The sequence below is a fragment of the Bordetella tumbae genome (assembly GCF_054780995.1).
Map to the genome: position 1 here is coordinate 1 of NZ_BAAGVG010000007.1, position 109,543 is coordinate 109,543.

A 109,543-nucleotide genomic window follows, 5' to 3' on the forward strand; every position below is an offset into this window, starting at 1 on the left:
GGCTAGGGTCAATGACCCTATCTACGTGTCCACTTACATTAGACCAGGACAGGTCATGGGCCGAGTCGCCGCGATAGGCCCGGTGAGGCTTTCAGGCCCCCGGCACGGACGTCTTCATAGAGAGAGCCTATGCACTTAGATGACCGACAACTCAACTGGCAACAAAACACCTAGCCCGCATACACCCCCACAGCATGACGAGCGACAAAATGCCCCTCGCCCACTGGCACCAGCGGCGCCACTACTGGGTCATCCCCCACCCGACGCACCGGACTGGGAATCTCATCAACAAGCAATGAACGCTCGCGATGGCGACGTTGCGGATCTGCGATAGGCACCGCATCCATCAGCTTGCGCGTATACGGGTGCTGCGGATTCTCAAAGATGGCCCGGCGTGGCCCGATCTCGACGATTTGACCGAGATACATCACCGCCACACGATGACTGATACGCTCGACCACCGCCATATCGTGCGAGATGAACAGCAGCGAAATCCCCAGCTCGCGTTGCAGATCGAGCAAGAGATTGACGATCTGAGCCTGAATCGAAACATCCAGCGCCGACACCGATTCATCCGCCACGATCACTTTGGGATTCAACGCCAACGCGCGGGCAATGCAGATACGTTGACGCTGGCCACCAGAAAACTCGTGCGGATAACGGTCGATCATCTCGGGTATCAACCCGCATTTGTCCATCAGCCAGCGCACGCGTTCTTGCGCCGCCTTGCCTTTGGCCACGTTATGAATCAGCAAAGGCTCCATGATCGAATAGCCCACTGTCATGCGCGGATCCAGCGAGGCAAACGGATCTTGGAAAATGAACTGAATGTGGCGGCGCAAGGTCTGCATGGCCGCGCCGCGCAGGCTGCCAATATCCTGGCCATCGAATTCGATACTGCCGCCCTGGCTTTTTACCAATTGCAGCAGCGAGCGGCCTGTGGTGGTCTTGCCGCAGCCGGACTCGCCCACCAAGGCCAAGGTCTCGCCTGGATAGAGATCAAAACTGACGCGTTCTACCGCGTGCACCCGTTTCTGCACACGCCCGAAAATTCCGCCGGTAATGTCGAAACGAGTGACCAAGTCCTTTACGCGCAATACCGGGCCGTTGTCGCGGCGTACTGTGCTCTGCTGGCTCTCTGCCGGAGACGGCGTCGCAGGGGCATCCACGGCGTTCCCGGGGTTCGCCGCACGATCACCATCGCTCACGGAAACGGTATCTACCACCGATGTACCCTCATCTGCGGCCGTCGCACCCGTGATAGATTGTGCGTTAACGTCAGCGCCGCCAGTACGCCCAGCATCTGCCACCTGTAATAACGGAAATGGCTCCGGCTCGTTTGTGCCCTTCATCGCGCCCAAGCGCGGCACGGCAGACAGCAAGGCGCGCGTATAGGCATGGCGCGGCACGGCGAAGATGTCATCCGAGCCGCCCTCTTCGACTTTATCCCCGCGATACATGACCAACACACGATCGGCGACCTCGGCCACCACGCCCATGTCGTGCGTGATGAAAATCACGCCCATGTCCATTTCCTCCTGCAACTGACGGATCAGTTGCAGGATCTGGGCCTGAATGGTCACATCCAACGCCGTGGTCGGCTCGTCGGCGATCAATAACTGCGGCTTGCATGACAGCGCCATCGCGATCATGACACGTTGCCGCATCCCACCAGATAACTGATGAGGATAGCGATCGAGAATGGCTCGCGCCTCGGGAATGCGGACACGCTCCAGCATACGCAATGTCTCGGCACGAGCGCCCGCGCTGTCCAGACCCTGGTGCAGTTGCAGTGCCTCGGCAATCTGCGAACCCGCTGTGAAACTGGGATTCAGCGAGGTCATGGGCTCCTGGAAAATCATCGCGACATCGGCGCCGCGCACGCGCTCCAGCACCGTATCGCTCGCACGCGTCAAATCCAACACGCTGCCATCACGGCGACGCAAAGCCATCTCGCCATTGACGATGCGACCACCACCGTACTCCACCAAGCGCATCAACGCCAGAGACGTCACGGATTTTCCCGATCCCGACTCGCCCACGATAGCGAGCGTTTCGCCACGGTCCACATGAAATGAAACGTCGCGCACGGCCTCGACAACACGATCCGGCGTTTTGAATTGCACGGTCAAACCATCGACCTGCACAACTCGCTTGGCATCCATAGGTTGTGCCGCGCTCTTGGCATCTTTGTTTTTCGTCATCGTTATTTCTCCTGCCGTGGGTCGAGCGCATCACGCAGGCCATCGCCCAGCAGGTTGAATCCCAATACCACCAGAAAAATCGCCGTGCCCGGGAAAATCGACATCCAAGGCGCCTGCACCATGAAGTTCTTGCCCGTGTTTAGCATCGATCCCCATGATGGATTGGGTGGCTGCAGGCCTAACCCCAGGAACGACAGGCTGGCCTCGGCAATGATGGCCGTGGCAATGGTAATGGTCGCCTGCACGATCAAGGGCGGCATGATGTTGGGCAGAATGTGGCGCGCGATGATGCGCGTATCCGACGCCCCCAGTGCACGCGAGCTTTGCACGTAGTCTTCGCTCTTGACGGCCAATACCTGGCCGCGCGCCAATCGCACGAATTTCGGTGCCGCTGACACCCCGATGGCGATCATGGCGTTGGTCAGGCTCGGCTCTAGAAACGCAGCCAGCGCAATGGCCAGAATCAAAAACGGAATCGCCAGCAAGGCCTCGGTGCAACGCGACACGATGCTGTCGACCCAGCCGCCAAAATAGCCCGACACCAGTCCGAGCGGCACACCGATGATCACGGCGATGGCCACAGACACGACACCGGCCATCAACGACGCCTGCGCGCCATACAACATGCGGCTATAGATGTCCCGGCCCAGCTCATCGGACCCCAACCAAAACGCCGCGGAAGGCGCCTTGCGGATCGTCATGAAGCTGGTTTGAAAAGGATCGTGCGTCGCGAGCAAGGGAGCAAAGATCGCCAGCAAGACCATCGCCAGGACGATCGCCGCCCCGAGCAAGGCCACACGATTGCGTTTGAATTTACCCCAGGCGCGGTTGCGGCGGCGGGGCGGCGTGACGGCAGCAGCCGTAGCAGTATTTGCGCTCATGCGTGCCTCAGGCGTGGATTAACCAGGATATACAGAATGTCGGCCAGCAGGTTCATGATGATGAACCCTACGGCAACGCACAGGACCACGCCCTGCACCACCGCATAGTCGCGCGTGAATACCGCATCGACGATCAGCTTGCCGAAACCGGGGATCGTAAACACCTGCTCCGTCAGCACAGCGCCAGCCATCAACTCGCCAAACAACAGCGTGACCAGTGTCACGATGGGCATCAAGGCATTACGCAAGGCATGGCGCAGCACCACGCGACGCGCCGATACGCCTTTGGCGCGTGCGGTGCGCACGTAGTCTGCGTTCAGCGCCTCTAGCATGGCCGAACGGGTATGGCGCATCAAATAGGCGGCAATCGCTGTCGATAACACCAATGCCGGCATCAGCATGGTCTTCATTGACAACCAAAAATCCTCGAACGGTGAAACGTACCCCGATGCGGGCAGCAGACGCCATTTCACCGACACCAGCATGATCAGCAAAATGCCGAGCCAGAAGTTCGGAATCGACATGCCTGACAGCGCCGCGACGTTGGCGCCCATCTCGGTGACAGTGCCTTTGCGTACGGCCGCGATGATGCCCATGGGCACGCCGACCAAGATGGCAAAGAACATCGCCATCGTCGCCAATTGCAACGTGACAGGCAATTTCTGGGCAATCAATTGCGTCACGGGCACGTCCGTGCGCAATGAGCTTCCTAAATCGCCCTGCAGCACATTGCTCACCCATGCCCAATATTGCACGGGCCATGAGGCATCCAATTGATATTTTTGACGCAGAAACTCCAGAACGGCAGGATCGCGCTCCTCGCCCGCCATGGTCAGCACGGCATCGCCGGGCAGCAGTTTCTGCAGCAGGAACACGATCACCGACACCAGTATCAATGTCGGTATCGCCACCAGCACGCGACGCAGAATGATTTTGAACATAAAGAAACCTGAAAAACTCGGGATTGCGAACGGTCAACGCCAAATGCACGGGCCGTGCGTGACGGCACGGCCCGTGCATCCGGCGATGCAAGACTCCACGCGCTTATTGCGCGAACGTCACGCCCTTCAGGCGTATCATGCCGTCCGGATAGGGCTTGAAGCCTTGCACCTTCTTAGCCAACACAAACGGCCAAGGTTGGTAGTAAATGTAGACCGATTGGGTTTCGTTTTGCAGAATGCTCTGTGCCTGATCGTAAATCGCTTTGCGCTTGGCTTCGTCGGGCACGGTGCGCGCCTCGTTCAGCAGTTTGTCGATCTCGGGATTGCAATAGCGGCCGTCGTTCAACGCGCCTTTGCATGTCACGAACTGATGGATGTTGCCATCGGGATCGACACGGCCTGACCAGCCACGCATCAACAATTCGAAATTACCGCTTTGCGCTTCGCTCAACAAGGCCGCGTATTCGGTCGGACGCAGGCTCAGTTGGAAACCGGCTTCGGCGGCCATGGCCTGCACCATTTCGGCGATCGCCGAGGTGGTGGTGTTGTTGCCGAAAGCTAGCTCTGCCTTGACTTGTTCCTTGCCTGCTTCTTTCAGCAGGGCACGGGCCTTGGCCACATCGCGGGCGGGGATCGGGAATTTGTCGCTGTGATAGGGACTGGCCGGCGGGAATGGCTGATTGGCAGGATCAAAGATACCGCCCCCCACGACCTCGTTGATCACATTGCGATCCAGAGACAATTCGAATGCGCGGCGCACACGGGCGTCTTTGAACGGATTGGTCTCGGCGCGCTTGCCGTTGGCCAGGTTGAAGTAGAACTGCTGATAGCCCAGACCCGAAACGTTGGCGAATTGCAGTGAGGCATCGCTCTTGACCTGTTGGGCGTCCGAGGGGTTCATGCGCTCCAGGATATCCAGGCCGCCGGCGCGCAGGTTGGACAGACGCACGGTGGAATCCGGGATCGGCAAGAACGTCACGCGCTTGAAAGCGTAGTCCTTGGCGTTGTAATACTGGTCGAACTTGTCCAGTACGATGCGGTCGTTCTGCACACGCTGCACAAATTTGTACGGTCCCGAGCAGACCGGGTTGCGGCCCACGGCGGCCGTGTCATCGGTAAAGGTCTTGGGCGACAGCATCATGCCCGCACGGTCCGACAATGAGGCCAAGAGTGTCGCGTCGGGCTTTTTCAATTTCAGCACCAACGTCTGTGCGTCCGGCGCATCGACCTCTGCCACGGAGGCCAGCTCGCTCTTGCGCATGCTGTCTTGCAAGGCCAGCGCGCGTTCGATATTGGCCTTGGCAGCGGCCGCATCGAATTTGGTGCCGTCGTGAAACACGGCATCCGAGCGCAGCTTGAATGTCAGCTGGGTATTGTCGTCGTTCCAAGACCAAGACTCGGCCAACTGCGGCACAAACTGCAGTTTTTCATCGACGTCCACCAGTTTGTCGCACAGAGACGTAAAAACGATACGGCCCACATAGGTGCGCGCGCGGTGCGGATCCAGCACGTCGGGGTCTTCCTGCAAACCGATGCGCATTTCCTGCGCGACCGCGGCGCCAGAGGCCATGGCCAACAGGGTTGCGCACAATCCAAGCTTGAAGGTCTTAGGCTTCATCGTTCTTTCCCTTGTATTCGTGTTGTAGATGCCAAACCGGAGCCTGTCACGGGGCTCCGGTTTGAATGTACTGCTGGTATTGGCCTTAGAAGCCGACTGCCTGACCGTCACGGCGGGTATCGCTGGCGGCGACGTAGCCGAGCTCATTGTCGCTCTCGTGCATGCGCCAGATGAACTGGCCCGCGCCAAAGTCCATATAGGGATCATCCACCGATTTCAACGCATGACCCAGTGCCTGCAGACCCTCGACGGTTGCGCGATTCATGCTGGACTCGATATCCAGCGTGAAATCGCGGTTGACCTTCCAGCGCGGTGCGTCGCACGCGGCCTGCGGTTGCTGATGGTAGTCCAGCATGCGCACCACGGTCTGCAGATGGCCTTGCGGCTGCATATCGCCACCCATCACGCCAAAGCTCATCACGGGCTTGCCGCCGCGCGTCAGGAATCCAGGAATGATCGTGTGGAAAGGCCGTTTTCCGCCCTCGACCACGTTGGGCGATTTCGGATCCATCGAGAAACCGACACCGCGGTTCTGCAGGCTGATCCCGGTACCCGGCACGACCACACCCGAGCCAAAGCCCATGTAGTTCGATTGGATGAACGAGATCATCATGCCGCTTTCGTCGGCAGCCGTCAGATAAATCGTACCGCCGGCATGCGGGCGACCGGCTTCGAATTGCGTGGCGCGATCCAGGCGGATCAATTTGGCGCGGCTTTGCAGGTACGCATCAGACAGCATCTGCTCGGGCGTGACGTCCATGCTGCGCGGATCGGACACATAGCGGTACAGATCCGAGAACGCCAGCTTCATGGCCTCGATCTGCACGTGCTGCGATTCGACTGAGTCCACTTTCATATTGGCCAGGTCGAAATGCTCGCAAATGCCCAGTGCCATCAAGGCAGCAATCCCCTGCCCGTTCGGCGGGATTTCGTGCAGTTCATAGCCGCGGTACGACTTGGAAATCGGTTTGACCCAGTCCGGCTTGTAGTTGCGCAGATCGTCCAGCGTCATCGCACCGCCGCACTCCTTGGCGAACGCAGCGATTTTCTCGGCGATTTCGCCTTCGTAGTAGTCGCGGCCACCGCTGGCAGCAATACGGCGCAGGGTGTAGGCCGCGTCAGGAATACGGAAATGCTCGCCCGGCTTCGGCGCACGGCCGTTGGGCAGGAAAACCTGGGCGTAGCCCGGCTGATCCCGCAACTCGTCGGCGGCGGCTGCCCACTTGTGCGCCACAACCGGCGGCACGGCATAACCGCGCTCGGCGATCTCGATGGCGGGTTCAAACAAATCGGCAAACGGCAGCTTGCCGAATTTTTCATGCAATGCCGCCCAACCGGCCACCACGCCCGGCACGGTCACCGCGTCCCAGCCGCGCTTGGGCTGGATGGCCAGGCCCTTGGCATCCGTGCCGTATTTGGCCTTGAAATACTCGACGTTCCAGGCGGCAGGCGCCACACCGGAGGAATTCAGGCCGTGCAATTCCTTGCCATCCCACAGGATCGCAAAGCAGTCGCTGCCCAGACCGCAGGACACCGGCTCGACCAGCGTAATCGTGGCTGCCGCCGCAATCGCCGCGTCGATCGCATTGCCGCCCTTTAGCAGCATGCGTAATCCCGCCTGGGCGGCCAACGGATGCGACGTCGACACCACGTTCCGCGCGAACTGCGGAATGCGGTAGGAGGGATACGGATTATTCCAATCAAAGGTTTTCATGGCGCGGAGACTCGAAAAAGAAACCTGGAAGAGTGATACACAAACCGGACTGCACGGCTGACAATGCGCCAGCGCAACGCGCCGACCCAAACAATTGAAGTTACTCTTGTGATTTAATTAAATCAATTTGAATAATTATTTTCTCGTAAAAAATATTTTTATGAGTAGTATCCGCTTCCTGCGCAGCTTTCTGGCCGTCGCCCACCATGGCTCGTTTTCCGAGGCCGCCGAGCAGGTCGCCCTGACACAGGCGGCCATCAGCTTTCAGATGCGTGCCATCGAGGCCGAACTGGGGCGGGAATTGTTTGACCGCACGGGCCGGCTGGCCATTTTGAACGCAGCCGGGCGCGAACTGCTGCCGGATATCAAGCAGCTGGTCGACATGTACGATCGCCTGAAGCTGCCCCGTTCATCCCCCGGCAAACTGGCCGGCGCCGTCTCGATCGGCGCGATCGTGTCATGCATGGGAACGCTGTCCAAGGTGGTGTCCCAGCTCAAGCGCCAGCATCCCGCCCTGGACGTCCGCGTGTTGTCAGGCAAGGCCAGCGAGCTCGCCAGCAAGGTCGAGGCAGGCGAACTGGATGCGGCCTTTGTCGTCGAGAGCAACCGCAAGGTCGCCAGCCTGCACTGGACCCCGCTTTACGAAGAACCCCTGGTCATCGTTGCACCAGCGTCCGTCCAGGAACAAACGGCACACGCCGTGTTGGCGGCCAACCCCTTTTTGCGCTTTGATCGCACCCAACGCACTGGACGGCAGATTGATCGCCTGTTGCGGCGCCTGGGCGTCGCCTCTGATGAGTTTCTGGAATTGAACGCGATCGAGACGCTGGTCGAACTGGTGCGGCAGGAGGTGGGCGTGACCCTGCTGCCGCTATTGAACGGATCGAACTGGCAAAACAGCCCGGACCTGCGCATCGTGCCGCTGCCGGATGAACTGGGGCACCCTACCCGCAGCATCGGCATGGTGGAACGGCGCGATCACGTCCGCCAGCACATCACCCACGAAATCTGCACGCAAAGCCTGGAGATATTCCAGATGAAGGCGCATGCCCAGGCAGGTTGATCGTGGCTGTGCGCGTGACACACATACTGCTGTCATAAATTTGCGTTAGGGTCCACGTTTTCGTCCTAGCGATATCATTTGCTTCATGCGCCTGCGCCCGACTTTTACGCTGCCCTCTGCCCCGCGCACTGTACGCGTTCTGGCCATTGCCGCCGCCGCGGCGGGTGTGGGACTATGGAGCGCAATATTGCTGGCGCCTGCGCCCTCCGATTTGCCCCCCGCCCTCAATACCAGCAGCGCCCCGGTATCGGACACACGCGCGGTTGCGATGCTGTTTGGCACCGATGGGGTATTGGACACGCAGATTACTGTGCTGGGCTTGATTGCGGCGGGATCCCACGGGTCCGCCGTATTGAGCGTGGATGGCGCGCCGGCCCGCGCCTATCGTATCGGTACAGAGATCGCACCGGGATTGTCGCTCATCGAGGTCTCGACCAACGGCGTCGAATTGGACCGCAATGGGACACGCTTGCGCGTCGCGGCGCCCAAGCTGTCTGCGGTCCCGGCGGGAATTGTGGCCGTCCCCTAGATCAGCCCCTTCTCCCGCCCAGCGCGCATCCGGATACTGCAGCAACCCTCATCGTCGCTGCGCTGCAGGTTATTTTCCTTTGACGTATTTTCGGACTTCTCCGGCAGCGCCGTTGGCCCATTCATTGATCAGCGGCTGCAGATCGGCCACCTGGACCCCGCCCTTGCCCTGGCTGGCGCTCGTAATCCGCTCGCCTGTACCCCCGCGCACGGCGGCATACAACATCTCGCCCGACATACTGTCTGTGACGTGCGTCTCGATCGCAATAGTCGCATCACGCGGCAGTCCGCCATCCAGGGCGGCTTTGGCGCCGGTCAACACCAGGCCGATAGGAATGTATTGGTAAGCCTTCAGCGATTGTTGCTCTGCCCCGACGGTGGTGATCGCAATACGCACATGCGCGACTCCTGGCCCCGCACGGTCTACCAGACGGACCTGCTGGCCGATCTTGCTACGCAGCGTCTGGTCGATCATATTGCGGATCTGGGTCAAGGTCTCCATCGACACATCTTCGGTGGCCTTCGGCTCCGGGTAATACTTAATGGTGTCAAGCCATACCGCCTTGTAGCGCGCCGGGGTAAATGCAGGGTTGACATAGACCTGCCGGGTACCGCCATCGGGGGTGGTTTCCTGGTGCAGGCGACTGTAATCCGGCAAGAAGCCCGATTCCTTAGGCGCGGACCGCGTCGCACAGCCAGAGACCAAGAAAGCGGCCAATATCCCCACACCGATTGCACGCACTGGATTATTGATTTTCATTGATTTTCCTTTGCGGAAAGTAGACCCAGAGAAGTAGCGCTGTAAGCCTTTGTCCCGCTTCATACCACAACGTAACAAAAGCTACGCAGCACTATAGCGCGCTCCAAACGCTTTGTGTCAACGTCCATTTGCAGAACACGTATCCGCCCGCGCTGGCGGCATTCCCTGGACGCGCAAAGGCGACTCGCCCAGCGGAGGCCCATTGTTTTCGCCCTGGAAGTATTACTGTCATATTTCTGACGCATCATTGCCGCCTTCATATGGTTTTTCATTGAGTGAGCGGAGAAAGTTCGTGCATCAGTTTCAGCGCCAGCGCAGCCGGCAGCAAGGTTTCACCCTGATCGAGATCATGGTGGTCGTTGTGATCATGGGCATTCTGGCTGCGCTCGTCGTCCCCCGCGTGCTGGACCGCCCCGACCAGGCGCGACGCGTCGCGGCCAAACAAGACATCAATGGTCTGATGCAGGCCTTGAAACTCTATCGCCTGGACAACGGCCGCTATCCCTCTACCGCTCAAGGGCTGCAGGCCCTGGTGCAGCGCCCGGAGGGCGCGCGCAATTGGCGGCCCTATCTGGACCGCATGCCCAACGACCCCTGGGGCCATCCCTATCAATACCTGAACCCCGGCGTTAAAGGCGAAATCGATGTGTTCTCGTTTGGCCCCGACAACAAGCCAGGCGGAGAGCAAGACGATGCGGACATCGGCTCGTGGGAACTCTGAGGGCGGCTTTACCCTGATCGAAATGCTGGTCGTGGTGGTGATCATCGCCATCGCGGCCTCGATGGTCAGCTTGTCGGTAGCCTCCTCGTCCGATCGAACGCTGCGCGCCGATGCGGAACGTCTGGTTGATGCCTTTTCCGTCGCGCAAAGCGAAGCCCGCAGCGATGGCCGCACAATTCGCTGGTCTGCAGACGAGCAAGGCTGGTCGTTCGAGCGGCAGGGTCGATCGGAACGTCTGTCGGCGCAGGACGATGGTCCGCTCAAGCCCGACCGTTTCGATGATGATCAGAGTCTGCGTCCCCAGACATGGCGCTCGCCCCCGGTGGCACTGCAGATTTCCCCCAATCGGCCCGTCGTTTTCGGCACCGAGTGGATTGCCGATCCCATTGTGCTGGAGCTCTCCATCAAAGGCGACTCCGTACGTATCGAACGAGACGCGGCAGGCGGATATGCGATTAATTAAACCTGGTTCGGACGACCTTGTTCGGCCTCATGCCCGCCGTCCCTCGAGCCAATCACCTCGGCCATTTCTATGTGGCGGCCGGCGCTCCGGTGGCCGGCAGTCCGGCGCCTCCAGACGTACCGAGCAAGGGTTCACCCTGATCGAAGTCCTGGTGGCATTGGCCATTATCGCCGTGGCCATGGGCGCCGCGCTGCGGGCCACGCAAGTCATGCTCGATAACAGCCGCGCTATCCGCGGCAAGACGCTGGCGCTGTTGGCCGCCGAAAACACGCTGGCGCAATTGCGGCTGGAGCGCACGTTTCCACGCGCCGGTACGCAGACGCGCCCCTGCCCCCAAGGCAATGTCGCGCTGCGCTGCGAAATCGAAATCCGCAACTCAATGAACCGCAATTTCCGCCAAGTGACCGTCCGGGTGAATGACGCCGACCGCAATGGCGTGACGCTGACGCAGTTGAGCGGCCTCTTGTCGCAGGTTAGATAATGCGGACCTGTTTCAGCCAGCTGGCGAGATCGAATGGCGAACGAGGCGCGCGTCGCATCGCACCCATGCGTCCTCGCACCGCGCAGCAAGGCTTCACGCTCATCGAAGTCCTGATCGCCATTGCCTTGATGGCGCTTGTCAGCCTGCTGTCCTGGAAAGGCTTGGAACAAGTATCGAACGCACGCGATTGGCTGGGCGAAGAATCCGCAGACCAAGCCATCGTCTTGCGTACGCTGGGGCAAATCGAACGCGATTTGAATCGCGCCTATGCAGGTGCACCTGCGGGCACGACATCCAGCACGTCCGACAGTTCCGACGGCACGGGCACAACCACCCCAAGCGGCAGCATCACACTGCTGCCCCCGGGCATTGATATCACGCAGTCCTCTGGTGCCGTGCTGCTGAATCTGATCCGCGCCACACCGGAAAATGGCCAGTGGCAACGCGTCATGTGGCGCCTGCGGCCTGATGGATTATGGCGCTATAGCGGCGCGCCCGGCTCGAGCTATCCATTGCCTGAACCTGACCAGGGCGTTCTGATCATGCCCGATGTCAGCCGGCTGGATGTGCGCGCGTGGTTGACCGGACAAGGCTGGATCAATCCGCTGCAACCTGCCACGGCCCGTGCCGCAGGCCTGGAAATCGCCATCGAGCGTCCACGCGGCAATCAGAAAGAACGCTATACCCGAATTGTGGTGCTGTCATGAGAACGGCCCGCATCGGTCCACGCTGTGCATCAGCGGTATTGGCAAGGTCCCGGGCGACATCCCGCCACGCCCGCGCACAGCGAGGCATGGCTGTCGTCAGCGCCCTGATAGTCGTCGCCATTGTGGCTGCGCTGACCAGCGGCCTGTTTCTGCGTCAGACCTCGGCCATACGCCAGATCGAAAACGAACAGGCCCGCATTCAGGCGCGATGGCTGCTATTGGGCGGCATTGATTGGTCGCGTCTGATCCTGCGCGATAACGCCCGGGCCGAATCCACCGTCAGGCGGGACCAACTATGGGCAACCCCCGTCCAGGACACACGCATCGATGGCGAACAGACGGGCGAGGATGCGGTCTTTGCCGGCAACATCCAAGACGAGCAAGGTAAATACAACCTGTACAACCTGGCCAAGCAAGGCATCGTGGATGAAGCACAGATCGAGGTCCTGGCGCGCCTGCTCGACATGCTGGGCCTGCCCAACACCCTGGCACGCCAGATGGCCACGCAAATTGCGCTGACGCAAAGCCGAAAAGTCTCGGCAGAACAAGCACCGGCCGACGAAACCAGCAGCGGCGCGCGCGCGCCGCAATCACGCGGCATTGACGATATGGCCGCGCTATTGCGAATCGATGACAAAGCGCTGCAGACGCTGCGCCGCACCCTCACCGTATTGCCCGAGGCCACTGAGGTCAACGTGAACACTGCCGAGCCCGAGGTCATTGCGGCAATCGTGACCGGCCTGACGCTCGCGCAGGCCCGCAGCATCACCGGAGAACGTGACCGCGGCGCCTGGTTCAACAACAGCGCGGACTTCACTAATCGTTTGAGCAGCTATAGCGATGCCTTGGAAATTCCTTCCGTGACCACCGGCAGCAATTGGTTCATCGCCAATGGCACCGTGGCCTATCTGCGCTCCCGCGTCAGCATGCAGGCGCTGTTGAATATGTCGGCAGACAGCACACCGAAAACCGTATGGATAAGAGAAACACCGTAACCACGCCGTCACGCCCGCCGGTAAAGAACACGCTGCGCATCGCCCTGCCCCCGCTGGCTGAATGGACGGACAGCACGCCTTTGGCTTATGCCTGGCTCGACCGGCAAGGCCGGGTTGCACGTGGCGGCGGTTTGCCCGCGACGGAACTTGCTGCGGCGTTTACCCAGGCACGTACTCAGGTAGTCCTGCATCCGGATGACGTCATCGTCGCCACCATCAACGTCCCCGCTGTCCCCGCCAATCGTTATGCCGCCGCGGTGCACGGCATCCTGGAAGGCCTGGTATTGGGCGATATGGAGGGATTGGCGGTAGGCCACAGCAAGCGTGCTGAGGACGGCATGGCCCTCGCCGCCTGGACGCCACGCGAAGCACTGCGTAGCGCGTGGCAGCGCTTGTCCGCCGCCGGCCTATCCGTGCAGGCATTTTATCCCTTGCAAGTCTGGTCAGACAGTCCATGCGCCGATCAGGCGGAGCCTCTGCACAACATCCAGGATCCCCGTTGGCAAGCGCCTAACCCTGGATGGTCTCTGGCCGTCCCGCAGCTGGCGCCGCGCCAACCCTCGCGCTGGCGCGGCGCCGCGGCATGGATCGCAGGCGCGGCGCTGATCTGGATCGTCGGCTTGAACATTTACGCCGCTCAACTGGAGCACGAGACGCAGCAACTGCGGCAACACATGGAGCGCGACGTGCGCGACGCATTCCCCGACATCCCTGTTGTGCTCGACCCCGTTCGTCAAGCACAACAGGGCCGCGATGCCCTGCGTACAGGACAGGGAGACACCTCGGGCAAAGACCTGTTGTCGCTGGCCCGCATTGCCGCCCAGGTCTTGCCATTTGCCGCGGATGCGGTGGACCTGCTCGCCTACCAGAATGACGCACTGACCTTGACGTTGGACGACGGGTCGCAAGACAGCAGTCAGAGCGAGTCTGGATCGCCACCCGCGAACGAACTCGGCAATGCTCCGCCACCCGGCATCAAAGCAGCCGCGCGGGAATCCGGACGCCCGGCTTCGGCCTCGAATTCCCGGCCCGGCGACGTAAAAACCACTGCGGCAGACCGCGTGGCCGACACCGCTGCCATTTTGCAGCGCGCCTCTGCCTTGGGCGCGCGCGTCGAGCGCGACGACAAAGGCGCCTGGCGTATCACCCGAGCCGAACAATGAGTGTTTCCGATTCCCTCCGTAATTCCCTGGCCCCCTGGGTCCGTCGCGGTTCGACCTGGTATGGCCGAGCCGAATCCTGGTACCGCCAACGGCCGCGTCGAGAGCAACGTTTATTGGCCATAGCCGGTGGCGTGATAGGCGTTGCGCTGATTTTTCTGGTCCTGATCGAGCCGGCATGGACGACCATGACACGTGCCCAACAGCAACTGCCAGAGCTGCGCACACAAGCCGCCACCGTATCCGACCTGACGGCTCAAGTCCGTGCCCTGAGACGCCAAGGCAACCACGGCGCTAGCGAAGGCGCGCCTTCGATCGAGGAGCTCGGCACCAGCCTCAAACGCGAAGGGTTAAACGAGGAGAGCTGGTCCTTGTCCGAGGCACCTGCCGCTTCGGTGTTGAGCAGCAGCAATGGCCAGACCTCGCAAACCTACAGCAGCCAGGATCTGGCCACTCGCCAGGCCATCACACTGACGCTGAACGAAGCGTCCTCATCCGCCTTGTTCCGGTGGTTGGATACCTCCGCCCGCGATTGGCGCCTGTCCGTGGCCAAAGCCGAGCTCAGGCGTGCCCTGCACGTCACGGGCCGCCGCCTGCCAGGCCGCCTGAGCGGCACATTGATATTGCTGCCGGCCTCGCCATCGTGAGGCCTTCGGCCCCTGATCACCTCACCACGATGCGTCGAGCTGCATGCTTGACGTCATCGCTGTTGACTCTCGCAAACGTGTGCGAACCGCGCACGTGATTTGAACCCGCCTCCGTTGCCAGACCACGGACATTCCACGCCCAAGCCTTTCCTGATGCGCCTGTCACTTCCTTCATTCATCTCGGTGCCGCTGACCATCCTGGCGCTCTGCAGCGCCATCGTTGCCGCGCTATTCGTCCTGCCCGCACGCTGGCTGATGCTGGCCCTGCCTGACAACGCCATGGCTGCCATTGCTGACGCCAGCGGCACCGTCTGGCGCGGCAGCGCGCAAATCGCGCTCGGGCCCGATGGCGCACGATATCTGCTGCCCCAACCCGCGAACTGGCAATGGAATAACGGTGCGCTTGAGATTTCCCATCCCTGGCTGCGAGGCCCCGTCCGCGTCCAGCCCAGCTGGTCGGGCATGAAGGTGTCCGCTCAGAACCTACGCGCACCCGCCAGCGTCCTGACCGCGTTTGGCGCACCGCTGAACACGATTGCCCCCGCGGGCCAGATCAGTCTCGAATGGCAGAGCTTTATCATGGGTCACGTGCCGCAAAGCGGCAATCTCGCTACCGGTCGCTGGACACAAGCTGGGTCCGCGCTATCTCACGTACGCCCCCTGGGCGACTATCGCCTGCAAATCAATGCCAAAGACGGCAATGCCCAATTCACGCTAAGCACGGACTCTGGCGCTCTGCTCATCAACGGCCAAGGCCAGTGGCAAAAAGGCCGTATACGCCTGCAAGGCACAGCAGAGCCCGCCGACAGTGCTACCGACGCCCAACGCGCAGCGCTGACTGGTCTGCTCAGCGCGCTAGGCCCCGTTACCAAAGGCCAAAGCCGGTTTGGCACGCCGCGCTAGATCGCAGGCCGCTCAGGTGAACAGGAATCGCCTTGTTTACTTTTGATAACGATTCACCCCATTACCCGGTGATAAGAAGCACTTTTTCTGTCTAAAAAAAACGTGTGTTAGGACCTGTAAAACTCCGCATATGCCGCAACGCACAATGCTAGCCTGAGGTTTCTCGAATACGGTCAAGGAAAGCCCAATATCGTCCGGCGGGATGGCATCTCTGTCCGAACAATAAGTCACTGCTCGAATACGAGCATTCATACGTGACGATATGGCAAGCAGCTTGCCAACAGACGTCTTTATCGACGCAACCGTCGTCTCTACGATGCAGCTTCAAGATACCTCGCCGCCGGCGGCGTTTTGGCAATTTCCATGAATATCCTGTACACGAATTTCCACGCAGCGGCGACCATCGGTGGCCATTCGATCTATATCCTGTCGCTGCTGCGCGCCCTGGCCTCACACCACAATCTCGTCGTGGCTGTTCCTGATGGATGTGGCCTGGCGCGCATGGCGAGCGATATATCCAATGTGCGAGTCGTCGCACAAGAATATCCCAGCCGTTTTTTCAAGCGCCTGCGGGCCGCCTCTCAACTGCGACGCATTATTCGGGAACAGCAGATCGACGTTATTCACGTCAACGGCTCGGCTGATCATCGCACGGTGGTGCACGCTTGCGCGGGCCTGGGCCGCAAACGGCCTCGCATCGTTTTTACCAAACATAACGATCTGCCCATCTCGACGATCGGTGCCGCGCTGCGTGCCCGCCTCGGCACCGACCATGTGATCGGAGTGTGCCGCTACATCGAGCCCATGCTGCGCCAATCACCTTACACTCGCCTGCCTATCAGCATCATTGCCAATGGCGTATGTGGGCAGCGCTTCCAGCCCTACTCTACGAACCAGGCGCAGGCGGCCAGGCAGGCCTTGCTAGGGTCGCGCGCGGCCGATTGCCGGCTGCTGGTAGGCAGCAATGCCGGCACCAATGACTACAAAGGCTGGATGGATATGGTGCAAGGTCTCGCCGTGCTGGGAGAACAGGCCAAAGGCGTATACGTGGCACTGGCTGGCGCCTATCCAAACGCTGAGCAAATGCAGGCCTTGGACGCTACAGGATTGGCGGATCGCGTCATTTTCACTGGACCGTTGGATGATGTCAGGCCTTTCCTGGCGGCGCTGGATCTCGGCTTTGTCTTGTCGTACCGTGTCGAGACCATTTCGTTTGCGTGCCGCGAGATGATGGCGATGGGCTTGCCCGTCATCGTGTCCGATCAAGCTGGCCTGCCGGAAAACATTACGTCCGGCAGCGATGGTTGGATTGTTCCTCGCCGCGATCCACAGGCCGTGGCTGCAGTGATGAGAGACGTATTGCAAGGCCCTATCGACCTTAAAGCCATGGGCCACGCTGCACGGCGCAAAAGCATTGAGGAATTCAGTGTCGAAGCATTTTCCCGGCAGACCGAACAGGTTTATCTGAGCCTGGCGCGTGTGCGCGAGACGCCCAAACTTCAACCTCGCCTGAGCTGACAGCCCTGCCTCGGCGCCTGCCAGGAAAATCGGCACGCTGCATACGCATCAGTCGCAACGCGCACGCGTCATGACTCCCGGCTACGACTCGCGCGTCACGCGCAAGATTTCCTCAGGCGAGGTGGCGCCCGCATCCACCCAACGCTGCCCATCATCGCGCAGCGTCCGCATCCCATTGCATAAAGCCTGCTTGCGTATGGCCTGCTCATCACGCCCTTCGTGAATCAAATGGCGTACGTCGTCGTCCACGGTAAAGAGTTCGTGGATCCCCGACCGCCCACTGTACCCGGTGTGATTGCACGCCTCGCAACCGACCGGCCGATACACGACCTTTCCATCAGGTAGCGTTTCCGGTGCGCGGCACTCCGGGCACAGCTTGCGCACCAAACGCTGAGCCAGCACCCCTAGCAACGACGATGCCAGCAAGAACGGCTCGACACCCATATCGACCAGACGCGTCACCGCCGAGGTCGCATCGTTCGTATGCAGCGTCGCCAGCACCAAGTGCCCCGTCAATGACGCCTGCACTGCAATCTGCGCCGTTTCCAGATCCCGGATTTCACCGATCATGATCACATCCGGGTCTTGGCGCAAAATCGCACGCAGCGCCAGTGCAAATGTCATATCGATCTTGGCGTTGACTTGCGTCTGACTTATGCCGGGCAAGTCATATTCGATGGGATCCTCCACCGTCAGAATATTGCTCGTCGACGCATCCAAACGCGCCAGGGCCGCATACAAGGTCGTCGTTTTACCGCTACCCGTAGGCCCTGTCACCAACACAATACCGTGCGGCTGGCGGATCAGTTGATCCAACTGCGCCAGCACCGATGGGCTCATCCCCAGTTTTTCCAACTGCAGACGCCCGGCCTCTTTATCCAGCAGACGCAGCACCGCACGTTCGCCGTGACCAGTTGGCAAGGTCGATACCCGTACATCAATCGGGCGCCCGCCTACGCGCAACGCAATACGGCCATCCTGCGGCAAACGCTTTTCCGCGATATCGAGATGCGCCATGATCTTGATGCGCGAGATCAGCGCCGAATGCAGCGCCTTGCGCGGACTGACGACATCGCGCAAAACGCCATCTACGCGATAGCGCACCACCGAATGGGTCTCATAAGGCTCGATGTGCATATCGCTTGCACCATCGCGGGCCGCCTGCGCGAACAAGGCATTAATCATACGGATGACGGGCGCATCGTCCTGGGTTTCCAGCAGATCGGCGACCTCCGGAATATCCTGCATCAGACGATCCAGATCGATCTCGTTTTCAGCCACCCCCATCACAGAGGCGGCATCGGCCGTATCGCTGTAAGCCGCATTCAGCAACGTTTCCAGAGCATCGTCTGACACCTCGGTCACGGGCACGTCACCGTGACAACGCAGGATCTCGCGTATGGCCCACGATGGGGTACGCGCGCTCGTTGTCAATTTCGACGCTCCTGGACGCAATAGCAGCACCGCGCGTTGCGCGCGGGCCCAACTGTAAGGCAAGGGATATGCGTTCACAGATGCGTCACCAGCTCGGGCCGGAAACCCAGCTCCTTTAGCAGCGCAACAGCGGTATCGACCGTCGTCGCGTCGCGCGCCAATTCCGTGCGTACCACGTATCCCTGTCCGCCAGGGCCGACCTGGCTATAGGCATTCAAACCGCTCGTGCGTACACGCTGCACGATACGATTCGCTTCAGCCTCGTCCTGGACAGAGGCGAATTGCAGAACGGTGGTTTTCGACTCTTTTTCTGCATACAACGCCGAAGGATCCGTCGCAATACTGACGCCCAGCGGCAGACTCGCCCGAATAGGCAAGCTCGGATCCGAGCCGCCAAACGGCTGCGGCAGCTGACGCACCGCAAACGTCTGCACGGTTGTCGGCGGCTCACGGCGCATCGTAGTAGCCAACGCCTCTGGCCGCATGTCGTAATCGGCACCACCCACTGCCTGCACATTCGCCGGCGGCAGCAACGGCGCCTGCATATCGGGCAAAAGCCAATGTTTGCCGGGCTGCGCCTGACTTTGCAAACGGCGCATATAGTCATAGCGGTTGACCGTGACATTGGCACTGTCGCGCTTGTCACGCACCACATAGGGCCGCAAGAACACCATCAGATTCTTCTTCGTCCGCGAACGCGAGTCATAGCGGAACAATGCACCCAAGATGGGAATCTCGCTCAAGCCCGGCACGGCGCTGGTCGTCGTCGTGACGCTATCCTCCAGCAAGCCCCCCAGCACAATGATCTGGCCATCGTCGACAAGCACGCTGGTATCGATGGCACGCTTGTTCGTGACGATACCCGTGGTCTCGCTGGAGCTCGCTTGGTCAATGCTGCTGACCTCTTGATAAATGTCCAGCTTCACCGTGCCGCCTTCGGAAATCTGCGGACGGATATTGAGTTTCAGGCCGACATCTTCGCGCTCGATCGTTTGAAACGGATTGCTGCTGCCGTCGCTGCCAGAGGTCACGTATTGTCCCGTCACGAACGGCACAGTCTGCCCGACCAGAATGCTGGCAGACTCGTTGTCCAAGGTCAGCAGATTTGGCGTGGAGAGGATGTTGGCTTTACCCGTATCGTTCAACGCCCGCGCCAATACGCCCAGATTGATGAGTTCATTGCCCAACACATCCACAGTGCCCTTGACCACCCCCAGCGTGAGACCGCCTGCCAACTGGTCGATCGTAGTCGCGCCCGAGGACGATGTGCCGATACCGCTGCCGCCGAGATTGGTACCGCCGACAAAGCCGCTGCCGTCACTCAGATTGCCGCTGCCCGTCATCCACTGGATACCGAACTCTGCTGCCGCTTCGTCGTTGACTTCGACAATCAAGCTTTCCACCAACACCTGCGCGCGACGCTGATCCAGCTGATCGATCACTTCGCGCAGGCTGCGATACAGCGGCTCGGGCGCCGAAATAATGAGGGTATTGGTTGACGGGTCTGCCTGAATCGTAGCGCCTCCGCCAGAATATGATACGGCCTGAGATGAGCTCGTATCGCGTTCAATCTGATCCATGCTCAGCGAGTTGCCCGACGAGCTGCTGGAGCCGCTGCTTGTCGAAGTGCGGCTGGCCGTATTGCGCGATGAGCTATTGCGATTGCTATTGGCGCTCGTGTTGCTGCCCGCCGCCGCAGTCGTTTGCCCGGTCATCGCATTAGCGGCATTCGCCGCATTCAAAGACTGACTGTTAAGCAACCCGCCCAGGACTTCAGCCAGACGCGCTGCTTGCGCGTTGCGCAGATACACCACATGCAGATTGCCGGGCCGGGACTGCTCGGAATCCAGCTTATTGATCAAATCGCGTGCCAATTTAGTACGCGCCGGACTGCCAGAGCGAATCAACACGCTATTCGTACGCGGATCTGCCACCATGGATATACGCTGCGTCTGATCGCTGTTCTGCGCGTCCAGCAACTGTGTCGCCAGCGATGCCAGATCGCTCGCCACGCCATATCGCACGGCCACGACGTCGGTATCGATCGCACTGGGTACATCCACCCGCGCGATCACCTGGGCGATGCGGTCCAGATTGTCCGCGTAATCCGTCACGACCAGCGTATTGTTGCCGGGATAAGCATTGATGGGGTTGTTGGGCGGCACCAAGGGACGCAGCACCGGCAATAGATTCGCAGCGTTCTCGTACTTCAACGAAAACACGCGTGTCACGATCTCACTGCGTTGCGCCCCGCGCGCAAACTCCGCCACGGACACGGGCGCAAGCGAACCCGTGCGACGCAGTGCATCGGTGACGACCGGGCTGCCCTGCAGTTTGGCATCGGACTCCGGCACCACACGCGTCACGCCGTCGACCTCCACGATGGCATAGCCCTGCATACGCAAGGAACCCGCCAACATATTCAGCGCGGTCGTACGATCAACGGGACGGTCCGACACCAGCGTCAACTTGCCCTTGACGCGCGGATCCACCAGATAGTTGCGCTGCGTGAACAACGACAAGGCACGCAATACGGCAGGGATATCCGTATCGACAAAATTCAAACTCACCTTGTCACTGGTGGCCTGCGCCTGAGCGTAGACGACCGGCAAAGGCATCGCGAGTTGAGCGATGGCAAGCAGACAGGCCAGAGTAGTTTTTCGAACGCGACGCATGAACTCTCGGTGACTAAAAACGTAAAAGACAACGATCAGCAGCAACAAACATGCAACAAATCAACGGGTGAAACCCACCTGAAAACAATGAACGAACCACCTGTCCACTGCTATCCGACCGCGAGACAAAACGCCCGACATTGCGCCTTCGACATGACATTTTCATGACAGGCAATGTGATTACTTCGATTACGGCAACGCTTCCTGAAGGCAAAAAACTGACTCGCAACAATGAATTTCGCGGCCGAGTATACGGGGTACCTCTGCAACACCATTGTCATAATTCGGCGTCAATCTGGCGGCCTATAAATTCAAGAAATTCCAGGCTCTTTTTGCATGCCCTCATTTCGCTATGAAGCCACCGATCTGGTGGGAAAGATTGTCCACGGCACCCTCGATGCTGAAACCGAACGCGGTGCACGCAACCAGCTGCGTGCTCGCGGATTACTGCCCTTGTCCACGACCCTGGCGGCCTCGAGCCATGCTGCGGGAGCCAGTGTCCTGCAACGCCGCCTGTCCGATGGCGAACTGGCCTGGTTGACTCGACAGTTGTCCAGTCTGCTGGCAGCCCGCCTGCCGCTGGACGCTGCACTCAGCGCGACATTGGAACAAGCCGAAAGCCGGCACGTTGCCGGCGCGCTGACCGGCGTGCGCGACGAGGTTCGCGCGGGATTCCGCTTGGCCGATGCGCTGGCCACTCGTCCACGCGACTTTCCCGAAATTTATCGGGCGCTGGTTGCCGCCGGCGAAGAGTCCGGTGATCTGGCGCAGGTCATGGAAAAACTCGCCGACTACATCGAAGAACGCAATGCCCTGCGCAGCAAGGTGATGACGGCTTTCATCTACCCCGTCGTCGTGGCCTGTGTATCTGTCGTGATCGTGGCATTCCTATTGGGCTATGTCGTACCACAAGTGATCACCGCGTTTGATCATGCACACCAGCAACTTCCGTTGTTGACACGGGTCATGCTCACGCTCAGTGATTTTGTGCGCGATTGGGGCTTGGTCACCGGCGTGGCATGTGCCGCCCTGTTTGCGTTATGGCGCCTGACATTGCGCTCGCCCGCGCGCCGCATAGCGTGGCACGCCCGCTTGCTGCGCATGCCCTTGGCTGGCAAATTCGTGTTGGGCGTGGATGTCGCACGTTTCGCCTCGACGCTGGCGATCTTGAGCGGCAGCGGCGTCAGCCTGCTGGGTGCGTTAAATGCCGCGCGCCGTACATTGGGCAATGATCGCCTGCGCAGCGCCGTAGACGAGGCCACAGAACGCGTACGCGAAGGCGCGCCGCTGGCTGCCGCGCTGGCCGCGCAAAAAGTCTTTCCGTCTTTGTTGATTCACCTGATTGCCAGCGGCGAGAAAACCGGCCGTCTGCCGGAACTGCTGGAACGTGGTGCGCAGAACTTGTCGCGCGACCTGGAACGCCGCGCCATGGCCATGACCGCCCTGTTGGAACCCATGTTGATTCTGATCATGGGCGGCTTTGTGCTGCTGATCGTGCTGGCTGTGATGATGCCGATCCTGGATATGAATCAGCTCGTGCGTTGAAAGAGAGACCTCATCCCCCGCATCGACACTGCACCGGACTCACTCAAGCCCCGGCGCCTATCATTTACAGGGCTTGTTCACCGTTTTCACCCGTACGGATACGAATAGCCTGTTCGACCGGCGAGACGAAAATCTTGCCGTCGCCGATCTTGCCGGTGCGGGCGGCCTTGATGATGGCCTCGATCGCGGGCTCGACCATCTCGTCGCCCAACACCACCTCGACACGGATCTTGGGCAGGAAGTCGACCACATATTCGGCACCCCGGTACAACTCGGTATGTCCTTTCTGGCGGCCAAACCCCTTGACCTCGGTAACCGTCAGGCCGCTGACGCCGACCTCGGCGAGGGCCTCGCGCACCTCGTCGAGCTTAAAGGGCTTGATGATGGCAGTGACTTGTTTCACGTTATTCTGATCCTGAAGAAAAAACTTAAACGGTTTCCCGAAACCCATTAGTGACAGGATAGCGCCAATCCCGGCCAAACGCCCGCGGCGTAATACGCGGCCCCGGAGGTGCCTGGCGGCGCTTGTATTCGTTGATGCGAATCAAACGCACGATCTGCTCGACAGCCGGCTGCGGAAAACCCGCCGCGGCAATCTCGGCTGCGGACTCATTGCGCTCCATATAGCGCTCCATGATGCCGTCCAGGATGTCATACGGCGGCAAACTGTCCTGGTCGGTCTGATCCGGCCGCAGTTCGGCCGAAGGCGGACGCGTGATGATGCGCCGCGGGATGACCTCGGTTTCACGGTTGCGCCACTCAGCCAGTCGATAGACCAGGGTTTTCGGCACGTCCTTGATCACCGCGAAACCGCCAGCCATGTCGCCGTACAACGTGCAATAGCCCGTCGTCAGCTCAGACTTGTTGCCGGTAGTCAGCACCAGACGGCCAGTCTTGTTCGACAGGGCCATCAACAGGGTTCCCCGCACACGGGCCTGGATGTTTTCCTCAGTCGCATCGATGGGCAAGCCGGCAAACTGCGGCGCCAGCATGCTCTCGAATGCCTCAAAGGCCGGGGCAATGGCAATATCGTCGTGTTGCACACCCAGCCGCTGCGCCATATCGGTCGCATCCGTCTGGGAAATATCTGCGGTATAGCGCGACGGCATCATCACTGTACGCACGTTTTCGGCGCCCAGCGCATCCACCGCCACGGCCAGCACCACGGCCGAGTCGATCCCGCCCGAAAGCCCGATGATGGCGCCCGGAAAACCATTTTTGCCCAGATAATCCCGCACGCCCAGCACCAGCGCGTTCCAGACTTGTTCTTCGAGGCAATAGGGCTTGACGTCGGCATGGGCGGACACCGGCCGCACCGCGCCCGCTGCGTCCACCTCGACCACGTTCACGCCTTCGGTGTAGTCCGGCAGGCGGGCGGCCGATTGTCCCTGGGCATCCAGGGCGAACGAGGCGCCGTCAAATACCAGCTCGTCCTGCCCGCCCACCATATTCGCGTAGATCACCGCACAACCCGTGTCCTGCACACAACGGCGCGCGACCTGCAGACGCTCGTCCTGCTTGCCCGTGTTGTAAGGCGAGGCATTAGGCACCAGCAGCACCTGCGCCCCCGCCTGCGCTGCGGCCCGGGGAGCCCCCTCGAACCAGATGTCTTCGCAGATATTGACGCCAAAACGCACGCCTTTGACCTCAAAGACCAGCGCGTCATCGGCGGCGGTGAAATAGCGTTGCTCGTCGAAAACCGAGTAATTCGGCAATTCGCGCTTGCGATATACCCCAACCACTCGCCCCTCGCACAGCACCGTGGCCGCGTTATAGAGGTTTTCACCCTCAGCCAGCACATGGCCGACCACCAGATGCAGTCCGGTCAGACCGGCAGCATCCTGGCGCAACTGATCCAGCGCTGCCTCCTGGCTATCGACAAAATGCGGCCGCAGCAGCAAATCCTCGGGCGGATAGCCCGTCAGTACCAACTCGGGCGTGACCAGAATATCGGCGCCCTGCTCATGCGCCGAGCGGGCGGCCTTGAGCACACGGGCGGCATTACCGGCAACATCACCCACATAAGCGTTGATTTGCGCGATTCCTACGCGGGCAACGCGGTTTGACGACGGTTCCAAAATGGGGATTCCCAATCGGTTGAAGACAAAAGGAAAAAATTATCGCATGCCTGCGCCGCCGCCTGGCTCCCAACCCGCCTCGGCCGACCCCGGATGCCCCTGCAAGGCACGCTCTCGCATCAATTCGTGCTGGATTGCCCGTCCCAGTCCGTCGCCCATGGCACCCACGTCGGCCCCCGAGGGCTGCTGGTACAGGCGCAGGCCCAGTTCAGGCAGAATCGCCAGCATATGATCAAAGATATCGCCCTGAATCCGCTCAAACTCGACCCAGGCCGTCAGCGCCGTAAAGCAATACACCTCAACCGGAATCCCATCTGACTGGGGCTCCATCATGCGCACCATCTGGGCCATATCGTGGCGAATTTCGGCATGCTGCTTGATAAACGCCAGCGCGTACGCCCGAAAGGTGCCGATATTCGTCAATCGGCGGCGATTGGCGGGGACCAGGGCCAGTTCGCCGCCCAGTTGGCTATTGGCTTGCTGCAGATCCGTTTGTTTGGCCGTCAGGTAATCCCGCAACAGGCGGAATCGCATCAGCCCCTGGGCTTCGTCATCGGTCAGAAAGCGCACCGAGGTCGCATCGACGCGCAGCGTACGCTTGATCCGCCGCCCGCCCGACTCGAACATCTGCCGGTAATTGCGGTAGCTTTCCGAAAACAGCTTATACGTGGGGACGGTCGTCACGGTGTTGTCCCAGTTTTGCACCTTGACCGTATGCAAAGCGATATCACGCACAAACCCGTCGGCATTGGCCTGCGGCATCTCGATCCAGTCACCGATGCGCAGCATATCGTTAGAGGTCAGCTGGGTACTGGCGACAAAAGACAGCAAGGTGTCCTTGAACACCAACAGCAACACCGCAGAAAGCGCTCCCAGGCCGGAAATCATCCACAGGGGGGAACGATCCAGCCCAATCGACAGCACCAATACGGTGCAAATGGCCACCAGCATCAGCTTGCCGATCTGGATATAACCCTTGATAGAGCGAGTTTGCGCCTTCGTCGTCGCCGAATAGGTATCCTGCAACGCGCTGAGCACGCCGCCGATGGCCATAAAGACACAGATCCATGCCGCCGCATGCGCCAGCCGGCCGACCACACTGACAGCCCGTTCCATGTGCGGCACGAGGCCCACACCCAATGACACCACCGCAAATGGGACGGCATACCAGGCATTGTGATACGCCCGCCGCCGATGCAGCGCCTTGTCCCAGTTGTCGCGCCCGGTCAGAATCAGCAACCGGTGAGCGCAGAACAGCACGATCCGCGCCACGACCCACTGCGCGATCAACGCCGTCACGACCAATGCGCCGATGCCTACCAGCGTCTGTGCCCAAGCCTCGTGGGGTACGTACTCTCCCAGTCTGACCACCAAGCGATCCCAATCCAAAGCCTAGACTCCCTCGTCATTGCAGATGGCGAAATTATCCAACAAGTCCCCCTCATTCGGGGCATTCCCGCCAGCCGCTGTCCCCGGCCTGGCTCTATAATCCCGCCCATCATGGCAAAAACACCCAACTCCGACCAAAACCAGTTCGCCAACAAGGCGCAAGCCTGGTCCGCCCGGTTCTCTGAGCCGGTTTCCGATCTCGTCAAACGCTACACCGCGTCCGTGGATTTCGACAAGCGCCTGGCGCGCTTTGACATCCAGGGTTCGCTGGCGCACGCCGACATGCTGGCCGCCCAGGGCATCATCAACGCCCAGGACCTGGCCGATATCCAGCGCGGCATGACCCAGATCCTGTCCGAAATCGACGCCGGCAGCTTCCAATGGCTGCTCGATCTCGAAGACGTCCACCTGAACATCGAAAAACGCCTGGTCGAGTTGGTGGGCGATGCCGGCAAGCGCCTGCATACCGGCCGTTCGCGTAACGACCAGGTCGCGACCGACATCCGCCTGTGGTTGCGCGCCGAAATCGACACCCTGATCGACTTGCTGCGCCAACTGCGCCATGCGCTGGCCACCGTCGCCCTGGAACACGCCGGCACCATCATGCCCGGCTTTACCCATCTGCAAGTCGCCCAGCCCGTCACATTCGGCCACCATCTGCTCGCCTACGCCGAGATGTTCGGCCGCGACACCGAGCGCCTGGCCGACTGCCGCCGCCGCGTCAATCGCCTGCCGCTGGGCGCAGCGGCCCTCGCCGGCACCTCGTTCCCGATCGATCGCGAGCGCGTGGCCAAGACGCTCGGCTTTGACGGCGTCTGCCGCAACTCGCTGGACGCCGTATCCGACCGCGACTTTGCCATCGAATTCTGCGCCGCGGGCGCGCTGATCATGACGCACGTCTCGCGCCTGTCCGAGGAACTGGTCCTCTGGATGAGCCCGCGCGTGGGCTTCATCGACCTGGCCGACCGTTTCTGCACCGGCAGCTCGATCATGCCGCAAAAGAAAAACCCCGACGTCCCCGAGCTGGCACGTGGCAAGACCGGACGCGTCAACGGCCATCTGGTCGCCCTGCTGACCCTGATGAAAGGCCAGCCCCTGGCCTACAACAAAGACAACCAGGAAGACAAAGAAGGCCTGTTCGACACCGCAGACACCCTGCGCGACACGCTGACCATCTTTGCCGACATGGCTGGCGGCATCAAGGTCAAATCGGACAACATGCGCGCTGCCGCATTGCAGGGCTTTGCCACGGCGACCGATCTGGCCGACTACCTGGTCAAGCGCGGCGTGCCTTTCCGCGATGCGCACGAAGTCGTGGCCCATGCCGTGCGTGATTGCGAACAACGCGGCTGTGACCTGGCCGACCTGTCCACCGCCGACCTCAAGGCCTACCATGCCAGCATCGACGAGGACGTCCACCAGGTGCTGACCCTGGAAGGCTCGGTAGCGGCACGCAAACACGTCGGCGGCACCGCCCCCGAACGCGTCGCCGAAGAAGCCCAACGCGTCCTGACGGAAACGGCACAGCAAGGCTGATTTCCTGCAAACCTGCCTTATCCCGAGGCCCCTTTATATCGCTCTTTACCGGGGCGGCATTCAGGGGCTTCGTCGTATTCGACACTCGTCTTTTTTTCTCAATAAACCGTCCCCAATCACGGTAATATCTCGTCCCGCGGCCCAAGCACCGTCCATCGCTCGGCCCATCGCTAGCCGGCCTTCTCCGCTCAATTCGCACCACGACCATGATTCGCTACGTTCAAGCCGCCGCGGCTGGCCTGGCCCTGCTGGCGGTGATCGCCAGCCCCGTTACCCTCGCGCAGACCGCACGCAAACCCTCTTCATATGAAGAAAGCAAGCGGCAGTTCCTGCCACCCGAGTCTGACGCAGCTTCAGCCGAGTCAAATAAGGGCGGAGCCGCGGCAGCAACACCTAACCACGCCCCGGCCTTTCTCAATCAGATCCGTACCGAGGCCGATTTTCAACGGCTCGCCCGCGTCTACAACGCCGGCACGCCATTGGAAATCCCTCATGTGATCTTCGTCATCGACCGCAAACGCGACAATCGGCTTTATTACATCAATACCCCGCGATTCGATCTGCATGAAAACTTCGTGCGCCAGCATGGCCTGCAACGCAACCTCGACAAGGCCACGCTGAACGCCCAATACCGCTCTCCCAACCGCCGGTTCCTGTTCGGCACAGTCAGTTGGCAACGCGATCTGCCGGGCTATACGTACGAATTCTGGGAAGGCGATCGCCTCACGCTCGACCTTCTGCAGTTGACCGACACCACGTTGCGCGCGGCCTTTTACGCGCCTATCCGCTTCAAGACCAATTCGACAGAACACGAACATGCCGCGCAATTGGCCGGCCTGCCGTTCGTGACCCAAGAGACCCTGATCCGCGAGCAACCCTTCCTGCCGCTGAACGAAGGACGCGCACAAGGCAAGCTACGCATCATCCAGTCCGTAGAAAACACACCCGACATCGCCCCCACCGATATTGTGGTCTTGGACGAAGTCCCGATCGCGTTATCACCCGTCGCTGGCCTGATCACTCAGCGTCCATCGACCGTGTTGTCGCACGTCAATCTGCTGGCCAAGGGATGGCGCATTCCCAACGCCTATGTCCGTGATGCCGTGAACACATTGCGCGACTATGACGGCCAATGGGTCGAACTCAACGTCACCCATAACGGCTATCAGCTGCAACGTATCGCCCAACCTCAGGCCCCCGCGCCCAAGCCTATCAACGCAACGCTGCCAAAACCCGATCTCACGGTCAAAACAATCAAACCACTGGCCGGCATGAAAACGCGAGACAGCCGGTTTTGCGGTGCGAAAGCGGCCAACCTGGGCGCACTCTCCTCAGCCTTGCCTCCCGCAGCCGGCGTGCCGGACGGATTCTGCATCCCTTTCGCGCAATACGCGGCGTTCATGCACCAGTTGCGTGTTCCCGAACGCGTGGCAGCGCTGGAGCAACGCGCCGACTTTATCAACGACGCCAGCGTACGCCGCACCGAACTGGCTTCCCTGCGCCAAGACATCGCTCAGGCCCGTCCCGACCCGGCGCTCATCGCCACATGGCAGCAACGCTGGCAAACCCAACTACAAGGGCGCGGCGTCTTTGTGCGCAGTTCTTCGAACTCCGAGGACCTGCCTGGTTTCAGCGGTGCAGGCCTATACACCACCGTCCCCAACGTCACCCAGGCCGACGCGTTTACGCAGGCCGTGCTGACTGTGTGGGCCTCGGTTTATAACTTCGAGGCCTACGAAGCGCGGCGCGCCGCCGGCATGCCCCATGACAGCGTCGTGATGGCCGTCCTGGTACAACTGGCCGCCGCATCGGACAGCTCGGGCGTCATGATCACGCGCGACCCCTTTGATGCCTCGCGACGCTACATCACTTATCTCTCAGCCAAACGCGGCTTGGGGATCAAAGTCGTCGAAGGCAAGCGCCAGGCCGAACAAATCATGTATTCGAGCTGGTCCAAAGCCGTGCAGGTGCTGAGCCGTTCCGCAGAGGACACACAACTCGTCGCAAACGCCTCAGGCGGTGTCCGCGAGGTCCCCATCCACGGCGAACGCCAGGTCCTGAACGATGCCCTGATCGTGCGATTGGCAGCAGTGGGCAAACAGATCAAACAGCGGTTGGGCAACGTGGACCAGGATATAGAATGGGCCGTACAAGGCGACAAGATCCTGATCCTGCAAGCCCGGCCGTATATCGACGGCCGCCGTTAGCGCCTGGGCCTGCCACGAAAAACCGTGACCGGCCGTGCTTTCGGGTCTGATGAGGCATGGCCGGCGCGATCCTGACGGTTCGCGTTGGCCACAACACTAAATGACGATCAGACCGACCCGGTCCATTCGGTCACGAATTCCCGGAAATCCGGCCGCTCCACGCTCGGCACTGCGCACCCCGGTGTCCCGATCGCCAAAAATCCCAGGAAACGGTAGTCCAGCGCATCCAGGCCCAGGGCGTTCTGAACCTCCTCGAGATAGGTCCCCATCCCGGTGCTCCAGAACGCGCCGTAGCCCAGCGCATGGACGCCGTTCAGGATATTCATCACCGCCGCCCCCGTGGCCAGCAGTTGTTCCTGCTCGGGCACCTTGGGGTTGTCGTGGTCGATTTTGTGCGCCAGACCGATGAATAGCGGCACCTCGCTCATCCATTGCCGCACGGATTTTTCTTTCTCGGGCGTCATACGGGGATCGCCGCTGCGCTTGACCGCGTCCAGCGCCAAATCGGCCAGGCGGCCAATTGCCTCGCCGCGGATCAGCACAAAACGCCAGGGACGCAGCTTGCCATGGTCAGGCGCGCTCATGGCCGCCTGCAAAATCTGATCCAGTTCTTCCTGCTTGGGCGCAGGCGCACGCAGAAACTTCATCGAACGGCGCGAAGCCAACGCATGCAAAGGAGAAACAACAGTCATGGTCCAACCCATCAAATAAAAAAAGCTATCCCGAGCCGTTTGCCAGCGAGTCACCGACAAAAACTCAGTCGAGAAACATTCTCATCATACCCTCAGGTAAGCGCCGCCCCCTGAATTCCCAGGTCCGCATTGCTGACAAGCTGCCCCCCTGCGTCCCTCGCGTCCCGCGGGCTATCAATCAGGGCAAAACCACTCACCCCAAATGGGTATGCCGCGCCGGCCGCTCTTCCACCTGCATCTCCGACAAGCCGTGCAAAATCCCGCAGTCCTCAGCATCCGGATGAGCCGACAGACAGCGCTGCCGTATCTCGGTCAACTGCGTCTTGAGCTGCATCAACTCGGTAATCCGGGCATCGACGTGGGCAATATGGGCGTCAAACAGCTCATTGATCGGGCCGCAGCCTGCTTGATGATTGTCCGCCAACTGCAGAATCGTCCGAATTTCTTCCTGCGTCATATCCAACGCCCGGCAATTGCGGATCAATAGCAGCCGCTCCAGGTGTGGCGCGCCATAGCTGCGGTAATTATTCATACCGCGCTCTGGCTCGGGCAATAGCCCCTCTTTCTCGTAATAACGCACGGTTTCGACCGTCGTGCCGGCGGCTTTGGCGAGTTCACCGATTTTCATCTGGACCTCCTTCAGGCTCCCCTGCCGCGCAGCCTGCGCACCACATGAGAGCAAACACGAATTCAAACGCTTGACCCTATAGTAACTCCAGGGTGTGAAATAGGCTCTACTCTCCTGACATAGACGGAATTTGACCTATGCCTAATTCGTCCGCCTCTCACCGCAACTGCTGCGGCGACAGCCACGAACACAATGCCACAACGGCCCACGAGCACGGTTCCGCAACCGCCCACGAGCATGCCTCCTGCGGCGGCCATGATCATGCACACAGCCACGGCAATGACAAGGCACCCGCCCACGCCGGCCACGCCCATGAGAGCAGCGAGCTCAGTTGCTGTGCCGCCGGCGCGCCGGCCGCCAGCGTATCGACCCTGACGGCAGGCCCTGGTCAGCAACTGACACGGCTGCGCATCGGTCAGATGGACTGCCCCACCGAAGAAACGCTGATTCGCAAAAAACTGGACAGGCTATCGGGCGTGCATGACGTTCACTTCAACCTGATGCAGCGCATTTTGACTGTCGTTCACGCCGATGGGCTGCTCGATCCTATCGTGAGCGCCATCAAATCGCTGGACATGACCCCCGAAGTCCTCGCCCAAGACGATGCGGGCGGCTCAGCGCCACCGGAAAAGCCCTCCTCGCGTACCGGCTATATGCTGGCCGCGGGCGGTGTACTGGCGCTCCTGTCCGAGGCTGCGCATTTTGCCTCCCTGCCCACGGCGGTCAGCGCCGTCCTGGCCGTGGCTGCCATTCTGACTTGCGGTCTGGGCACCTATCGCAAAGGCTGGATCGCACTACGTAACGGCAACCTCAACATCAACGCCTTGATGAGTATTGCCGTCACTGGCGCCGTCCTCATCGGCCAATGGCCCGAAGCCGCCATGGTGATGGTGCTGTTCAACATCGCCGAGCTCATCGAGGCCCGCGCGCTCGACCGTGCCCGCAACGCCGTACGAGACCTGTTGGCCTTGACCCCGCAGGTAGCCACGGCACGCCAGCCTGATGGATCGTGGAAGGAAGTCCCGGTGGCCGAGCTCAATCTGGAGGACTGGGTACGCGTGCGTCCAGGCGAGCGAATCGCCGCCGATGGCATCATTGCCGAAGGCGCCTCCGCCATCGACCAAGCCGCGATCACCGGCGAGAGCCTGCCGGTCGACAAAACCGTCGGCGATACAGTGTTCGCCGGCACAGTCAACACGACAGGCGCATTCGACTATCGGGTCACCGCCGCCGCAGGCAACACGACATTGGCGCGCATCATTCATGCCGTCGAGCAAGCCCAGGGCGCGCGCGCTCCCACCCAGCGATTCATCGACCGATTCTCTCGCGTCTACACGCCGATCGTGGTCGTGCTCGCGATCCTAATTGCCGTTGTCCCCCCTCTATTCATGAATCAACCGTGGATGGAGGCGATCTACCGCGCGCTCGCCCTGCTGATCATTGCCTGCCCCTGCGCCCTGGTGATTTCCACCCCAGTCAGCGTCGTCAGCGGCCTGACCGCCGCCGCACGGCGCGGCATCCTGATCAAAGGCGGCGTTTACCTCGAACAAGGCCGCAAACTGACCTGGCTGGCGTTGGACAAGACCGGCACGCTGACACATGGCAAGCCGGTTTGCACGGACTTTGTGGTCCCAACCGATGCGGCCCCCCAGCCCGCCCTCCTGGCCGACACCGGGCTCGCCGTTGCACTCGAATCGCCCGCAGCTCGCCTGGCGGCCAGCCTGGCCGCGCGCTCCGATCACCCGGTCTCGCGCGCCATCGCCCAGGCCTACGCCGCGACCTACCCCGATGCCACCCTGCCCGAGGTACAGGATTTTGCCGCCCTGCTGGGACGTGGCGTACGTGGCCGTATTGGCGATCAAACCCTGCACTTGGGCAACCTGCGCTTGATGCGTGAATTGAACGTCGCAACGCAAGACATCCAGGCACAAATCGAAACCTACGAGGCCCAAGGCAAAACCGCTATTGCCCTGACCGACGGTACCCGGATACTGGCCCTGGCCGCCGTTGCCGACACCCTGAAGCCCACCAGCAAAGCCGCCATTGCGAATTTGCACGAGCTCGGCGTGCGCACCCTGATGCTGACGGGGGACAACAGCCTCACCGCGCGTGCCATCGCCGAACAAGCCGGCATCGACGAGGCCCACGGCGACCTCCTGCCCGAAGACAAACAACGTGCCATCGAAGCCAAGCTCAGCGACAGCGGCCAGGTCGGCATGGTCGGCGACGGCATCAACGATGCCCCTGCGCTCGCCCGCGCCAACATCGGTTTTGCCATGGGCGCCGCAGGCACCGGCACTGCCATCGAGACGGCCGACGTGGCCCTGATGGACGACGATCTGCGCAAAATCTCGCAGTTCGTACGCTTGTCGCGCGCCACACACCGTATCCTCATGCAGAACATCATCCTGGCCCTCGGTATCAAGGCCGTATTCCTGGTGCTGGCCGCCACCGGCCACGCCACGCTGTGGATGGCCGTATTCGCCGACGTGGGCGCCAGCCTCTTGGTTGTCGCCAATGGATTAAGGCTGCTGCACACCAGCTCAAGCAGATAACCGTTTAGGCCTCAGGGGTGGCGCCAGCACACGCGCTTTTATAACCATAAGAAATATTTTCAACATTTTTTATGTGTTGTGGAAGAATAGGCAGCTTGTTAGAGTCGTCGTTTATGCTCAGTGAGTGGCTCACAAGGCCGCCACTGCGCCCATAACAACATCACTCGGAGCGTGACCCTATGAAACTCCTACGTTCGATTCTGTTAGCCGGCCTGCTACCCCTGACTCTCGCCGTTTCCGCTCACGCCCAGGACGATCTGGCCAGCATCAAATCTGCAGGCGCGATCAAGATCGGCACCGAGGGCACTTACGCCCCATTCAGCTATCACGACGCATCGGGCAAGCTCACAGGTTTCGACGTAGACATCGGCCGCGCCATTGCGGAGCGCCTGGGCGTCAAAGCCGAATTTGTCGAAGGCAAATGGGACGGCCTGATCGCCGGCCTGGACGTCAAACGCTACGATGCCGTCATCAACCAGGTCGGCATCACTGACGCCCGCAAGGCCAAATACGACTTCTCCGATCCTTACATCGCCTCCGAGGCGGTGCTGATCGTGCGCGACGACAACACCGAGATCAAGAGTTTTGACGACATCAAAGGCAAGCGCTCGGCCAACACCTTGACCAGCAACTTCGGCAAACTGGCGCAGAAATACGGTGCCCAGGTCGTCGCCGTACAGGGCTTTAACGAGGCCATCGACCTGCTGCTTTCCGGCCGTGTCGATGCCACCATCAACGATAACCTGTCGTTCCTGGACTTCAAGAAACAAAAGCCCAACGCCAAAGCCAAAATCGTCGACAGCGATAAAACCGCTGAATTCAGCGAATCCGGCGTGCTAATCCGCAAAGACAACCCTGAGCTGCGCACTGCTATCAACAAGGCATTGACCGACATCAAGGCCGACGGCACGTATAAAGCCATCTCGGAAAAATACTTCGGCACGGACCTGTCCGCGAAGTAAACCCACCATGACGGAAGACAGCACATACATGATGCTGTCTTCCTCTGCACTCAACGACGCGCTCGGATCTCATTCACACGGACCCATCTATCGTGCCTGCCTGGTTGCAGTTGATGATCGATTCATTCTGGCCCCTGTTGCATGCGGGGCTGGTGTTTACTGTGCCGCTGACGCTGTTGTCGTTCGCAGGCGGATTGGTCCTGGCATTCATCGTGGCGCTCATCCGGTTATTCGGGCCAGCCCCACTCGTGGCCATCGTACGTTTTTATGTCTGGCTGATCCGCGGCACGCCGCTGCTGGTGCAGCTATTCATTATTTTCTACGGCCTGCCCAACGCAGGCATCGTGCTCGACCCCCTGCCTGCCGCGTTGATCGGCTTTATCCTGAACGTCGGCGCGTATAACTCCGAGGTCATCCGCGGCGCCATCGAGTCTATCCCCAAAGGCCAGTGGGAGGCAGCCTATTCCCTCAGCATGACCCGCGGCCAAGCCATGCGCCGCACGGTCTTGCCGCAAGCCGCGCGCGTAGCCGTACCGCCGTTGGCCAACTCCTTCATCTCGCTGGTCAAAGACACCTCGCTGGCAGCCGTACTCACCGTGCCCGAAATTTTCCAGGCCGCTCAACGCATAGCCGCTGTCACCTATGAACCGTTGATTCTCTATACAGAGGCAGCCCTGATCTATCTGATATTCAGCTCGGTATTGTCCGCTGCGCAAACCCGCCTCGAACGCCGTTTCGGCCAGCATGCCGTTTTTAGCGAGGGCAAACGATGATCTCGCTCACGCAGATCGACAAACACTTTGGTGATAACCAGGTCCTGCACCAGGTCGATGTCGCGCTCGCCGAAGGCAGCGTCACCGCGCTGATCGGCCCGTCGGGCAGCGGCAAAAGCACGTTGCTGCGTTGTGTGAACCTGCTGGAAATACCGGACAGCGGCACGCTATGCGTAGGCGACGAGGTCCTGCAGTTCGAGCCGGGACACAGACCCTCTCGCGACGCCGTACAACGCATCCGTCTGCAAACGGGCATGGTGTTTCAGAATTTTCAGCTATTCCCGCACCAGACCGTCATCGATAACGTGATGGAGGGATTGATCACCGTACAGAAATGGCCGAAAGCTCGTGCCCGTGAGCGGGCCGAAGCGCTGCTGGCGAAAGTCGGCATGCAAGACAAAGCCAACGCCTGGCCATTGAATTTATCGGGCGGACAACAACAACGCGTCGCCATTGCCCGTGCGCTGGCCCCCTCGCCTCGCGTGCTGTTATGCGACGAGCCAACGTCAGCGCTGGACCCGGGCCTGGCCGCCGAGGTGGTCGACGTGCTCAAGCAACTCGCCAGCGAAGGCATGACAATGCTGATGGCCACGCATGACCTGCGCTTGGCTGCAGCGATTTCACGCGAGGCGGTGTTCTTGCAGGACGGCCGCGTGGTCGAATCAGGTGCATCGGCCGAGTTGTTTACCCGGCCGACAGATCCTCGTACGGTGGCGTTTATTTCTACCTTGACGCAGTGATCACGACCACCCGAGCATCATTGCGCCCTCGAACGTGCATGCGTGAGTGATACGCGCACGTATCCTGGGCAGGGGCACCACCGCCGTTACTCCAGCTTCACATTCGCGGTCTTTATCGTATCGCCCCAACGAACGATCTCATCCTGAATATAGATCCCGGTCTGATCCGGAGAGCTCAGCATCACTTCGGCCCCTAGTGCCGCAAACTGTGCCTGCAGCGCTTTATTCTTTAACGCCTGCTGCATGGTCGTGTTGAGCTTCTCAACGATGGGTGCCGGTGTGCCTTTGGGCACCAGCAGTGCGGCCCACGTCTGTGCGTCAAAACCGGGTACGCCGGCACGATCCATCGTCGGGATGTCGGGCAGAGCCTTGGAGCCGTTTCGGCTGCCTACGGCAAACACCTTGAGCGTACCCTTTTGCACATGAGGCATGATGGCGGGGCCCGACTCGAACATCATCGCCACATCCCCCGCCATCAGCCCCGTCAGTGCAGCCGATGCGCCGCGATACGGCACGTGCATGACGTTCAGGCCGGCTTGATGTTTGAACATCTCCATTGTCAGATGGTTCGTCAACCCCGTACCGCCCGAACCATAATTCAATTGCCCCGGATGCTTTTTCACATAATCGATAAGCTCTTTGAGATTATTCGCCGGAAAATCCGCGCGCGTGACCAAGAACTGCGGTACCACCACCACCATCGACACAGGCGTGAAGTCTTTCAGCGTGTCATACGGCAGCGTGGTGTATAGCCCCGGATTAATCGCCAGCGGGCCACTGGAGGCCATCACGAGCGTGTAGCCATCGGCCTCTGACCGTTTGGCTCCCTCCATCCCGATGATGCCGCCCGCTCCCCCTCGATTGTCAACAAAGAACGCCTGCCCCAGCGCATCAGTCAACTGCTGGCCGATCGCCCTGGCCAGCACATCTGTCGTCTGACCGGCCGGGAACGGCACGATGATTTTTACGCCTCGATCCGGATAATCCGCTCGCGCGGGTGCGTGGACCAAAGCGCCTAGGCATAACAGTGCTGCGAGTACTCGTTTCATGGATGGTCTCCTCCGTCCGTTTTTTTCCGAGCACGCGGCAAGCCCGCCGAAAGGAAATCAATTCATGGTTCGTCTCCGCGTTCCCAGTCGGACTGCAGCTTGAAGCGATCGGCAATGTAAAAGTTTTCCGATACCGTCAGCAGACGGTCTTGCGGGTCAAAATAAGCGCGCAGCATGCGCAAGGCAGGACTGCCGCTTTCCAAGCCGAGCTGGAACAATGCGTTCTCAGGCATCAGCGTGGCCTCGATCTGCTGGCGGATCCGGTGGATCTCCTGACCATAATCGTCCTGCAGCATCTTGTAGATGCTGGGATGATTGCCATGCAGTTTTTGTTTAATCCCCTCGAACTCCGGGCGGATGAACACGCGCGTGTACGAGATCACACGGCCGCTTTCGACCAGGCAGCGGTTTGTGTGAAAAACCAGCCATTTCGAGCCTGGCTCGCAACGCAATGACTCCGCCATGGCGTCATCAGCCACAGCCAATGTTTCGCCAAAGACTTCCAGGCGAGTCTGGTCGGTATAGGCCAGCAGGTCTTTCATCGTGCCCAGGCCGGCGATATAGCTCGGTTGTGCTACCTCCGGCTGGGCCGAGGTGACTACCGTGCCGATGCTCGGGTACCGCACGATCATTCCCGTATCCACGAGCCGGCGCGTCGCCTCACGCACCGTATGCCGGCTCACGCCGAACGTGGCGCTCAGTTGAGCCTCGGTGGGCAGGAGCGATCCCACAGGATATTTCCCCGCCACGATGTCATTGAGCAGACTCTGATGCAGCCACGCGTATCGCGGCTGTGTCTTGCTGCGTGGCGTAGCGCGTGTCGGCTTGGCCGGAGGATTGTTGTTCTTCGATGGCATGCAATTCCCTTTCGGAAAATTTATGAAGTTAATGTACGTACATTCAAATTAGATGTAAAGTAATCAATGTACGTACATTAAATAAAACGCTTAACCCTCATACGAGGGAATAGTACGGAGACCTCATCCATGCAACAAACGAGTGCTGCCACCCATAGTGTGCCAGCCACGTCTCCCTTCAAGGGACTGGTCGTGGTTGAACTGGGCCATAGCGTGGCCGCGCCGTTTGCCGGGCAGATTTTCGGCGAATTGGGCGCGACAGTCATCAAAGTAGAAAAACACGATGGCGATGCCGCCCGATCATGGGGCCCACCCTTTCAAGACGGTGCGGCCACCATGTTCCAGGCGCTCAATCGCAACAAGCAATCCGTCGTGTGCGACTTGCGCGACGCGGAACAGACCGACGCGCTCAAGCGCCTGATCGCCGAACGCGCGGACGTCGTGCTGCAGAACCTGCGCCCCGGGCAAGTCGACACGCTGGGCCTGGATGGCGCTGCATTGCTCGCGCTCAAGCCATCTTTGATTTATTGCAACATGGGCGCCTTCGGGCACACCGGGCCGTTACGCCATCGTCCCGGATACGACCCGTTGATGCAGGCGTTCGGTGGCATCATGAGCACCACCGGCGAGGCAGGCCGCCCCTCCGTACGGGTCGGCGCGTCCATCGTCGACATGGGCACAGGCATGTGGGCCGTCATTGGTATCCTGGCTGCGCTCTGGCAGCGCCAGGCCACCGGCCAAGGCCGTATCGTCGATGTGTCGCTATTCGAAACCGCCACCTCCTGGGTGTCGCTGATCGCCTCGCAGGTATTGGTCTCGGGCGAAGCGCCCTCGCGCTATGGCTCGGGCACAGCCAGCATCGTTCCCTACAAAGGCTATACCACCGCAGATGGTGAAATCGTCGTGGCAGCGGGCAGCGAAAGCCTGTTTCGCAGTCTGGCACGTACTGTGGGTCATCCCGAATGGATCACAGACCCGCGCTTTGCCGACAACCCCAGCCGCGTGCACCATCAGGACGCACTGTACGGCATGCTCGACGAGATATTCGAAAAGCATCCTACGCATTACTGGCTCGAAAAACTGGAGGCGGCCGGCCTGCCCTGCTCTCCCGTTCACGACATGAATCAAATGCTGGCACACCCCCAGACCCAGGCGCTGGGCCTGGTACAGCGCGTGCCAGACAGCGAGATGAACTTCATTGGCCTGCCGCTGAGCTTTGATGGAGAGCGGCCACAGCCGCGTTTTCGTCCGCCCACGCTGGGGCAGCATACCGATCAACTATTGGGGCAGACTTCGTCACACGAGACTGCCCGCACGGAGACACATTCATGAACCAGGCTTTTCCTCATTACGACACTCTGACACTGCACATGGAAAACGAGCACGTCTTGCTCGTCACGCTCAATCGTCCGCAGGTAGGTAACGCCCTCAATACTCAAATGGGCCATGACCTGCTGGATGTATGGAATAGGCTGACGGAGGACGCGGGCCCTGTACGCTGCGTGGTGCTGACTGGCGCCGGGGAACGCATTTTCTGCGGCGGCGGCGATCTGAAAGAGCGCAATGGCATGAGCCGCGAAGTCTGGCAGCGTCAGCACGAGCTGTTCGAACGCATGTACTGGACCCTGGTGGACCTGCCGCTGCCCGTCATCGCCGCTGTCAATGGACACGCCTATGCCGGCGGTCTGGAAATGGCGCTGTCTTGCGACTTTGTCTATGCCAGTCATCAAGCCCGCTTTGCGCTCACCGAAGTGACATTGGGCATCATGCCGGGCGCTGGCGGCACACAGAATCTGCCACGTGCCATCGGCGAACGCCGCGCCAAAGAAATCCTGATGACGGGCCGCCCATTCGACGCACAACAAGGCCTGGATTGGGGATTGATCAACGCGTTGCACGAGCCCGCCCAGGTATTGCCCGCCGCCCTGGACACAGCCAATGTCATTGCGGGCAATGCGCCGCTGTCCGTTCGTCAGATCAAGAAATCCGTGCGCTATGGCGGTCAAATGGAATTACGCACTGCGTTCCGATTCGAGATCGAGGCCTATAACCACCTGATTGACACCGACGACCGTCGTGAAGGCGTGCTGGCCTTCAATGAAAAACGCAAACCGGTCTTTACGGGCCGCTGATCCCACTGCCAAAGGAACACATCATGTCCAGAGAAGTCATCCTGCGCGAAGTCGGCCTGCGAGATGGTCTGCAAAGCGTCTCGACTTTCGTCGACACCGCCGACAAGATGGAATGGATACGGCGCGAGGCGGCCGCCGGTGTCAGCGAAATCGAGGTCACGTCCTATGTGCCGCCAAAGCTCTTGCCGCAATTCGTCGATGCCGAGGCAGTCACCACGGAATCGCTGCGCATCCCGGGCCTGACGGTGGCCTCGCTAGTGCCGAACTCACGAGGAGCGCAACGTGGCATCGAATTAGGCGTGCACAAAATCAATTTCGTCATGTCGGTGAGCGAAACGCACAACATGAAAAACGTCCGCCGTAGCCGGGAAGAATCCTTGGCCGACTTCCGCAATATGGTAGAGCTTGCGCGCGCCCAACCACAGACGCAGCGACCGATACTCTGCGGTGGATTGGCGACTGCGCTGGGTTGCTCGTATGAGGGTCAAGTCCCTGTGAAGGATGTGGTGCACTACGCCGTCGCGTTAGTAGAGGCCGGCGCCGACGAGTTGATCATTCCCGACACCGTGGGCTATGCCAACCCGGCGCTCGTGCGCCAGGTGTTTAAAGCCGTTCTGGCCGAAGTCGGCGGCTTGCCTGTGGCCGCTCATTTCCATGACACACGCGGCACCGGCTTGGCCAATCTATTGGCGGCCTTGGACTGTGGCGTACGGGCTTTCGATGCATCCCTCGGAGGATTGGGCGGATGTCCTTTTGCGCCAGGCGCTACGGGCAACATCGTCATGGAGGACGCCGCCTACATGCTGGAATCCATGGGCATAGACACGGGCATCGACCTCTCGGCACTATTAGAGGTCCGCAGTGTCCTGCAGCGCGCGCTGCCCGATGTGCCTTTGTATGGCGGCCTGCCGCGCGCGGGGTTGCCGCGAGGCTTTGTCCCTGCCCGTCAAGCCCTCGCCGCCTGAATCCCTCGCCACGAACTCATTCGACCACACGCTATGGACAACATCTCATCCTCTTCAGAAGGCCTCACCCTGCCTTTGGGCGAAGACTTTCCCGATGTGCGCGACAGCGTACAACGCATTTGCGAGCAGTTCCCAGGGGAATACTGGCGCCGCCTGGAAGAAGACAACTGCTATCCAGACGAATTTGTCGCTGCATTGACGGAATCCGGATTTCTGGCAGCGCTCATCCCCGAAGAATACGAAGGCAGTGGCATGCCATTACGCGCCGCCGCCGTCATCCTCGAAGAAATCCATGCAGCCGGCTGCAATGCGGGCGCCTGCCATGCACAGATGTATACGATGGGCACGCTGCTGCGCCACGGCAGCGCCGAACAAAAGGCGCGCTATCTGCCCGCCATCGCACGCGGCGAACTGCGGCTGCAGGCCTTCGGCGTCACGGAACCCACCAGCGGCACCGACACAACCCGCCTGAAAACCCGGGCCGTACGAGACGGTGACAGCTATGTCATCAATGGGCAAAAAGTCTGGACCTCTCGCGCCCTGCAATCCGATCTGATGCTGCTGCTGGCTCGTACCACCCCCTATGACGACGTGGCAAAGAAAGTCGATGGTCTTTCCGTCTTTCTCGTCGACATACGTGCTGCCTTGGGTAACGGGATGGAAATCCGCCCGCTCAAAGCCATGATCAATCACAACACCACCGAGGTGTTTTTCGACAACCTGCGCATCCCGGCCGACAGCTTGATCGGCCAGGAAGGCCGTGGATTTCGCTACATCCTGGACGGCATGAACGCCGAACGTATCCTGGTTGCTTCGGAAGCCATCGGCGATGCGCGCTGGTTCACCCGTACCTCAGTGGCCTACGCCAACGATCGACGTGTCTTTGACCGCCCCATTGGCCAAAACCAGGGCATCCAATTTCCCATCGCACGTGCGTATGCAGAAACACAGGCCGCCGACCTGATGCTGCGCAAGGCTGCCGCCTTGTTCCAGGCGGGCATCCCCTGCGGCGACGAAGCCAATATCGGAAAAATGCTGGCGTCCGAGGCCTCCTGGCATGCCGCCGAGGCGTGCCTGCAAACGCATGGCGGTTTCGGTTTCGCACGCGAATACGACGTCGAACGCAAATGGCGCGAAACCCGCTTGCTGCAGATTGCGCCTATCTCGACGAATTTGATCCTGTCATACATCGGCCAGCACATTCTCGGCATGCCCCGCTCGTTCTGAGCGTGCATGGACCGCAAGGAGCTTCTCATGAACGCACTCACCCAAGCGTTGGCCACGTACATCGCACAGCCTGATTTCGGCGCCCGCGAAAGCGAGGCCATCACCATCGCCCGCCAGGGCATGACCGACACCATCGCCGTCGCCCTCGCCGGACACCAGGAGCCAGTCGCGCGTATTGCGCTGGAGTATGCGCGATCTACGCTACAGTCCGGCGCACAGAGCGCTCCGCTATGGTTTGGCGGCGCGACGCTGCCATCGCCGCAAGCCGCATTCGTCAACGGCGTCGCGGGTCACGCACTGGATTACGACGACGTCGCGCTTTCCGGCCACCCCAGCACCGTGCTCACGCCGGCCATTCTCGCAGAAGGTTACGCACGAGGCATCTCAGGAGCCGAATGTTTGCGCGCCTATGTCGTGGGCTATGAAGTCTGGGCGGAATTGGCCTCGCGCGAATCGGACCCGTATCACATCAAAGGATGGCATCCGACGGCGGTATTCGGCACGGTCGCCGCGACGGCAGCCCTCGCCTATCTGCGCAAACTGCCGGCCTCTGACATCGTCCGCGCACTGGCCATCAGCGCCAGCCTGGCCAGCGGCCTCGTCGCGAACTTCGGCACCATGACCAAACCGCTGCACGCAGGCCGTGCCGGCGCCCTCGCTTTTGAAGCAGTCACGCTGGCCGGCCTGGGATTGAGTGCGGCAACCGACGCACTGGAGCATCATGCGGGGTTCCTGGCAGCCCTATCTCCGCACGGCCATGTCGATCGCGAACGCCCCTATCGGCCTGGCGCCCCCCATATTCTGGCCACGCGCCTGTCCATCAAGAAATACCCCCTCTGCTATTCCGGCCATCGCGTCATCGATGCCGTTCTCGATATCGCGAACGCAGAAAACCTGGATGCCGCCAACGTCGCGCGCATCACGCTGGGCATCGGCGCAGCCCAGGCCTCCATGCTGCGCAACGCGGCCCCCGTCACCGCACTGGAAGCCAAATTCAGCGCACAGTTTGCCGTAGCCGCCGCGTTGCTGCGGCGAAAAGTGGGACTGGCAGAATTGAACGACGAGTTTGTCAATGAGCCCACCATGCACGAGCTCTATCGAAAGGTCGTCATCGACATCGTCAAGGCACCGGATCCCGAAGACGCTGCATTCGCCCTGTACGACACGGTAACCATCGAAATGCAGGACGGCCGCATTTTCCGCTCAGGTGAAATCCGCTATCCGCGCGGACATGCTCATTTGCCGTTGAGCGAAGCCGACCTGCGTACCAAATTCGATGACTGCCTGGCGATATGGCGAGCTCAGGCGGGCACGAATACCGCGGCAATCCCGTCGGCCGGCACGCTCTATGACCGCTTGACCAGTCTCGCGCAGATCGACAACATTCGCACCCTATTTGGAAACTGATCAATGACGCGTACCGACGATATCCCCTGGTCGCTCGAACTCCATACGCTGGCCCAACGCTATCCTGAACAGGTGGCCGTCGACGACGGCCACGCCACACTGAGTTACGCCGCGCTCAACGCCCGCGCCCATGCGCTGGCGAACGCCTTGTCAAACGACGGCGCGCAGCCAGGGGGTTGTGTCGGCATCTACTTGCCCAACGGTATCAATGCAGTCTGGGCAGACTATGGCGCCACCATCAGCGGCGTCTGTCTGGTGCATCTGAATGCCGCCTACACGCGCCAGGAAATTCAATGGGGACTGCAGTTGGCCCCCATGAGCCACATCATCACCGACCGCGCCCACGCCGACACGGTACGGGACCTGGGGGCCCGGCTGATCCTGTGCGAAGACATCGCGCCACTCCCCCATCCCGATGTGTTGCCCGCAGTCCGCGCCGATTCTTGGGGCCGAATCATTTTCTCCTCGGGCACCACCGGCAAGCCCAAAGCACTGGTGTATGACCAAGGGCGCCGCTGGCTGGCGGCAGTGTTGCTGCGTGCCGTGTTGCCCTTTACACCTAGCCCTGGATCCCGAGTATTGCTGATGACGCCCTATGTGCATGGGGCCTCCATGCAGGCGCGCGCATGGCTGGACTACGGCGGGACAGCGGTATTGCTCAATGGCGTCGACCTCGAGGCCGTGGGCCGCGAATTGCGCAGCGGCAAACTCGAGGCGATATTCGCCCCTCCTACCGTGCTCGCAAAACTCGCTGCGGCCTTTGAGGGCGAACACCTCCCCAACGTACGCTGTGTTTTCACCGGCACCCAGACGCTCACGCCCAGCCTCTATGCGCGGGCACGTGCGCTCTTTGGCCCCTGCGTACGCGTCACCTATGGCAAGAGCGAAAACGTCAACCCCATCACCGTGCTGGATCCTGCCGCCACCGAAGCCTGCTTTGCATCGGATAGCGGCGAAGGCGCTTGCCTGGGCTGGCCCGCCCCTGGCGTGCAGTTGCGCATCAACTCGCACGACGAGATCGAATTACGCTCGTCGCATATGTATATCGGCCATATCGATCAAGACGGTTTTCACACACCGGACGCCGATGGCTGGCACCGCACCGGCGACCTGGGCCGCATCGACGAACGAGGACGGCTCTGGCTGCTAGGCCGCATGGCCGACGTCATCAAGACGGGGGGCTATAAAGTCTATCCCGATGAAATCGAAGCCGCCCTCGCCGGCACACCAGGATGCGGCGACATCTGTGTCGTCGCATTGCCCTCCGACTACTGGGGCGAGATCATCGTCGCCGTCGCAGAGCGTGCCGAAGACATCTGGGCAGATCATGCGCGGCAACAGATCGAGAGCCTCGCGCGCTACAAACACCCCCGCGCGCATATCGCCGTCGCGGCCCTGCCGCGCAACCCTCAAGGCAAGATCAGCCGACGTGCCGTACGAGACCAGATACTGTCCGAATACGCGCTGCACGACGGCCCCTATCCCACCTTGCAAAAACGTTAACAGGTACTCAATCGACTTTGGCGTTAGAGGTCTTGACCGCTTTACCCCATACTGAGATCTCTCGCGCAATAAACTCGCGCGTATCCTCGGGGCTGACTGAAACCGTATCCGCGCCCAAGCCGGCGAGTTTATTCTGGATAGCCGGACGGCTCACCACATCGCGCGTCACCGCGTTGAGCTTGTCGATGACGGGTTTAGGTGTCCCTGCAGGCGCCATCAAGACAATCCACGCTTGCGCTTCATAGCCTGCTACCCCTTCGACGGACACAGGCTTCACGTCGGGAAACGCCCGGGCCGGCTCTCGACCACCCACGGCCAGTACCTTTAGCGCACCGGACTCGACATGCGGCTTGATAGCAGGGCCGGCCTCAAACATCAGCGCCACATCGCCGCTCAACAGTCCCGTCAACGCCGCCGATGCCCCACGATACGGCACATGCGTCATATTCAGTCCGGCTTGGCTCTTGAACATTTCCATCGCCAAATGGTTCGTCAACCCGCTGCCGCCCGAGCCGTAGTTCAGTTGGCCAGGATGCTGCTTGATATAGTCCACGAGCTCACGCACGTTGTCGGCTGGGAAATCCTTGCGCACCACCAGAAACAACGGCACCATCGCGACCAGCGCGACAGGTTCGTAGTCTTTCTGGACATCGTATGGCAGCTTGCTATAGAGCCCCGGGTTGATCGCCACTGGTCCACTGGCAGTCATCAACAGCGTATAGCCATCCGCCTCCGAGCGCTTGGCAGCCTCCATGCCGATGATGCCGCCCGCGCCGCCTCGGTTATCGACAAAAAAAGCCTGTCCCAAGGCGTCACTCAGTTCCTGTCCAACAGTACGGGCAATGACATCCGTCGTCTGTCCAGCCGGGTATGGCACGATCATCTTGACGCCGCGCTCGGGATACGCCGCATGCGCCGTCAGCATGCCTGTTCCCAATCCCATACCCAGCAATAACGCCGCTATTGCTCCACGCATCCTCTGCCTCCTTATTGGTGGTTTCGGGCGCTGATCTACGCCAACGTCCGTACATAAACATATCACTTATTAGCGATTATGTACGTACATTGTTATGACGCAGTGCGGCATTACTTAAAACGAGGGCTTACACAGGCTTTGACTCCATGATGGTCGGGGCAGCACTGGACACGGCCGATCCGTTCCTGGAACAACTGATCTGCAAGAATCAATCCACCGTCGCACCCGTGAACTTCACGATTTCTGCGTATCGTGCAATATCTTTGCGCACGAATTCGCCAAGCTCCTCGGGCGTACTGCTCACGGCAGTTGCCGCCTCGCCCTCAAGCAGCTTACGAAAATCCGGTGTATCCACGGCCTTGCGCGCGGCGCTGTTCAGCTCGGCGACGACCTTGGGTGACAACCCCGCCGGGCCGAACATTGCGAACCAGGCATTGGATTCGAATCCCTTGATCGTGTCGCCAATCGGCGGCACGCTCGGGAATTGCGGCAGTTCCGCAGTACTCGTCACGCCGAGTGCTTTCAACGTTCCGCTCTTGACCGGCGACAAGGCATTCATCGAACTCGCAAACATCATATCCACCTGGCCGCCCAGCACATCCGTGAGCGCAGGCGCGGTCCCCTTGTAGGGCACGTTCAAGATATCCAGCCCGGACATCATTTTCATCCGCTCGCCCGCCATGTGCAGCGACGAACCGGTCGCACCCAGCGCCATGGTGTATTTGCCCGGATGCGATTTCACTTCTTTAACAAACTCGGCCATGTTCTGCGCCGGGAAATCCTTGCGCGTGATCAAGACACTGGGCACATTCGCCAGCATGCTGATCGGCGTGAAATCCTTGACCGTGTCGAACGGCAGTTTGCGATACAGCGAAGCGTTGATGGAAAAGCTGGTGAACGTGACCAACAGCGTATTGCCATCGGCCATGCTCTTGGCCACGTAGTCCGCCGCAATGTTGCCCCCAGCGCCGGGTTTGTTCTCGACCAACACAGTGCGCTTTAAATCCTGGCCCATATGCTGTGCAATGCTGCGCGCCACGGTATCCGTCGTACCCCCCGGAGGCGCTCCCACGACGAGTTTGATCGTGTTGCTCTGCGCCAAAGCGGCTAGGGGTAAAGCGCAGGTCGCAATCAAGGCACAGCGGCTCAGCCCATGGAAAACGGAATGCAGCATGGAGGTCTCCTCGTTTGATGTTGGTGTGTGCCGCAAGCATAAAGGCAAGCCGCCTCCCCAGAAATAGAACATTCGTCGGGAGACATAGAACAATATGCCCGAGGCCCGGAAAGTACGGCATATGTTCCAAAATTGGAATTTATTGCAAAATTAGCTGATCTGATTAAAAATTAGCGCACTGCTCCATAAATGGAACGAGTGCGAGCAGCAGAGAAACATCGCTTGGCCTTCTCCCGAACCACTTTTTCGGCGATCTCACACCCATGCTGCCCAAGGTCTTTCTGCTTGCTTCCCGTGCAATCGCGCTTTGTCTTGTAGCGGTACTAGCCTGTGGTTGGACCGCTCAATCCCGTGCTGAGTATCCGGATCGACCGATCGTCATCATGGTCGGTTTCGCACCCGGAGGCGGGACTGACACCGTGGCGCGGGTATTAGCGCGCGAGCTCGGGAATCAACTCAAACAGTCGGTCGTCGTCGAGAACAAGCCAGGCGCCGCCGGAGCAATAGCGGCGGCACAAGTCTCGCGAGCGCCGGCCGACGGCTATACGCTATTGCTTTCCGATCCTGCGTTCGTCGTCAATACAGCCCTGACCGACAATATCGGTTATGACTTGAAGAATGGCTTTGCGCCTGTGTCGACGGTGACCATGTCTCCTCTCGTACTCGTGGTTCCGCCATCATCCAAAGCCAACAACGTCGCTGATTTACCAACGATTGCCAATCAGCAACCAGGCGGTCTGAATTTCGCCTCGTCGGGTGTCGGCACCACGCCGCATCTGGCTGCCGAGATGCTGCGATTTGCCACGAATGCGCCGTTTACTCACGTGCCCTATAAAAGCACGGCCCTGGCCATGACCGATCTGGCTGCGGGCCAGCTGGATTTCTCGTTCGCCACCATCGCCTCCGCAAATCCCTTCATTCAGAAAAACTCGGTACGCGTGATTGCTACGACAGGATTGAAACGCAGCAGCCTATTCCCGGATATACCGACTGTCGCGGAACGCTTTCCGGACTTTGAGGTGCAGTTCTGGACCGGCTTGTTTGCCCCGGCAGGCACTCCCCCCGACATCGTCGACCGTTTAAACAACGCGGTGAAAGCGGCTCTGTCCAATCCAGAGGTCATTAAATCGCTGGAACAAACGGGCGGAATCGCCACGCATTTGTCTGTCGAGAAGTCGACTCAATTCGTTGATTCGGAACTTCAGCGATGGACTGCGCTTATTCAGAAAGCAAAGATCAAGCCTGAATAACAGATGGAAGAAAATCTGTTCCGATCCTCGTCGTCAGAGATGGCTGCCGAGTCGCCGCCATAACGATGGCACGTTCGATCAGCCACACAAACAAAGGGTCCATCCTAGGTTGACGCCCATCTCCCGTCGCGCGGGTCACGACGTTGAGTGTGCTCTTTAACACCCCTCCTTCGATGCGACGCCCCGCCAACCGTCCCGCCTTGATCTCGTGAGCGATACTGCCGTAAGGCAACACACTGCATGCCGTGCCGCGCAGCAGCAGATCCCGAATGCCGGCGATAGACTGCAACTCATAGCGCACGGTGAGATCCTCTGGTGTACGTCCAGCCGCATGTGCCAGCACCCTTCGCCCGATATCCTGGGCCGACCCCAACGCCAAATCGCGGCTCAGAATGTATGCGAGCTCCACGGTGGCGGCATCGGGCGCGATATCTGGGCGGCATGCGAAGAGCATTTCTTCTTCCATGACGGCGGTCAGTGACAGCGCCGAACGCGGCGCGATGTCGTATGCCAACGCGACATCGAGCTCGCTCGCCTCCACCGCCGTTGCCAATCTGAAACTAGGCTCTTCCCATAAGCGCAGATGGCTGCCGGCAGCGTACTCACCGAATGCTAGCTGCAGATCCGTACCCATCAATAACGTCAGACTAGGCGTGAGCCCCAACGTCAATGTCTGCGATGCGCTCTTGCCCAACGCAGCAACCTCGCGCTGGGTACGCTCGACCAGATCAATGATCTCCAGGCTGCGAGCATATAGCCGCTCACCTGCCCGCGTGGGATTGACGCCCCGGGAATGACGATCCAGCAACGAAACGTCCAGCTCGGCTTCCAGCGCGCGAATATGTTGGCCCAACGCAGGCTGCGCCATATGCAGGCGTTCCGCCGCGCGCGTGACGTTGCGCTGTTCAACGGCGGCAACAAAACAACGAAGCTGTCGGAGATTCATAGCCTCAGCAGAATCAATGTAGCTGGTTCAAGAATGAAGCATCCATACGATGGTGGAAACGTCGAGCCCGACAAGGAAGAAATGGCAGCCGGCATATCGAAGTCTTCTCGCTCTCAAATGAAAACAGTCTTGGACAGTGTTGCCACCCTCATTTCAAATAGCGTTAGTCAATCGTGATCATCAATGGGAGAGTCCTGTGTATTGGAACCGAATCCTCAATGTTTGTGTAGCGGTATTAGCACTAATGGGAAGCCAGGCCACATCACCGGTCCAGGCAGAGCCCAAAGCCTACCCTAGCCACGCGGTCCGTATCGTCGACGCCTTTCCCGCCGGCGGCAGCACCGATTACCTGGCACGTCAAATCGCCACACGCACGGGCAATGAATGGAATATCCCTGTCGTGGTAGAAAACCGTAGCGGCGCCGCGGGCCAGATCGGGACTGGCAGCGTAGCCCGCTCCGAACCTGATGGATATACGCTGCTCGTCATACCGAACGAATTATGGTCGGTCGCCCCTGTGCTCTACGGCAAACGGCTACCCTATGATACGCATAAACAGCTCATGCCGGTCGCGCCGGTTGCCCAGGTCCCCATCGTGGTCGCGGTCAACCCGTCCCTACCGGTGTCGAACATCAAAGAGTTTATCGCCTATGCCAAAGCACATCCCGGTCAGGTGACGTTTGGGTCGGCGGGCATTGGCAGTATTCATCACCTGGCGGCCGAATACTTTGCGGCGAAATCAGGAGTTCCTCTGATGCACGTGCCCTATCAGGGCACAGCGCCCGCAGTCAACGATTTGCTGGGCGGCCAAATTTCAGTCGTGTTCTCACCGATCAGCTCTGTCCTGTCTCATATCCAGGCAGGAAAGCTCAAAGCAATAGCGGTAACGGGCGAAAAACGAGCGCTGGCGTTGCCGGACGTTCCCACCGTGGCTGAATCCGGCGTGCCCGACTACACGACCACATTCCGCGTCAGCCTGTTGGCCCCACGCGGCATTCCCGACGACGTACGCCAAAAATGGTTCGATCAAGTACGCAAAGTAACGACCTCAGATGACGTACGTCAGGCGTTGGCTGTGCAGGGAATCGAACCCGATGTCATCGACTATGCCGCCTGGCTAAAACGCTTTGAGCAGGACGCCGAACAATGGAAAGCAGTGATCGAGCAAGCAAATATTCGGGTGGAATAGTTCACGCCGGCGAGGCGATAACTGGAACCCCTATGGCGATTAGCTCCCCCATGAGCTGTTAAAGGAGATGAAACACAATGAATGACTTGGCTAATAGCCTGGATGCTCATGATGCAGAGTTCTTTCAAAAGCGGGGCTTTGGAGGCCGTCTGGGATTTGGAACAAAACCAGCATTGATTGTCATCGACCTGAGCAATGGATTCACCGATCCATCCCAACCCCTGGGATCGGACCTGAGCAAGCAGATCGACGTCACGAACAAACTGACTAGAGTCGCACGCCAAAAGAATATCCCAGTCATTCTCAGCATGGTGCGATACGAAGACGCGAAACTGCGCGACGCGGGGATCTGGCATCAGAAAATGCGTGGACAATCTACCCTGCACATCGATGGCGAAGGCTATCAACTCGACCGCCGCCTGGAACGCGCGGATGACGACGTGCTGCTTTACAAAAAATACGCGTCCTGCTTTTTTGGTTCGGACCTCATGTCACGCCTGGTCAATCGAGGTATCGATACGCTGATCATGACCGGCACCGCAACGAGCGGCTGCGTACGCGCAACGGCTGTAGATGCCGTTCAATTGGGGTTCAGACCCATCGTGGTGGCAGAAGGCGTAGGCGACCGCTCTGCCGCATCACATCAACAAAGCCTGTTCGACATTGATACCAAGTATGGGGATGTCGTGAGCGTAGAGGAAACGATCAAGTATCTCGAAACGATTGGTATGCAGTAAGTGTTTTAGGAAGGGTATGCGACCACAGTGGTCGCATACCCTTCCATGTGAGCAAGCAAATTCAGTTGCGGGGCACTATTCGAATTATTCTCCTGCCAGCAAAATACCGTGCAGCGCGGCAGCCCACGACAATAACTGGTGATCAGACTCATACCGCCCGACCAGCTGCACGCCTATCGGCAAGCCGGCACCACCAGCATCCATAGGCAGATGCAGACAAGGCCAACCCAGTGCGGACCAGATCCGATTGAATGCCGACGCCCCCGTGCTGGCCAGCCCATGAGGGGCAACCCCAGGCGTACTGGGCGTCACAATCAGATCGGCATCGCCGATCAGTTCAGCCCATCGATCACGCCAATAAAGTTGAGCGTGGCGCTGGGCGAGATAGTCTTGCGCGGCAATGTCGAACCCTTTGCGTACCGTATCCAGCAGGCTGGCACTGACCTGATCAGGGCAACGCTGCACAACGGGACTCAAGCTGCGCGCAAATTCATAATGCATGATCGTCGTGTGGATCTCCGCGATTTCCGCGGCTCGATCAAAGGGCACATCGACGCAACGGATGCCGTGGCGTTCGAAGGCATCGCGAGCGGCCGCTAATGCGCGCTCACTCGCCGTCTCGAGTAGATTGTCCGGATCGCCGCGCACAATGGCTACGGTGCGCGGCGGTGCGGTCAACCCAGCATCGGGCTGGGGATACGGCAGCAAGACCTCGGCCAACAGACGCGTATCCGCCACCGATCGTGTATGCCAGCCGATCACGTCCAGCGACTCACACGTCTGACGCAGACCGTCTCGGAACACGGCGCCAAACGACGGTTTGAACCCCACTACCCCGCAATAGGCGGCGGGCCGGATGATGGACCCGCCGGTTTGCGTACCCAAAGCAAAAGGAATCATGCCCGCCGCCACGGCAGCGGCCGACCCACTGGAAGAGCCACCCGGGGTGTGCCCCGGGGCTCGAGGATTCTGTGTAGGCCCTGGCCGGCGAAAAGCGTATTCCGCGGTCACTACCTTGCCCACCGGCACGGCGCCCGCCCGCCTCAGCAACGCGACGCAACTGGCATCGAAAGCACGCGGCACATCCGGTTCGGCAGGAGACCCGCAACAAGTAGGCATGCCCGCCACGTCGATGACATCTTTAACGGCGAAAGGCACGCCTGCCAGCGGCACGTCGGCAGGCACGGCTGACGCTGCCTCACGCAGCGTCTCGGCGTTCTCGATATACGTCCAGGCCTGTACTTGGGCATCGCGCTCACCAATGCGGGCTAATGCCTGGTTCACTGCCGCCTCGCGACCCTCAGCGGTCCGCGAGACAATCTCGTGCAACGTCGATGCCAGTTCCAGGCCAGGTTTTTCCATAGCAGCAAATGTCCGCAGCGTAGTGCCGGTGCCGGCATTGCGGTGCCTGGCCTAGGGTGAGAGCACACCACCGACCGATTGTTAGGGTGATCTGGAAATATACCAAATTTGGAACATATCCTATAAACAGGGTAAACCCTGGTATTTTCAATCGGCACTTGGCATGAAAAATTTTCTATTCACTTTCTCGATGGCCGGCCCGGCCTCGTCTATGAACGCTTTGCTGAGCCAATCTGTAAATGCACGGATGCGTGGCGTATTCCCCCTGCGTGTCAGCAAGTAATACGAGGCATCGAACGGCACCGTGACGGCAAACGGCATGACCAACGCTCCTCTGGCGAGTTCGGCGCGGCAAAGCTCGGGAGTACTGACCAGCAGCCCCTCACCACGGACCGCCGCCTCAATGGCCAAGGCCGCATGAGTGAACCGGTGCCCGCCCTCAGGCGTGGACGGCTCCAGATCCGCAGCGCGCAGCCATTGTTCCCAGAATGACATCGTGCCGTATTTCACGCCGCGCTCGTCATGCAACCAGGGAAAGCTGAACACATCGGCTGGCGACCGCAATGTACGCCCCCGCCCCAACAACTCTGGACTGCACATCAGCGCCAGCGACAGCGGCACGATTTCACAGACCTCTACATCCAGTTCGGGCCTGTCTCCATAGACAATCACGACATCGGCATTCTCTACCCAGTCCTGCAATGTGGCGGCTTCGTCCCGTGCCGACCGCAACGACAAACCGGGCTCGCGCATACGGGTGGTGACGTTTAAATCGACCTCGGGATGCAGCGCCAGAAACTGATGAGTAATAGGCATCAAGAGCCTGAGCGTAAAGGACGGCGGCGCACTCAGCGACAGAACCCCCACCTCGCGAAACTCCGCCAACACATCCATGGCCTCGCTCAACCCTTCGAATCCCCGCCGCAGAGGCGGCAGACAGCTTTTCCCGGCTGCGGTCAGGACCAGGCTACGATGCCCTCTGTCGAACAGCTTGACGCCGAGCACCGCCTCGAGTTGCTGGATCTGATGGCTGACAGCGGTAGGCGTGACATGCAGTTCGGCTGCGGCGGCCTTGAAGCTCATGTGACGAGCGGCCATCTCGAAGGCACGCAGAGCCGTGAGCGGAAGCTGGGAGATATGCATGATTGAGATGAAAAAAATTTAGTCAAAGCAAAGAATAAATCGTTTGACCCATTTTTGGTACATCCGTATCGTTGCGGTACTGATTTACACCGGAAATTTTCGTCTTGACTCGCCACAGAAGACCGCGAGCGTTGAGGGGACGATAACTGTCTATCGGAGTGACGAATGTCCAAATTTCTATCTTGCTATATCAGCCGCCGTACCTTTTTTTCGGCATCGCTGGCTGTCGCATTCGCGGCAACTGCCGTCCTACCCGCCACCGCTGTCAGTGCGGAAAATAACTATCCAAAAGATCGGCCCCTCACATTGGTCGTCGGATACCCCCCTGGCGGAGGCGTCGATTCCGTCACCCGTCTGTTGGCCCGGCAACTCGAGCAATCGCTGGGTCAAACCGTGGTCGTGGAAAATCGGCCCGGCGCGGGCAGCATCATCGGAACCAACACCGTCACGCGCGCCAAACCCGACGGCTACACACTACTGGTGGCAGACCCTGCGCTGATTATCAATCCGAGCCTGATGACCTCGGTCTCATATGTATATGAGCGCGATTTAGTGCCCGTATCAATGATCACCAAATCACCGTTGGCATTAGCCGTGCCTGTATCGTCGCCCATAAAAACGCTGGCGGATCTGATCAAGGCCGGTAAAGACGGTAGTAAGTCGTTGAATTTCGCGTCCGCTGGACTAGGCACCACGCCGCACATGGCTGGGGAGTTACTGAAATTGCAGACGTCGAGCAATTTCACGCATATCCCCTATAAGGGCAGTGGCCCCGCCATGACGGATCTGATTTCTGGCCAGGTCGATTTCGCTTTTGCGACGTTGCCCGCCACGACCCAGTATCTGTCGCAGGAACGTCTGCGCGGCTTGGCGGTGACATCCGCGGAACGCAGCAAATTTTTACCCAAGATCCCGACCGTCGCTGAGACGCTGCCCGGATTTGAAGTGTATTTCTGGACGGGATTGTTCGCTCCCGCAGGAACACCTGCTCCCATTCTGGAAACGCTCAACGCTGCAGTGAAAAAGGCCCTGGAAAGCGACACGATGAAATCCAGTTTGGACCGGACGGGTGAAACTGGCTCTTATATGTCTCTCGCCGACACTAAACAGTTTGTCAATGATGAGTCTTTCATGTGGGCCAAGGTCATCAAAGACGGCAAGATCAAAGTGGATTGAGCGGGACAAGCAACCAACAGACAGCCTCCCGAAAAATGCTATGCAGTTTGATTTGAATGTGAATAACACGGCAGTGCGCGTCGAGGTGGAGGCCGACACGCCGCTGCTCTATGTATTGCGCAACGACCTGGAGCTGAATGGCCCCAAGTATGGCTGTGGTCTGGGGGAATGCGGCACGTGCACCGTTCTCATCGATGGCACCCCCGCGCGGTCCTGTGTGGTGCCGGTCAAAGCGGCATCGGGCCGCACCGTCACGACACTTGAAGGCCTGTCTACCCCAGATGCACTCAGCGTCGTACAACAGGCTTTCATTGATGCACAGGCTGCGCAATGCGGCTACTGCATCAATGGCATGATCATGTCCGCGCATGCACTGCTCAGTCGCAATCCCGATCCTAGCCGATCAGAGATAGAGGACGCATTACGCTACAACCTCTGCCGCTGCGGCACTCATCGGGAAATCATTGAAGCCGTGCAGTTGGCGGCGCGCCGTCTGGCGGGAGGCAACTGACATGAGCGCCGATCTGCCAGACACCTTGGACGCCAATGATCACAGCCGAACCTGGACGGCGGTTGTACTGCGTGCGCCTGATGCCAGTTGGGATGGCCTGAGCTATCGCGGTTCTATCGTCACTGCGGTAGACACACACGCTGCTAAACAAGCAGATCACCCGGTCAGGGTGCTGCAAGAAAAGACGTTTGTCGCCGTCGTATCGCCCAATGAACTGACCGCGAAAACGGTTGCCGCGGGCTTGCGTATCACGTGGCAAAATGCCGCGCTGCCGTCGGGTACACAGCGGCAACGGCCGCAGCAGTCCAACGGCGTGATGTACACCTGGACGACGATGCCAGGCGAGATCGCCGATGCATCGCGGGTATGGGCACAGTGGACGGATGACGGGACACTGGAGATTTTGGCGGAACACGCCGCCTCCAACCGCCTTTGTGCCGAGCTATCCAAGCTATTCAGCATCGACCGCTCTCACATCCGCCTGCTGCAACCCAACTCGATATCGTCTAACGAATACACGTCCGCAGCCCACGATGCGGCGATTGACGCAGCGCTGATCGCGCGCATGATAGGACGGCGCGTGACGGTCCGCGCACGGCCCACTCGGTATGTGGACGATTTGAACGTCACCATAGAACCGAACCGCAGCCGCGCAGGTGCATCAGGCTGGACGTTGACATCGTCGCTGCCGCTCGCCGAGCACTCCGCGTGGACCATGCTGGCGGCCCTGCCCTCTACATCCACGCCACCAGCGCTCGGCGGCAACGTGGTCATGCCGTACGACTTGACGCTGGCGATTTCGCCTGCGCAAACCGCCCTGACGCCAAACGACACTGTACCGCAGGCAGCGGCTGGACTAGCCAGCGTTTTTGCGCTGGAAAGTTTTGCCGACGAGACCGCGTACGCGCTGGCGCAGGATCCTGTCCAGTGGCGCCTGGAACACCTGAAGGACACCCAAGGCCGCGCCCTGATCGAGGCCGTCGCGCAGCGTGCAGGATGGGGCATATCACCTGAAGACAGACCCGGGAAAACAGCAACGTCACAGCATGGACGCGGTTTCGCCTACGCTGTCACGCAAGACGAAGACATCGCCAAGCGCGCCTGGTCCGCCTGGGTCGTGGATCTGGAGGTCGACCTCGCCTCAGGGCAAATCGATCTGACAGGCCTGACAGTGGGTCACCACATCGAGGGCATGACCCAAGCCCCCGCACTCAGCGCCGAGCTGCAAGAGCGCATCTCGCATGCGACGGCGCAGTTGCTCGGGTCAGTACGATCGCCCGATGACTGGGGTACCGCGACGACGGTTCCCGCCATCCAGGTGGCCGACGTAGCGCCTCGCACGAACATGGTCACGCCCACGGAACTATCGCGCAGCGCCGCACTGACGCTGCCGCTGGCGGCGGCCATTTCCAATGCCATCCACGATGCGACGGGATTGCGGTTGCGCCGCGCGCCATTTGATGGCATCGCGCTGCAGCGTGCGGCATTAGAAGCGGGGCAAGCACCCGACGGGCAGGCCGAGCCAGGCAGCAGGAGGCGTCCCACCTGGCGTCGATTTGCTGCCTGGGCAACACCACTGGCTGCAGCAGCGGCAGGGCTGGCCGCTACGGCATTGCCTTGGCGAGCGGCGATCCCTCCTGTCACGCCCGACATCAGCCTATATTCCGATGCGGCGATCGAGCGGGGACGGCTCATCGCCTCGGCCAGCGATTGCGTGGTATGCCATACCGCACCGGGCGGCCAGGAAAACGCCGGCGGTCTCGCCATGGACACGCCATTCGGTACCATCTATTCCACTAATATCACGCCCGATCCAGCCAACGGCATAGGCACATGGAGCTACGAAGCCTTTGATCGCGCCATGCGGCATGGCATCAGCCGTGATGGACGGCATTTGTACCCGGCATTTCCCTACACGTCCTTTGCCAAATTCTCGGACTCGGACATGCAGGCGCTCTATGCCTATTTGATGTCTCAGCCTGCGGTACCGGCCCGGCCTCCCAAGACAGATCTAGCCTTTCCGTACAGCGTACGCCCCTTGATGGCCGGCTGGAACCTCCTTTTCCACGATGCAAAGCCCTTTGAACCGAGCCCCGATCAGTCAATGCTGTGGAACCGCGGCGCTTACCTGGTCAATGGAGCCGGACATTGTGGCGCCTGTCATACACCGCGCAATGCGTTCGGCGCCGAACAGCAGAGCCCGACACAGTTTCTATCGGGAGCCACGATAGAGGGCTGGGACGCCCCCGCACTCAATGCCTTGACCAGCGGCACACAGCCTTGGTCGAAAGCAGAGCTTTATACCTATCTTCGTACGGGCCATTCCGCTCAACACGGTGTAGCGGCCGGCCCTATGGCGCCTGTCATTGCGGGACTCGCCGAATTGCCTGATCGGGACATACTGGCAATGGCGACGTACTTGACGGATTTACAGGGGGCTGTTGATCAGCGTACGCACTCGCCCGCCTCCCGTTCTGACCTTGCGAACGCGACCGCAAACGCAGCGCAAGAGTTAACGCTGTCGGACATAACCGGACAACGCATTTATGAGGGCTCGTGTGCAGCCTGTCATGATCAGGGACGCGGTCTGCCGCTATTCGGCGTACGACCCGATCTGGCGACCAACACCAACCTCACTGCCGCCAGGCCCGACAATCTGATTCATATCATCCTGCGGGGCATTACCGAGCCTGCGAACGACAATCTAGGCTACATGCCTGGATTCGCCCACTCGCTGGACGATAAACAGATCACCGACCTCGTGCACTATCTGCGAGGACGCTATGGTGCAGATGAGCCCCAGTGGAGCAACGTCGAATCGACTGTTGCCCGATTGCGCGAACACGGACATGACGCCGCCGTGCAGGAGGTTAAACCATGACACTCATGCAAGATCAGCAACCCTTATCGCGCGAACGGCTTGACTCGCAAGGAGAGCCTCCAGCCCGCCACGCGGTGAACCGCGTCTCCAAATCTCGCGTCAATACCTTCATCGAGATCACACCTGAAGGCGATATCATCGCGTGCAATGGCCACGTAGACCTGGGCACGGGAGTACGTACCGCGTTCGCCCAGATCGTGGCCGAAGAGATGGACGTCCCCATGCACCGCGTACGCATGGTACTAGGCGATACGGACCGCACACCGGACCAGGGCCCCACCACGGCCAGCGCATCGATTCAGAGCGCTGCCGTACCTTTGCGCCGAGCTGCCGCGCAGGTACGAAAAACCCTCTTGCAACGCGCCGCGCAGCAATGGTCTTGCGATGCCGACACGCTCACCGTGACAGACGGAGTCATCACGGGCCCGGGCGGACAAACGACAGACTACGGCAGTCTTGCGCGCGGCGAACACTTTGATATCGACATCGACGCGAAAGTCGATCTCAAACCCGCCGACCAATATCGCATCGTAGGACGTAGCGTCGCACGCGTGGACATTCCCGCCAAAATCAAAGGCGAATTGATCTTCGTCCATGACTTGCGGTTACCCGGCATGCTGCATGCACGCATGGTCCGCCCTCCTTATCCCGGGCGTGATAGCGGCGAGATGATTGGACATTCACTGATTGCCGTCGATCGCGAGTCGGTATCGGATATACCGGGCATGGTAGCGGTCGTGGTCAAGGGCGATTTCGTCGCTGTTGTCACACGCCGGGAGGAGCATGCCATCCGTGCCGCCCGGCAATTGAAAGTGCAATGGGAAATGCCGCCAGCCTTGCCCGATCTGAATGATCCTGAGGCAGCGGTGCGCGCCAACCCGAGCAAAGAACGGGTATTGCGTGAAGACGGAAACCCCACCAACGCACTATCCGCTCGTACGGACACACATATCGCAACGTACGTGTGGCCCTACCAGATGCACGCATCCATCGGTCCATCCTGTGCGGTAGCGGATTATCGAGACGGCGCCATTACCGTATGGAGCGGATCGCAAAATCCGCATTTTCTGCACGCCGACATCATGGCATTGCTGGATCTGCCCGACTCGGCAGTGCGCATTGTGCGAATGGAAGCCTCGGGCTGCTATGGCCGCAACTGCGCTGACGACGCCGCCGCCGAAGCCGCCCTGATCTCGCGCGAAGTAGGCGCCCCCGTCCGTCTGCAGCTCATGCGAGAGGAAGAGCATAGCTGGGAACCCAAGGGCACCACTCAGATCATGGATGTACGAGGCGCGGTCACCGGCCCGGACACACTGGCGTATGAATTCGTCAATCGCTACCCGTCGAATAACGCGCCCGTTCTCGCATTGATGCAAACGGGCACGATTGCCCCTGACCCCATCGTCGAACACAAAGGCGATCGCACTGCCGTACCGCAGTACCGATGCAGCGATGTACGCATTGCTGTACAGGATATGGCGCCCATCGTACGGGCCGCCTGGATGCGTGGCGTATCCGCATTGCCAAACGTCTTTAGCCATGAATCGTTCATTGACGAACTAGCGCATCAGCATGGCGAGGACCCCGTCGCATTCCGCCTGCGCTTCATGGAGGACCCGCGGGCTCGCACGCTGAGTATTGCGCTAGCCGAGCGCGCGGGCTGGCAGACAGGGCCGTCCCCCCGCTTGCATGCAGATCCGCAACGACCACACATACGCAGAGGACGCGGATTTGCCCAGCATCAATACGTACATGGCACCTTTCCTGGCGTAGGGTCGGCTTACTGCGCCTGGATTTGCGATGTCGAAGTAGACCTAGACCGCGCCACCGTGCGCGTACTGAAGGTATGGATAGGCTACGACTGTGGTTTAGTGATCAACCCGGCAGGTGTTCGGCATCAGATCCACGGCAATGTGATCCAGTCGGTCAGCCGAGCACTCATGGAGCGCGTGGCGTTTGACGATACAGGCGTCGTATCACGTGAATGGGGTGGGTATCCCATTATCAGGTTCGGGGACATTCCAGATATCGATATCTTGATCATGCCGACCCAGGATCAACCTCCATTGGGAGCAGGCGAATCCGGCTCGGTCCCCAGTGCCGCGGCAATCGCCAACGCCGTCTTCGATGCTACCGGCCTGCGATTGCGTCGAGTGCCGTTCGACTCAGCGGAGGTCAGGCGAGGGTTAAATTTAATTGAACGTCAAACCGAGGCAATCGGACCGTAAGGACGTCACGACACCGTCACTCGAGAGATCTTCCGTTTGCCACCAACGCCAAAGCCCTCGCATACAGATCACGAACGCCATTCATGGGCGCGCCCGTAGGCGCCCACGAATGGCAGCCCTGCAAGATCTTCATCCTTGCAAAAAGCAGTTCCTACGAAGCCTACGAAAACCACCCGTCCCAGCGACGAGGGAATTGGAGATTCTGCGAGTCGACGCGGGGCAGTGACCGCGTTGGCGCGCCTCGGAGTCGAGCGAGGGAAACCGAAGGAGCGTAGCGACGAGGTTGACGAAGCGGTGTCGGCCGCGCAGGCGGCCGACCGACTCCGTGAAGCGCCAACGCGGTCACTGCCCCGCGTCGACGTCCAATAGAACTCAATCCCTATCCGCCAATAGGCTGGCCGTCATCACGCCTCCCCCACCCACAGATCCCAAGCCCGATCTATAGCCGCCGGCGGCACTTTAGCAGCAAGCTCAATCTCCCCATCAGTAAGCCCCGTCACCGTCCCAATCGCCATAGCACGATACTGAAACTCCGCATTCTTGCACGCCGAAACAGACCGAAATACCAGCTCACGCAAACCAGTACCCACGACAGTCGCGCCATGATGCCGCATTAACACCATCGAAGCGGAACCCAACGCACGCGCCAAAGATGCCCCCTGCTTTCCGTTAGTGACGAGCAGATTCGTATCGCCAAATTCGTCCCGACTATCCCACATAGGCACATGCCGGCCAATCAACGCACCGTGCTGATATACAGGAACAATCGATACGCCAGCCACGCAAAAAGGCAGCACCGACGGACTGTGATGATGGCAGATCGCCATCACATCCGGACGCGCGCGATATATCTCGTTATGGATAAAACGCTCGCTATACTGCGGCACTCCTACACCGTCCACGGGCACAGCTTCACTGTCATATTCGAGAATGTCCGCATCGCTCACCAGCTCAGGCGCTTTCGATTTCGACAATAGAAAATTATCGGGCCGATCTGGATGCCGGATACTCACGTGACCGAACGCGTCCAGCACGCCAGCCCTGGCCAGAATACGATTAGCGAGAACAAGCTCCGTACGGCAGATGTCGATATTGGTTGTCATGGCGGCTCTAATCAATATGGTGTTTGAATACAGTTGCAAAACTGCCGCGATGACACCGCGGCCACTATTTCGACGAACGCGCAGCGCGCTTTCGGCCGGGTTTCGGATCGGGTTCTACAGCGTCCGTGGCGCTCTCCGTTGCCGCAAGCAACTCACGCAAATGTGCCGCCGCGGCCTCACCTTTGATTGCCGTCCGCCAAGCTTCTTTCACGATCTTTTCGTGCAGTTTCAGTGCCTCCGGGGCCGAAGTCAGCATCGCTACACCCACCCGGATATTGGGCTGTTCCCCCAAGCGGAACGGACTGATCGTCAAAGTACGACGCTCCGCTTGACGGAAAATCTGGAATCCGTTGTGCGGCAAAATGTCAGTAGCCAAACCGATTTGCACGCCCAGATCGTCGGCCTCCAGCAGCGTGGCCAGATGCTCGATCTCGGCACGCGCCTTCTCCTGCCGTTCCCGGCGCACTGTCTCCGGCAAATCCCGTTTCCCCATCAGCCCCATCTTGAGAAAACGCTCGATCGAATCAGCCGAGATCAAATTCACGATGCTGGGCCGCCGGCGCCGGTAGGTCTGTTTACGCGCAGCGAGTATGTCGATGACCTGGCTCACGTCAGTCATATATTTGGCGCGGTGCGGGTAATCCTCGGGCACGGACTCGCGCAACGACTGGTCGAGCACAGTAATAAAGTCATCCGACGCCAGCAGGAATGACACAGGGCTGGCCAGCACGATGATCTGATCCGCCCGTTCCTCCAGCTGACGGGTACGCTCGAAATAGCTCACCGCGGAAGCCAGGTATTCGATACCCACCCCCATCAGCGTGGGCATCGAAACGTCAAGCAGCTCGGAAAGCCGCTCCAACGTATCAATTTTTGCAATATCACCCTTTTCTACACGGTACAGGGCGGTACGTGAAATCCCGATACGTTGTGCGACCTCGTCGGCACTGAACCCCGAGGCCATCCGGAACGCCCGGACCCGTTGACCGATTTCTTCATACTGCGAAGGCATTTTGACTCCCGTAGTGTCTTGCCGAGCATACAAACGCATCGACGAAAGGGACTGAGATCATACAATGTTGACCCAATTTTGGAACATTCCCCCCTTTAGACACATGATGCTGCAAGTTCCATGCACCCGCCGGCAGCTTGGCATCAGCCCTGAGGGACCAGGATCAGCCGCCCCCCTGCCGTACGCGTTTCCAGGGCACGCAATGCTTCTCCAACGGATTCGAGGGAATAGGTGTGGCTCGGCGTCTTTACCAGCTTTCCTTCACTATAAAGTCGGAAAATCTCGGACATGCAGTGCGCCATTTTTTCGGGCGTACGCTTGCGATAGTCACTAACCTGAACGCCACTGACCTCGATGTTCTTCAACAGCACGTAATTGACCTTTAACGTGGGAATACGCCCCGCCGCAAACCCGATCACCACCAGACGTCCGCACCATGCGACCGCCCGAATGGCGCCGTCAAAATAATCCCCGCCTAACGGATCCAGCACGATGTCAGCGCCTTTACCGTCGGTCAGGGCATAGACTTGCTCGCGTATGCTGTCGCGCGGGTTGTCGCGAGAGAGGTCGATCCACGCGTCGGCGCCGGCCTGCGTCACGAGATCGGCTTTGCCAGGTCCCGATATGCCGGCAATGACCTTGAGCCCGTAGGCCTTGGCCAATTGCAGCGCAGCCAGGCCTACCCCGCCCGATGCGCCCATCACCAACACGGTCTCGCCCGCTGCGGCGCGGCCACGGTCACACAGCGCGAACCAAGCCGTGTCATACGCCAGCGCCATACTGGCAGCTTCGACAAAAGGCAAACCCTCCGGCATACGGAAACAATCCGCGGCCTTGACGACCGCCTTTTGTGCATATCCCCCGTGTTCGGCCAGTGTGAGCACGTGGTCGCCCACCCGCGGCTCCGTCACGCCCTCGCCCACCGCACGCACGATACCCGTAGGCAGTTTCCCGGGCACGAACGGCCGCTCAGGCAAGAACTGATATTTCCCCGTGACGACCAGGGTGTCGACGAAATTGACAGCCGTCGCCTGGACGTCGATCAATACCTGGCCGGGCTGAGGCACGGGATCCGGGACTTCCTCTACACGCAAGGCGTCTACCGGGCCAAACTCGCGGATCAATACGGCTTTCATCACTGCTCCTGTGCGTTCATATTCAAACTGCTGAAGGTCCCACGGCCTGCGGCGATCAGCTTGTCATGCTGACTCCGGATCTCGATGTCGACGCGCGATACGGCCTTGCCTACCTTGAGCGTATGGGCGGTCGCAATCAGATCGTCTGCAGGTGCTGGCCTCAGGAAATCGATGCGCAGATCAATGGTGGGGGCCATCCTGCCAATCTGCACCGCAACGGCTGCGTGCCCCGCCAGATCGATCAGCGCGGCGATCACCCCGCCATGAACTTCCGGGCTGTTTTCCGCTCGGCCGAATACGGGCTTGTACGGCAGCCGGATCACTACTGTGCCGTTATCCGCGTCGGCCGAGATGGCTTGCGGTTCCAACACGGTATGAAACGGTGGGTGTGCCAACTCGTGGCGCAGCCGATCCAGGGCATCGCGCTGGCTCATGACGCCACCGTCGCGCTCGCCTTGAAGCGGACAGGCTCGATTGCCAAACGCCCCTCGCGTACGTCGTCGACGAGCCCGCGTTTGAACATTTTTCCGCTTGCTGTCAGGGGTATTTCATCCAATGCGATGAAATACTCAGGCATGTCATAGCGCGACAAACCCGCCTCGTCCAAATGCGCCAGCAACGTATCCGCATCGACAGACCGGCCGGGCTTGAACATGACAGCCAGGCAGACCTTTTCTCCCATTCTCGAATCCGGCACAGGCAGTGCCGCGGCGCGAGCGACGGCATCATGCTGCATGGCCAGGTTCTCGATTTTGGCCGGATAAATGTTGTGCCCGCCACGAATGATCAGGTCTTTCTTGCGGCCGGTGATCACCAGATAGCCGTCTTCGGTGAGCCTACCCAGGTCACCGGTCATGAACCAGCCAGAGGCGTTGAACGATTCTTCGGTGGCCTGTTGATTATCGAAATAGCCCAGCATGAGGCTGGCACCTCGCCCGCCAATCTGGCCAATCTGGTCAGGACCGATCTCAGTATCCGGATCCTCTGTGGAGAAAATACGTACCTCATAGCCGGAGCACACGCGGCCAGAGGTGTTGATGATCCGGTCGGCACTATCGTCGGGAAGCGTGTAGTGATGCGAGCAAGCCTCGGTCATGCCGTAGCCGCTTTGCGGCTTCACGCCGTGTTCGATCAAGCCCGCGACCACCTCTGGCGGAGCAGAGGCGCCCGAAATCCGAAAGCCCTCCAGGCGGCCCAGTTTTTTGAGGCCCCTTTGGCGTAGCTCATTCAAAATATCGATACCGTGCGTCGGCACGCCAAAGAGAAAAGTCGTATTGGTTTCAATCAACCGGTCAACGAGGCTCGCGCCACGAGCCAGATCGTGCACCACCAATTCGCCACCCGTGGCAAAGGCGCTGATCATGGCACCCAAGCCGAGGTTGTGGCTGAGCGGACTCATCGTATACAACACAGACGCAGGCCCAAAATTCCAATCATGGGCAATGGCACGGGCATTGGCCAGCAAGGTGTTATCGCTGTGCATGACACCCTTGGGCTCGCCGGTCGTGCCCGAGGTAAAGGCCAAGTACACGACGCGATTCGGATCCGTGCAGACAGGCACATCGACCGCACCGGCCTGTACGTCGCTGGTGGCAGCCTTTCTCGAGGCCAGCAAATCCCCCGATCCCGTATCGGCGAGATCAATCACCAGCTTCAGATTTTCCAGATCCGCCAACATTTTAAAAATGTCGTGACGCGCGACGTCCGCGCCCCAGCCTTGTTGGCCGATGAATGCCGCGGCGCGCACCCGGCGCATCAATACGTTGACATCCCCGACCGTGTGATCGCGATGCAATGAAGGGCAGCAGGTATATCCATTGCGCGAGCATGCCAACCACACCACTGCGGTCTCTACGCGGCTGGCGGTCCACAGACCCACACGCTGACCAGGCTGCACGCCTGCATCGTGCAGACGTATCGCCAGCGCATCCGCGCAAGCGATCAATTCTTTGTAAGTCAGCCGATTCGCGCCATCTCGAATCGCATAACTATCCGGATTACGCTGCGCCTGCGCCAATGCGGCCGCATAAATCGTCTGATCGCGCCAATGGCCCGACGCATAGTAGCGCTCGATCTCCTCTGCGCTCAGCATGGTAAGTACCGTGCTTTTTTTGATCGACATGAATGACACTCCTGATAGCGTTGGCTGCACGACTCGCAGCCCATGATTTGTATTAATGCGTACGGCCGCCGAACCACCCTCGAACGGTGGCCCACAGCGACGAAAAGATGAGCGAGATGCCGCCTATCGGCTTGGCAGGCGTGACGGGAGGCAGTGCGCCAGGTGTCCCTGCAGGCGGTAGACCGGATCGTTGCAACGCGGCGGCTGCGGCGAGGCCTGCAGCGTGTCCGGCATTGAACCCGGCGCCAAAGCCATCGCGGTAACCCTGGGCATAAGCAGGCTCCGTCGCGACCGCGCGAGATGCGGTCTCGCCCACGGCAGAACCTGACATACTGGCGGCCGGTGCAGTCTCCTCCTGACGAGGGGGACCCGATACGCCATACACCTTTTCGTGCTCTTTGATTTGCTTGATGCGCGCCTCGAGATTGCGAGCGAACTGCGCCACGATCTGGTTGGCCACGTTCTGAATCAGCCCTGCTCCGCGGCCATACTGCGCCACTGCGCCTGCCAATGTCAGGTCCGTGGTGATCACAATCTCCGACCCGGCGGCGCTAGGCTGACAATGAAACTGAATGCTGGCCTGTGCAGTACCGCGCCCCTTCGCGTCGGCGCCCTCGGCCTGCACGATTGCCCGCCGACGTTCGTCATCGATCTCGGTAAAGTTGGCATCACACAAAAAGACCAGACCGACCGGCCCCAGCCTGACCGACACCTTGCCCTTGAAACGGCGCTCATCAATACGCTCGACGATCTCCGCCCCCGGCATGCAGGGAACCACCGCCGGCAGATCCATCAGCAGCGGCCATGCCTCCTCCGGTGGAAGCGATACCTGGAAATGATTCGTGAATTGCATCTTGTCCCTTACTTGGAGTCCGCCGCATTGCCAGCGGCTGCGTCACGTTGTGTCTGCGTCGATCGACCTTGGGTGAGATAACGCAAGATATCTTCAGGCAATACCGGCAGCCGATTGACCGTACCGGGCATGCCCAGTGCGTCGTCGATGGCCGCGGCAATCGCGGCGCCTGCGGCGTTGGTACCACCCTCTCCTGCGCCTTTCAAGCCCAGAGGATTCAATGGGCTGGGCGCGTCTTCGGTAATGAGGACATCGACCGGAGGCATCTCATGCGCCGTGATCATCAGATAGTCGGCAAACGTCGTCGACTGAGGCTGCCCATTGGCGTCGTAGGTGAACTGTTCATAAAGCGCGCCGCCCAGCCCCTGTGCCAGGCCCCCGACGATCTGCCCCTCGATCATTTTCGGATTGACGGCGCGGCCCACGTCATACGAAACCCAGTAGCGTTCGATATCCACCAGCCCTGTTCCTTCGTCCAGACGGACCTGGGCAACGTGTACGCCATACGGGTAATTCATGTGTTCGCTATAGAACCAGCCTTCCGCGGACAGACCGGGCTCATGGCCATTGCTGGTTTTCTGACTGGGATGCAGATAAGACGCCACCTGCGCCAGTGTGACGCCAGGCTTTTCATCGTCGTCCAGCGACTTGATCACCCCATCACGCACGTACAACCGGTCTGCCGCAACGCCCAGCATCGCCGCCGCAATGCCAAGAGCCTTGGCACGGATTTTTTTCGCCGCGATCTGCGTGGCAGATCCTGACATCACCGTGACGCGCGAGGCATGGGCACCGTTACCAAACTCGATCTGGTCGGTGCGGCCTTTGATCACGCGAATCTTGCGGTAGTCCACACCCAGCTCGTGCGCGCAGATCTGCGCCAACGCGGTCTGCATCCCTTGGCCTACGGAGCCTGCGCCGGTAACGAGCTCGATAGAGCCCCCACGATCGACCGTGAGGCGAACCATATCGGAGGGCCCCAAGCCGGATTTTTCCACGAACATGGCCAAGCCCAGGCCGACACGTTCTCCGGCCTGACGGCGAGCATGCAGATTCTCGCGCAACGCCTTCCAGTCTACGCGCGACAGCGTCTTGTCCAGCAGCCCCGCGTAATCGCCAGAGTCCAGCAACACATCGACCCCCAACGCATCGAGCGGACGTGTGTACGGCATCTCTGTTTTGTCGATCAGATTACGGCGCCGGATATCGACGGGATCAATCCCGGTACGCGCAGCGATGGCATCCATCAGCCGCTCGCGTACGAAGCTGGTTTCGTAGCGCCCAGGCGAGCGATATGTCGCGGCAGGCGTCTTGTTCGTCAATCGATAATGGCCAGCGACCTCATAGGCCGGAACGCGGTACGGTCCCAGCAACAGTCCCGCAGACATATCCGCTACGCGCGGCCCGTGCGTGCGCACATAACCGCCCTGGCTATGGAAAAAGCGATTGCGTATTCCCAGAATATGCCCGTGTTCGTCGATAGCGGCATTGATAGAGTGGTACTGTTCGCGCGAGTGATTCGTCGCCAACAGGTTTTCGCGCCGGTCTTCGATCCACTTCACTGGCCGCCGCAAACGCAATGCGCCGAGACAAACCAGTACGTCTTCAGGATAAAGCTCGCCGCGCACACCGAATCCGCCACCTACATGGCCCTCATACAGATGAACCGTCGCGGGCGCGCGGCCTATCATCTTTGCCATTTCGTCGCGGTTCCAGTGCGATTTCTTGGCCGCGCCATGCATTTCAAGCACATCCCGAGACGCGTCATAGCGAGCAATAGCGCCTCGGCATTCCAATGGCACCCCGCTGTGACGACCGATGGACAAATCGAGTGACACGACGGCCCACGCAGCACTGAAAGCCGATTCCAAATCGCCGTATCCTTTGCGGATCACGGTAGGTTCGGTATTCAACCCCGGCAAGAATTCCTGCGGCGGGTCACGCGCATCCATCAATGCCGGCAACGGCTCGATATCCATGCGCACGAGTGCGGCAGCGTCTTCTGCGACATAGGGATCAGTCGCAAAGACAACGGCGACGGGCTCACCCACGTAGCGTACGTGGCTTTGCGCGAGAATGGGTTGGCAGTACGGCTCCAAACCCTGGACTGTCGTGGCACGAAATGGAATGGGCGGAATATCGGCCACATCCGTACCGGTCCACACCGCAATAACGCCCGGGATCTGCAAGGCCTCGCTCGCGTCGACATCCCGCACGCGGCCATGCGGCACCTCGGAGCGAACCACCCGCATATGCAATTGACGCGGGAAATTCACATCCGCGGCAAAGCAGCCCTCGCCTCGCACCAGCGCGTCGTCTTCCAGTCTGGTGACCGACTTGCCGATCACCGCATCCGCGGTCTCTGCCCCCTGAGCGATCGCGCCGGTACCGGGATCCACCATGGTGGAGTCACGCGCATTCATGATGGCCCTCTTTGTTCAAGATGTCTCGCGCCTGCTTCACTGCGGCAATGATGTTGTGATAGCCCGTACAACGGCATAGATTGGAAGACAAGGCATCGACGATTTCCGCATCGCTGATGTGCGGGTTACGCTCCAGAATGCCCTGGGCCAGCATCAAGAACCCCGGCGTACAAAAACCGCATTGCAGCGCATGTTGATCGACAAAGGCCTGTTGCAAAGGACTCAGCTGCTCACCACAGGCCAGACCTTCGACGGTGCGCACAATTCGCCCGTTCGCCTGTACCGCAAACATCAGGCAGGCACGAACAGGATCACCGTCAACCAATACGGTGCAAGCGCCGCACACGCCGTGTTCACAGCCGATATGTGTGCCAGTCAGGCCACATTCATCGCGCAGCACATCCACCAGGCTCTGGCGAGGCTCGACCCGCAGATCCTGAATCTCGCCATTTACATTGAGCGTTATATCGAGTTTGTCCATGATTTATTCCCCCTTGTTCGTGGCCAGGAAACGGGCGCATGCTTTTGCCAACGCTCGACGAACGACGGTATTGACCAGATGGCGTCGATACTGCTGCCCCTCCTCGCTGATATCGGAGGGGGTTGCATCTGCGCTGGCACGCTGGGCAACGGCGTCAATGAGGTCCTGCGTCACGGACCGGCCCTCGATCATGGCCTCGGCATCGGTCATCCGGCGAGGCGTGGTCTCGACCGCGCCCAAACCAATCCGGACATTGCGCACGCGATCGCCGTCATGCTCGACCACGACCAGAGACATCGCCTGAGCAAAATCGCCCGCACGCCGGCTGACTTCTTCGAAACCAAAGGAACAGTGTTGAGACAGCATCGGCAGCGATACCGATTCCAACAGCTCATTGGCCGCCAGCGCTGTCGTCATGTAACCGAGGAAAAACGAAGCGGCCGGCACCTGCCGTGCCTCGTCCTGGCTACGTACCTGCATCGTCGCATCCAGCGTGACGCTGACCAGACACCATTCAGAAGCCGGATCCGCATTCGCCAGACTCCCACAGAAGGTGCCACGATTGCGTATAGGCAAATGCGCGATATGGCGCACGACAGTACTGAGCAATGCGCCAAGCGGCCCATCAACGACCGGCTGATGAAAAGCCGCATGGCGAACACAGGCACCGATTTTCAAGGTATCCCCCTCGGCGACAAGCTGCTGCAGGGAGGCGATACCGTTGATATCGATCAGATAGGCCGGCTGCGCGAAACGCAATGCCATCGCAGGCACCAAGGTCTGGCCGCCAGCCAGGATGCGGCCGTCCTGATCCGCCACATCGGCCAGCATCATGACCGCCTGCTCGACGGAACTGGGTTCGTAATACGTAAATTTGCCGGGCTTCATTGGGTCATCCGTTTTACGCTGAATTGTCGCTATATTGGAATCATAACCAATTTTGGTACACTCGTGCTACCGAATTTTGTTCGATGCAGTCCTCTTCCCAAAGGAACTCTCATGCAACTGCCTCACCACAACCGTTACGCCTACCGCCCGATCACAGAACGCCCTGCCTACACGTGGCCAGAGGGCAAGCGCCTGGCCTTCTTTATCGGGCTGAACATCGAACATTTCGCCTTCGGTGCCGGGTTGTCCCATTCTCTGTCAGTGCCACTGCCGGCGCCGGATCAGCGTGCCTTCGCCTGGTCGGATTACGGTAACCGGGTCGGCGTCTGGCGCATCTTTGACATGCTGGACGATCTGCAGCTGCCGGCGTCTCACCTGATCAACACCACCTTATTCGAATATGCGCCTCAGATCCTGGAACGCATCAAGGCGCGCAACGACGAGGTCATCGCCCATGGCCGCACCAACGCAGAGCGCCACGCCGGCATGTGGGAAGCCGATGAGGCCCGCTTCATCGCCGAAGTGCGCGACGACATCCGAAAACATTGGGGCCAGGCTCCGGCAGGCTGGATGGCGCCATGGATGTCGGTGACCCCCTCTACCCTGGACCTGCTGGACGAAGCGGGATTCAAGTTCGTCATGGACTGGCCAGCAGACGATCAACCCCTGTGGATGAAAACGCGTAAAGGGCGAATCATGTCCGTGCCCTACCCCTTTGAACTCAATGACTCTCCGCAAATGCTCGTGCGCCATCAAAGCCCGGATGATTTCAGCCAGGCCATTATTGATCAGTTCGACGAAATGCTGGAGCAGAGCGAAAAGCAACCGCTGGTATTCAGCCTGGCTCTGCATGCCATGATCGTGGGGCAACCCTACCGGCTGCGCGCCTTGCGCCGCGCGCTGCAACACATCGTCAATCATCCGCAGCGCGACAAAGTGTGGTTTACCCACCCCGGCGAAATCTATGCGCATTGCACAGGGTTGCCGGAAACGACAATGCCGGCTCCCTGACTCAGTTCGTCAGGCGGCGGATGGAATATTCATAGCCGTAATTTCTTTCGATCAAGACCCTTGGTGGCGGGAACAATTCAAGCAGCAGAGATCGGTCTGCAGAACCGCTGATACTATGGCGTAGACGCGGCACGCAGAAACCTGTTGCCGCGCCTTGAGTTTGGGTAGCCAACTACTAGGCAAGCCCATAAAATCAAGGCGCAAAAACCCGCCAAACAGTTGAAATAAAAAGAGTTTTGATACGGAATGAAATTAGCCACCTGGAACATCAACTCCCTGAAAGTCCGTCTGCCTCAAGTCCTGGACTGGCTTTCAGCCAACCCCGTCGACGCCCTCTGCCTCCAAGAACTCAAACTCACCGACGATAAGTTTCCATTGGACGCTTTCACCGAGCTCGGCTATCAAGCCGTCTGGGCCGGGCAAAAAACCTATAACGGCGTCGCAATCATCTCGCGCGAAACGGGCTCTGCCATGGTGCGCAACATCCCGACGATGGACGACCCGCAACAGCGCGTACTGGCCGTCACCCTGCCCGCGCCGGGCGGCGACGTGCGCGTCATCTGTGCCTATTGCCCCAATGGACAATCGCTGGATTCCGAAAAATATCCCTACAAACTAGACTGGTTCCAGCATCTGAATCGCTGGGTTGCGGAAGAACTGAAAAACTATCCGCGCCTGGCCTTGCTAGGGGACTACAACATCGCCCCTGCCGACGAAGACGTGCACAATCCCGCCAAATGGGTGGGTCAAGTGCTGGTCTCAGAGCCGGAACGCGAGGCCTTTCGCGCACTGATCGATCTCGGCCTGGCCGATTCATTCCGCAAATTCGAGCAGCCCGAAAAATCCTTTACCTGGTGGGATTACCGGCAATTCGGCTTTCGGCGCAACGCGGGTCTGCGGATCGACCATATTCTGCTGTCCGAGCCGTTGATCAAGCAGTGCACCGCCTGCGCCATCGACAAAGCGCCGCGCGCGAACGAACAGCCCTCGGATCACGCACCGGTGATCGCTACGTTGAATCTCGAATGAGGTGTCCCACGGCGTGGAGGTGAGACGTTGCGGGATTAGTCCGATTCGAGGTTTATGCTGGTCGAATATCCAGGTTTTTGGTGTGCTGAAGCTATATTTTTGCCATTGACGTTATGTCTAGAGTCCGTCAGACGAGCTTGTCTGACTCTCAATAGATAGCTGAGGAAAGGGCAATATCATATGGACAGTACCATGCAGCTCTTGAATGCATCTCGATTGAGATACATAATTGAAGCATCACCAATCAAGAGAGATGCGACGATGGCCGCTCAAACATCCATGCTGCACGTCCGTGTAGATGAAAAACTCAAGGCAGATGCAACCGAGACACTCGCCAGCTTTGGGTTGTCTATCTCGGATGCTGTACGCATCCTGTTGACGCGCGTGGTAAAGGAGGGAGGGCTACCGGCAGGGCTGACCTTTGATCCAGACGCACATGATGCGTGGTTTACTACCAAAGTCCGCGAGGCGCTGGCGAACACTCAACAGACTGTACCGCATGAGCAGGTACTGGACGAGGTACAAGCGCTGATCGACCGGAAGCGCCGTGCCAGAAGTTGAATGGACCGAGTTTGCCCGCGCAGACCTGCTGGCAATTGTCGACTACATTTCGGACGATAACCTGGATGCTGCACAACGTTTAAAGGACGACATAGAAACCAAAGCCGCGAGCTTGCGAGAGTATCCCCGGTTATATCGTTGCGGTCGAATCCCTGGGACGCGCGAAATGGTGGTGTGGGGCAATTATGTCGTTGTTTACACAGAGGATCCGTTCTTCGTGCGCATCTTGCGAGTCCTTCATGCCGCGCAACAGTGGCCACCGGCGATAGAATAAAAAAGCCTTTTTATTGTGTAATTTAGCAAGGCTAGCCCCATGGTTTGATACTACAAAACCCCGTCCGCGGCAAGACTCCGACCGGATTTCAGAAGCATGGTGAATCCCTTCATCGGCCACAAGGAGGCCGCCGGATATGCTATATTTGTCGACTAAACGGGGCGGTAGCTCAGCTGGGAGAGCGTCGCGTTCGCAATGCGAAGGTCGGGAGTTCGATCCTCCTCCGCTCCACCAAAATTCTTGCTTTAATACAAGAACTTATGTGCCGGGGCTTCGTGCCAGTCCGGTGACTCTTGTTGTCACCACTTGCCTTGAGCAAGTTCACATATTATCTCACGAAAACCTATCCTTGCGGGTAGGTTTTTGCATTTAAACTCCTGATTTTTAACGATAAATATTGAGCGATCATCGCTCCTGCGAGACCTAACTACGTCTTTGACCCAGACTGGCCCCACCTCCGCGTTTGTCACCATGGTGTCACCACGACTGAGGCTAAGTGTGAGCGTACTAATTGCTCCTGCCGACACTCGTTTACTACCGCTCCCAGGTAGGGGCCGAGGTCGATGCGTCGAGTGACGGGGTAAGTTTCTCTACACGGGTTTTCACATTGGGCCGGCCAAGTCCCTCAAAAAAATTTTTGGATTTTTGAAACTTCGGATGCTCCTAACGCTAGTGCCTCTCGGGTAGTATGTGCACAAGCAAAGGCCAGCATTAAGCTCGTAGTGTTGGCGTACGCCAGTAGAATCATCGATTGGCCCTGAAAGCGGAGATTAGAATGGGAGTTTCCGGTTATTCCAAAGATGACTTCGGAAAAAAGGTCGCAATGGTCGTCAATGCCGCCACGCCGATACGCTCTGTCGAGCATCTTAAGGGACGAGACCAAAAGCTTGAAGAAATTCAAAGAGCTCTGTATGCCGCAGGACGCCACATTTTTGTTTATGGTGATCGTGGCGTAGGAAAAAGTTCGTTAGCTGCCACCGCAGCATATCAATACCAAAGCTCGGACGCTGAGCCAATATTTGTCTCTGGATCCCCCGACGATACCTTTCAGTCAATCATTGCCAATATAGCAGTACAAGCTTTGGGTCGGTCAAAGGTACAAAGTAAAAACAAAAGAGAAACAGCTTCGATCTCGTTTCGAGGCTTACAGTGGTCTTCAACCAACGAAATTAGCGCTACCGATTTGATAGGCCAAGTCAAAAGTATTGGCGACGCGTCTGAGCTTCTTAAACAGGCATCGGCAGCGCATTCAGACAAACCTACTGTCGTGCTAGACGAATTCGACATGATTAAAAATGTCGACGAGCGAGCTAAGTTTGCTTCTTTACTAAAGCAGCTTGGCGATCAATCCATCAACCTAAAATTCTTCATCACGGGCGTGGGCCCTTCATGCCAAGAATTGCTAGGTGCCCATCCCTCAACCCATCGTCAATTGGCCACCTTCGAACTTATGCGCTTAGGTTTTGAGGGCCGCCGAGAGATAGTCCAGGAAGCTGCATCCGCGTTTGATTTCGAACTGGACGACGATGTGAACTGGCGGATTGCACTTATCAGTGACGGGTATCCATACTATATACATCTAATCGTCGAAAAAATGCTATGGGCTGCCTTCGACTCAAATTCGGACGACCCAAAGCTTGGATGGGATGAGTTCCACACAGGCCTAAGAGTAGCTGTGGAAGAAACCAATGCAGACCTAAAAAAGCCTTATATGAAGGCTGTTTTATATCGCCCTCCAGAACTAGAGGACATAGTCTGGTCAACTGCAGACGGAGACGATCTATTCCGCGACTCGAAATCAATGTTTTCTTCTTACGAACATGTCATCTCAAAGCGCTTAGACCGACCAACTGTCGATCGCAGCAAATACGGGGACTATTTGCGAAAGTTGCGCACAACGGTATACGGATCGATCCTTAAGCCAATAGCAGGTAGAAGCGGATGGTACGAATACAGTGAGAAAATGCTTAGGGGTTACGTCCGTATGCAAGCAGAAGCCAACGGTGTCACTCTCAACGGCGAAAGAGCTATTCCCCGCCAGCACATGTACATCGGCAACAGTCGTACCGGCAGCTACGGCCCGACTATACCTAAAGGCGTCAACCAAAATCGCCAAGTGTCCGAAGATACGTAAGCGGACTGCTGGTATACGAAGTGACGTTGTTCCATAGCACCATGGAGCGAGTAGACGGCTACGCTCGTAATGCGTCGGACTTCGCGCAGCAGTTGAACCAGCACAGTGAACGCCAACAGCCCGGTCTCAATGGATCAGGAACCTGTCGCAGCACGTCAATAACAAGCCCGTCTAATTGAGGACTAACCTCGGCTAGTCAAACGGTGCATTTCCGTGACTTTACATTTCTTAACTCATAGATAAAATAAGGTACTTTTATTAGAATGGCGGCATGGCTGATTCTGTCTCCAGTTACTTTGAAACCTCATCAGTAAGCGATGTGAACATTTCAGGATATGCAGCTTGGGGGACATTCATAGGTATGAATTAGATGGCAGTTTGTAGGACTTTCTATCTGTCAACGATTACCCCGTGAGGCTTTATCGTGAATGGCGTCCATAAAGTGATAGACGTTAGTTTCGGTAGCCAATGCCCCGCCTGTCGCGGCTCGACGCTGGTATCAATACATGAAGAGACAGTATGAAGGCTGTGACCCGCCGTTCGACGCAATGATCGATAAGAGACTCAAATATGCGCCTGCTACCGTCCGACCCCGATATAGAAACTATCGTCTCACGCATCAAGAGCGGCGATATCGATTTACAACCAGATTTCCAGCGGGGGGAAGTTTGGACTCGCGCAAAGAAACAGCGCCTGGTCGATAGCGTCCTGCGTGATTGGCACGTACCACCTATTCACGTTATCGAAGACGTGCAAACACGTAAACAAGAGGTACTCGACGGCCAGCAACGCCTAGCTGCTATCAGAGACTTTGTCGATGGCGAATTTGCGCTAGACGGTACGATTGAACCTCTCGACGATGGACTAACCCCCCTTCACGGGAGCAAGTATCGAGATCTGCCAGAAACGTGGAGAAGGAGATTTAACCAGTTCACAATCCGCCTCTTTCGAATCGTTGATTATCGCCCTGGAGAACCGGGGGAGTTGTTCTTTCGTTTGAATCAACCGACCAGCCTTACAGGCGCAGAACAGCGAAATGCATTTTTTGGACCTGTCCGCGCTCAAATAAAGAGCTTGGTAGAAGGCCTCAATGAAATGGGTCTAGGCAAGGACTTTCTCGGATTTTCTAATTCAAGGATGGCATACGACGACGTTCTATCTCGCGTTGCATTGTTCTTAGAGCGAGGATCCTTGGACATAAAAGTGAAGTCCTCAGACTTAATTGAACTCTATCGATCAGAGACTCCCCTGACCCCCGAGACGACGCGATTAATCCATGAGGCGCTGGAATTATTTGGCAAGACTCGAGAACATCTCATGGTGGACATGAAGTTCAACAAGGCGACTCTTTCCACTTGGCTGCTGTTCACAGTTCGATGTTTAACGCGTGATTACGATTGGATGTCTGCCAAAACGCTCGCAGATTTCATGGAATATTTTGAAAAAGCTCGCTTACTTGGCTCATCCCACTCCGAGCGTGTTAGTTCGACGGTTTCGACCGAGTGGTTGTTTAACGTATATGTAAGTCGGTCGACGGCCCGAGTCGCAGACGTTTCTTCAGTGTTACTCCGTGACGCGACCTTGTGGTTGGTGTTCGATGAGTTCATACGTGCGCATGCAATAAACACAGCGCGTCCCGACATCGACTCGATCCTATCAGCGTTCGCTTACGATCCAAATAGCAACCAACCACCGGAGGACGATTCGGTCGCTCGACGGCTAATCGAAAATGGTTGGGGAGATCTAGCATGAGTCTGCGAAGTGCTCGGTTTAATGACCATTGGCGTCGTACATTTGCTAGGAATTATCCTACCCGACTTGAAACTATAGGGTTCAAGCAACTCCTATGTATAGCAGATAATGAATTGTCTATCCCACGGGGAATTTGTGCCATTGTGGGCGGGAATGGTGTGGGTAAATCAGCATTACTCGCCGCGGTTTCTGAGCTGTTAGCAGATCCGGAGATGCCCCTTGGCGTAGGGCACCACACGAGACTGCGACACAGCGAGCTTGAAGGGACCGTCGTCGATCAAACGGGTCAAAAAAAAATAATTGTTCGCGAAGACGCTGCCGGAGTACGAAATTCTGAAGGAGACAAATTCCAAGCAGAATTCCACTGGCTCGAACCCTCCTATCTTGTCAACTTGGCACATAAGCAAATAAACGAAGACGCCAATTTTTCTGACTTACTAGAACCTCTTAGCCCCTCCAAGCTTGAGGACGAAGAACTGGAAATACTCCGGTACTTGTTGGGGAAAAAGATCGATTCATGCTTAATCTACGAAATTACAGAATATGGTGACCTGGACCCCTTTCCATATTTCGTCGCCGAGGCTGGAGGGCACCACTATGGAAGCGAGCGCATGGGCTACGGTGAACTTGCGCTCCTATTTGTAGTATGGAAATTGCGAACGATCGAGAAGAACTCAGTCTTAGTTCTTGAAGAGCCCGAAGCTCACGTATCTCCGCGATCCCAGCGAGCTTTGATGGATATTCTTGCAAAAGCTTGTGACGAAAGAGGTTTGTCGATAATTTTAACTACTCACTCGCCCACCATTATCGCCAAGCTGCCGAATAGAAACATCATCTTAATTTCTAAGAGTGCACACGGAACCCAGGCCTCCATTGGGCCAAGCAAAGTGCAAGTGAACGACCTGCTCGGCGCGACTACGCTAAAACATGCGATGGTCTTAGTGGAGGACAGGACAGCGACTCTGTTCGCACTTGCACTAGTAGGCGAGCTCAATTTCGACCTATTGTCCCACCTCGAGGTCATAGAAGCGCGAGGTGCCGCAAATATTGATTCGATTCTTTCAACACTACCAGCCTCCCAAACAGGTTGGCCGAAGGTAATCGGTATATATGACGGGGATATGCGCAAGCGTGTAGAGCCCCGTAACTTCAATTGGCCACACCTATTCTTGCCCGGAAACGCGTCACCTGAGCAAATGCTGCGTGACATGCTTACTTCCCTACAAGCAGGGCAAAAGTTGCTTGCAACGGAGCTACATAGTAATGAAGAGGTAGTTAGGACTGCATTAGATATGGTAGAAGGCCTGGACGCACACGACTGGTTCACAGAATTAACACGCTCGCTCAAATGTGAGCCTCAATCCCTTATGAAGGCACTCGTAAGAATCTGGTTACGCGATAACCAACAAACGGGGGAAGAGTTTTCTCAAAATATTGTCGATACGCTTAACTTGGTTGATTAGCCCTAGGGACTTCAAGCAAAAACGTCAACGGCTCAAGCGGTCAGAGAAAGTCCGACTTGCCCGTTTATTTGCAAAAAACTACCGAATCAGGTCTGCCTCAGCGGACAGATTCCCACAACTGACGCTAGCACTTTAAGCAGCCGAGGCATTACTACCATCTCACATATTCGCCTGACAGTGCCATCAGTTTCACTGGAAGAAGTAATTTGCCTAAGTGGATCGCTCATGCTTCTGCTCACTGAAAAGAATAATTGATAAATCAATAAACTGCAGGATAAAATTCTGAGGATTCATGCGGCTCGACGCGCAGTATGCCGAAAATTCCAACACAGAGGGCGAGACCGTGGAGTTGGGCCGTGAGCTCGTAAAATTTTCTAAAATTTTGGATTTCCGCCTCGATCAAGGCTTAGCCGTCCCGCCAATTGGTGATAGTGGTGATAATTAATCCCGCCAAAAGGTATCTTTTTTTAATAATCTATTCATGAGGATTTCATACTTTTTGAGGGATTAATTATCACCACTATCACCAATTTTCCGACGCATCACTTGAGCGATGATCGGCCTCGGCCTTTTAGTCGTCTTCGGCTATCGCCATCGCTGCGGCTGCATCCTTCTCCGTCCAGCTCTCCCGCACCGAATCCGGCACCACGTCGTCCCAAATTCGCCAACCGCGATAACTGACCCGTCCCCCAGAGCGGACTTTCGGCACCTTATCCACCATGTCCTCACCGAATACCCGCCCACTTGGGCACGGGAGTCCATTCCGAATGCACCAAGCGCGGAACACCTGAAACAATACCGCCGCTTCTATCTTGCCTCCGTTCTGGCGCCCCGGCTCGTCCTCGACCATGCATTCGTCAACGAACCGCTGTACCGTATCCAGCGATGCGCGATAGTCAGAAGTCTTTTTCTCGACCGATGCCGGCAGCCGCATCTCACGTCGCTGCACCATCTGGAAACCGCCAAGGCACCAATTTAGAATCCCGGCCATCTCCCGTGCCAGTTTTTCCTCTAAGTGCATATCCCGGCCCAACCCCGTAAACGTCGCAGAGAATGGCACCGCACGGACACGCCTCCAAGTGCCATGATCGTTCTCGGAAATTGTCGGTAGAAAATTACCGGGCATCACTACCTTGCACACTGGCCGCAACATGACAGGATTTTGATTGAGAAGCCGGACTGACATCGCGTCACCCGACACAATATCCTTGAACACCCCGCTATTAAGTTGCTGCCCCCGCGCTATCTCTGACGTTACCGCCATGCGAACACCGCGCAGTTGCGCCAAATCAGGAGTCGCCTGACCTGGCTTATGCTTCACCATCAGCGCATCAACAGGCAACGTCGCCGCATACGAACCCAACAACTTGCGCAGAGTGCCAACAAACACCGATTTACCATTGCCGCCAGCGCCGTGCATGAAATAGCTTTCATGTCGCGAAATATCGCCGGACAAGCAATAGCCAGCCACGCATTGCAGATACCGCACCAGCTCGGCATCGCCGCATGCAATTTCATTCACAAACTGTTCCCACCTTGGGCACTGCGCGCCAGCGTCAAAAGCAACATAAGCTCGTTGTGTCAGGAGCAACTCCGGGTCATGGGCAAACAGTTGGCCCGATTTCAGATCGAGTACGCCGTTGTCGACGTTGAGTAGGTACGGTTGAGCATCAAGCAGACCAGACCCAACACGCAGAGCCAACTCCGCCCGCATCAACTCCTTGACCGCTCGCACCGTTGACGCCTTTTCCATGCGTGCCACGAACGATGTAATAGCCTTCACGCGATCCTCGTCCATGTCCGCCGTGATATGCCGCACCAAGCCCCGCCCCTCGACCTTGAGCAGAGGATTAATCGACGCGCCATCAGATTCGAAATTCCACTGCTTGCCGTCCCACACGATCCAGCAGCCCGCATCCTCGACAAATCGTATTTGATGCGAATACTTCGCCGCGATGAATTCAGCCATCCCCAGCTCTGTTAGCTTCGGTCGCGCATCCGGATTCTGTTTTAGATCGGCCAGAGGATTCAACTCTGGATACGGATCGACCCATCCTTTTTCTCGCGCCCGCATAACCAGAGTGCCCAGCGCCACCACCTTGCCCGTCTTGGCGCTGCAAGCATCAAACATCGATTGCCATTCACGCTTTTTGAAAAATTCCTTGCTGCCGCTCTGCTTGGCCCACTCCCGCACCAAAGCCAAACCGTCATCGCGGCCCAACTCGAAATACACTGCTTGTAGCACCTGTAACCTCAGGGAATGCTTGCTCACGCCATCCGCTTCGTCGTCAGGGTGCAGCACTTTCAACAAGCTTTTCACGCGTGCGACTTTCTCGCCAGTGACTGGCGTTGCAGTTGCCGATACCGTATCCCGGGCCATCGCCTTCGAGCCTGCTGCGTCCCAGAGTTCGCCCAATGGCGGCTCATCCTCAGTAAATCGCTCTGGCGCCCACGTATCGCGGGGACTCGCCACCAAGGCGCGGTAACTCTCCGGTGTCATCGCCATGATTTCATCGCGACTGATCTGCACCTTGAACGTGCCCGTGTCCGGTCGCCTCACATTCACGCAGCGCCACATCCGGCCCTTGCGTGCCGAGTAAACGCGCATGTCGAGGCCGTCCACGTACAGCGATTCCGCAAACTTTTCGACAATGCTCGGCAACATTCGCCGCTCATCGTCTCGCAAATTCGCATACCCGCTCTCAACGCAAAACGCTAGCGGGACTTCGACGTGAAAGCCCTTTTTCCCTGTCGCGTACAGTCGCAACATATCCACGTCTACACCGTACCCCTGCAACTTGGACAGGAACCGTTGAACTGATTCGATAGCATCGCCGAGTTCGTCTCGATCAATATCGAACCATGCACAATCAGCGAGGTATTTCACCTCGTTTGGTGGGGTCTCCGTCTCATCATTCTTCTGATACGTGGTCGCACAGATAGTACGGAACAACGCATTGGATGGGATGTTGTCCGCGTTTTCCTCTGGCATAGAAAGCCATGCACTCTCCGCTTGTCGCTGGTAGTAGCGCACGAATTCCCGCCCAGCGTTTCCGCTATCTGTGAGGGCGCTAACATTGTCAGCGCCCTGTGTGTCGGCTTCAATGCCGATCTTGTTGTTTTGGTACATAGGACCTCATGAAACAAGGCATATTGATAGCCACAGCGCCAGCCCAGAGGTAAAATACACCTGTTATTTGTTCCCGCTGTGCTCAGGGCCTGACGTTATGCCGATGACGTCAGGCCTTTCTCTTTGGCAGCGGCCCAGCGCCGCCTACTTTTCCTTATCATCCGCCTATTTAGGCCTTCTGCAATACGCTCGCAGGTAGCGCCAACACGGCCAAGGCACCAGCGCCGCCCTGGCGTATATCTCGATGCCAACGGAAGGCACCGAGCGTCAAATCAGGTGTCCCAGCGGTTTATGTTGCGAACGGTCGTAGGCTTCGATCCCGCAAGCGCATTGGCGATTTCTCCCGTCTCCCAGCAACGCACGCCTGCCACCTTCCAGCACGGAATCGCGGCCAACCAGTTAGGGGGAGCGTTACGAACGGATGCCTCAGGCCTGCCCAGGACTCGAGCCAATTCAGCCCAACCAAAATAACAGTCTCGCGGTCGCTCGGAGGTTTGAAAAACGGTTCTCATGTCGTAGGTTCTTATCATTAATTATCGACACCGCTAATTCAACCAGACTTTTGACGAACGTGCAAACATCAGACGGCCCACCATTTGGACAGCCCAGGCGACGCAGACATTGACCTACTCGGCAAGTAGTTTCATAATGGCATCACTGAGTCCCCATAACTATGTCAATAAGGGCCCATTGTGAAAGCACTTCACACCATGCCGCCGAGGCCGATCATCGGTTACCGGCAACTATCTCAGGTACTACATCGTTCTATCGGCGCACTCAAAGACGCTGCATTGAACGAACGACTTCCACTATCCGTTTACCGTGTTGGCAACACCGTCATTTTTGATCGTGACGAGGTAGAGGCCTACGCAAAAAACTACGTCCCGTGGCGTCGTATTCGCAGCTAGTCACCCTGCACAAAACTGCTCACACAAGAGGAGAAAAATCCCAAATGAGCGAAGTCATCCAACCCACCGAAAAACTACGCACTATCCGCTTGTACGGCGACCTCGGCTCCAAGTTCGGGCGCGAACATAAGCTATACGTCAGCACACCCGCCGAGGCTATCCGTGCACTATGCAGCCAAATCGAGGGCTTCGACAAGCACATAAGCAATGAGGCGTACCGCTACGCCGTCCTGATCGGCAAACGTCGCGTCAACTTACACACGAAGCCTGAAGAGCTTCACGAGCCCCCCGGCGATGGCATCGTCAGGATCGCACCAATTCCCGCTGGCGCAAAACGAGGCGGACTATTTCAAACAATCCTTGGCGTTGCCCTGATCGCAACCGCCTGGTTTAACCCGCTGGGTCTAGCCGCCGGCTCGTCGCTGCTTACAGGCATGATGAGCGTCGGAGTCGGCCTCACCCTTGGCGGCATTGCCCAACTCTTGAGCCCACAACCCAAGCTCAACTTGGGTGAGGGTGCAAACAACAAGGCCAGCCAATACTTTTCAGGCCCCGCTCAAACTGTGCCGCAGGGAAATCCTGTGCCGATCTTCTATGGCCGCGGCCTCGTAGGTTCAGTTCCGATCAGTGCCGGCATTTACGCCGAGAACAGCCAGTAATCCCGTCAACCACGCAGAGGACACACAATAATAATGAAAAAGCTCGACTCACTCATCGGCGGATTTGACGCCAATGTTTACGGCAAGAGTCCCAGTCGCTTGCATGAGCACTTCTGTAAACACACGCGACACAAAGGGTTCACTACCATGCCTCGCAGATCGTTAAACAGCGCCAAAGAAGAGGCGTCTCCCCTCCTTGTCCAAACGATTCAAGCAGAAACGCTGGCCGTCCAACGCTTGAATTCTTCGGAATGTGCTCCGGCTAGCATCGGAGGGCAAGATCTCAAGCGATACCGCCTGGGCTTTCAGGTATGCCATCTCGCTTGGTCCCGCGTAATGAGTGCATGGAAACGCATCCCCGGCTCAGAAATCAGTCGGACCCCAGGCATTCAGTTTCTCGAATACTCGAATTTTTCCATGCACCCCGAGGCCTTAGACCTGCTTCGCATGTGGCATGGCGTATATCCAGGGACAAATTTTGAGCAACGCACTATCACCCTCAATGGTCCGGTATGGGAACTCTGCAAATGACCGAACAACAACTCATCGCCACTCTTGATCTGTTGCGGCAAGCGCCCGAGAGCAACTTCCCTATCAACCCCGCGGCAGCGATACAAATGAATGTACGACGGGCAACATTCGATGCGCACTACCGGTCCTGGAACTCGCTGACCTTAGACGATCCCGAATGGCTTACAAACCTAGGCGGCCGTGCGAAGCTGCCTCATATTCGACGCGAACTCCGTCGCCGAGGTTTCGATATCCGCATCCTTGAGGGCGATACAGGCAAGGACCCAGAGACAGGGGCTCCATACACAAGGCAGTGTCTCACCCTTGTGCATAACGCCGTCTCGAAAGAGCAGACCACGGGCGCTGTCGGCATCGATCCCTCCGAGCAAATCGCAAGAGTCGTACAACGCATAGAATCCGCTGCCCAACCCATTCAGCGTGAGTGGGGCTCGTCCACGTATCGACATGAAACTGACATACGCCGACCGTTTTATGGATGGCACTCTACAAATTTCTTCGCCAAAGCCGGGGCCTGCGATCTAGAGTTTCTAAAGCCCCACTTTGAACGGGCTAATTATCACTTAGTGCTGAGTTCATTTGAGCGCATTCTGCAAGATGGCACCACATACAACCTTGAGGGACTCGATCACCGCCTAAATGCCCAATACGACACCGCTTGGGCTCGCCTCGATACGCGTGGAGCGCTCGCTGGTAAACACGGCCCATTGACGGAGAATGAATACCACCTACATAGAGCAGTTCGCCAATTCAAAATAGACCAATGGCACGAACTTCGGCCACGAGACCTTGAACGCATGCAACGTGCAGGCATGTTGGACAGCCATGGCTGGCCCACTGACCACACAGTCTGGACTGATGTTGATTCAGAACTTCTGGCGGCTTGGCGCTTAGGTTGGAGTACCGCCGAATTGCATACCCTCGAAAAGGGTGAGCAGCAATGGGCTGGCCAGACCTTCAACGGGCAACGTCGTTCGCTGCCGTTTCGTATGGCACCTATGCCGCGCATGTAATGCAGGCCAGCAGGCTCGGATTCGAGCCTGCTGATTGCCGTTTTTTAAAGAACACGCTAGGCACCTCGCTGGAAGTGGCTAGCGTGTTGGCTCTTTCGAAAGAGCCAACCGGAACCGCGCAACTTGCCCTCTTGTCAGTTGTCCCTCTGCAAGTCAATCAGGTTCGCTATCGGAGTCGGCCACAGTGCGATAAGTCAGGGGGCTCTCCAGCCAGCGACTGATATCTGCGGAATACCACGCCACTGCTCTAAGTCCGATTTTTATTGGGTGTGGGAATGTACCCAATTTGATCCGCCGGTATAGTTCGGATCGTGACAGACCGGTGATCCCAGGAAGATCCCGCATCCGATACAGTCTCCGCAAGTGCTTTTCAAAGGGCATGAGATTACCCTCAAGCGTGGAAATTAGGCTTCGGCTCTTTCGCGTTTTCATCAAGCGTCCAGCCGAGACGGAACGTCTCACCCGCAAGCTCGCCCAAATCCTTGTGTAATCCTTTGATATGCTGCCGAGCCATCCAAGCGATGTTGGCTAATGACTTGCTCGCGTCCTCTTTCCCGAGACTCGCAATCACTGCAATTTCAGTGCACATTGTCCGGTACTGATCTAGCAAGTCGCTCAAGTCTCTGAGCGAGTGCTGCACGGCCTTGTCAACTGTTTGGCGGCGCAGTGTGCGCAGTAGTTCGTCTGCGGCTTCCAGGCTGAAACGCGCTTGCGGTGTCTCTGGCTGTCGAACATGCTGTGTCCAAGTCAGCGCGCCTTCGCCGTTCAATTTTGGTTTTGCACCCGGGTTTAGTAGTGTCGTCATCTCGAACATCCTCTAACTTGAAGGTGGAGCGGCTGCGCCGCCCCGGCGCATTACAGCGCGGTAAGTGTGTAATTCACCCAACAGTGGTCCAGGTATAGCGAGAACCGAGTATCAACGGTCGTCACTGGCCTTGCTATTGCAAACCAATTGGCTCTATCAGCACCCAACTTACGCCCATACAGTTCCATCTGACGCCTCTCATCCCTCCCTATGCCGGAGTACTGACACGCCTCTTTCCACCGCATTAAATCGGGGTAATCGTCTGGAATCCCAAACCGAGCCAATCCAAATCGAGCAAGTTGCTCGCTGAATGTCATACAACCTCGTTGATTACCCTGCTCGAAAATCTTTAGCGCGGTAGGCTCGTAGTCTTGGCGAGCGGAGAACCATAAGAGAGGGGGCTCCCCCGGTAGGCTGTACGCTGCAACCCTTGGGCGCAGTTCGCCGCACTCCAGTATTCGCCCAGCGCGCACATGTGTTGTGTAATGCCAGAGCATCAGTTATCCCTCAATGAGTAAGCAAGCTGTAAACCCGGCCCCTTGGACATCTTGTGAATACGTAGTCGCACAATAGGCCAGAAATAACGTATGAATTGGGGGGACTCCGCCTCTGGCGGTAGTGAACAACGACACACATGCAAGAGCGTCTCCAGGCCCATGGCCGCGATAGCGGTATCATTCATGGCATGCCCCCTTCGAGTTGTGCTAGCTTGTTGACCAAGTGCGACGCGCGAACATGGCTATACCGTGCCAATTGGGTGAGTGTTCGATGTCCGCTAATCGCTTGAATCTCGCCCAGGCTCAAGCCTAATTCGTGCAGCTCGGAAACCCGCGTATGTCTGCTATCGTGGAACCGAACTCCCACAAGCCAATCAGGATCAGGCGTCACGCCTTCGCGTTTGCATTGCGCCTCGTATGCTGCCCTAGCACGCTTGGCCGCACGACTCCATGCCTTACTCATAGCATCAGCCCTCACATTGAACACGCGTTCACCTGTACGCGGTAGATTCCTCAGAATCTCCACTGCCTTAGCCGTCAACGGAACATCGCGCCCGTAGCCGTTCTTCGTCTCCACCAAATGCGCCACGCTGGCAGCCAGATCGACGTAACGCCATTGCAGGTTCACGACTTCGCCCAAGCGCATACAGGTCGCCAGTGCCAAGCCCGCTACGGCAGGTAGAACTGCGCTATCGCTGGCCTCGATGACCGCCTCGAACTCCCCCTCTTGATAACGACGGTCGCGCTGGTTGCGTATGGTCGGCTTACGAATGTCGCGCACAGGATTGCCACACGGCACACCCCAATCCAACTTGGACACCTGAAACACATGACCCAACACAGCCAGGTGGCGCGCTACGGTAGCCGGGGCCTTGTCTCGCGCAAGATTATTCCTTAGCTGCGTCACGTCGGACGCCTGTACTTGATCCAACGGCTTTGCAGCTATCGAGGCCGAGGCCAAGGCTCGGATGATTGATGCCTCCTTGTCGGCTGACCTTTTGCGAGCGCTGATGTCTCGCTGGTAACGACTAAGCGCCTTGGCCAGCGTCATGACGGCCGCAGTCTGCTCTGGTTGATACAAGCCAGCCCGCATAGCGTCCTCTGTTGCCAGAGCCCAGCGTAGCGCAGCTCTCTTATCATGGAAACTGCGGCTTGCTGCCTGTCCTGCTGCGCGAGCCCGAGCCAGGAACTTGTCGCCTCGAGAGATCACAGTAGGCATGCCGGCACCCATACAGCAACAAGCCACACTCCCGCACAACGTACCGAACGGTAAAACGGTTTAACCCAAGGCCTATGAGCGCGATCGCAGCGCCAGGCCCTACGAAAATAGACCGTGACTCCTCTTGCCGCTTTGCAAGCGAGTAGGTGGCGCTCGACCTCCTTAGACGCTCGGTCCACTGCTTGCGGGTTTGGGTCGTGTAGTGTTTGCATGAACAAATCTCCAGAGATTTGTCACCGGGCTGTCACCACGTCTAGCGAGTCTCCCGACCTTGCGCCTGTCAAGCCTTACGAGTAAAGGCCATTCAAGCGTTCGCTCTCGGGGAGAGCGTCGCGTTCGCAATGCGAAGGTCGGGAGTTCGATCCTCCTCCGCTCCACCAAAATTCCGGATGAAAAAGCCTTGGAAACACAACGTGTTCCAAGGCTTTTTGTTTCTACCATGACCGGCATCCTCACCCGTTCCGTACGCCTTGCTCCGGGCTGCGGCCTCCGGTCCCGCCCTTGACACCTCTTCCAGTCAGAACCGCCACGCGTACGCCGAATTATGTCGCTAGAAGGCGCAGATGACGGGTCAAGGAGAGAGCCAAGACAACCTCGACGACATCTACGGAAGACACTGCACCTTTGACACGGGCCTCCTCCACTCCGACAGCACGCTCCTAGACATCACGGCGCCGATGTCATTTCGCCAAGGGGCGGGAACTATGTGGGTTTTCCGCGTGGGCAAGCAGGCGGCCGCCCGCGAACTCGATGGGCGCCTATGGAGCGCGAGGCCTCGCCCGATGGCCTAGATGCGGGGGCAGGTCGACCCTGATTTCAACGCGTCCAGCTCCTGGTCGGTCATACCCAACGCCAGCGACGCCATCGCGCAGGTCACCGCCAGGGCATTGCGCATTTCGCCCTCCAGGATAATGTCCGGGACGTCGCCACGCGACAGGATGTGACGTACGCACGATTGAGGCTTGTCAAAACCAGCCACCAGGCGAAGTGCGGGAATGCCGTGCCTCGCGAAATTGGCGTGGTCCGAGTTGGGCATGAAGGGCAGCCAGTGCGACACCGGCACGCCAGCCCGCGTGGCGGCACTCTCGACCACGCCCGCCAACGCGGGATAGTCGCTGATCAGCGCGCATAGCGTGTCATCGCCCGCTACGGTGTCCAGGTTGATGTTGAGCTTCAAAGCGTGGCGTTCCGTGGCTGCCATGTCGGCCAGATATCGTGCCGAACCCGCCAGCGCCCACTCTTCAGCCGTGAAAAAGCATATACGCAGCCCCGGCGTGCCGGGTCCCAGCTGTCCGGCTAGGATGCGCGCCGCCGCCAGCGCAACCGCGACGCCCGTGGCGTTGTCCAGCGCGCTGCTTCCCAAGTCATGGCCATCCATGTGCGCGCTGATGACGATCCGGCTGTCGCGTCCGCCGGGCAGATCCAGGATGCCGGCGCAGGCCATCGAATCCCGCAGTTCTTCTCCTTGAATAAGCAAACGCACACGCGCCCGAGGCTGCGCGCACAATGCCAAGGCACCTTCGTGGTCGATATAGGCCGCCGGGATGCCTGCGCCATCGCGGGGCCGCCCTGACGATCCGGATAAAGGGCCCGCGCCAGGCAAGGGATTGGCTATCAGAAAGGCGGCGGCGCCGTGCGCCACCGCCATGTCGTATTTGCGGCGGCGATGTACGTGGCCCTTGGAAAACGGATACTCATGGCGCACCAGCACGATCTTGCCGCGCACGGCGTCGCCCGCGCGTTCAAAATCTTCCTGGCGGCCGGCCCCCAAGTCCAGAACGGTGCCTTCCAGCCCCAGGGCATCCGTCGATGCCGAACGCAGCAGGGGAACACATTCCAGGTTTACGGGCGTGTCGCCCAGCAAGGTCAGGCTGCCCGAGAGACAGCGCCAGCCATCATAGGGCACTGCTACCCGCCGGACGTCGGGTCCGACCTCCCGCAGGCGCGTCAGCGCCCACTCCATGGCTGCTTCATCCTGCCCGGTGCCGGACAAACGTCCGCCAAAACGGCAAATGGTTTGGAAATCGTTCATCAGGGCCGCGTCGTCGGCAGCCGCCTGTTGCCAGGATGTCATCTGTGTCTCCGGCGCCGCGCTGCGATGCGCGCGACGCATGCAAAGCGTGTTATTCGAAAGTGATATTGGCGCGCTGCACGACATCGGCCCAGCGTCCGAAGTCCTGTGCCAATAGCGCTTTCAGGGCAGCGGCGCTGGTATCCGGCGGAAGATCCATGCCCACACTGGCCAGCCGTTGCCTGACGGGCTCGGACTCCATGACTTTAGTCATCGCGTCCGACAGCTTTCTCTGTACATCCTCGGGTGTTCCGGCCGGTGCCACCAGGCCCCACCAGCTTTGCACGGTCAGGCCGTGGTAGCCCAGCTCCTCGAAGGTCGGGACATCAGGCGTATCCGCGTGGCGCGTGGGGGAGGACACGGCGATGGGCTTGATCTTCCCGCTCTGGTACAGCGCTACGGCCGTGGCCATGGTGGTAAAGCTGGCTTCGATCTGACCGCCTGCCAAGTCATTGACCGATGCGGACGCGCCCTTGTACGGGATGTGCGCGAACTCGGTCTTGGTGGTCAGCATGAACAGCTCGGCCATCAAGTGGGTCAAGGATCCATTACCTCCAGAACCCATGGAAATCGTTCCCGGCTTGGCGGCAGCCGCATTGACCAGGGACTTGACGTCCTGTACTTCGAATTTGGGATTGACGAACAGATACATGGGTGACAAGCCCAGCAGCGTGATGGGCGCAAAGTCAATCTTCGCGTCGTATTTCACGCGGTCCTTGTACAGCGCGGGAACGATGGTGAACGGCACATCGGCCAACAGCAGGGTATAGCCGTCGGGCGCTTCGGAGGATACGTAGGCCGTGCCCAGCATCGACCCTGCGCCGGCGCGGTTCTCGACAATGACGGACTGGCCAAGTTGGGCGCTTAGTTGATCGCTGATGGCGCGGGCCACCACGTCGGAGCTGCCGCCGGCCGAATACGGCACGACGATCTTGATCGGCTTATCGGGATAGGCAGCTGATGCCGTTTGCGCGCTTGCCAGAGTCGCGGGGACGGCCAGGGCGGCCAGCAGTTTTTTCCACTTGAACATGATTTTTTGGGTGATCCATGAATAATTTCATGTCATTGTGGTGGCTGCTCCTGCCCTGGGCAAAGGAAGTATGAGCATGGGATATTCCAATCCGGAATGCCGTCAGTCGGCATGCGTGGCGGCCGCTACGCCAGCCCTGCACGGCTTCGAGCCTGCGCATTCAGGCTCTGGCCCTGCGCAATGACCCAATCGCAGAAAGCCTGGCAGTACGGGCCGCCAACATTGGGGCGCGGCTGCATCAGGTGATAGCCGTAGCGGCCTTCGACTGTCTCTCCGAACGGGCGGACCAGCTGACCGGAGTCCAGTTGTTCCAGCACCATACACAGGGGCATGATTCCCGCACCCAATCCGTTCAACACGGCCGGCAGCAAGATCGAAAATCCTTCGTATTCGGGCGCTGTGGCGTCAGGTCCGGTCCACAACGGCACCACATCGGCTTTCCATTCGTCCCAACCATAGCCGCGCTGAGCACGCTTTAGCAACGGCAACCGGGTCACGTCATCCACGGATTGGACAGGATGGCGCTTCAACAGCGATGGCGCGGCGACCAGCGTCATTTCGCGGCCGCAGAGATACTGCGCGCTCATGCCTGAGACGTAGCCGGTATGGAGCTGGATTTCAGCGTCGAACCGTTCTGAACGCTCACGCCCATGCAGCAGGCGGGGGCGTATGTTGACCCGGATCTCGGGGTGCGAATCAAAAAACTCGGACAGCCTGGGCAGCAGAAAGAACTGTGCGAACGATGGAGACACCGCAACGTTCAAGGCGACGCGCGACATGGGATTTGCAACCAGGGCGTCCGCCTCATCGATCAGGCGTACAGCCGCACTCACGCGTTCCAGGTACAAGGCGCCCGCGTAGGTCAGGCGCAATCCTGTGGGCATACGCTTGAACAGGGCCGTGCCCAGGCGGCCTTCCAAAGCAGCCACGTGTTTGCTGACCGCGCTCTGGGTCAGGCTCAGGGCTTCAGCCGCTCGGCTGAAATTCAGGGTCTGGGCGGCGGTGAGGAAAATGCGCAGCGAAGACAGAGAGTTGCGGGTGCCTTTCATAGGTATTTTTTGGACTTGCGAGTGGGGAGTGATGTAGATGCGAGTCGTAAACTATTCGCTGCGGCATATTTGCGACCCAAATGGTACATAGCCAAATCGAATCAGGCACGAGTGCATCCCGCACATCGGCCCGAGCCATCGGAGGAATGATAATGAGCAACGAACGAATCTTCACAACACAGTTCGCACAGATTTATCCGATGTACATTCAAAAGGCCGAGCGTAAGGGTCGGACGAAAGAGGAAGTGGACCAGGTGATCTGCTGGTTGACTGGATACAATCCGGCCGAACTGAGCCAGCAGATTGAACAAGGAAACGATTTAAGGACATTCTTCGCCCAAGCGCCAGCCCTACATCCCAACAGTTCGATGATCAAAGGTGTGGTGTGCGGGATTCGTGTGGAAGACATCAAAGATCCATTGATGCAGCAGATCCGCTACCTGGATAAACTTGTGGACGAACTCGCCAAGGGGAAGGCGCTAGAAAAGATCCTGCGGCAATAATCGCATCGTGCCTGGCCAAGGCGTTTAGATCAGACTGCGACTCACCCGCAAGCCCAATCGATCTTCATCTGCTCCAAGTCCACCTGCCCCACGCCACCGCCGAAGTTAAAGCAGGCGAGCTCTTCCCCGAATTCGAAATAATACGGACTGAATGGCGGATAGCCTTGCACCGGGATCATCGTGCCGCCCAGGTGATGGGGCGTCTCCTGAAACCTATCCAATCCCAACGCTTGGCCTTGGTCGCTGAACGCCGGCACATAACCACTGCACTGATTCTCGTGTTCCCATTCTCGTGCCGGCTTGCCGGCGTTGGGATCCTCGCGTTCTTCAATGGTGATCGGGCGGGCCGATCCCGCCCCATAACTGGCCATGTCCGGTTGTGATCGCGAGAGCCAGTCAGGAGCCGATTGTCCCAGACGCCAACTCGGCTGCGGCGTCCCGTGCAGCCACGGATACTCGGTCATATCCGGTGGCGAGGCTAACGGACCGGCGAATTCCGCCTCGGTCAGCCACAGGACGGCGTATTCACATCCGAGAACATCGCGCATCTTGTAGCTGCGCGGATGTCGGTGGTGATGCGGTTGTTCAACCAGGCCACCTCCAGCCGGAATACCGTCGCGCCCTGATGACGACGTGAATTCCGGGAGTCGAGCCAGGCTCTTCAATTCGACGAATTGCTCATCCACGAACAGACTGAGGGCGACATACTCCGAACCTTGTGCCCGGTAGTCCTCCGGAACCCGCAAGGTAAACGCATGGCGCAATGGGTGACCATAGGTCTCGCTCAATGGCCATTGCGCCGCGGAGATACCTGGTGGCCGACCCAGGCACCATCCGTTACCCCAGAGAGCCGCCCTCTCGGTGACCGGCAATGGCGTCAGCTCGCCGGGAAAAACGTTGTAAGCCCGTGTCAGGCGTGGATCGGCGTACTTGTACGGACGCTCGGGCGTCGCTAACCCGGGGCGTGATAGTTCAATGACCAGTAAACGACCCTCCTTCGCCCGCAGTTCCATGACATCACCGGCGGCGGTCGTCTCCCGATAGACGGCGATCTTGCGCTGCGCCCACTCCTCTGCTTCGTCGCCATCAATGGGGCGCATGCCAGGCCTGGCGGCGAGCGCGGCCTCTACTGGCATTCCGATAGAGACGCCATCCAGTACCAAGTCTCCGGGGAAAGTCCGGTAAAAACTGATCTTGTGCAGCCGATTCTCGACGTCCAGATACGCGCTGCACACCGGCATCCCATCTGCGCCTTTGTAGCCCACATACCCTTCATCCTCGGGTGTCGGCGCCTTCCAGGCGTCACCGGCCGCCTCGATCAAGGCTTGAACTGGCATCATGGGGCGCAGTCGGGCAAAGGCTTCGAAGTTCAGAGTCATCGACTTGCTTCCTTGAAAGAACCACACACTCAGGCGGAAGGAGTTTACCGCCAGTAAATGGTCGCTCGCCCCAGCCAGCGCAACCAGACGGCCCACACGTGCATGTTCATCGACTATCTGGTCGAGGCCCTGCAGGCACCTTCGTCCGCGCATCCGGGCAGGTGATTAGCCTGGCTAATGCCCATGCCAAAAAAAACGGTTTGAATGAATTTGCTGCGCCACAGTAGGCTGGCATCAACGCACCGGAAAGACCAGTGCGTAAAACAATCAAGGGGAAGTCCATGTTCTGCTCACGTATTGCGCCCGCGGCGCCGATCCCACGCACCTGCGCTTCGGCCATCCTGGCGGTGGCCGCCGTCCTGTCCTGCACGGCCGCCGTGGCCGCCTATCCCGAGCGGCCCATCACGGTGCTCGTGCCTTTCCCCGCGGGCGGCATCAACGACACCATCGCACGTCCCGTCCTGCAAAAACTGGGCGAAGCCCTGGAAACCTCCATCGTGGTAGAAAACCGCCCCGGCGCCAGTGGCGCGATCGGCAGCAGCCAGGCCGCACGCGCCAAACCCGACGGCTATACCCTGCTGCTGGGCGCGGCCAGTACCCTGGCGGTGGTGCCGCAGTTGAACACCAACGCCGGCTACCATCCGCTCGACGATCTGGTGCCGGTGGGCGGCATCGCCTCAGTCGCCAGCGTACTGATCACCGGCCGCAAGGACACCTACAGCACCCTGCCCGCCGTACACGCAGCGGCCAAGGCCAGACCCGACCTGCTTACTTACGGTTCGGCCGGGCCGGGCACCTCGCAGCACATGCAGATGGCCCAGTACAACCTGGCCCAAGGACTGCAGATGATGCACGTGCCCTACCGGGGCGGCGCGCCCGCCATGACTGACCTCGTGGGCGGGCAGGTCGACCTGATGATGGAACCGGTCGCCACGGCGCTGCCGCAGATCCGCGGCGGGCGGGTGCTGCCCCTGGCCATCTCGCAAAAGACCCGCTCGGCGCTCCTGCCCGATGTGCCCACGTTTGCCGAGGCCGGCGTGCCGGGATACGAAGTCAGCACGTGGTTTTCCCTGATGGCACCAGCTGGCGTCGACGCCGACGTGCTGCAACGGCTGAGCGACACGCTCGTGCAAGTCCTGGCCGACCCGGAAATCGTCAAGGCGCTGGGCGATCGCGGCGTCGACGCCATGCCCCTGCCCTCGGCCGCCATGAAGGCCTACATGGCGCAGGAATACGCGCTGTGGGGCAAAGTCATCAAAGAGGCCGGGATCACGCCGCAGTAGAATCCCAGGTTCTTCCCGCAGCATGGTCCATGATCGATGCGTCGACGCCTTCCTCCACTGACAACGCTGCGGCCTTTCGAGGCCACGGCAAGGCTGGGTTCGTTCACACAGGCCGCCCGCGAACTCTCGCTCACCCAGGGCGCGGTCAGCCAGCAGGTGCGCAACCTCGAAGACTTCCTGGGCGTGCGGCTGTTCGAGCGGCACGCCCGCCGGCTCGATCTTTCCGAAGCCGGCCGGCAGTTCTACGCGTCGGCCCGGCGGGCGCTCGACGACCTCGAGCGCTCCACTGCGCGCATCGTCGCGCGCGGAGCCCGCGAAACCGTCACGCTCACCACCATGCCCACGCTGGCCACAGTCTGGCTGATGCCGCGCCTGTCCTCGTTCACTTCGCTGCACCCCGACATCGACCTGCGCCTGATGACCTCGATAGAACCAGCCGACCTGCATGCCGGCGGCGTGGATGTCGCGATCCGGGTCGGCAAGCTGCCCGGGCGCAGCTATCGCCGCGACCGCGCGCATATCGATCTCGTCATGACCGAGCGTTGGGACGGCATCGTGGCCGACCCGCTGTTCCCCGACGCACTGGTGCCAGTGGCCTCGCAGGCCTTGCTGGCGGCCGGTCCGCCGATCGCCACGGCCGCCGATGTATTGCAGTATCCGCTCATCCACACCGTCAGCCGGCAGCGGGCCTGGCAAGACTGGTTCCAAGCCCACGGCCTGGCCTTCCATCCGCGCGCCGACGCCCCGGAGTTCGGTCACTTCTTCATCTCGATGCAGGCGGCGCTCGAAGGCATGGGCATTGCGCTGGTTCCCGAGCTCATCTACCACTACGCCCGCCAGCAGTCCACGAACCTGACCGCGGCCTGGTTGCCGGCTGTTCGCAGCGCGGGCGAGTACTACGTGCTCACCCACGAATCACAGGACACCTCACCCGCAGTGCAGGCGGTGCGGCAATGGCTGGGCGAGCAGGCCGGCGCTACGCGCGCGCAGCATGGGCTGGACGACAGCGTGTGAGCCTGCACAGGCGCCAGAAAGGCGGACACACCCCTTGGGGGACGGCGCGCAGCGCCGCTATTACTTCTGCTAATGACAGCCGGCAGAATTAATCTTTTGCATGCTCCCGCCTTTTTACGTAGCCTTGCCCCCTCATTGCTTCATCCAGCTTCAGGAGTCATCCATGCACGCAGCACAACCCATTCGTGTCGGCATCGCCGGCCTCGGCGCCATCGGCAAATCCATAGCCCGCAAACTGGATGCCGGCATCCCCGGACTGCGCCTGGCCGCGGTGGGCGTGCGCGATGTCGGCAAGGCGCAGGCAGCCTGCGCGTTTGCCACGCCGCCGGTCTATACGGATATCGACGACCTGGTCAATCACTGTGACGTGGTCGTCGAATGCGCACCGGCCGCCTTGCTGCCGCAGATCGCCACGCCAGTGCTCAAAGCCGGCAAGAAGCTGCTGGTGCTGAGCAGCGGCGCCCTGCTGATGAACCAGGATCTCGTCGAGCTCGCCCGTGAGCACGGTGGCCAGATCATCGTGGCCACCGGCGCACTACTCGGGCTGGACGCCGTCACCGCCGCCGCCGAAGGCAAGATCAATACCGTACGCATGGTCAGCCGCAAGCCGCCGATCGGCTTCGCCGGCGCACCCTATGTGGTGCAGCACGGCATCGATCTGGACGCCATCAAGGAACCGACACGCATCTATACCGGCACGGCGCGCGAGGCGGCCACGGGTTTCCCGGCCAACCTCAACGTCGCGGTCTCGCTGTCGCTGGCCGGTATTGGACCGGATCGCACCATCCTCGAGATCTGGGCCGATCCGACCATCTCGCGCAATATCCACCGCATCGAGGTGGACGCCGACGAAGCCATGCTGAGCATGGAGATCCAGAACGTGCCCAGCGAAAACCCGAAGACCGGCCGCATCACGGCGCTGTCGGCGGTGGCAGCGCTGCGCAAGCTAGCCGCTGCCCTGCGTGTCGGAACCTGACAACAGAGCCCCCGCATCCATGCCTGTCTGCCTCATCGCCCAACCCATACACGAAGCCGGCACTGACGCCTTGCGCGCGGCCGGTCTGGAAGTTCGTCTGGCCAGCGCGCCCGATCTCGACACACTGGCCGCCGAGATCGCCGAGGCCGACGCCGTGCTGATCCGCGATGCGCTGCCCGACTGGGTGATCGACCGGGCGCCGCGTCTGAAAGTCATCGCCAACCACGGCACCGGCACCGACGCGGTAGCCGTTGCGCACGCCACGCAGCGGGGCATCCCGGTGGTCTACACCCCCGAAGCCAACGTCCAGGCGGTGGCCGAGCACGCGATGATGCTAATGCTCGCCACCGCACGCCAGGCCTCGGCGGCCGACGTCGCCACACGCCGCGGCGACTGGCGCTTCAAGTACCACCACGATACTTACTCGCTATCGGGCAAGACCCTGGGCGTGATCGGCTATGGCCATACCGGCAAGTGGGTGGCGCGCATGGCCGCAGGCGGTTTTGGCATGCGGGTACGCGTCTGGTCGCCGAGCGCCGATCCGGCAGGCATTGAGGGCGTCGAAGTTGCGCCGACGCTGCGCGACCTGCTTGCGCATGCCGACGTCGTCAGCATGCACCGGCCGCTGCGCCCCGACACCCGCCATACCCTGAACAGCGAGTCGCTGGCCTGGCTGCCCCCACATGGCATCGTGGTCAATACCTCGCGCGGCGGCCTGATCGACGAAGCGGCGCTGGTGTCGGCCCTGCGCGGCAAACGGCTGGCCGGCGCCGGGCTGGATGTCTTCGAGAACGAACCGCTGGCGCCCGGCCATCCGCTGACCGAACTGGAAAACGTCGTGCTCACGCCGCACATGGCCGGCTCGACCGTCGAGGCGCTGAAGGAAACCGCGCTGCAGTGCGCACAAGGCATCGTGGCGGTGCTGGCAGGCGAGCGCCCGCCGAACCTGCGCAACCCCGAGGCCTGGAAAGCCTGACGCGCGACGTTACCGCTGTCACACGTTCAAGGAAAAAAGAAAGGGGCGACCAGGGCATCATGGCATTCTTGAGTTGAACAGCCGCGCCTCCATCCCAAATGAGGGCAGAAACTCACGGCCTTCCAATACGGGAGGAACTGGCGTGCTTCGTGCCTCTACCGGTCTCAGAATGCCGGCTTGCGCCCCCGCCAGGGTGCCGCCCGTTCGAGTTGGGCTGATACCCGCAATATCACGTCTTCGCGACCGAATAGTGCCGATATCACTGATCACGTTGGCCTGGCAGTGGAAAACTCTACCTCGATGCCCGCTGCGGCACACGCCCCGGGCATCAGCAACGCGTTCAAGGTGTTCAGCTTGTTCAAACGTCCAAGCGTCGCCGTAGGCATGCTGGCCAGCAGCTTGCTGTTCATGAGGCAGTTCGGCCTATTCACCTACGTGCGGCCGTTCCTTGAAAGCGTCACGAATGTCGATCGCGCTGGGCTCCACAGTCGGCGGCCTGCTGTTCAACTACAGCGGCTATCGCAGTACCTTCATCGCAAGTGCAGTGCTGCTGGCGAGCTGCGCTGTGTTGACCGTGGTGACCGCACGCCAGTCCTCGGTTCATACAGCCTGATACCTGCATCCTCGTCAATGAGCAGTTGCGGTGCGACGTCCCGGACTGCGCATCAATACCCATCGGGCCGTATCGAAAGAGTATGGACAAGTCATCAAGTCCTGTCATACCTCACTCGATGAGCTAGCCAATGCGCTAGCGGCTTCATCGAAAGAATTTTTTCCTTTAATTCAATAAACGTTGTATTATTGAATAATGAATGAAACCCAAGCTATTGCCGCCCTCTCAGGCCTTGCTCACCCCCAGCGGCTGCGCACGTTCCGCGCTCTGGTGGTGGCCGGCCTTCCCGGGCTTACCCCCAGTGTCCTGGCCGATCAACTCGGCGTGGCCCGTAACGCGCTGTCTTTTCATCTGAAGGAGCTCGCGCACGCCGGCCTGGTCAATGTCGAGCAACAAGGACGCAACCTGATTTACCGCGCCGATTTCTCTCAGATGAATGGATTGCTTGGATATCTCACGGAGCACTGCTGCGAAGGAGCCTCCTGCGAGGTTTCCGACCCAGGCGGCTGCTCGACCTGCTAATCAGGAGCTTTCGATGAAGCGCTTTCATGTCCATTTGCATGTCGATGACCTCGAAAAAAACGTCAGCTTCTACTCCCAGTTGTTCGCCCGAGAGCCAGCCCGTGTCGAATCGGACTACGCAAAATGGATGCTCGACGACCCTCCCGTAAATTTTGCGATATCGACTCGTGGCGCTGGCCACGGAGTCGACCATTTCGGCATTCAGACCGAGAGCGCCGAGGAGCTCATCGTATTGAAGTCCCGAGCGGAGGCTGCGAGTTTGGTCCTGGAAGACCAAGGCGAGACCTCCTGCTGCTACGCCCGCAGCGACAAGTACTGGATCACCGATCCCCAGGGGTTGGCATGGGAGCACTTCCACACGCCGGGCGCCATTCCCGTCTATGGCGAATCGCACGGTGCGTCTGCCAACGAGTCTGCAACGTCCGCCTGCTGTTCGCCATCGATCGAAACCTCAGCGCCAGCCAATTGCTGCGCTCCGACAACCACTTTCCCCACTCGTTGCTGCTAGGAACTTCCATGTCGCCCCCCCCTTTCAACGTGCTTTTTCTCTGCACGGGCAACTCCGCCCGCTCGATTCTGGCTGAAGGGCTGCTCAAAGGCCTGGCTGGTGATCGCTTTCAGGCGTATTCCGCCGGCAGTACACCTAAAGGCGAAGTCCACCCACTCGCTCTCGCTACCCTGAAGTCTTATTCGCTGCCGGCCGACGGCTATCGAAGCAAGAGTTGGAACGAGTTTGCAGCCCCTGATGCACCGAAAATGGACTTCATCATCACGGTGTGCGACAACGCCGCTGGTGAAGTTTGTCCCGTCTGGCCCGGTCATCCAACGACGGCGCATGGGGGTGTGCCTGATCCCGCCGCGCGCGAGGGAAACGACGAAGAGCGCCTGAAGGCTTTCCATGACGCGGCTCGCATGCTCAAGCGCCGGATCGAACTGTTCCTGTCCTTGCCGCTCGACCGTCTGGACACCATGTCGCTGCAGACCGAGCTGCGTGGCATCGGCCAGTCTCGGGAGTGAACCGATGTCGTTCAATACACAGGTAGCGTCGGCTCCGCGCCAGCGCTCCGGGATGAGTATTTTCGAGCGCTACCTCACGCTGTGGGTTTTCCTCTGCATCGTGCTGGGAGTGACGCTTGGCCAGCTTATGCCGACGGTGTTCCAAGCCATTGGGGGCTGGGAAGTCGCCCAGGTCAACCTGCCGGTAGGGATCCTGATCTGGGTGATGATCATCCCGATGCTGCTCAAGGTGGATTTCGGCGCACTGGGCCAGGTCAAGCAGCATTGGCGCGGCATCGGCGTGACGCTGTTCATCAACTGGGCCGTCAAACCGTTCTCGATGGCCTTTCTGGGCTGGCTGTTCATCCGCCAGCTCTTTTCCCCCTGGTTACCCGCCGATCAGTTGGACAGCTATATCGCGGGCCTGATTCTCCTGGCCGCTGCTCCGTGTACCGCCATGGTCTTCGTCTGGAGCCGGTTGACTGGCGGGGACCCTGTGTTCACGCTGTCCCAGGTGGCGCTGAACGACACCATTATGGTGTTCGCGTTCGCGCCCGTCGTTGGATTGTTGCTAGGTCTGTCGGCCATCACCGTACCTTGGGATACATTGCTGGTGTCAGTGGGTCTATACATCGTGATTCCGGTCATCCTTGCTCAGCTATGGCGGCGCGCGCTGCTGCGCCGCGGCCAAGCCACTTTTGAGGCAGCGCTGGAGCGAATCGGGCCGTTTTCGATGGCTGCGTTGCTGTTGACGTTGGTGCTGCTGTTTGCGTTCCAGGGCGAAGCCATCATTGGCCAGCCACTGGTGATTGCGATGCTGGCCGTACCTATTCTCATCCAGGTGTTCTTCAACTCGGGCCTGGCGTACTGGCTCAACCGCCGGGTCGGTGAAAAGCACAACATTGCGTGCCCGTCCGCGCTGATCGGGGCGTCCAACTTTTTTGAGCTCGCCGTGGCAGCTGCGATCAGCCTATTCGGATTCCAGTCGGGAGCCGCGCTCGCAACGGTCGTAGGCGTGCTCATTGAGGTGCCCGTCATGCTGCTTGTCGTGCGGATCGTCAATCGGAGCAAAGGTTGGTATGACGCCGGCGTTAAGCGGAGCTGATGCATGCCAGGCGCCCCTGCTCGCGTAGTCGGCACATTGGGAACCACCCAGACGCTGGCCTGGGCATCGTCCTATTACTTGCCGGCGATGCTGGCGGACCCAATGGCTCGCGATCTGGGCGTATCCGCGCCGACGGTTTACGCAGCCATCTCGATCGCCATGGTCGCATCGGCGTTGGCAGGCCCATGGGCAGGACAAGCGATCGACCATCGCGGTGGTCGTATCGTCCTGGTCGGCACCAGTTTGCTGTTTGCCCTCGGGTTGGGGATGCTCGGCGCCGCCCAGGACCTCTGGATGATGGTGACTGCCTGGCTCGTCATTGGTGTGGCAATGGGTTCCGGGCTTTACGAAGCCGCCTTCTCCAGCCTGGTGAGACTCTATGGTCATCATGCGCGCGGCGCCATTACGGGAATCACCTTGATCGCCGGATTCGCCAGCACTGTTGGATGGCCGCTTTCCGCCTGGATGGAAACCGTATTCGGTTGGCGCGGTGCGTGCTTTGGCTGGGCAGTCATGCATCTGTTGATCGGCTTACCGCTGAACGCCGGGTTGCCCAAAGTGCCAGCGGTCACGAAAATGGAAAGCCTGAATGCCGCCAACGCGGAACACGGCGGCGCATCCCCAGCGCCCGAATCGGAACATCGCCAGTACGCCATTGCCCTCCTAGCATTTGTGTTCGCGGCAACATGGTTCATCAGCACAGCGATGGCGACACACCTGCCGAGGATACTGGAAGCGACAGGAACCACGCTCTCCACAGCCGTAGCGGTGGGCGCACTCATCGGTCCGGCACAGGTAGCTGGCCGATTGTTTGAATTCGGCCTTCTGCGACAAGTTCATCCATTGCTGTCAGCGCGGCTGGCCGCTGTCGCGCATCCAGCCGGTGTCGCAGTGCTGCTGACCGTCGGTCCAGCGATGGCTCCGGTGTTTGCCATCCTGCATGGGGCGGGTAACGGCATATTGACCATCGCGAAGGGCACTTTGCCACTGGCGCTATTCGGCCCGATGGGCTATGGGGCACGCCAAGGCTGGCTCATGATGCCGGCGAGAGTCGCTCAAGCGCTGGCCCCGTTTGCCTTCGGTGTGGCGTTGGATGCCTGGGGAGCCAACGCGCTATGGCTATCCGGAGGCATCGGCCTCGCTGCCTGTGTGGCGCTACTCCTGCTGCATGCACGGCCTGTGGCGCATTGAAATCTAATATTGCTTCAACAGAGGTATCTCATGAGTTCCATCACGATCTATCACAACCCTGCCTGCGGGACATCGCGTAATGTCCTTGGTTTGATCCGCAACAGCGGCGAAGAGCCGACGATTATCGAATATCTGCAAACTCCACCTGATGCCGAAATGCTGAAGGCGTTGATTTCCGCTATGGGTATGCACGTGCGTGATGTGCTCCGGCAGAAGGGCACGCCGTACGACGAACTAGGGTTGTCGGATCCGAAATGGACGGCGCAGCAACTGATCGACTTCATGCTCCAATATCCGATCCTGATCAATCGCCCTATCGTGGTTACCCCCCTCGGTACTCGCCTGTGCCGCCCGTCGGAGGCAGTCTTGGATATCTTGCCGCAACCACAGCGCGGCGCATTCAACAAGGAAGACGGCGAGCCGGTGATCGACGCGGAGGGCCATCGTGTCTGATCTGCTCGGCGACCTGTCCAACATTGACGCCACGCTATTGCATACACCGAGTCCCGCGGAACTGTTTGCACCCAAGCGGGCAACCCATGCGCCACGCTTCTTGCTGCTGTATGGATCGTTGCGGGAACGTTCGTATAGCCGTCTGGTCGCTGAAGAAGCGGCGCGACTACTCCAGGCGCTAGGAGGAGAAACCCGCTTGTTCAATCCCTCCGGTCTGCCGTTAGTCGATGACGCCAGCGACAAGCACCCAAAGGTTCGCGAGTTGCACGAACTGGTGCAATGGGCGGAAGGCATGGTCTGGAGCTCGCCTGAACGTCACGGCGCCATGACGGGTCTGATGAAGACGCAGATCGATTGGATTCCGCTGTCGGTAGGCGCTGTGCGCCCGACTCAGGGCAAGACGCTGGCCGTCATGCAAGTATCGGGCGGGTCGCAGTCGTTTAACGCCGTGAATCAAATGCGGATGCTGGGCCGCTGGATGCGGATGCTGACCATACCCAATCAGTCATCGGTGGCCAAGGCATACCAGGAGTTCGACGATGCGGGTCGCATGAAGCCCTCGCCCTACTATGATCGCATTGTCGATGTCGTCGAAGAGTTGATGAAGTTCACCTTGCTCACGCGCGATGTCACACCGTATTTGGTGGACCGCTATAGTGAGCGCAAGGAAACGGCAGCCGCCCTTTCGGCTCGGATGCAGCAACAATCCATTTGAGGTAAAGCTGATACCAAATGCGCCACACGACCAGCGGCAATGCGGGATGCCGCGCATTCTGGCACCGGCATCATTCAACCTACGGGAGACCCCTGGCAATCAAGAACCCCCAGCGACACAATGATACCGTTGGACTCGAAGACTCGAACCAAAATACATGTATTGGTATACGCGCACCTTATCTTGAATCCACGATTTGTCCTGGTGGCAACAAGACGCTCGAATCCTACATAGCATTGAGCGCGAGGCGATATCAACTTAATTGCCGCCTCTTTCGCCCCGAACAGGAGAGCCGCAGACCTCGGATCGCTAGTAATCTCCGACGGTTCACCAGCTGCCCTAACTAGGTGGGAAACCTCCCAATATCGCGCCAAATCGGAAGTGTCTATCAGATCAATCGATAGGGCCGAGGTGGAGGCCTTGATGGGGTGAACGATGGCTGCTGCGAACGGGTCATCATGGCTGATCGACCCGCCGTACCCTGTCGGCCATATCGGTTCTCCGAAATTTCCCTTCGGTATCGCTTGATCAGGCACACTCATTTGCCCCAACGCCCGCCTGGCGGCGGATCGTCCCGCGGCAAACTCCGCCCTCCGCTTCCAGGCAGCGTTCCTGACAACTGACATTTCCTCAGGAAACAGGCCCTCGTCTCGATCAATGAGTTCAACGGCGCAAGCGACAGGCTGACAGGTCAGCTGCAAGAGCTCGCGCCTCAAGTCGGCCTCGAGTCCCAGAGCACAAGACATTGAGCCATGCACGACCGAACGTGAAAGACTCATGGAATTGCAAACGGATAGGCGGGTAGCGCGATTCTGCGGGCACCCTGGGCAGAGCACTCATTCCATGGCACATCGCCGCCGTCGACCCACCATGACGCCAAGTTTAATAAATCACTTTCATCGGCATGATTCCAAACCGGACACTGCGGACCTGCCCCGCCGGACATTTCTCTGCGTCGTTGCGAGAGGTCGGCGGCACAACCGAAAAATACGTGGTTTGTCGGCGCTTGTTCGGGACGAAGCTTTTGGAAAGGGTCGGCCAGCGTATCAAGCAAATCATCGTAGCCCGTCGCAACGGTGGCCCAACGATAGAACATCGCCTCTCGCCCTATTTGCAGGGTGTAGGCAAGATCATCCATTGAAACTTCCGGATTCCCCTTCAAATATTGGGACAGTTGGTTTAGCTTTACCTCGAGGTCACTCTTGTCGTCGGCCGATAGAACAATTACCTGCGGCCCGGGCCCGCCGGTGGAGGAACGAACATTCCGCTGGGTATCATTCTGCTCGATGTATTCCTCTACAATAGCGCCTGCGTAAAACCCGCCATAACCGAACGAATTTATCATGGCTCGCCTCGGAATTTCGTGCTCCGCCCCATCGACCGTGACCCGCTGACGCGGCCATGGTTGAGTCTCGCTGCATAAGAAGAACGGCGAGGATTCCCGACTCAAGATCGGGCTGAACGCCGCGGAATTCATGAGCGGCGCGAATTTTCCGTTTCTCATCTGCATGATCACTTTCAGCAGTTGGGACATTCCCGACGCCGGCCCGAGATGCCCTATGTTCGGTTTAACAGAGCCGATGGAACAGTAATTCCTGTCAGACGTGAAAGCGTCCAGAACCTTGCTCGTAGCAACATATTCGAGTTCATCGCCGAAAGGCGACCCATTCGCCGAGCATTCAACATGAGTTATGGTCCGAGGCGGTACTTTTGCGCGAAGGACATTGTCAGACATTGCCCTTGACAAGGTCTCTACCGAGCCATCCCCAAACTGCGATGTCGTCGACTTTATTGTCGCGAGAATAGTGTCCTTATCTTTGATCGCCTGAGACAGCGGTTTGAGCACCACAGTGGCAGCTCCCTCGCCGAAAAGCGCGCCGTCTCTTCCTTCCGCGAAACTTCGCCTCTCTATTCCGCTAGCCATATAGTTTGCCTCGCATACCCGGCGATACAGCCCCTCGTCCAGAAGCATTACACCGCTGACAACGGCAACATTGCAATTACCATAGTGAAGATCCAGGCAAGCCATATGGATCGAGGTCGCAGACGAGGCACTGAGTGTGTCTACCGCAATGGTCGGCCCAGTGAAATTGAAGAATTTCGAGATATGACCGACAAGGGCACTTGAGCTGCCGGACGACATTGGCTGCGCCGCAGCATCGGAGCCTGGCCCTCGCAGCTCCCCTATCATTCCCAGATATAGGCCAGTTCTGGATTGAGTGCTTTTCTTCAAGGCCGATCGCGTATAGCCGGAAGATTCCAAGGCGCTCCAGATAGATTCTACGGCCAGCCGGTACGGTGTGCTGTCTGGCTCATCGCTCCCCAGAACGCCGGATAAAAAAGATTTCGGACTTCGGCCATCGAATTCAATGAAACCTCCCCACTTGCAGTAGCTCATGCCTTTTTTTATGGCTTCTTCTCGATCGGAATTAAAAAAACCATCGAGATTCCAGCGGTTTTCAGGAATCTCTACAATGCAATCTCTATTGTTAATCAGGTTGTCCCAGAACGCATTCACATCCGGTGCCCCTGGGAAGCGCCCGCTCATACCGATCACGGCGATCGGTTCCAATTGCGGTGTCAGTGCAATTGGCTCGTCGGCATCGAGGCGATCCTCTTGTGGAATGCTTACCACCACTTTGCCTATATTCCTGCGGTCCTGCAGCCAGCGGTAGGCGCTTTGGATATCGTTGAAGTTGAACGTCCGGCCTACCGTCGGACTGATCACTCCGTCGGCCAACAGCCTCCCCATCTCGAGCACGGAATTCTGGAGGATGGCGAGTTTACCGTGGCTAAGCTTGTTCACATCGACGCTGTATAGCGCTTGGTTGTCGGTCAGACCCGACAGGTCGATCGACCGCGCGGATTTCAACGCCGTCATCGCAATCTCAATATAGCGACCGCCGGAAGCCAGACAGTTCAGCCCCTTTTGAACGGCATCCCCGGGCAAGGTATTGATCACCACATCCATCCCCTGACCGTCCGTCAGCCGTTCAATGGCCGCCTCGAAGTCCTCTTCCTGATAGTTGATCCGATGCGGCACACCCAGGGATGCCAGATAATCGAGCTTCGCCTCGGACCCAGCCGTCGCATAGATCTCGGCCCCAGCATGTTTAGCCAGTTGCACCGCGATCAAACCGACACCGCCAGTCGCCGTCTGAATCAGGATCCGCTCGCCAGGTTTGAGCTGCGCCTTCTTGAAACATTCGATCATCGTCAGCGCCACGCCAGGCACTGCGCAGGCTGCCTCAAACGACAAACCGGTTGGACAAGCAAACACCCGGGTCTCGGCGCAGGTCAGCGCCGTCGCATGCGCTCCGAATGTCGATCCCGCGAGCGCAATCACCGCGTCGCCAACTGCGACACGCGATACTTTCGACCCAATCGCGACCACCACTCCGCTGGCCTCGAAGCCTGGCGTGAACGGATAGGCGGGCTGGGTCGGATACAAACCTTTCACACATAACAAGTCGCCGAAGTTCAGTGAAAAGGCTCTTACCGCAATCCGTACGTCGTGTGCGCCCAAGGGAGGCAGGCGGTCCTCTCTGATGTGAAGGTCGTCAATCGTGCCGGGCCTCTCCAACCATACGCGCCGATATAGTGGCCCTGTGATCTGCGCGCCTCGCTGCGCAGCGAGCGGCGGCGCGGCAGTAAACTCCCCACGCCGGCGGCGCCCTCGTCCGATCGGGACGGCCTTGATTTTCTCCACCGGTGCCTCGGGCGTGGGCATCGCCGTCGCAACAGATAAGGCCACCGGACTCGAAGGCTCTTGAATGGTCGGGCTGATCGCACTGATATGCGCACCAAGCTCCTCGATCGTGGCGTGATCGAACAACACGGTGGTGGGCAGCATCAACCCAAGCTGCATATTGATCGCATTGATCAGCGCCACGCCGGTTACCGAATCAATACCGTATGTCGAGAACGGTTGATCGTCCTGCAGGTCTGCCTCGCTCACCTTGAGAGTTTGAGCAATGCTCGTGCGGATTGCGTTCCGTGCCTGCGCCGAGTCTCGTCGGGGTGCTATCTCGGCTGATACACGCATTGGTGCTGGCGTCGACGCCTTGGATTCGTGCGAAGGCATCAATACACGAGGCTCTTCCTGCAGCGTTTTCGTCTCGCTTTGGACCTGTACCAAGCCGTCGCTCGTGGCCACGATGACCTGTTGGCCCAACTCATGGGCGGCCTGCGCTGGCGCTTCGATCGCGCCAAAGCCCTCCGCCGTCAGCACTTCGCGCCAACCTTGCAGACTCAAGGCCGGCGTCCCGGGAATCCGCACCTCCTCGTCCTCGGCCAGCCACCAACCTTCCAACAACCCAAAGCTCAGATGCAAGAACAGACTCGCCGCACTCAACTCGTTGAGCAGCAGCAGACCATTGCCTTTGAGCAGCGTCTTGACGTGCCGCAAGGTGCTCCGCATATCCCGCGTCGCGTGCAGCACGTTGGCCGCCACCGCCACATCAAAATGACCCAACGCAAACCCCTGGGCCACGGGCGTATGCTCGATGTCCAGACGCTTGGTCTGCAGATACGGCGCTTGTGCGGCGTAGTGCTCGCGAGCGTGCAGCAGAAACGCCGGCGATACGTCCGTGTAGCAATACTCCTCGATGTGCTCAGCGTAAGCTGCCAGTTGCGTGAACAACCCCGCACTGGTCCCCCCGGTGCCTGCCCCAATCTCCACGATCCTCAGCTTCGCCCTCGGGTCGTGACTCACGCGGGCACGGACATACGCATCCAGCCGTTCTCCCAACACACCATTGAAGTAGTCCGCCACCGGATGATCTCGGTAGACACCTTCTACCAGACCCAGCTGCCCTTGCGGAAACAACACGTCGGTCGCCGCCCGCTCTCCCCGCAGAATCGCTGGCAGCGCCGGCAGGACGACATCGAGCAATCGCAACTGCGCCGCCACCACCGCGTCGTCGCGGGCCTGTTCTCGATAGGTCTGCCACTGCGACCATGACGTCTCCCAATCCCACTGCGCCGAATCCTGGATCACGCCCTGCTCCCGCAGCATCCGCAGACCCGCCTCGTGCCAGCGCGCATAGCGCGGCGCCAACCCCGCGGCTGCCGAAAGCCAACCCTGCTGCGCCAATAGCGCGTACAACAGTCGACTTAGGTGCTGCTCAAGACCGTACTCCTGTACAGCAACTTCAGGTTCGTCTTGTACCAGTACTGACATGGTTTTCGGTTCCTCATTCGGCAGCCCAATGACTGCGAGATTTTCTGCAGAAGAAGTGAGTTATGCCGCGCGGGCGTCAAGTCTGCGGCGCGCACTGAGCAAGGCTTCCGGCACGGCAGTCACCAACGGTGCCTGCAGCGCTACCCTGGGCGCATCTGATGCCGTCGTGATTGTGACCTTCTCACTAATGCCCAGGCTGCGAGCCGCCGAGGCTTGCGTCGTCTTCACAAACACCACTTGATCCACCGGTCCC

Annotated in this window: 94 protein-coding genes and 1 tRNA gene; 54 read left to right on the forward strand and 41 right to left on the reverse strand. The window is 59.1% G+C overall.

Going from position 1 to position 109,543, the window contains the following annotated elements; all coding sequences use genetic code 11:
• Positions 1–170: 170 nt before the first annotated feature.
• The 5 genes from ACYVI2_RS05475 to ggt all read right to left on the reverse strand — a co-directional run bounded on the left by ACYVI2_RS05475 (position 171) and on the right by ggt (position 7,358).
• Complete coding sequence (locus tag ACYVI2_RS05475) at positions 171–2,165, reverse strand: dipeptide ABC transporter ATP-binding protein (protein ID WP_415820290.1); 1,995 nt, start codon at positions 2,163–2,165, stop codon at positions 171–173.
• Between the two features lie 41 nt (positions 2,166–2,206).
• Positions 2,207–3,085 carry an ABC transporter permease gene (locus tag ACYVI2_RS05480; RefSeq protein ID WP_415820200.1) on the reverse strand — a complete coding sequence of 293 codons (879 nt, stop codon included), beginning with the start codon at positions 3,083–3,085 and terminating at the stop codon, positions 2,207–2,209.
• Positions 3,082–4,026 carry an ABC transporter permease gene (locus ACYVI2_RS05485; RefSeq protein WP_415806259.1) on the reverse strand — a complete coding sequence of 315 codons (945 nt, stop codon included), beginning with the start codon at positions 4,024–4,026 and terminating at the stop codon, positions 3,082–3,084. The genes ACYVI2_RS05480 and ACYVI2_RS05485 overlap by 4 nt, the downstream gene beginning before the upstream one ends.
• Before the next feature lie 103 nt (positions 4,027–4,129).
• Positions 4,130–5,644, reverse strand: a complete 1,515-nt coding sequence (locus tag ACYVI2_RS05490; protein WP_415820201.1) for an ABC transporter substrate-binding protein — start codon at positions 5,642–5,644, stop codon at positions 4,130–4,132.
• An 85-nt stretch (positions 5,645–5,729) separates the two neighbouring features.
• A complete protein-coding gene (gene ggt, locus ACYVI2_RS05495; protein ID WP_415820202.1) occupies positions 5,730–7,358 on the reverse strand; it encodes a gamma-glutamyltransferase in 1,629 nt (542 codons plus the stop codon).
• 160 nt (positions 7,359–7,518) lie between these two features.
• Here ggt and ACYVI2_RS05500 point away from each other — a divergent pair, with 160 nt between their 5' ends.
• Both ACYVI2_RS05500 and ACYVI2_RS05505 read left to right on the forward strand, forming a co-directional pair.
• Positions 7,519–8,421 (forward strand): LysR substrate-binding domain-containing protein, encoded by a 903-nt coding sequence (locus ACYVI2_RS05500; protein WP_415820203.1) that lies wholly within the window; start codon positions 7,519–7,521, stop codon positions 8,419–8,421.
• An 85-nt stretch (positions 8,422–8,506) separates the two neighbouring features.
• Entirely contained in the window at positions 8,507–8,950 is a 444-nt protein-coding gene (locus ACYVI2_RS05505; RefSeq protein ID WP_415820204.1) for a type II secretion system protein N, read from the forward strand.
• 69 nt (positions 8,951–9,019) lie between these two features.
• Here ACYVI2_RS05505 and ACYVI2_RS05510 read toward each other — a convergent pair whose 3' ends face one another.
• The gene (locus ACYVI2_RS05510) at positions 9,020–9,709 is read right to left on the reverse strand and encodes a DUF3313 domain-containing protein (RefSeq protein ID WP_415820205.1); all 690 of its coding nucleotides are present in this window, start codon (positions 9,707–9,709) and stop codon (positions 9,020–9,022) included.
• A 292-nt stretch (positions 9,710–10,001) separates the two neighbouring features.
• Here ACYVI2_RS05510 and gspG point away from each other — a divergent pair, with 292 nt between their 5' ends.
• The 9 genes from gspG to ACYVI2_RS05555 all read left to right on the forward strand — a co-directional run bounded on the left by gspG (position 10,002) and on the right by ACYVI2_RS05555 (position 17,304).
• Positions 10,002–10,430 (forward strand): type II secretion system major pseudopilin GspG, encoded by a 429-nt coding sequence (gene gspG, locus ACYVI2_RS05515; protein WP_415820206.1) that lies wholly within the window; start codon positions 10,002–10,004, stop codon positions 10,428–10,430.
• Positions 10,402–10,893 carry a type II secretion system minor pseudopilin GspH gene (gene gspH / locus ACYVI2_RS05520; protein ID WP_415820207.1) on the forward strand — a complete coding sequence of 164 codons (492 nt, stop codon included), beginning with the start codon at positions 10,402–10,404 and terminating at the stop codon, positions 10,891–10,893. The genes gspG and gspH overlap by 29 nt, the downstream gene beginning before the upstream one ends.
• Positions 10,880–11,374 carry a type II secretion system minor pseudopilin GspI gene (gspI, locus tag ACYVI2_RS05525; protein ID WP_415820208.1) on the forward strand — a complete coding sequence of 165 codons (495 nt, stop codon included), beginning with the start codon at positions 10,880–10,882 and terminating at the stop codon, positions 11,372–11,374. The genes gspH and gspI overlap by 14 nt, the downstream gene beginning before the upstream one ends.
• Positions 11,375–11,439: 65 nt before the next feature.
• On the forward strand, positions 11,440–12,081 hold the full coding sequence (locus ACYVI2_RS05530) for a prepilin-type N-terminal cleavage/methylation domain-containing protein (RefSeq protein ID WP_415820209.1): 642 nt from the start codon (positions 11,440–11,442) through the stop codon (positions 12,079–12,081).
• An 86-nt stretch (positions 12,082–12,167) separates the two neighbouring features.
• The gene (gspK, locus tag ACYVI2_RS05535) at positions 12,168–13,076 is read left to right on the forward strand and encodes a type II secretion system minor pseudopilin GspK (protein ID WP_415820210.1); all 909 of its coding nucleotides are present in this window, start codon (positions 12,168–12,170) and stop codon (positions 13,074–13,076) included.
• Positions 13,055–14,239 (forward strand): type II secretion system protein GspL, encoded by a 1,185-nt coding sequence (gene gspL, locus ACYVI2_RS05540; protein ID WP_460490273.1) that lies wholly within the window; start codon positions 13,055–13,057, stop codon positions 14,237–14,239. Before gspK ends, gspL begins: the two co-directional genes overlap by 22 nt.
• Positions 14,236–14,883, forward strand: a complete 648-nt coding sequence (gene gspM, locus ACYVI2_RS05545) for a type II secretion system protein GspM (protein ID WP_415820211.1) — start codon at positions 14,236–14,238, stop codon at positions 14,881–14,883. Before gspL ends, gspM begins: the two co-directional genes overlap by 4 nt.
• Before the next feature lie 153 nt (positions 14,884–15,036).
• Positions 15,037–15,786, forward strand: a complete 750-nt coding sequence (gspN, locus tag ACYVI2_RS05550) for a type II secretion system protein N (RefSeq protein ID WP_415820212.1) — start codon at positions 15,037–15,039, stop codon at positions 15,784–15,786.
• A gap of 363 nt (positions 15,787–16,149) precedes the next feature.
• Positions 16,150–17,304 (forward strand): glycosyltransferase, encoded by a 1,155-nt coding sequence (locus ACYVI2_RS05555; RefSeq protein ID WP_415820213.1) that lies wholly within the window; start codon positions 16,150–16,152, stop codon positions 17,302–17,304.
• A gap of 81 nt (positions 17,305–17,385) precedes the next feature.
• Here the strand turns inward: ACYVI2_RS05555 and gspE are convergent, their stop codons facing one another.
• Both gspE and gspD read right to left on the reverse strand, forming a co-directional pair.
• Positions 17,386–18,816: a type II secretion system ATPase GspE gene (gene gspE, locus ACYVI2_RS05560; protein WP_415820214.1), complete on the reverse strand. Its 1,431-nt coding sequence runs from the start codon at positions 18,814–18,816 to the stop codon at positions 17,386–17,388.
• Positions 18,813–21,413 carry a type II secretion system secretin GspD gene (gspD, locus tag ACYVI2_RS05565; protein ID WP_415820215.1) on the reverse strand — a complete coding sequence of 867 codons (2,601 nt, stop codon included), beginning with the start codon at positions 21,411–21,413 and terminating at the stop codon, positions 18,813–18,815. The genes gspE and gspD overlap by 4 nt, the downstream gene beginning before the upstream one ends.
• A gap of 336 nt (positions 21,414–21,749) precedes the next feature.
• Between gspD and gspF the strand changes: the two genes are divergently transcribed.
• Positions 21,750–22,958: a type II secretion system inner membrane protein GspF gene (gene gspF / locus ACYVI2_RS05570; protein ID WP_415820216.1), complete on the forward strand. Its 1,209-nt coding sequence runs from the start codon at positions 21,750–21,752 to the stop codon at positions 22,956–22,958.
• A 64-nt stretch (positions 22,959–23,022) separates the two neighbouring features.
• On the opposite strand, the gene ACYVI2_RS05575 is transcribed toward gspF, so the two are convergent.
• Genes ACYVI2_RS05575 through ACYVI2_RS05585 form a run of 3 tightly spaced genes read right to left on the reverse strand, consistent with a single transcriptional unit; the run spans position 23,023 to position 26,425 of the window.
• On the reverse strand, positions 23,023–23,361 hold the full coding sequence (locus tag ACYVI2_RS05575; RefSeq protein WP_094838362.1) for a P-II family nitrogen regulator: 339 nt from the start codon (positions 23,359–23,361) through the stop codon (positions 23,023–23,025).
• Between the two features lie 25 nt (positions 23,362–23,386).
• The gene (locus ACYVI2_RS05580) at positions 23,387–25,036 is read right to left on the reverse strand and encodes an NAD+ synthase (RefSeq protein ID WP_415820217.1); all 1,650 of its coding nucleotides are present in this window, start codon (positions 25,034–25,036) and stop codon (positions 23,387–23,389) included.
• 39 nt (positions 25,037–25,075) lie between these two features.
• Positions 25,076–26,425, reverse strand: coding sequence for a mechanosensitive ion channel family protein (locus tag ACYVI2_RS05585; protein WP_415820218.1), 1,350 nt, complete (start codon positions 26,423–26,425; stop codon positions 25,076–25,078).
• Positions 26,426–26,536: 111 nt separating this feature from the next.
• Between ACYVI2_RS05585 and argH the strand changes: the two genes are divergently transcribed.
• Positions 26,537–27,961 (forward strand): argininosuccinate lyase, encoded by a 1,425-nt coding sequence (gene argH, locus ACYVI2_RS05590; protein WP_415820219.1) that lies wholly within the window; start codon positions 26,537–26,539, stop codon positions 27,959–27,961.
• A 206-nt stretch (positions 27,962–28,167) separates the two neighbouring features.
• Positions 28,168–30,168: a PEP/pyruvate-binding domain-containing protein gene (locus tag ACYVI2_RS05595; protein ID WP_415820220.1), complete on the forward strand. Its 2,001-nt coding sequence runs from the start codon at positions 28,168–28,170 to the stop codon at positions 30,166–30,168.
• Between the two features lie 107 nt (positions 30,169–30,275).
• Here ACYVI2_RS05595 and ACYVI2_RS05600 read toward each other — a convergent pair whose 3' ends face one another.
• Complete coding sequence (locus ACYVI2_RS05600) at positions 30,276–30,860, reverse strand: nitroreductase family protein (protein WP_415820221.1); 585 nt, start codon at positions 30,858–30,860, stop codon at positions 30,276–30,278.
• A gap of 193 nt (positions 30,861–31,053) precedes the next feature.
• The gene (gene cadR, locus ACYVI2_RS05605) at positions 31,054–31,488 is read right to left on the reverse strand and encodes a Cd(II)/Pb(II)-responsive transcriptional regulator (RefSeq protein ID WP_094820941.1); all 435 of its coding nucleotides are present in this window, start codon (positions 31,486–31,488) and stop codon (positions 31,054–31,056) included.
• A gap of 137 nt (positions 31,489–31,625) precedes the next feature.
• Here cadR and ACYVI2_RS05610 point away from each other — a divergent pair, with 137 nt between their 5' ends.
• The 4 genes from ACYVI2_RS05610 (at position 31,626) to ACYVI2_RS05625 (ending at position 36,518) form a co-directional block, all read left to right on the forward strand.
• Positions 31,626–34,043, forward strand: a complete 2,418-nt coding sequence (locus ACYVI2_RS05610) for a heavy metal translocating P-type ATPase (protein ID WP_415820222.1) — start codon at positions 31,626–31,628, stop codon at positions 34,041–34,043.
• Positions 34,044–34,222: 179 nt separating this feature from the next.
• Positions 34,223–35,005 (forward strand): amino acid ABC transporter substrate-binding protein, encoded by a 783-nt coding sequence (locus ACYVI2_RS05615; RefSeq protein ID WP_415820223.1) that lies wholly within the window; start codon positions 34,223–34,225, stop codon positions 35,003–35,005.
• Between the two features lie 92 nt (positions 35,006–35,097).
• Positions 35,098–35,778 carry an amino acid ABC transporter permease gene (locus ACYVI2_RS05620; protein WP_415820224.1) on the forward strand — a complete coding sequence of 227 codons (681 nt, stop codon included), beginning with the start codon at positions 35,098–35,100 and terminating at the stop codon, positions 35,776–35,778.
• Positions 35,775–36,518 carry an amino acid ABC transporter ATP-binding protein gene (locus tag ACYVI2_RS05625; protein ID WP_415820225.1) on the forward strand — a complete coding sequence of 248 codons (744 nt, stop codon included), beginning with the start codon at positions 35,775–35,777 and terminating at the stop codon, positions 36,516–36,518. Before ACYVI2_RS05620 ends, ACYVI2_RS05625 begins: the two co-directional genes overlap by 4 nt.
• An 86-nt stretch (positions 36,519–36,604) precedes the next feature.
• On the opposite strand, the gene ACYVI2_RS05630 is transcribed toward ACYVI2_RS05625, so the two are convergent.
• Together ACYVI2_RS05630 and ACYVI2_RS05635 are read right to left on the reverse strand one after the other, a co-directional pair.
• Positions 36,605–37,567 (reverse strand): Bug family tripartite tricarboxylate transporter substrate binding protein, encoded by a 963-nt coding sequence (locus tag ACYVI2_RS05630; RefSeq protein WP_415820226.1) that lies wholly within the window; start codon positions 37,565–37,567, stop codon positions 36,605–36,607.
• A gap of 62 nt (positions 37,568–37,629) precedes the next feature.
• Positions 37,630–38,424 (reverse strand): GntR family transcriptional regulator, encoded by a 795-nt coding sequence (locus tag ACYVI2_RS05635; protein WP_415820227.1) that lies wholly within the window; start codon positions 38,422–38,424, stop codon positions 37,630–37,632.
• A 129-nt stretch (positions 38,425–38,553) separates the two neighbouring features.
• On the opposite strand from ACYVI2_RS05635, the gene ACYVI2_RS05640 reads away from it, so the two are divergent.
• The 6 genes from ACYVI2_RS05640 to ACYVI2_RS05665 are packed head-to-tail and all read left to right on the forward strand — an operon-like array spanning position 38,554 to position 45,658.
• Positions 38,554–39,756, forward strand: a complete 1,203-nt coding sequence (locus ACYVI2_RS05640; protein ID WP_415820228.1) for a CaiB/BaiF CoA transferase family protein — start codon at positions 38,554–38,556, stop codon at positions 39,754–39,756.
• A complete protein-coding gene (locus ACYVI2_RS05645; protein WP_415820229.1) occupies positions 39,753–40,556 on the forward strand; it encodes an enoyl-CoA hydratase/isomerase family protein in 804 nt (267 codons plus the stop codon). The genes ACYVI2_RS05640 and ACYVI2_RS05645 overlap by 4 nt, the downstream gene beginning before the upstream one ends.
• 23 nt (positions 40,557–40,579) lie before the next feature.
• Positions 40,580–41,521: a hydroxymethylglutaryl-CoA lyase gene (locus ACYVI2_RS05650; protein ID WP_415820230.1), complete on the forward strand. Its 942-nt coding sequence runs from the start codon at positions 40,580–40,582 to the stop codon at positions 41,519–41,521.
• Positions 41,522–41,554: 33 nt separating this feature from the next.
• Positions 41,555–42,748: an acyl-CoA dehydrogenase family protein gene (locus ACYVI2_RS05655; protein WP_415820231.1), complete on the forward strand. Its 1,194-nt coding sequence runs from the start codon at positions 41,555–41,557 to the stop codon at positions 42,746–42,748.
• A 27-nt stretch (positions 42,749–42,775) separates the two neighbouring features.
• A complete protein-coding gene (locus tag ACYVI2_RS05660) occupies positions 42,776–44,155 on the forward strand; it encodes an MmgE/PrpD family protein (protein ID WP_415820232.1) in 1,380 nt (459 codons plus the stop codon).
• Positions 44,156–44,158: 3 nt separating this feature from the next.
• Positions 44,159–45,658: a class I adenylate-forming enzyme family protein gene (locus ACYVI2_RS05665; RefSeq protein WP_415820233.1), complete on the forward strand. Its 1,500-nt coding sequence runs from the start codon at positions 44,159–44,161 to the stop codon at positions 45,656–45,658.
• 7 nt (positions 45,659–45,665) lie between these two features.
• On the opposite strand, the gene ACYVI2_RS05670 is transcribed toward ACYVI2_RS05665, so the two are convergent.
• Positions 45,666–46,634, reverse strand: a complete 969-nt coding sequence (locus tag ACYVI2_RS05670; protein ID WP_415820234.1) for a Bug family tripartite tricarboxylate transporter substrate binding protein — start codon at positions 46,632–46,634, stop codon at positions 45,666–45,668.
• Positions 46,635–46,842: 208 nt separating this feature from the next.
• A complete protein-coding gene (locus ACYVI2_RS05675; protein ID WP_415820235.1) occupies positions 46,843–47,808 on the reverse strand; it encodes a Bug family tripartite tricarboxylate transporter substrate binding protein in 966 nt (321 codons plus the stop codon).
• A gap of 263 nt (positions 47,809–48,071) precedes the next feature.
• Here ACYVI2_RS05675 and ACYVI2_RS05680 point away from each other — a divergent pair, with 263 nt between their 5' ends.
• A complete protein-coding gene (locus ACYVI2_RS05680) occupies positions 48,072–49,058 on the forward strand; it encodes a Bug family tripartite tricarboxylate transporter substrate binding protein (RefSeq protein ID WP_415820236.1) in 987 nt (328 codons plus the stop codon).
• Here the strand turns inward: ACYVI2_RS05680 and ACYVI2_RS05685 are convergent.
• Positions 49,045–50,004: a LysR family transcriptional regulator gene (locus ACYVI2_RS05685; protein WP_415820237.1), complete on the reverse strand. Its 960-nt coding sequence runs from the start codon at positions 50,002–50,004 to the stop codon at positions 49,045–49,047. The two genes, ACYVI2_RS05680 and ACYVI2_RS05685, sit on opposite strands and share 14 nt — an antisense overlap.
• 196 nt (positions 50,005–50,200) lie before the next feature.
• Here ACYVI2_RS05685 and ACYVI2_RS05690 point away from each other — a divergent pair, with 196 nt between their 5' ends.
• Entirely contained in the window at positions 50,201–51,193 is a 993-nt protein-coding gene (locus ACYVI2_RS05690) for a Bug family tripartite tricarboxylate transporter substrate binding protein (RefSeq protein WP_415820238.1), read from the forward strand.
• 77 nt (positions 51,194–51,270) lie between these two features.
• Positions 51,271–51,930 (forward strand): isochorismatase family protein, encoded by a 660-nt coding sequence (locus tag ACYVI2_RS05695; protein ID WP_415820239.1) that lies wholly within the window; start codon positions 51,271–51,273, stop codon positions 51,928–51,930.
• An 84-nt stretch (positions 51,931–52,014) separates the two neighbouring features.
• Here ACYVI2_RS05695 and ACYVI2_RS05700 read toward each other — a convergent pair whose 3' ends face one another.
• Positions 52,015–53,292, reverse strand: coding sequence for an amidase (locus ACYVI2_RS05700; protein WP_415820240.1), 1,278 nt, complete (start codon positions 53,290–53,292; stop codon positions 52,015–52,017).
• Positions 53,293–53,439: 147 nt separating this feature from the next.
• Positions 53,440–54,435: a LysR substrate-binding domain-containing protein gene (locus tag ACYVI2_RS05705; protein WP_415820241.1), complete on the reverse strand. Its 996-nt coding sequence runs from the start codon at positions 54,433–54,435 to the stop codon at positions 53,440–53,442.
• A 165-nt stretch (positions 54,436–54,600) separates the two neighbouring features.
• Between ACYVI2_RS05705 and ACYVI2_RS05710 the strand changes: the two genes are divergently transcribed.
• The 4 genes from ACYVI2_RS05710 to ACYVI2_RS05725 are packed head-to-tail and all read left to right on the forward strand — an operon-like array spanning position 54,601 to position 61,231.
• Positions 54,601–55,611: a Bug family tripartite tricarboxylate transporter substrate binding protein gene (locus ACYVI2_RS05710; protein WP_415820242.1), complete on the forward strand. Its 1,011-nt coding sequence runs from the start codon at positions 54,601–54,603 to the stop codon at positions 55,609–55,611.
• A gap of 40 nt (positions 55,612–55,651) precedes the next feature.
• On the forward strand, positions 55,652–56,122 hold the full coding sequence (locus tag ACYVI2_RS05715; RefSeq protein WP_415820243.1) for a (2Fe-2S)-binding protein: 471 nt from the start codon (positions 55,652–55,654) through the stop codon (positions 56,120–56,122).
• Between the two features lies 1 nt (position 56,123).
• Positions 56,124–59,003 (forward strand): c-type cytochrome, encoded by a 2,880-nt coding sequence (locus ACYVI2_RS05720; RefSeq protein WP_415820244.1) that lies wholly within the window; start codon positions 56,124–56,126, stop codon positions 59,001–59,003.
• A complete protein-coding gene (locus tag ACYVI2_RS05725) occupies positions 59,000–61,231 on the forward strand; it encodes a xanthine dehydrogenase family protein molybdopterin-binding subunit (protein WP_415820245.1) in 2,232 nt (743 codons plus the stop codon). The genes ACYVI2_RS05720 and ACYVI2_RS05725 overlap by 4 nt, the downstream gene beginning before the upstream one ends.
• 404 nt (positions 61,232–61,635) lie before the next feature.
• Here the strand turns inward: ACYVI2_RS05725 and ACYVI2_RS05730 are convergent, their stop codons facing one another.
• The 9 genes from ACYVI2_RS05730 to ACYVI2_RS05770 form a co-directional block, all read right to left on the reverse strand.
• A complete protein-coding gene (locus ACYVI2_RS05730) occupies positions 61,636–62,334 on the reverse strand; it encodes a class II aldolase/adducin family protein (protein WP_415820246.1) in 699 nt (232 codons plus the stop codon).
• A 64-nt stretch (positions 62,335–62,398) separates the two neighbouring features.
• Positions 62,399–63,346, reverse strand: a complete 948-nt coding sequence (locus ACYVI2_RS05735) for a helix-turn-helix domain-containing protein (RefSeq protein ID WP_415820247.1) — start codon at positions 63,344–63,346, stop codon at positions 62,399–62,401.
• A gap of 143 nt (positions 63,347–63,489) precedes the next feature.
• Complete coding sequence (locus ACYVI2_RS05740) at positions 63,490–64,482, reverse strand: NADPH:quinone oxidoreductase family protein (protein WP_415820248.1); 993 nt, start codon at positions 64,480–64,482, stop codon at positions 63,490–63,492.
• Entirely contained in the window at positions 64,482–64,916 is a 435-nt protein-coding gene (locus tag ACYVI2_RS05745; RefSeq protein ID WP_415820249.1) for a PaaI family thioesterase, read from the reverse strand. Before ACYVI2_RS05745 ends, ACYVI2_RS05740 begins: the two co-directional genes overlap by 1 nt.
• Entirely contained in the window at positions 64,913–66,604 is a 1,692-nt protein-coding gene (locus ACYVI2_RS05750) for a class I adenylate-forming enzyme family protein (protein WP_415820250.1), read from the reverse strand. Before ACYVI2_RS05750 ends, ACYVI2_RS05745 begins: the two co-directional genes overlap by 4 nt.
• Positions 66,605–66,656: 52 nt before the next feature.
• A complete protein-coding gene (locus tag ACYVI2_RS05755) occupies positions 66,657–67,457 on the reverse strand; it encodes an SRPBCC family protein (RefSeq protein WP_415820251.1) in 801 nt (266 codons plus the stop codon).
• 8 nt (positions 67,458–67,465) lie between these two features.
• Entirely contained in the window at positions 67,466–69,880 is a 2,415-nt protein-coding gene (locus ACYVI2_RS05760; protein WP_415820252.1) for a xanthine dehydrogenase family protein molybdopterin-binding subunit, read from the reverse strand.
• Positions 69,867–70,361 (reverse strand): (2Fe-2S)-binding protein, encoded by a 495-nt coding sequence (locus tag ACYVI2_RS05765; RefSeq protein WP_415820253.1) that lies wholly within the window; start codon positions 70,359–70,361, stop codon positions 69,867–69,869. Before ACYVI2_RS05765 ends, ACYVI2_RS05760 begins: the two co-directional genes overlap by 14 nt.
• Positions 70,362–70,364: 3 nt before the next feature.
• A complete protein-coding gene (locus ACYVI2_RS05770) occupies positions 70,365–71,249 on the reverse strand; it encodes an FAD binding domain-containing protein (RefSeq protein ID WP_460490274.1) in 885 nt (294 codons plus the stop codon).
• A gap of 111 nt (positions 71,250–71,360) precedes the next feature.
• Between ACYVI2_RS05770 and ACYVI2_RS05775 the strand changes: the two genes are divergently transcribed.
• The 8 genes from ACYVI2_RS05775 (at position 71,361) to ACYVI2_RS05810 (ending at position 79,473) form a co-directional block, all read left to right on the forward strand.
• Entirely contained in the window at positions 71,361–72,260 is a 900-nt protein-coding gene (locus ACYVI2_RS05775) for a polysaccharide deacetylase family protein (protein WP_415820255.1), read from the forward strand.
• Between the two features lie 246 nt (positions 72,261–72,506).
• Positions 72,507–73,289: an exodeoxyribonuclease III gene (gene xth / locus ACYVI2_RS05780; RefSeq protein ID WP_415820256.1), complete on the forward strand. Its 783-nt coding sequence runs from the start codon at positions 72,507–72,509 to the stop codon at positions 73,287–73,289.
• A 261-nt stretch (positions 73,290–73,550) separates the two neighbouring features.
• Entirely contained in the window at positions 73,551–73,850 is a 300-nt protein-coding gene (locus tag ACYVI2_RS05785) for a type II toxin-antitoxin system RelB/DinJ family antitoxin (protein ID WP_415820257.1), read from the forward strand.
• Positions 73,837–74,124, forward strand: coding sequence for a type II toxin-antitoxin system RelE/ParE family toxin (locus ACYVI2_RS05790; protein ID WP_415820258.1), 288 nt, complete (start codon positions 73,837–73,839; stop codon positions 74,122–74,124). The genes ACYVI2_RS05785 and ACYVI2_RS05790 overlap by 14 nt, the downstream gene beginning before the upstream one ends.
• A gap of 158 nt (positions 74,125–74,282) precedes the next feature.
• A tRNA-Ala gene (locus tag ACYVI2_RS05795) sits at positions 74,283–74,358 on the forward strand.
• 541 nt (positions 74,359–74,899) lie between these two features.
• Positions 74,900–76,258 carry an ATP-binding protein gene (locus tag ACYVI2_RS05800; RefSeq protein WP_415820259.1) on the forward strand — a complete coding sequence of 453 codons (1,359 nt, stop codon included), beginning with the start codon at positions 74,900–74,902 and terminating at the stop codon, positions 76,256–76,258.
• 570 nt (positions 76,259–76,828) lie between these two features.
• Positions 76,829–78,010 carry a GmrSD restriction endonuclease domain-containing protein gene (locus tag ACYVI2_RS05805; RefSeq protein ID WP_415820260.1) on the forward strand — a complete coding sequence of 394 codons (1,182 nt, stop codon included), beginning with the start codon at positions 76,829–76,831 and terminating at the stop codon, positions 78,008–78,010.
• Positions 78,007–79,473 carry an ATP-dependent nuclease gene (locus tag ACYVI2_RS05810; RefSeq protein ID WP_415820261.1) on the forward strand — a complete coding sequence of 489 codons (1,467 nt, stop codon included), beginning with the start codon at positions 78,007–78,009 and terminating at the stop codon, positions 79,471–79,473. Before ACYVI2_RS05805 ends, ACYVI2_RS05810 begins: the two co-directional genes overlap by 4 nt.
• A 571-nt stretch (positions 79,474–80,044) precedes the next feature.
• Here ACYVI2_RS05810 and ACYVI2_RS05815 read toward each other — a convergent pair.
• Positions 80,045–82,603, reverse strand: a complete 2,559-nt coding sequence (locus ACYVI2_RS05815; RefSeq protein WP_415820262.1) for a DNA primase family protein — start codon at positions 82,601–82,603, stop codon at positions 80,045–80,047.
• A gap of 952 nt (positions 82,604–83,555) precedes the next feature.
• Here ACYVI2_RS05815 and ACYVI2_RS05820 point away from each other — a divergent pair.
• Complete coding sequence (locus ACYVI2_RS05820) at positions 83,556–84,170, forward strand: tail assembly protein (RefSeq protein ID WP_415820263.1); 615 nt, start codon at positions 83,556–83,558, stop codon at positions 84,168–84,170.
• Between the two features lie 527 nt (positions 84,171–84,697).
• Positions 84,698–85,711 carry a hypothetical protein gene (locus tag ACYVI2_RS05825; RefSeq protein ID WP_415820264.1) on the forward strand — a complete coding sequence of 338 codons (1,014 nt, stop codon included), beginning with the start codon at positions 84,698–84,700 and terminating at the stop codon, positions 85,709–85,711.
• Between the two features lie 153 nt (positions 85,712–85,864).
• On the opposite strand, the gene ACYVI2_RS05830 is transcribed toward ACYVI2_RS05825, so the two are convergent.
• The 6 genes from ACYVI2_RS05830 to ACYVI2_RS05855 all read right to left on the reverse strand — a co-directional run bounded on the left by ACYVI2_RS05830 (position 85,865) and on the right by ACYVI2_RS05855 (position 92,382).
• Positions 85,865–86,143 (reverse strand): helix-turn-helix transcriptional regulator, encoded by a 279-nt coding sequence (locus ACYVI2_RS05830; RefSeq protein ID WP_415820265.1) that lies wholly within the window; start codon positions 86,141–86,143, stop codon positions 85,865–85,867.
• Positions 86,103–86,516 (reverse strand): hypothetical protein, encoded by a 414-nt coding sequence (locus ACYVI2_RS05835; protein ID WP_415820266.1) that lies wholly within the window; start codon positions 86,514–86,516, stop codon positions 86,103–86,105. Before ACYVI2_RS05835 ends, ACYVI2_RS05830 begins: the two co-directional genes overlap by 41 nt.
• A gap of 678 nt (positions 86,517–87,194) precedes the next feature.
• On the reverse strand, positions 87,195–88,232 hold the full coding sequence (locus ACYVI2_RS05840; protein WP_415820267.1) for a tyrosine-type recombinase/integrase: 1,038 nt from the start codon (positions 88,230–88,232) through the stop codon (positions 87,195–87,197).
• 787 nt (positions 88,233–89,019) lie between these two features.
• Positions 89,020–90,306 carry a M28 family peptidase gene (locus tag ACYVI2_RS05845; RefSeq protein ID WP_415820268.1) on the reverse strand — a complete coding sequence of 429 codons (1,287 nt, stop codon included), beginning with the start codon at positions 90,304–90,306 and terminating at the stop codon, positions 89,020–89,022.
• Between the two features lie 49 nt (positions 90,307–90,355).
• Positions 90,356–91,333 carry a Bug family tripartite tricarboxylate transporter substrate binding protein gene (locus ACYVI2_RS05850; RefSeq protein WP_415820269.1) on the reverse strand — a complete coding sequence of 326 codons (978 nt, stop codon included), beginning with the start codon at positions 91,331–91,333 and terminating at the stop codon, positions 90,356–90,358.
• Positions 91,334–91,458: 125 nt separating this feature from the next.
• Positions 91,459–92,382 carry a LysR substrate-binding domain-containing protein gene (locus tag ACYVI2_RS05855; protein WP_415820270.1) on the reverse strand — a complete coding sequence of 308 codons (924 nt, stop codon included), beginning with the start codon at positions 92,380–92,382 and terminating at the stop codon, positions 91,459–91,461.
• A 152-nt stretch (positions 92,383–92,534) separates the two neighbouring features.
• On the opposite strand from ACYVI2_RS05855, the gene ACYVI2_RS05860 reads away from it, so the two are divergent.
• Positions 92,535–92,885: a DUF2200 domain-containing protein gene (locus tag ACYVI2_RS05860; RefSeq protein WP_415820271.1), complete on the forward strand. Its 351-nt coding sequence runs from the start codon at positions 92,535–92,537 to the stop codon at positions 92,883–92,885.
• A 41-nt stretch (positions 92,886–92,926) separates the two neighbouring features.
• Here ACYVI2_RS05860 and ACYVI2_RS05865 read toward each other — a convergent pair whose 3' ends face one another.
• Positions 92,927–94,264, reverse strand: a complete 1,338-nt coding sequence (locus tag ACYVI2_RS05865; RefSeq protein WP_415820272.1) for a DUF7256 domain-containing protein — start codon at positions 94,262–94,264, stop codon at positions 92,927–92,929.
• Between the two features lie 281 nt (positions 94,265–94,545).
• On the opposite strand from ACYVI2_RS05865, the gene ACYVI2_RS05870 reads away from it, so the two are divergent.
• From ACYVI2_RS05870 to ACYVI2_RS05885, 4 genes are all read left to right on the forward strand, one after another.
• Positions 94,546–95,547, forward strand: a complete 1,002-nt coding sequence (locus ACYVI2_RS05870) for a Bug family tripartite tricarboxylate transporter substrate binding protein (RefSeq protein ID WP_460490275.1) — start codon at positions 94,546–94,548, stop codon at positions 95,545–95,547.
• 36 nt (positions 95,548–95,583) lie between these two features.
• Complete coding sequence (locus tag ACYVI2_RS05875) at positions 95,584–96,561, forward strand: LysR substrate-binding domain-containing protein (RefSeq protein WP_415820275.1); 978 nt, start codon at positions 95,584–95,586, stop codon at positions 96,559–96,561.
• Between the two features lie 163 nt (positions 96,562–96,724).
• On the forward strand, positions 96,725–97,537 hold the full coding sequence (locus ACYVI2_RS05880; protein ID WP_415820276.1) for an aspartate dehydrogenase: 813 nt from the start codon (positions 96,725–96,727) through the stop codon (positions 97,535–97,537).
• A 19-nt stretch (positions 97,538–97,556) separates the two neighbouring features.
• Positions 97,557–98,513 carry a hydroxyacid dehydrogenase gene (locus tag ACYVI2_RS05885; protein ID WP_415820277.1) on the forward strand — a complete coding sequence of 319 codons (957 nt, stop codon included), beginning with the start codon at positions 97,557–97,559 and terminating at the stop codon, positions 98,511–98,513.
• Positions 98,514–98,779: 266 nt separating this feature from the next.
• Here ACYVI2_RS05885 and ACYVI2_RS05890 read toward each other — a convergent pair whose 3' ends face one another.
• On the reverse strand, positions 98,780–98,923 hold the full coding sequence (locus ACYVI2_RS05890; protein ID WP_415820278.1) for a hypothetical protein: 144 nt from the start codon (positions 98,921–98,923) through the stop codon (positions 98,780–98,782).
• Positions 98,924–98,976: 53 nt separating this feature from the next.
• On the opposite strand from ACYVI2_RS05890, the gene ACYVI2_RS05895 reads away from it, so the two are divergent.
• The 8 genes from ACYVI2_RS05895 to arsH all read left to right on the forward strand — a co-directional run bounded on the left by ACYVI2_RS05895 (position 98,977) and on the right by arsH (position 104,108).
• Positions 98,977–99,126 (forward strand): hypothetical protein, encoded by a 150-nt coding sequence (locus ACYVI2_RS05895; RefSeq protein ID WP_415820279.1) that lies wholly within the window; start codon positions 98,977–98,979, stop codon positions 99,124–99,126.
• A gap of 195 nt (positions 99,127–99,321) precedes the next feature.
• On the forward strand, positions 99,322–99,648 hold the full coding sequence (locus ACYVI2_RS05900) for an ArsR/SmtB family transcription factor (RefSeq protein WP_415820280.1): 327 nt from the start codon (positions 99,322–99,324) through the stop codon (positions 99,646–99,648).
• 13 nt (positions 99,649–99,661) lie between these two features.
• Positions 99,662–100,156, forward strand: coding sequence for an ArsI/CadI family heavy metal resistance metalloenzyme (locus tag ACYVI2_RS05905; protein WP_415820281.1), 495 nt, complete (start codon positions 99,662–99,664; stop codon positions 100,154–100,156).
• Positions 100,157–100,164: 8 nt separating this feature from the next.
• A complete protein-coding gene (locus tag ACYVI2_RS05910) occupies positions 100,165–100,665 on the forward strand; it encodes an arsenate reductase ArsC (RefSeq protein WP_415820282.1) in 501 nt (166 codons plus the stop codon).
• A 4-nt stretch (positions 100,666–100,669) separates the two neighbouring features.
• Entirely contained in the window at positions 100,670–101,749 is a 1,080-nt protein-coding gene (gene arsB, locus ACYVI2_RS05915; protein WP_415820283.1) for an ACR3 family arsenite efflux transporter, read from the forward strand.
• Positions 101,750–101,752: 3 nt separating this feature from the next.
• Complete coding sequence (locus ACYVI2_RS05920) at positions 101,753–102,940, forward strand: MFS transporter (protein ID WP_415820284.1); 1,188 nt, start codon at positions 101,753–101,755, stop codon at positions 102,938–102,940.
• Between the two features lie 30 nt (positions 102,941–102,970).
• Positions 102,971–103,393, forward strand: coding sequence for an arsenate reductase (glutaredoxin) (gene arsC / locus ACYVI2_RS05925; protein ID WP_415820285.1), 423 nt, complete (start codon positions 102,971–102,973; stop codon positions 103,391–103,393).
• Positions 103,386–104,108 carry an arsenical resistance protein ArsH gene (gene arsH / locus ACYVI2_RS05930; RefSeq protein ID WP_415820286.1) on the forward strand — a complete coding sequence of 241 codons (723 nt, stop codon included), beginning with the start codon at positions 103,386–103,388 and terminating at the stop codon, positions 104,106–104,108. Before arsC ends, arsH begins: the two co-directional genes overlap by 8 nt.
• Before the next feature lie 74 nt (positions 104,109–104,182).
• Here the strand turns inward: arsH and ACYVI2_RS05935 are convergent, their stop codons facing one another.
• From ACYVI2_RS05935 to ACYVI2_RS05945, 3 genes are all read right to left on the reverse strand, one after another.
• A complete protein-coding gene (locus ACYVI2_RS05935; RefSeq protein ID WP_415820287.1) occupies positions 104,183–104,887 on the reverse strand; it encodes a hypothetical protein in 705 nt (234 codons plus the stop codon).
• The gene (locus tag ACYVI2_RS05940) at positions 104,884–109,290 is read right to left on the reverse strand and encodes a beta-ketoacyl synthase N-terminal-like domain-containing protein (RefSeq protein WP_415820288.1); all 4,407 of its coding nucleotides are present in this window, start codon (positions 109,288–109,290) and stop codon (positions 104,884–104,886) included. The genes ACYVI2_RS05935 and ACYVI2_RS05940 overlap by 4 nt, the downstream gene beginning before the upstream one ends.
• Positions 109,291–109,350: 60 nt before the next feature.
• A partial coding sequence (locus ACYVI2_RS05945; protein ID WP_460490276.1) for a hypothetical protein occupies positions 109,351–109,543 on the reverse strand: 193 nt, incomplete at its 5' end.

Excerpts from the sequence above, each read along its gene's own strand:
- gspI (WP_415820208.1), top strand. The coding sequence starts at position 10,880 with ATGCGATTAATTAAACCTGGTTCGGACGACCTTGTTCGGCCTCATGCC.
- ACYVI2_RS05500 (WP_415820203.1), top strand. The coding sequence starts at position 7,519 with ATGAGTAGTATCCGCTTCCTGCGCAGCTTTCTGGCCGTCGCCCACCAT.
- ACYVI2_RS05900 (WP_415820280.1), top strand. The coding sequence starts at position 99,322 with ATGAATGAAACCCAAGCTATTGCCGCCCTCTCAGGCCTTGCTCACCCC.
- ACYVI2_RS05880 (WP_415820276.1), top strand. The coding sequence starts at position 96,725 with ATGCACGCAGCACAACCCATTCGTGTCGGCATCGCCGGCCTCGGCGCC.
- ACYVI2_RS05680 (WP_415820236.1), top strand. The coding sequence starts at position 48,072 with ATGCTGCCCAAGGTCTTTCTGCTTGCTTCCCGTGCAATCGCGCTTTGT.
- ACYVI2_RS05895 (WP_415820279.1), top strand. The coding sequence starts at position 98,977 with ATGTCGATCGCGCTGGGCTCCACAGTCGGCGGCCTGCTGTTCAACTAC.
- gspL (WP_460490273.1), top strand. The coding sequence starts at position 13,055 with ATGGATAAGAGAAACACCGTAACCACGCCGTCACGCCCGCCGGTAAAG.
- cadR (WP_094820941.1), bottom strand. The coding sequence starts at position 31,488 with ATGAAAATCGGTGAACTCGCCAAAGCCGCCGGCACGACGGTCGAAACC.
- ACYVI2_RS05675 (WP_415820235.1), bottom strand. The coding sequence starts at position 47,808 with ATGCTGCATTCCGTTTTCCATGGGCTGAGCCGCTGTGCCTTGATTGCG.
- ACYVI2_RS05490 (WP_415820201.1), bottom strand. The coding sequence starts at position 5,644 with ATGAAGCCTAAGACCTTCAAGCTTGGATTGTGCGCAACCCTGTTGGCC.
- ACYVI2_RS05905 (WP_415820281.1), top strand. The coding sequence starts at position 99,662 with ATGAAGCGCTTTCATGTCCATTTGCATGTCGATGACCTCGAAAAAAAC.
- ACYVI2_RS05850 (WP_415820269.1), bottom strand. The coding sequence starts at position 91,333 with ATGTTCAAGTGGAAAAAACTGCTGGCCGCCCTGGCCGTCCCCGCGACT.
- xth (WP_415820256.1), top strand. The coding sequence starts at position 72,507 with ATGAAATTAGCCACCTGGAACATCAACTCCCTGAAAGTCCGTCTGCCT.
- ACYVI2_RS05745 (WP_415820249.1), bottom strand. The coding sequence starts at position 64,916 with ATGAGCCAGCGCGATGCCCTGGATCGGCTGCGCCACGAGTTGGCACAC.
- ACYVI2_RS05820 (WP_415820263.1), top strand. The coding sequence starts at position 83,556 with ATGAGCGAAGTCATCCAACCCACCGAAAAACTACGCACTATCCGCTTG.
- gspM (WP_415820211.1), top strand. The coding sequence starts at position 14,236 with ATGAGTGTTTCCGATTCCCTCCGTAATTCCCTGGCCCCCTGGGTCCGT.
- ACYVI2_RS05765 (WP_415820253.1), bottom strand. The coding sequence starts at position 70,361 with ATGGACAAACTCGATATAACGCTCAATGTAAATGGCGAGATTCAGGAT.
- ACYVI2_RS05835 (WP_415820266.1), bottom strand. The coding sequence starts at position 86,516 with ATGACGACACTACTAAACCCGGGTGCAAAACCAAAATTGAACGGCGAA.
- ACYVI2_RS05625 (WP_415820225.1), top strand. The coding sequence starts at position 35,775 with ATGATCTCGCTCACGCAGATCGACAAACACTTTGGTGATAACCAGGTC.
- ACYVI2_RS05640 (WP_415820228.1), top strand. The coding sequence starts at position 38,554 with ATGCAACAAACGAGTGCTGCCACCCATAGTGTGCCAGCCACGTCTCCC.
- ACYVI2_RS05890 (WP_415820278.1), bottom strand. The coding sequence starts at position 98,923 with ATGAACAGCAAGCTGCTGGCCAGCATGCCTACGGCGACGCTTGGACGT.
- ACYVI2_RS05755 (WP_415820251.1), bottom strand. The coding sequence starts at position 67,457 with ATGCAATTCACGAATCATTTCCAGGTATCGCTTCCACCGGAGGAGGCA.
- ACYVI2_RS05655 (WP_415820231.1), top strand. The coding sequence starts at position 41,555 with ATGGACAACATCTCATCCTCTTCAGAAGGCCTCACCCTGCCTTTGGGC.
- ACYVI2_RS05920 (WP_415820284.1), top strand. The coding sequence starts at position 101,753 with ATGCCAGGCGCCCCTGCTCGCGTAGTCGGCACATTGGGAACCACCCAG.
- ACYVI2_RS05840 (WP_415820267.1), bottom strand. The coding sequence starts at position 88,232 with ATGCCTACTGTGATCTCTCGAGGCGACAAGTTCCTGGCTCGGGCTCGC.
- ACYVI2_RS05555 (WP_415820213.1), top strand. The coding sequence starts at position 16,150 with ATGAATATCCTGTACACGAATTTCCACGCAGCGGCGACCATCGGTGGC.
- ACYVI2_RS05510 (WP_415820205.1), bottom strand. The coding sequence starts at position 9,709 with ATGAAAATCAATAATCCAGTGCGTGCAATCGGTGTGGGGATATTGGCC.
- ACYVI2_RS05480 (WP_415820200.1), bottom strand. The coding sequence starts at position 3,085 with ATGAGCGCAAATACTGCTACGGCTGCTGCCGTCACGCCGCCCCGCCGC.
- ACYVI2_RS05750 (WP_415820250.1), bottom strand. The coding sequence starts at position 66,604 with ATGTCGATCAAAAAAAGCACGGTACTTACCATGCTGAGCGCAGAGGAG.
- ACYVI2_RS05505 (WP_415820204.1), top strand. The coding sequence starts at position 8,507 with ATGCGCCTGCGCCCGACTTTTACGCTGCCCTCTGCCCCGCGCACTGTA.
- ACYVI2_RS05735 (WP_415820247.1), bottom strand. The coding sequence starts at position 63,346 with ATGCCTTCGCAGTATGAAGAAATCGGTCAACGGGTCCGGGCGTTCCGG.
- gspF (WP_415820216.1), top strand. The coding sequence starts at position 21,750 with ATGCCCTCATTTCGCTATGAAGCCACCGATCTGGTGGGAAAGATTGTC.
- ACYVI2_RS05630 (WP_415820226.1), bottom strand. The coding sequence starts at position 37,567 with ATGAAACGAGTACTCGCAGCACTGTTATGCCTAGGCGCTTTGGTCCAC.
- ACYVI2_RS05725 (WP_415820245.1), top strand. The coding sequence starts at position 59,000 with ATGACACTCATGCAAGATCAGCAACCCTTATCGCGCGAACGGCTTGAC.
- ACYVI2_RS05875 (WP_415820275.1), top strand. The coding sequence starts at position 95,584 with ATGCGTCGACGCCTTCCTCCACTGACAACGCTGCGGCCTTTCGAGGCC.
- ACYVI2_RS05815 (WP_415820262.1), bottom strand. The coding sequence starts at position 82,603 with ATGTACCAAAACAACAAGATCGGCATTGAAGCCGACACACAGGGCGCT.
- ACYVI2_RS05645 (WP_415820229.1), top strand. The coding sequence starts at position 39,753 with ATGAACCAGGCTTTTCCTCATTACGACACTCTGACACTGCACATGGAA.
- arsB (WP_415820283.1), top strand. The coding sequence starts at position 100,670 with ATGTCGTTCAATACACAGGTAGCGTCGGCTCCGCGCCAGCGCTCCGGG.
- ACYVI2_RS05870 (WP_460490275.1), top strand. The coding sequence starts at position 94,546 with ATGTTCTGCTCACGTATTGCGCCCGCGGCGCCGATCCCACGCACCTGC.
- ACYVI2_RS05825 (WP_415820264.1), top strand. The coding sequence starts at position 84,698 with ATGACCGAACAACAACTCATCGCCACTCTTGATCTGTTGCGGCAAGCG.
- ACYVI2_RS05615 (WP_415820223.1), top strand. The coding sequence starts at position 34,223 with ATGAAACTCCTACGTTCGATTCTGTTAGCCGGCCTGCTACCCCTGACT.
- ACYVI2_RS05775 (WP_415820255.1), top strand. The coding sequence starts at position 71,361 with ATGCAACTGCCTCACCACAACCGTTACGCCTACCGCCCGATCACAGAA.
- ACYVI2_RS05885 (WP_415820277.1), top strand. The coding sequence starts at position 97,557 with ATGCCTGTCTGCCTCATCGCCCAACCCATACACGAAGCCGGCACTGAC.
- ACYVI2_RS05830 (WP_415820265.1), bottom strand. The coding sequence starts at position 86,143 with ATGAAAACGCGAAAGAGCCGAAGCCTAATTTCCACGCTTGAGGGTAAT.
- ACYVI2_RS05665 (WP_415820233.1), top strand. The coding sequence starts at position 44,159 with ATGACGCGTACCGACGATATCCCCTGGTCGCTCGAACTCCATACGCTG.
- ACYVI2_RS05730 (WP_415820246.1), bottom strand. The coding sequence starts at position 62,334 with ATGACAACCAATATCGACATCTGCCGTACGGAGCTTGTTCTCGCTAAT.
- ACYVI2_RS05635 (WP_415820227.1), bottom strand. The coding sequence starts at position 38,424 with ATGCCATCGAAGAACAACAATCCTCCGGCCAAGCCGACACGCGCTACG.
- argH (WP_415820219.1), top strand. The coding sequence starts at position 26,537 with ATGGCAAAAACACCCAACTCCGACCAAAACCAGTTCGCCAACAAGGCG.
- ACYVI2_RS05475 (WP_415820290.1), bottom strand. The coding sequence starts at position 2,165 with ATGGATGCCAAGCGAGTTGTGCAGGTCGATGGTTTGACCGTGCAATTC.
- gspH (WP_415820207.1), top strand. The coding sequence starts at position 10,402 with ATGCGGACATCGGCTCGTGGGAACTCTGAGGGCGGCTTTACCCTGATC.
- ggt (WP_415820202.1), bottom strand. The coding sequence starts at position 7,358 with ATGAAAACCTTTGATTGGAATAATCCGTATCCCTCCTACCGCATTCCG.
- ACYVI2_RS05660 (WP_415820232.1), top strand. The coding sequence starts at position 42,776 with ATGAACGCACTCACCCAAGCGTTGGCCACGTACATCGCACAGCCTGAT.
- ACYVI2_RS05700 (WP_415820240.1), bottom strand. The coding sequence starts at position 53,292 with ATGGAAAAACCTGGCCTGGAACTGGCATCGACGTTGCACGAGATTGTC.
- ACYVI2_RS05650 (WP_415820230.1), top strand. The coding sequence starts at position 40,580 with ATGTCCAGAGAAGTCATCCTGCGCGAAGTCGGCCTGCGAGATGGTCTG.
- ACYVI2_RS05940 (WP_415820288.1), bottom strand. The coding sequence starts at position 109,290 with ATGTCAGTACTGGTACAAGACGAACCTGAAGTTGCTGTACAGGAGTAC.
- ACYVI2_RS05610 (WP_415820222.1), top strand. The coding sequence starts at position 31,626 with ATGCCTAATTCGTCCGCCTCTCACCGCAACTGCTGCGGCGACAGCCAC.
- ACYVI2_RS05695 (WP_415820239.1), top strand. The coding sequence starts at position 51,271 with ATGAATGACTTGGCTAATAGCCTGGATGCTCATGATGCAGAGTTCTTT.
- gspN (WP_415820212.1), top strand. The coding sequence starts at position 15,037 with ATGCGCCTGTCACTTCCTTCATTCATCTCGGTGCCGCTGACCATCCTG.
- ACYVI2_RS05740 (WP_415820248.1), bottom strand. The coding sequence starts at position 64,482 with ATGAAAGCCGTATTGATCCGCGAGTTTGGCCCGGTAGACGCCTTGCGT.
- ACYVI2_RS05785 (WP_415820257.1), top strand. The coding sequence starts at position 73,551 with ATGGCCGCTCAAACATCCATGCTGCACGTCCGTGTAGATGAAAAACTC.
- ACYVI2_RS05720 (WP_415820244.1), top strand. The coding sequence starts at position 56,124 with ATGAGCGCCGATCTGCCAGACACCTTGGACGCCAATGATCACAGCCGA.
- ACYVI2_RS05710 (WP_415820242.1), top strand. The coding sequence starts at position 54,601 with ATGTCCAAATTTCTATCTTGCTATATCAGCCGCCGTACCTTTTTTTCG.
- ACYVI2_RS05715 (WP_415820243.1), top strand. The coding sequence starts at position 55,652 with ATGCAGTTTGATTTGAATGTGAATAACACGGCAGTGCGCGTCGAGGTG.
- ACYVI2_RS05600 (WP_415820221.1), bottom strand. The coding sequence starts at position 30,860 with ATGACTGTTGTTTCTCCTTTGCATGCGTTGGCTTCGCGCCGTTCGATG.
- ACYVI2_RS05935 (WP_415820287.1), bottom strand. The coding sequence starts at position 104,887 with ATGAGTCTTTCACGTTCGGTCGTGCATGGCTCAATGTCTTGTGCTCTG.
- ACYVI2_RS05910 (WP_415820282.1), top strand. The coding sequence starts at position 100,165 with ATGTCGCCCCCCCCTTTCAACGTGCTTTTTCTCTGCACGGGCAACTCC.
- ACYVI2_RS05485 (WP_415806259.1), bottom strand. The coding sequence starts at position 4,026 with ATGTTCAAAATCATTCTGCGTCGCGTGCTGGTGGCGATACCGACATTG.
- ACYVI2_RS05865 (WP_415820272.1), bottom strand. The coding sequence starts at position 94,264 with ATGACTCTGAACTTCGAAGCCTTTGCCCGACTGCGCCCCATGATGCCA.
- ACYVI2_RS05705 (WP_415820241.1), bottom strand. The coding sequence starts at position 54,435 with ATGCATATCTCCCAGCTTCCGCTCACGGCTCTGCGTGCCTTCGAGATG.
- ACYVI2_RS05760 (WP_415820252.1), bottom strand. The coding sequence starts at position 69,880 with ATGAATGCGCGTGACTCCACCATGGTGGATCCCGGTACCGGCGCGATC.
- gspD (WP_415820215.1), bottom strand. The coding sequence starts at position 21,413 with ATGCGTCGCGTTCGAAAAACTACTCTGGCCTGTCTGCTTGCCATCGCT.
- ACYVI2_RS05855 (WP_415820270.1), bottom strand. The coding sequence starts at position 92,382 with ATGAAAGGCACCCGCAACTCTCTGTCTTCGCTGCGCATTTTCCTCACC.
- ACYVI2_RS05805 (WP_415820260.1), top strand. The coding sequence starts at position 76,829 with ATGCGCCTGCTACCGTCCGACCCCGATATAGAAACTATCGTCTCACGC.
- ACYVI2_RS05810 (WP_415820261.1), top strand. The coding sequence starts at position 78,007 with ATGAGTCTGCGAAGTGCTCGGTTTAATGACCATTGGCGTCGTACATTT.
- ACYVI2_RS05670 (WP_415820234.1), bottom strand. The coding sequence starts at position 46,634 with ATGCGTGGAGCAATAGCGGCGTTATTGCTGGGTATGGGATTGGGAACA.
- ACYVI2_RS05800 (WP_415820259.1), top strand. The coding sequence starts at position 74,900 with ATGGGAGTTTCCGGTTATTCCAAAGATGACTTCGGAAAAAAGGTCGCA.
- gspK (WP_415820210.1), top strand. The coding sequence starts at position 12,168 with ATGGCTGTCGTCAGCGCCCTGATAGTCGTCGCCATTGTGGCTGCGCTG.
- ACYVI2_RS05845 (WP_415820268.1), bottom strand. The coding sequence starts at position 90,306 with ATGACATCCTGGCAACAGGCGGCTGCCGACGACGCGGCCCTGATGAAC.
- ACYVI2_RS05530 (WP_415820209.1), top strand. The coding sequence starts at position 11,440 with ATGCGTCCTCGCACCGCGCAGCAAGGCTTCACGCTCATCGAAGTCCTG.
- ACYVI2_RS05595 (WP_415820220.1), top strand. The coding sequence starts at position 28,168 with ATGATTCGCTACGTTCAAGCCGCCGCGGCTGGCCTGGCCCTGCTGGCG.
- ACYVI2_RS05860 (WP_415820271.1), top strand. The coding sequence starts at position 92,535 with ATGAGCAACGAACGAATCTTCACAACACAGTTCGCACAGATTTATCCG.
- ACYVI2_RS05685 (WP_415820237.1), bottom strand. The coding sequence starts at position 50,004 with ATGAATCTCCGACAGCTTCGTTGTTTTGTTGCCGCCGTTGAACAGCGC.
- ACYVI2_RS05770 (WP_460490274.1), bottom strand. The coding sequence starts at position 71,249 with ATGAAGCCCGGCAAATTTACGTATTACGAACCCAGTTCCGTCGAGCAG.
- arsC (WP_415820285.1), top strand. The coding sequence starts at position 102,971 with ATGAGTTCCATCACGATCTATCACAACCCTGCCTGCGGGACATCGCGT.